The 102739-nt window shown below is 61.0% G+C and carries 97 protein-coding genes and 1 pseudogene; 56 read left to right on the top strand and 42 right to left on the bottom strand.

Translation table 11 applies throughout. The annotated features are described in order from the left end of the window. A partial coding sequence (locus KGA88_RS24190; protein WP_223594703.1) for an aldehyde dehydrogenase family protein occupies window positions 1-640 on the bottom strand: 640 nt, incomplete at its 3' end. Window positions 641-1076: 436 nt separating this feature from the next. Between KGA88_RS24190 and KGA88_RS24185 the strand changes: the two genes are divergently transcribed. The 4 genes from KGA88_RS24185 (at window position 1077) to KGA88_RS24170 (ending at window position 5471) form a co-directional block, all read left to right on the top strand. Then, window positions 1077-2993, top strand: coding sequence for a sigma-54-dependent Fis family transcriptional regulator (locus tag KGA88_RS24185; protein WP_110662388.1), 1917 nt, complete (start codon window positions 1077-1079; stop codon window positions 2991-2993). A 222-nt stretch (window positions 2994-3215) separates the two neighbouring features. After that, window positions 3216-4565, top strand: a complete 1350-nt coding sequence (gene mpl, locus KGA88_RS24180; RefSeq protein ID WP_110662692.1) for a UDP-N-acetylmuramate:L-alanyl-gamma-D-glutamyl-meso-diaminopimelate ligase — start codon at window positions 3216-3218, stop codon at window positions 4563-4565. Beyond that, window positions 4562-5194 carry a flavin prenyltransferase UbiX gene (gene ubiX, locus KGA88_RS24175; protein WP_110662694.1) on the top strand — a complete coding sequence of 211 codons (633 nt, stop codon included), beginning with the start codon at window positions 4562-4564 and terminating at the stop codon, window positions 5192-5194. The genes mpl and ubiX overlap by 4 nt, the downstream gene beginning before the upstream one ends. Beyond that, window positions 5187-5471, top strand: a complete 285-nt coding sequence (locus tag KGA88_RS24170; RefSeq protein WP_223594701.1) for a YceK/YidQ family lipoprotein — start codon at window positions 5187-5189, stop codon at window positions 5469-5471. The genes ubiX and KGA88_RS24170 overlap by 8 nt, the downstream gene beginning before the upstream one ends. Before the next feature lie 151 nt (window positions 5472-5622). Here the strand turns inward: KGA88_RS24170 and KGA88_RS24165 are convergent, their stop codons facing one another. The 3 genes from KGA88_RS24165 to KGA88_RS24155 form a co-directional block, all read right to left on the bottom strand. Then, the gene (locus KGA88_RS24165; RefSeq protein ID WP_110658318.1) at window positions 5623-6264 is read right to left on the bottom strand and encodes an oxidoreductase; all 642 of its coding nucleotides are present in this window, start codon (window positions 6262-6264) and stop codon (window positions 5623-5625) included. A 27-nt stretch (window positions 6265-6291) separates the two neighbouring features. After that, entirely contained in the window at window positions 6292-8010 is a 1719-nt protein-coding gene (locus tag KGA88_RS24160; RefSeq protein WP_223594699.1) for a C13 family peptidase, read from the bottom strand. A 114-nt stretch (window positions 8011-8124) separates the two neighbouring features. Then, window positions 8125-8580 (bottom strand): MaoC family dehydratase, encoded by a 456-nt coding sequence (locus tag KGA88_RS24155; protein WP_008001099.1) that lies wholly within the window; start codon window positions 8578-8580, stop codon window positions 8125-8127. A gap of 193 nt (window positions 8581-8773) precedes the next feature. On the opposite strand from KGA88_RS24155, the gene KGA88_RS24150 reads away from it, so the two are divergent. From KGA88_RS24150 to KGA88_RS24125, 6 genes and pseudogenes are all read left to right on the top strand, one after another. Continuing rightward, entirely contained in the window at window positions 8774-9136 is a 363-nt protein-coding gene (locus KGA88_RS24150; protein WP_056728878.1) for a CidA/LrgA family protein, read from the top strand. After that, window positions 9133-9849 carry an LrgB family protein gene (locus KGA88_RS24145; protein ID WP_110658316.1) on the top strand — a complete coding sequence of 239 codons (717 nt, stop codon included), beginning with the start codon at window positions 9133-9135 and terminating at the stop codon, window positions 9847-9849. The genes KGA88_RS24150 and KGA88_RS24145 overlap by 4 nt, the downstream gene beginning before the upstream one ends. Window positions 9850-9859: 10 nt before the next feature. Beyond that, on the top strand, window positions 9860-10450 hold the full coding sequence (locus KGA88_RS24140; protein WP_223594697.1) for an LON peptidase substrate-binding domain-containing protein: 591 nt from the start codon (window positions 9860-9862) through the stop codon (window positions 10448-10450). A 221-nt stretch (window positions 10451-10671) separates the two neighbouring features. Next, window positions 10672-11040 (top strand): hypothetical protein, encoded by a 369-nt coding sequence (locus KGA88_RS24135; RefSeq protein WP_110658315.1) that lies wholly within the window; start codon window positions 10672-10674, stop codon window positions 11038-11040. A 122-nt stretch (window positions 11041-11162) separates the two neighbouring features. Then, window positions 11163-11282: pseudogene (locus KGA88_RS24130) on the top strand (ATP-dependent protease); the annotation flags it as partial. Between the two features lie 108 nt (window positions 11283-11390). Beyond that, window positions 11391-11642, top strand: a complete 252-nt coding sequence (locus KGA88_RS24125; protein WP_110658314.1) for a hypothetical protein — start codon at window positions 11391-11393, stop codon at window positions 11640-11642. 127 nt (window positions 11643-11769) lie between these two features. On the opposite strand, the gene KGA88_RS24120 is transcribed toward KGA88_RS24125, so the two are convergent. Further along, a complete protein-coding gene (locus KGA88_RS24120) occupies window positions 11770-13086 on the bottom strand; it encodes a bifunctional DedA family/phosphatase PAP2 family protein (RefSeq protein ID WP_223594695.1) in 1317 nt (438 codons plus the stop codon). A 193-nt stretch (window positions 13087-13279) separates the two neighbouring features. Then, window positions 13280-13978 carry a DNA-3-methyladenine glycosylase gene (locus KGA88_RS24115; protein WP_110658312.1) on the bottom strand — a complete coding sequence of 233 codons (699 nt, stop codon included), beginning with the start codon at window positions 13976-13978 and terminating at the stop codon, window positions 13280-13282. Between the two features lie 189 nt (window positions 13979-14167). Between KGA88_RS24115 and KGA88_RS24110 the strand changes: the two genes are divergently transcribed. From KGA88_RS24110 to KGA88_RS24050, 13 genes are all read left to right on the top strand, one after another. Next, a complete protein-coding gene (locus KGA88_RS24110) occupies window positions 14168-15439 on the top strand; it encodes a glutamate-5-semialdehyde dehydrogenase (RefSeq protein ID WP_110658311.1) in 1272 nt (423 codons plus the stop codon). Between the two features lies 1 nt (window position 15440). Next, entirely contained in the window at window positions 15441-16130 is a 690-nt protein-coding gene (gene nadD / locus KGA88_RS24105) for a nicotinate-nucleotide adenylyltransferase (RefSeq protein WP_223594693.1), read from the top strand. A gap of 72 nt (window positions 16131-16202) precedes the next feature. Then, window positions 16203-16697, top strand: a complete 495-nt coding sequence (gene rsfS / locus KGA88_RS24100) for a ribosome silencing factor (RefSeq protein ID WP_110658309.1) — start codon at window positions 16203-16205, stop codon at window positions 16695-16697. A 9-nt stretch (window positions 16698-16706) separates the two neighbouring features. Then, entirely contained in the window at window positions 16707-17174 is a 468-nt protein-coding gene (rlmH, locus tag KGA88_RS24095; protein WP_003185785.1) for a 23S rRNA (pseudouridine(1915)-N(3))-methyltransferase RlmH, read from the top strand. A 10-nt stretch (window positions 17175-17184) separates the two neighbouring features. Next, window positions 17185-19080, top strand: a complete 1896-nt coding sequence (gene mrdA / locus KGA88_RS24090; protein ID WP_103396548.1) for a penicillin-binding protein 2 — start codon at window positions 17185-17187, stop codon at window positions 19078-19080. 31 nt (window positions 19081-19111) lie between these two features. Beyond that, a complete protein-coding gene (rodA, locus tag KGA88_RS24085; RefSeq protein WP_046041681.1) occupies window positions 19112-20215 on the top strand; it encodes a rod shape-determining protein RodA in 1104 nt (367 codons plus the stop codon). Window positions 20216-20232: 17 nt separating this feature from the next. Then, entirely contained in the window at window positions 20233-21243 is a 1011-nt protein-coding gene (mltB, locus tag KGA88_RS24080) for a lytic murein transglycosylase B (protein ID WP_110658307.1), read from the top strand. Continuing rightward, window positions 21243-22250, top strand: coding sequence for a septal ring lytic transglycosylase RlpA family protein (locus KGA88_RS24075; RefSeq protein WP_110658306.1), 1008 nt, complete (start codon window positions 21243-21245; stop codon window positions 22248-22250). Before mltB ends, KGA88_RS24075 begins: the two co-directional genes overlap by 1 nt. Before the next feature lie 195 nt (window positions 22251-22445). Then, window positions 22446-23603, top strand: a complete 1158-nt coding sequence (locus tag KGA88_RS24070) for a D-alanyl-D-alanine carboxypeptidase family protein (RefSeq protein WP_103396545.1) — start codon at window positions 22446-22448, stop codon at window positions 23601-23603. Window positions 23604-23686: 83 nt separating this feature from the next. Continuing rightward, the gene (locus KGA88_RS24065; RefSeq protein WP_223594691.1) at window positions 23687-23962 is read left to right on the top strand and encodes a DUF493 domain-containing protein; all 276 of its coding nucleotides are present in this window, start codon (window positions 23687-23689) and stop codon (window positions 23960-23962) included. Then, window positions 23962-24609, top strand: coding sequence for a lipoyl(octanoyl) transferase LipB (gene lipB / locus KGA88_RS24060; protein ID WP_223594688.1), 648 nt, complete (start codon window positions 23962-23964; stop codon window positions 24607-24609). The genes KGA88_RS24065 and lipB overlap by 1 nt, the downstream gene beginning before the upstream one ends. Before the next feature lie 25 nt (window positions 24610-24634). Then, window positions 24635-25633, top strand: coding sequence for a lipoyl synthase (gene lipA, locus KGA88_RS24055; protein ID WP_160385797.1), 999 nt, complete (start codon window positions 24635-24637; stop codon window positions 25631-25633). Window positions 25634-25807: 174 nt separating this feature from the next. After that, window positions 25808-26758: an LD-carboxypeptidase gene (locus KGA88_RS24050; protein ID WP_223594687.1), complete on the top strand. Its 951-nt coding sequence runs from the start codon at window positions 25808-25810 to the stop codon at window positions 26756-26758. Between the two features lie 103 nt (window positions 26759-26861). On the opposite strand, the gene KGA88_RS24045 is transcribed toward KGA88_RS24050, so the two are convergent. The 5 genes from KGA88_RS24045 to leuS form a co-directional block, all read right to left on the bottom strand. Continuing rightward, on the bottom strand, window positions 26862-28184 hold the full coding sequence (locus KGA88_RS24045) for a lytic murein transglycosylase (protein ID WP_223594686.1): 1323 nt from the start codon (window positions 28182-28184) through the stop codon (window positions 26862-26864). Between the two features lie 61 nt (window positions 28185-28245). Further along, window positions 28246-28410, bottom strand: coding sequence for an alternative ribosome rescue factor ArfA (gene arfA, locus KGA88_RS24040; RefSeq protein ID WP_007975872.1), 165 nt, complete (start codon window positions 28408-28410; stop codon window positions 28246-28248). A 257-nt stretch (window positions 28411-28667) separates the two neighbouring features. Further along, a complete protein-coding gene (gene holA, locus KGA88_RS24035) occupies window positions 28668-29705 on the bottom strand; it encodes a DNA polymerase III subunit delta (RefSeq protein WP_110659866.1) in 1038 nt (345 codons plus the stop codon). A 39-nt stretch (window positions 29706-29744) separates the two neighbouring features. Continuing rightward, the gene (gene lptE, locus KGA88_RS24030) at window positions 29745-30350 is read right to left on the bottom strand and encodes an LPS assembly lipoprotein LptE (RefSeq protein WP_223594685.1); all 606 of its coding nucleotides are present in this window, start codon (window positions 30348-30350) and stop codon (window positions 29745-29747) included. 87 nt (window positions 30351-30437) lie between these two features. Further along, on the bottom strand, window positions 30438-33044 hold the full coding sequence (gene leuS, locus KGA88_RS24025) for a leucine--tRNA ligase (RefSeq protein WP_223594683.1): 2607 nt from the start codon (window positions 33042-33044) through the stop codon (window positions 30438-30440). Between the two features lie 281 nt (window positions 33045-33325). Here leuS and KGA88_RS24020 point away from each other — a divergent pair, with 281 nt between their 5' ends. After that, window positions 33326-33646, top strand: coding sequence for a hypothetical protein (locus KGA88_RS24020; RefSeq protein ID WP_110659868.1), 321 nt, complete (start codon window positions 33326-33328; stop codon window positions 33644-33646). 104 nt (window positions 33647-33750) lie between these two features. Continuing rightward, window positions 33751-34509, top strand: a complete 759-nt coding sequence (locus KGA88_RS24015; RefSeq protein WP_223594681.1) for a YdcF family protein — start codon at window positions 33751-33753, stop codon at window positions 34507-34509. Between the two features lie 139 nt (window positions 34510-34648). On the opposite strand, the gene lnt is transcribed toward KGA88_RS24015, so the two are convergent. The 5 genes from lnt to miaB all read right to left on the bottom strand — a co-directional run bounded on the left by lnt (window position 34649) and on the right by miaB (window position 40078). Further along, window positions 34649-36172 carry an apolipoprotein N-acyltransferase gene (gene lnt, locus KGA88_RS24010; protein WP_110659870.1) on the bottom strand — a complete coding sequence of 508 codons (1524 nt, stop codon included), beginning with the start codon at window positions 36170-36172 and terminating at the stop codon, window positions 34649-34651. Window positions 36173-36180: 8 nt separating this feature from the next. Beyond that, the gene (locus KGA88_RS24005) at window positions 36181-37020 is read right to left on the bottom strand and encodes an HlyC/CorC family transporter (protein WP_007975860.1); all 840 of its coding nucleotides are present in this window, start codon (window positions 37018-37020) and stop codon (window positions 36181-36183) included. A gap of 5 nt (window positions 37021-37025) precedes the next feature. After that, complete coding sequence (gene ybeY / locus KGA88_RS24000) at window positions 37026-37520, bottom strand: rRNA maturation RNase YbeY (protein WP_110659871.1); 495 nt, start codon at window positions 37518-37520, stop codon at window positions 37026-37028. Continuing rightward, on the bottom strand, window positions 37513-38520 hold the full coding sequence (locus tag KGA88_RS23995; RefSeq protein WP_110659872.1) for a PhoH family protein: 1008 nt from the start codon (window positions 38518-38520) through the stop codon (window positions 37513-37515). The genes ybeY and KGA88_RS23995 overlap by 8 nt, the downstream gene beginning before the upstream one ends. 229 nt (window positions 38521-38749) lie before the next feature. Continuing rightward, the gene (gene miaB / locus KGA88_RS23990) at window positions 38750-40078 is read right to left on the bottom strand and encodes a tRNA (N6-isopentenyl adenosine(37)-C2)-methylthiotransferase MiaB (RefSeq protein WP_110659873.1); all 1329 of its coding nucleotides are present in this window, start codon (window positions 40076-40078) and stop codon (window positions 38750-38752) included. A 135-nt stretch (window positions 40079-40213) separates the two neighbouring features. Between miaB and KGA88_RS23985 the strand changes: the two genes are divergently transcribed. Continuing rightward, window positions 40214-40543, top strand: a complete 330-nt coding sequence (locus tag KGA88_RS23985) for a DUF1820 family protein (RefSeq protein WP_003185742.1) — start codon at window positions 40214-40216, stop codon at window positions 40541-40543. A gap of 173 nt (window positions 40544-40716) precedes the next feature. Here KGA88_RS23985 and KGA88_RS23980 read toward each other — a convergent pair whose 3' ends face one another. The 4 genes from KGA88_RS23980 to KGA88_RS23965 all read right to left on the bottom strand — a co-directional run bounded on the left by KGA88_RS23980 (window position 40717) and on the right by KGA88_RS23965 (window position 44264). Beyond that, window positions 40717-41271, bottom strand: a complete 555-nt coding sequence (locus KGA88_RS23980; RefSeq protein ID WP_103396533.1) for a tetratricopeptide repeat protein — start codon at window positions 41269-41271, stop codon at window positions 40717-40719. Between the two features lie 225 nt (window positions 41272-41496). Further along, a complete protein-coding gene (hemL, locus tag KGA88_RS23975; RefSeq protein WP_008052405.1) occupies window positions 41497-42780 on the bottom strand; it encodes a glutamate-1-semialdehyde 2,1-aminomutase in 1284 nt (427 codons plus the stop codon). A gap of 31 nt (window positions 42781-42811) precedes the next feature. Beyond that, window positions 42812-43435: a thiamine phosphate synthase gene (gene thiE, locus KGA88_RS23970; RefSeq protein ID WP_110662966.1), complete on the bottom strand. Its 624-nt coding sequence runs from the start codon at window positions 43433-43435 to the stop codon at window positions 42812-42814. A gap of 31 nt (window positions 43436-43466) precedes the next feature. Continuing rightward, the gene (locus KGA88_RS23965; protein WP_223594680.1) at window positions 43467-44264 is read right to left on the bottom strand and encodes a hydroxymethylpyrimidine/phosphomethylpyrimidine kinase; all 798 of its coding nucleotides are present in this window, start codon (window positions 44262-44264) and stop codon (window positions 43467-43469) included. 383 nt (window positions 44265-44647) lie between these two features. Here KGA88_RS23965 and KGA88_RS23960 point away from each other — a divergent pair, with 383 nt between their 5' ends. From KGA88_RS23960 to KGA88_RS23945, 4 genes are all read left to right on the top strand, one after another. Continuing rightward, on the top strand, window positions 44648-47032 hold the full coding sequence (locus KGA88_RS23960; protein ID WP_223594679.1) for a hybrid sensor histidine kinase/response regulator: 2385 nt from the start codon (window positions 44648-44650) through the stop codon (window positions 47030-47032). A gap of 74 nt (window positions 47033-47106) precedes the next feature. Continuing rightward, window positions 47107-48753 (top strand): acyl-CoA dehydrogenase family protein, encoded by a 1647-nt coding sequence (locus KGA88_RS23955; RefSeq protein WP_223594678.1) that lies wholly within the window; start codon window positions 47107-47109, stop codon window positions 48751-48753. Window positions 48754-48925: 172 nt separating this feature from the next. Continuing rightward, a complete protein-coding gene (amn, locus tag KGA88_RS23950) occupies window positions 48926-50425 on the top strand; it encodes an AMP nucleosidase (protein WP_181432088.1) in 1500 nt (499 codons plus the stop codon). 71 nt (window positions 50426-50496) lie between these two features. Next, complete coding sequence (locus KGA88_RS23945; RefSeq protein ID WP_110660964.1) at window positions 50497-51132, top strand: pseudouridine synthase; 636 nt, start codon at window positions 50497-50499, stop codon at window positions 51130-51132. Here the strand turns inward: KGA88_RS23945 and KGA88_RS23940 are convergent. Together KGA88_RS23940 and KGA88_RS23935 are read right to left on the bottom strand one after the other, a co-directional pair. Beyond that, the gene (locus KGA88_RS23940; protein WP_007975837.1) at window positions 51127-51336 is read right to left on the bottom strand and encodes a DUF2788 domain-containing protein; all 210 of its coding nucleotides are present in this window, start codon (window positions 51334-51336) and stop codon (window positions 51127-51129) included. The two genes, KGA88_RS23945 and KGA88_RS23940, sit on opposite strands and share 6 nt — an antisense overlap. A gap of 228 nt (window positions 51337-51564) precedes the next feature. Then, a complete protein-coding gene (locus tag KGA88_RS23935; protein ID WP_056855781.1) occupies window positions 51565-52044 on the bottom strand; it encodes an Lrp/AsnC family transcriptional regulator in 480 nt (159 codons plus the stop codon). Between the two features lie 450 nt (window positions 52045-52494). On the opposite strand from KGA88_RS23935, the gene KGA88_RS23930 reads away from it, so the two are divergent. Further along, on the top strand, window positions 52495-53598 hold the full coding sequence (locus tag KGA88_RS23930) for a DUF6515 family protein (protein WP_223594674.1): 1104 nt from the start codon (window positions 52495-52497) through the stop codon (window positions 53596-53598). Here KGA88_RS23930 and KGA88_RS23925 read toward each other — a convergent pair. After that, window positions 53592-54488, bottom strand: a complete 897-nt coding sequence (locus KGA88_RS23925) for a cation diffusion facilitator family transporter (protein ID WP_110663005.1) — start codon at window positions 54486-54488, stop codon at window positions 53592-53594. The two genes, KGA88_RS23930 and KGA88_RS23925, sit on opposite strands and share 7 nt — an antisense overlap. A gap of 41 nt (window positions 54489-54529) precedes the next feature. Beyond that, entirely contained in the window at window positions 54530-54949 is a 420-nt protein-coding gene (locus tag KGA88_RS23920) for a polyribonucleotide nucleotidyltransferase (protein WP_103396525.1), read from the bottom strand. A gap of 361 nt (window positions 54950-55310) precedes the next feature. Here KGA88_RS23920 and hrpB point away from each other — a divergent pair, with 361 nt between their 5' ends. Continuing rightward, window positions 55311-57827, top strand: a complete 2517-nt coding sequence (gene hrpB, locus KGA88_RS23915) for an ATP-dependent helicase HrpB (protein WP_223594673.1) — start codon at window positions 55311-55313, stop codon at window positions 57825-57827. 127 nt (window positions 57828-57954) lie between these two features. Here hrpB and KGA88_RS23910 read toward each other — a convergent pair whose 3' ends face one another. After that, window positions 57955-58875 carry a LysR family transcriptional regulator gene (locus KGA88_RS23910; protein WP_110661173.1) on the bottom strand — a complete coding sequence of 307 codons (921 nt, stop codon included), beginning with the start codon at window positions 58873-58875 and terminating at the stop codon, window positions 57955-57957. Window positions 58876-59101: 226 nt separating this feature from the next. Between KGA88_RS23910 and KGA88_RS23905 the strand changes: the two genes are divergently transcribed. The 5 genes from KGA88_RS23905 to KGA88_RS23885 all read left to right on the top strand — a co-directional run bounded on the left by KGA88_RS23905 (window position 59102) and on the right by KGA88_RS23885 (window position 64979). Then, entirely contained in the window at window positions 59102-60592 is a 1491-nt protein-coding gene (locus tag KGA88_RS23905) for an aldehyde dehydrogenase (protein WP_223594669.1), read from the top strand. A gap of 21 nt (window positions 60593-60613) precedes the next feature. Further along, window positions 60614-61984 carry an aspartate aminotransferase family protein gene (locus KGA88_RS23900; RefSeq protein WP_110661171.1) on the top strand — a complete coding sequence of 457 codons (1371 nt, stop codon included), beginning with the start codon at window positions 60614-60616 and terminating at the stop codon, window positions 61982-61984. Between the two features lie 375 nt (window positions 61985-62359). Then, window positions 62360-63346 carry an ABC transporter substrate-binding protein gene (locus KGA88_RS23895; protein ID WP_057400544.1) on the top strand — a complete coding sequence of 329 codons (987 nt, stop codon included), beginning with the start codon at window positions 62360-62362 and terminating at the stop codon, window positions 63344-63346. 8 nt (window positions 63347-63354) lie between these two features. Beyond that, window positions 63355-64158 carry an ABC transporter permease gene (locus tag KGA88_RS23890; protein ID WP_007990681.1) on the top strand — a complete coding sequence of 268 codons (804 nt, stop codon included), beginning with the start codon at window positions 63355-63357 and terminating at the stop codon, window positions 64156-64158. Then, window positions 64146-64979 (top strand): ABC transporter ATP-binding protein, encoded by an 834-nt coding sequence (locus tag KGA88_RS23885; RefSeq protein WP_223594668.1) that lies wholly within the window; start codon window positions 64146-64148, stop codon window positions 64977-64979. The genes KGA88_RS23890 and KGA88_RS23885 overlap by 13 nt, the downstream gene beginning before the upstream one ends. A 169-nt stretch (window positions 64980-65148) precedes the next feature. Here the strand turns inward: KGA88_RS23885 and KGA88_RS23880 are convergent, their stop codons facing one another. Then, window positions 65149-66228, bottom strand: coding sequence for an endonuclease/exonuclease/phosphatase family protein (locus KGA88_RS23880; protein WP_223594667.1), 1080 nt, complete (start codon window positions 66226-66228; stop codon window positions 65149-65151). A 66-nt stretch (window positions 66229-66294) separates the two neighbouring features. Then, the gene (locus KGA88_RS23875; RefSeq protein ID WP_223594666.1) at window positions 66295-66969 is read right to left on the bottom strand and encodes a YciC family protein; all 675 of its coding nucleotides are present in this window, start codon (window positions 66967-66969) and stop codon (window positions 66295-66297) included. 179 nt (window positions 66970-67148) lie between these two features. Here KGA88_RS23875 and KGA88_RS23870 point away from each other — a divergent pair, with 179 nt between their 5' ends. The 3 genes from KGA88_RS23870 to KGA88_RS23860 all read left to right on the top strand — a co-directional run bounded on the left by KGA88_RS23870 (window position 67149) and on the right by KGA88_RS23860 (window position 69238). Continuing rightward, a complete protein-coding gene (locus KGA88_RS23870) occupies window positions 67149-67925 on the top strand; it encodes a DUF2076 domain-containing protein (protein WP_223594665.1) in 777 nt (258 codons plus the stop codon). A 199-nt stretch (window positions 67926-68124) separates the two neighbouring features. Beyond that, a complete protein-coding gene (locus KGA88_RS23865; RefSeq protein WP_007990686.1) occupies window positions 68125-68604 on the top strand; it encodes an NYN domain-containing protein in 480 nt (159 codons plus the stop codon). A gap of 22 nt (window positions 68605-68626) precedes the next feature. Continuing rightward, the gene (locus KGA88_RS23860) at window positions 68627-69238 is read left to right on the top strand and encodes a PolC-type DNA polymerase III (RefSeq protein ID WP_110662138.1); all 612 of its coding nucleotides are present in this window, start codon (window positions 68627-68629) and stop codon (window positions 69236-69238) included. Between the two features lie 112 nt (window positions 69239-69350). Here the strand turns inward: KGA88_RS23860 and KGA88_RS23855 are convergent, their stop codons facing one another. Further along, window positions 69351-69800 (bottom strand): Lrp/AsnC family transcriptional regulator, encoded by a 450-nt coding sequence (locus tag KGA88_RS23855; protein ID WP_108216372.1) that lies wholly within the window; start codon window positions 69798-69800, stop codon window positions 69351-69353. Window positions 69801-69964: 164 nt separating this feature from the next. On the opposite strand from KGA88_RS23855, the gene yedA reads away from it, so the two are divergent. Both yedA and KGA88_RS23845 read left to right on the top strand, forming a co-directional pair. Beyond that, entirely contained in the window at window positions 69965-70897 is a 933-nt protein-coding gene (gene yedA, locus KGA88_RS23850) for a drug/metabolite exporter YedA (protein ID WP_110662139.1), read from the top strand. Window positions 70898-70975: 78 nt separating this feature from the next. After that, window positions 70976-72316, top strand: a complete 1341-nt coding sequence (locus tag KGA88_RS23845; protein WP_223594664.1) for a DEAD/DEAH box helicase — start codon at window positions 70976-70978, stop codon at window positions 72314-72316. 116 nt (window positions 72317-72432) lie between these two features. Here KGA88_RS23845 and KGA88_RS23840 read toward each other — a convergent pair whose 3' ends face one another. Further along, the gene (locus KGA88_RS23840; RefSeq protein ID WP_223594662.1) at window positions 72433-73674 is read right to left on the bottom strand and encodes a TIGR03862 family flavoprotein; all 1242 of its coding nucleotides are present in this window, start codon (window positions 73672-73674) and stop codon (window positions 72433-72435) included. A 281-nt stretch (window positions 73675-73955) separates the two neighbouring features. Continuing rightward, window positions 73956-74876 (bottom strand): histone deacetylase, encoded by a 921-nt coding sequence (locus tag KGA88_RS23835; RefSeq protein ID WP_223594661.1) that lies wholly within the window; start codon window positions 74874-74876, stop codon window positions 73956-73958. Window positions 74877-74955: 79 nt separating this feature from the next. Here KGA88_RS23835 and KGA88_RS23830 point away from each other — a divergent pair, with 79 nt between their 5' ends. The 3 genes from KGA88_RS23830 to KGA88_RS23820 all read left to right on the top strand — a co-directional run bounded on the left by KGA88_RS23830 (window position 74956) and on the right by KGA88_RS23820 (window position 77091). Then, complete coding sequence (locus tag KGA88_RS23830) at window positions 74956-75525, top strand: GNAT family N-acetyltransferase (protein ID WP_110662364.1); 570 nt, start codon at window positions 74956-74958, stop codon at window positions 75523-75525. Between the two features lie 106 nt (window positions 75526-75631). Continuing rightward, window positions 75632-76501: an acyl-CoA thioesterase II gene (gene tesB, locus KGA88_RS23825; protein WP_223594659.1), complete on the top strand. Its 870-nt coding sequence runs from the start codon at window positions 75632-75634 to the stop codon at window positions 76499-76501. Beyond that, window positions 76498-77091: an HAD family hydrolase gene (locus KGA88_RS23820; protein ID WP_223594657.1), complete on the top strand. Its 594-nt coding sequence runs from the start codon at window positions 76498-76500 to the stop codon at window positions 77089-77091. Before tesB ends, KGA88_RS23820 begins: the two co-directional genes overlap by 4 nt. 141 nt (window positions 77092-77232) lie before the next feature. Here the strand turns inward: KGA88_RS23820 and KGA88_RS23815 are convergent, their stop codons facing one another. The 5 genes from KGA88_RS23815 to KGA88_RS23795 form a co-directional block, all read right to left on the bottom strand. Continuing rightward, complete coding sequence (locus KGA88_RS23815; RefSeq protein ID WP_223594655.1) at window positions 77233-78192, bottom strand: alpha/beta fold hydrolase; 960 nt, start codon at window positions 78190-78192, stop codon at window positions 77233-77235. After that, a complete protein-coding gene (locus KGA88_RS23810; protein WP_223594654.1) occupies window positions 78193-79086 on the bottom strand; it encodes a neutral zinc metallopeptidase in 894 nt (297 codons plus the stop codon). A 134-nt stretch (window positions 79087-79220) separates the two neighbouring features. Further along, on the bottom strand, window positions 79221-80078 hold the full coding sequence (locus KGA88_RS23805) for a neutral zinc metallopeptidase (protein ID WP_223594650.1): 858 nt from the start codon (window positions 80076-80078) through the stop codon (window positions 79221-79223). Window positions 80079-80215: 137 nt separating this feature from the next. Continuing rightward, a complete protein-coding gene (locus KGA88_RS23800) occupies window positions 80216-81049 on the bottom strand; it encodes an aldo/keto reductase (RefSeq protein WP_223594649.1) in 834 nt (277 codons plus the stop codon). After that, on the bottom strand, window positions 81033-82781 hold the full coding sequence (locus KGA88_RS23795; RefSeq protein WP_223594648.1) for an FAD-dependent oxidoreductase: 1749 nt from the start codon (window positions 82779-82781) through the stop codon (window positions 81033-81035). The genes KGA88_RS23800 and KGA88_RS23795 overlap by 17 nt, the downstream gene beginning before the upstream one ends. A 175-nt stretch (window positions 82782-82956) precedes the next feature. Between KGA88_RS23795 and KGA88_RS23790 the strand changes: the two genes are divergently transcribed. The 4 genes from KGA88_RS23790 to KGA88_RS23775 all read left to right on the top strand — a co-directional run bounded on the left by KGA88_RS23790 (window position 82957) and on the right by KGA88_RS23775 (window position 86898). Continuing rightward, window positions 82957-83733, top strand: coding sequence for an IclR family transcriptional regulator (locus tag KGA88_RS23790; protein WP_223594647.1), 777 nt, complete (start codon window positions 82957-82959; stop codon window positions 83731-83733). Between the two features lie 254 nt (window positions 83734-83987). Further along, on the top strand, window positions 83988-85043 hold the full coding sequence (locus KGA88_RS23785; RefSeq protein WP_223594645.1) for a Gfo/Idh/MocA family protein: 1056 nt from the start codon (window positions 83988-83990) through the stop codon (window positions 85041-85043). A gap of 2 nt (window positions 85044-85045) precedes the next feature. After that, window positions 85046-85861, top strand: coding sequence for a sugar phosphate isomerase/epimerase family protein (locus KGA88_RS23780; protein WP_223594644.1), 816 nt, complete (start codon window positions 85046-85048; stop codon window positions 85859-85861). Window positions 85862-86016: 155 nt separating this feature from the next. Next, entirely contained in the window at window positions 86017-86898 is an 882-nt protein-coding gene (locus KGA88_RS23775) for a DMT family transporter (RefSeq protein ID WP_223594643.1), read from the top strand. Window positions 86899-87792: 894 nt separating this feature from the next. On the opposite strand, the gene KGA88_RS23770 is transcribed toward KGA88_RS23775, so the two are convergent. Continuing rightward, window positions 87793-89130 carry an MFS transporter gene (locus tag KGA88_RS23770; RefSeq protein ID WP_411740865.1) on the bottom strand — a complete coding sequence of 446 codons (1338 nt, stop codon included), beginning with the start codon at window positions 89128-89130 and terminating at the stop codon, window positions 87793-87795. A 347-nt stretch (window positions 89131-89477) separates the two neighbouring features. Between KGA88_RS23770 and quiC the strand changes: the two genes are divergently transcribed. Together quiC and KGA88_RS23760 are read left to right on the top strand one after the other, a co-directional pair. Further along, window positions 89478-91379: a 3-dehydroshikimate dehydratase QuiC gene (quiC, locus tag KGA88_RS23765; RefSeq protein ID WP_110661700.1), complete on the top strand. Its 1902-nt coding sequence runs from the start codon at window positions 89478-89480 to the stop codon at window positions 91377-91379. Window positions 91380-91481: 102 nt separating this feature from the next. Continuing rightward, window positions 91482-92159, top strand: coding sequence for a TetR family transcriptional regulator (locus KGA88_RS23760; RefSeq protein WP_110661701.1), 678 nt, complete (start codon window positions 91482-91484; stop codon window positions 92157-92159). A gap of 94 nt (window positions 92160-92253) precedes the next feature. On the opposite strand, the gene KGA88_RS23755 is transcribed toward KGA88_RS23760, so the two are convergent. The 5 genes from KGA88_RS23755 to KGA88_RS23735 all read right to left on the bottom strand — a co-directional run bounded on the left by KGA88_RS23755 (window position 92254) and on the right by KGA88_RS23735 (window position 97090). Next, complete coding sequence (locus KGA88_RS23755; protein WP_223594642.1) at window positions 92254-93108, bottom strand: shikimate dehydrogenase; 855 nt, start codon at window positions 93106-93108, stop codon at window positions 92254-92256. A 5-nt stretch (window positions 93109-93113) separates the two neighbouring features. Continuing rightward, window positions 93114-93554, bottom strand: a complete 441-nt coding sequence (aroQ, locus tag KGA88_RS23750) for a type II 3-dehydroquinate dehydratase (RefSeq protein WP_223594640.1) — start codon at window positions 93552-93554, stop codon at window positions 93114-93116. 139 nt (window positions 93555-93693) lie between these two features. Next, window positions 93694-94605, bottom strand: a complete 912-nt coding sequence (locus tag KGA88_RS23745) for a LysR family transcriptional regulator (RefSeq protein ID WP_223594639.1) — start codon at window positions 94603-94605, stop codon at window positions 93694-93696. Between the two features lie 113 nt (window positions 94606-94718). Beyond that, window positions 94719-95798, bottom strand: a complete 1080-nt coding sequence (trmA, locus tag KGA88_RS23740) for a tRNA (uridine(54)-C5)-methyltransferase TrmA (RefSeq protein ID WP_110657150.1) — start codon at window positions 95796-95798, stop codon at window positions 94719-94721. Continuing rightward, window positions 95795-97090 carry an NCS2 family permease gene (locus KGA88_RS23735; RefSeq protein WP_110657148.1) on the bottom strand — a complete coding sequence of 432 codons (1296 nt, stop codon included), beginning with the start codon at window positions 97088-97090 and terminating at the stop codon, window positions 95795-95797. The genes trmA and KGA88_RS23735 overlap by 4 nt, the downstream gene beginning before the upstream one ends. Before the next feature lie 223 nt (window positions 97091-97313). Between KGA88_RS23735 and KGA88_RS23730 the strand changes: the two genes are divergently transcribed. Together KGA88_RS23730 and KGA88_RS23725 are read left to right on the top strand one after the other, a co-directional pair. Then, on the top strand, window positions 97314-97760 hold the full coding sequence (locus KGA88_RS23730) for a DUF4879 domain-containing protein (RefSeq protein ID WP_223594638.1): 447 nt from the start codon (window positions 97314-97316) through the stop codon (window positions 97758-97760). Between the two features lie 68 nt (window positions 97761-97828). After that, complete coding sequence (locus KGA88_RS23725; protein WP_223594637.1) at window positions 97829-98380, top strand: DJ-1 family glyoxalase III; 552 nt, start codon at window positions 97829-97831, stop codon at window positions 98378-98380. Here the strand turns inward: KGA88_RS23725 and KGA88_RS23720 are convergent. Further along, on the bottom strand, window positions 98377-99636 hold the full coding sequence (locus KGA88_RS23720) for an MFS transporter (RefSeq protein WP_223594636.1): 1260 nt from the start codon (window positions 99634-99636) through the stop codon (window positions 98377-98379). The genes KGA88_RS23725 and KGA88_RS23720 overlap by 4 nt on opposite strands. 384 nt (window positions 99637-100020) lie before the next feature. Between KGA88_RS23720 and KGA88_RS23715 the strand changes: the two genes are divergently transcribed. The 3 genes from KGA88_RS23715 (at window position 100021) to KGA88_RS23705 (ending at window position 102721) form a co-directional block, all read left to right on the top strand. Then, on the top strand, window positions 100021-101457 hold the full coding sequence (locus KGA88_RS23715) for a cytochrome ubiquinol oxidase subunit I (protein ID WP_110657142.1): 1437 nt from the start codon (window positions 100021-100023) through the stop codon (window positions 101455-101457). A gap of 3 nt (window positions 101458-101460) precedes the next feature. Next, window positions 101461-102468, top strand: a complete 1008-nt coding sequence (cydB, locus tag KGA88_RS23710; protein WP_223594634.1) for a cytochrome d ubiquinol oxidase subunit II — start codon at window positions 101461-101463, stop codon at window positions 102466-102468. An 85-nt stretch (window positions 102469-102553) separates the two neighbouring features. After that, complete coding sequence (locus tag KGA88_RS23705) at window positions 102554-102721, top strand: DUF2474 domain-containing protein (RefSeq protein ID WP_110657140.1); 168 nt, start codon at window positions 102554-102556, stop codon at window positions 102719-102721. Window positions 102722-102739 lie beyond the last annotated feature (18 nt).

Here is a 102739-nt window from a genome sequence, read left to right as displayed (position 1 = left end):
TCAGCACGCCGGGTGGCAGCAGGTCGCCGATCAGTTCGACCAGCACGGTGATGCCCAGCGGGGTTTGCTCGGCAGGCTTGAGCACCACGCAGTTACCGGCGGCCAGGGCCGGGGCGAGTTTCCAGGCAGCCATCAGGATCGGGAAGTTCCACGGGATGATCTGCCCGACTACGCCCAGTGGTTCATGGATGTGATAGGCCACGGTATTGCCGTCGATCTCGGCAGCGCTGCCTTCTTGCGCGCGGATGCAGCCGGCGAAGTAGCGGAAGTGGTCGGCGGCCAGCGGGATGTCGGCGTTGAGGGTTTCACGCACGGCTTTGCCGTTGTCCCAGGATTCGGTAATTGCCAGCAGTTCGAGGTTCTGCTCGATGCGGTCGGCGATTTTCAACAGCACCAGCGAACGGGCTTGCGCAGAGGTGGCGCCCCACGCGTCGGCGGCGGCGTGGGCAGCATCCAGGGCCTTGTCGATGTCTTCGGCCGTGGAGCGGGGGAATTCGGCAATCGGTTGGCCATTTACTGGCGAGGTATTGGTGAAGTACTGACCTTTGACAGGCGCGACGAACTCGCCGCCGATGTAGTTACCGTATTTGGCTTTGAACGAAACGATAGCGCCTTCAGTACCGGGGTGAGCGTAACGCATGGTGGTCTCTCCTTGCTTTTGTGCTTATAGGGAGTCGCGCATGTGCGCTTGCTTTAAGCGTAGAGCAAGGGCCGGGCCAGTGCGTTGCAGCTCAGGCAAATCAAGGCCTTGCGCATTTTTTGTCGGACGGATGGGGTGCGCCTGTGACGTTTTCGGTACAACTGGCATGACACTTTGTACCGCTACTGGCACAGCCTGTGACTGAGTAGTCTTGCAGGCATTGCAATGCAGGCCAGGCTGGAGGATGCTCGGCGACGGGACGCTGCTTTGTGGCGAGGGAGCTTGCTCCCACTGGGCTGCGCAGCGGCCCCAAAAAGTCTGCCGGCCAAGATTCTGGCGAGCGCTTCGCACTCGAGCGGTAGCAAGCTCCCTCGCCACAAGGTGTGTGCCATTCCTTAAAAGGGGGAGGCATTGCTCTCGGGGAGAATAATAAGAAATGCACGACAACCATTTGAGTCGCCATGCCCAGCAGGTCCTGACCGTTACTCAGGGCAAGGCCCACCTGCACGGCCCTGGCAGCGATCCGTCCATCGCGCGCTCCTGGCTGCGCTGCCTTGAGGACTATCACCTCGACCCGGCCCTGAGCATCGCGCCGACGGTGCTGGAACATGGCCGTGTCCTCGAAAGCCGCGAACGCTTGCAGCAAGTGCTGCACATCGCCGGCAATGAAATGACCAGCCTGCACCAGCAACTCTCCGGCGCCGGCCATGCGGTATTGCTGACCGACGCTCGCGGCGTGATCCTCAACTGCGTCACCGCGCCCGCCGAGCGGCAGATCTTCGAACGCGCCGGGCTCTGGCTCGGTGCCGACTGGAGCGAGGCCTGCGAAGGCACCAACGGCATCGGCACCTGCCTGGTCGAGCGTCAGTCGCTGACCATCCATCAGGACGAACACTTCCGTGGCCGTCATACCGGCCTGACGTGCTCGGCGAGCCCGGTCTTCGACCCCCATGGCGAATTGCTGGCGGTGCTCGACGTGTCGTCGGCGCGGCGCGATGTGTCACGGCAAAGTCAGTTCCACACCATGGCGCTGGTCAATCTGTCGGCGAAGATGATCGAGAGTTGCTACTTCCTGCGCTGCTTCGACAACCAATGGCTGCTGCGTTTTCACTTGCAGGCCGAGTCCGTTGGATTGTTCAGCGAAGGGTTGCTGGCGTTCGACGGAGAAGGGCGCATTTGTGCGGTCAATCAGAGTGCGCTGAACCTGCTGGGCCATATTCGCGGCGGCTTGCTGGGTAAGCCGGTGGAAGCGTTTTTCGATTGCTCGCTCGATGAGTTGCTGGGGCGGGCGAGCATCAATGCCGCGGCCAGTTGGCCGTTGCGCACCCGTGATGGCCGCAAGCTGTTCGCGGTGTTGCGCGGTGAGGCGCGGCGACCACTATCGATTCCGATGGTGCCTGCTCCCAAGGTTGCTCCAGCACCGCGCCTGTCGGGCATTTGCCTGGATGATGTGACGTTGCAGGCGGACTTTCGCAAGGCCTTGCGTGTCTACGAGCGCGATGTGCCGTTGCTGATCAACGGCGAAACCGGGTCCGGCAAGGAGGCCTTTGCCAAAGCGGTGCACCACGCCAGCCAGCGGGCGGAAAAAGCCTTCGTCGCCCTCAATTGCGCGGCCATTCCCGAAAGCCTGATCGAAAGCGAGTTGTTCGGTTATCGCGGTGGCAGCTTCACCGGCGCACGCAAGGAAGGCATGCGTGGCAAGTTGCAACAGGCCGACGGCGGGACGTTGTTCCTCGATGAAATCGGTGACATGCCACTGGCCTTGCAGACGCGCTTGCTGAGGGTGCTGGAAGACCGGCAAGTGGTGCCGATTGGTGGCGAGCCGGAATCGGTGAATGTGCGGATCATCAGCGCCACTCACCGTAATTTGCTGGATCGCGTGCAGGACGGCAGCTTCCGTGAAGATTTGTATTACCGCCTCAACGGGCTGGAAGTCGCGCTGCCGGCTTTGCGCGATCGCAGTGATAAATCGCAGTTGCTCGATTTTCTATTGGCCGAAGAGGCGGGCGCAGAAACCGTGCTGATCGACGGACCGGCGCGGGAGGCCTTATTGGGGTTCGCCTGGCCGGGCAACGTGCGCCAACTGCGAAATGTGCTGCGTACGCTGGCAGCACTGTGTGAGGACGGGCGGATTGGCCTGGAGGATTTGCCGGCGCTGATTCGTTCGGTCAGGCCGGCAGTGGTGCCGCCTATCGAAGAGCCATCGGAGCATCCGCTGGAGGATGCCGAGCGGCTGGCGTTGCTCAATGCGCTGGAGCAGACGCGGTGGCATATGACGCATACGGCGGAGCAGTTGGGGGTCAGTCGAAATACCCTCTATCGGAAGCTGCGTAAACACGGTATCGCCCGATAAAAGCCTTTGTGGCGAGGGAGCTTGCTCCCGCTCGACTGCGCAGCAGTCGCCTGTCAGTTGCCCCGACTCAGTTCAGAACGACTGCGGCTCAAGGGTTTGGGGCTGCTGGGCAGCCCAGCGGGAGCAAGCTCCCTCGCCACAATGACCACGGCGAATCTCAGCTAAAGAGTGCGATTTTCCCCTCCCTAAGCTAACCTGCGACCAAGTTTTACGAGGTCGACTATGCACATTCATATTCTTGGTATCTGCGGCACTTTCATGGGGTCAATGGCGGTTCTGGCCAAAGAACTGGGCCATCACGTGACGGGCTCCGATGCCAACGTCTATCCGCCGATGAGCACTCAACTGCAAGCCCAGGGCATCGAGCTGACACAAGGCTATGACCCGGCGCAACTCGATCCGGCCCCTGATCTGGTGGTGATCGGCAACGCCATGTCCCGGGGCAACCCGGCGGTGGAATACGTGCTGAACAAAGGCTTGCCGTACGTCTCCGGCCCGCAATGGCTGGCGGATCACGTGCTGCAAGGTCGCTGGGTACTGGCGGTTGCAGGTACGCACGGCAAGACCACCACCAGCAGCATGCTGGCTTGGGTCCTGGAACACGCGGGCATGGCCCCGGGCTTCCTGATCGGCGGCGTGCCGCAAAATTTTTCGGTGTCGGCGCGCCTGGGCGATACGCCGTTCTTCGTCATCGAAGCCGACGAGTACGACAGTGCGTTCTTCGACAAGCGCTCCAAGTTCGTACATTACCGCCCGCGCACGGCAATTCTGAACAATCTCGAATTCGATCACGCGGACATCTTCCCGGACCTGCCGGCCATCGAGCGGCAGTTCCACCATCTGGTGCGGACTATCCCGAGCGAAGGCCTGGTGATTCATCCAACCACTGAGCCGGCCTTGCAGCGCGTCATCGAAATGGGTTGCTGGACTCCGGTGCAAACCACCGGTGCCGGCGGTCAGTGGCAGGTCAAGCTGCTCAGCGAAGATGGCTCCAAGTTCGAAGTGATGTTCGAGGGCATCGCCCAGGGCGTGGTCGAGTGGGACATGACTGGCCAGCACAACGTCGCCAACGCCCTGGCTACCCTGGCAGCCGCACGCCATGTCGGTGTGGTGCCATCCATGGGCATCGCCGCGTTGAGTGCTTTCAAAAGCGTGAAGCGCCGGATGGAAAAAGTCGCGGAAGTCCGTGGCATCACCATTTATGACGACTTCGCTCACCACCCGACCGCCATTGCCACCACGCTGGATGGCCTGCGCAAACGCATTGGCGATGCACCGTTGATCGCAATCATCGAGCCGCGCTCCAACTCCATGAAGCTCGGCGCGCACCGCGATGGATTGCCGGAAAGCGTGGTCGATGCCGATCAGGTGATCTGGTACGCACCCGCCAACCTCGGCTGGGACCTGGCGGGTACTGCGGCGCTGTGCACTGTGCCGTCGATTGTCAGCGATTCCCTTGAGGGCATCATCGAGCGCGTGAAGAGCCAGGCCCAGCCCGGTACTCACGTGGTGATCATGAGCAATGGCGGCTTCGGCGGCCTGCACGGCAAACTGGCCGAGGCGCTCAAATGAACAACGGCCCGGAGCGCATTACCCTGGCGATGACCGGCGCTTCAGGCGCCCAGTACGGTTTGCGCCTGCTCGACTGCCTGGTGCGGGAAGATCGTGAAGTGCACTTCCTGATCTCCAGGGCCGCGCAGTTGGTAATGGCGACCGAAACGGACGTTACGCTGCCGTCCAAACCGCAGATGATGCAGGCCTTTCTCACCGAATACACGGGCGCTGCCGCCGGGCAGATTCGGGTGTACGGCAGGGAAGACTGGATGTCGCCGGTGGCCTCTGGCTCCGGCGCGCCAGCGGCGATGGTGGTGGTGCCGTGCTCCACTGGCACCTTGTCGGCCATCGCTACCGGTGCCTGCAACAACCTGATCGAGCGTGCCGCCGACGTGACGCTCAAAGAGCGTCGCCAGCTGATTCTGGTGCCCCGCGAGGCGCCGTATTCGAGCATTCACCTGGAACACATGCTCAAGTTGTCGAACATGGGCGTGACCATCCTGCCGGCATCACCGGGCTTTTATCATCAGCCGCAAACCATCGACGACCTGATCGACTTTGTCGTCGCGCGGATTCTCAACCTGCTGAATATTCCTCAGGACATGCTGCCGCGTTGGGGCGAGCATCATCTGACCAGCGATGAATAAGCTGCTGGTGGTGGTGCTGGCGCTGCAATTGGGCGGATGCGCCACGGCGCGCACCCTCGATGCGGCCAAGCCGGGCGCTCCGGTGGTGTACTCGGGGACTCGCCTGGATTTGTACGCGATGAACGGTGGGTGCTGTGCGATGGACCGATTCGGCGCCGAAGCGCCGGGCTATCCGGGCATCGATCTGCCGGCGAGTGCGTTGCTCGACACGCTGTTGTTACCGTTGTCGTTGTTGACGGTGATAGGGGTGAGTTTTCAGGCTACGGGTGGGTTGTAAGAGAGCGTTGTGGCGAGGGGGCTTGCCCCCGTTCGGCTGCGAAGCAGTCGTAAATTCTGTGCACGCGGAGCAACAGATAAATCGAGTTGACTGGTTTTGGGGCCGCTTCGCAGCCCAACGGGGGCAAGCCCCCTCGCCACAGGTCCGCGGATTACTTGCCGAGTTTGCGCAACTCATCCGACTCGACAATCCTGACCCCGTCCTGCTCTTCCAGCGCCAGGCGCCACATCGCGCGAGCCAGTTGGCAGGCCTCGATACCATGGTATTTGCCAGGGATCAGCCGAGACAACGGCCCGGCGACTTTCTCGCCCAGTCGCGGTTCGGTGCGTTCGCCCAGCAACAGCGAAGGCCGGCAGATGGTCAGCTGCGGCCAGTCCTGCGCGCGCAAGGCGTGCTCCATCTCGCCTTTGACCCGGTTGTAGAAAATCGACGATCTACGATCGGCTCCCAAGGCACTGATCACGATCAAATGCCGTGCGCCCATTTCCCGGGCACGTTTGGCGAATGCCACCACCATGTCCAGGTCCACCGCGCGAAACGCCTGTTCGGAGCCTGCCTGCTTGATCGTGGTGCCAAGGCAGCAATAGGCGATATCGACCCGCCCGTTCAGTTGTGGCAGGAACGCCTTCGGGTCACCGACCGGGTTTTCCAAGTGCGGATGCTCGGCCAGTGGACGGCGTGAAGGGGCCAATACCCGGGTAATCGTTGGCTCGTTAAGTAGGCGATCAAGCAGATGTTCACCCGTCAAACCGGTGGCTCCGGCGAGCAGCACATGCTGAGGCGTCAAGTACATAGTGTTTCTCCCTTGATACTGTTCAGCTTAGTTGCTGTTTGCATCCTTGCTTTGCATAGATGCACTTTGCAGTGCTTTTCGTGCCTGTTGTTTACGCAGTAGTTGCCAATGCGAGAGGACGGTTTTCGGTGCCCAGATCTGAGGCTCGGACGCTTCGAAACCATCCGCCAGCTCACGCTCGGCGACAGTGGCCTTGGCCAGTTTGAAGGCCTGCTCCAGATCATCGGTCTGGTTCAGGGCCTGGACGAACAGGGCGTCGCCGAAGTAGGTGAAGTTGGCTTCCTCCGAGCAGCCGAAGGACACCCGGTCGGCCCGCGAGGCCGTCATGATCAGGGTTCGCTCGTCCTTGAGGGCGGGGATGAAGCCGCCGGAGTAGCAAGACGAAATCACGATGACCTTGTCGCGGTTTTTCAGCGGGGCAAGGACAGCGGCCAACTCGTCGGCTGGCAGATCAGCCAGTTCCATGCGCGGCTGGTCCAGCACCAGCTCATGTTCACTGGTGCCATGACTGGTCAGGTAGATGAAGATCAGGTCTTCCGGACCGCTGCGTTCGGCCAGCGTCAGGGCGGCACGTCGCAGGTTTTCCCGGGTAGCCATTGGGCGGTCGGCGAGGTGGTCACGATGGTTCACCAGGCGGATTTGGCCAAAGGCGCCGAAACGGGTGGAGAGCATATTGGCGACGTAGTCCGACTCGCGCAGAAAAACGCTTTGCTTGCCATCACCGCCCAGGGTCAACGAATACAGCTCCACCGCCGGGGTCGAGGGCGGAATGTTGCTCAGTGCTGCATCGAGCAGGCGCCCCTGTGCCAACAGGCCGAGCTCCAATGTGTCTGGCAACAATTTGCCCTCGGCGTCGCGCACGCGCTGGCCGTTGATCCAGGTGCCGCTGAGCACGGTGCCGTCGGTCAACACCAACGTGCCGCGCCCCTGGTAACTGTCGTTGTCGAACTGGCCGGTGTAGAAGCTGCCGTCGGCGAGGTTCAGTCGGCCCTGGCCGGAAAAGCGCCAGTCGTTGAACTGGCCGATGTAGTGGCTGCCGTCGGTGCCGATCAGCTCGCCCTTGCCGTTCAGCGAACCTTCCTTGAACTGGCCCAGCCAGACATCGCCGTCCGCGTTTTCGTAGCGGCCTTTGCCGTGCAGTTGGTTGTTCTTGAAGCTGCCGACATAGATGTCGCCTTCGGCGCTGTTGAACGTGCCGTTGCCCTCCAGCTGGCCGTCGACGAAGTGCCCGGTGAACTGATTGCCGTTGCCGTCGCCGCGCTGGCCTTCGCCATTGGGTTTGCCGTGAGCGAACTGGCCCTGATAGGAGCTGCCGTCTTCGAGTTCGAGGCGGCCCAGGCCGGCGTATTGATCAGCCTTGAACTCGCCGCGATAGCTCATGCCGCTTTCTTTGAGTGTTCCTTCGCCGTTGCGCCGGCCAGCCTTGAAGCCACCGCTGTAGCTGCTGGCGTTGGTGGTCAGCGCCCCCTGGCCTTCGAACAGTCCCTGATTGAACTGCCCGCGATAGACTTCGCCATTGCTGCCATGCCACTCGCCCTGGCCCTGCCACTGGCCTTTGTCGAACTCGCCGGCGTACCAGCTGCCGTTCGGGTAGTCGATGCGCCCCTTGCCTTGCAGCAAGCCATTGACCAGATCACCGCGATAGCGTCCGCCGTCCGGCAAGCGGGCGTCGGGGGGCAAAGGCGATTCGCCGTCGCCGCAAGCGGTGAGCATCAGGGTCAAGGCAAGGAGTGCAAGTGGGCGCATAGCGGATTCCGGGCAATTAGGCGAGGGAGTATGCCGCAGCTATGTGTCCTTATATAGGGCGAGGTACCGCGAGAGGTCGCGAAACAGCAGGAGCTGCTTCGCATCCGGGACGGTTTACACGAAGCACAGGGACAGGGGTTCGGCGATGTACGCCGGTTTGTCCGAACCTTCGATTTCCAGGGTGGTGGTGGCCTTGAGCAGCCATTGGCCGGGTTTCTTCTCGATGACTTCGGTCAGGTCGACCTTCAGTCGCACCCGCGAATTGACCTTGACCGGCTGGATGAAGCGCACGCTGTCGAGGCCGTAGTTGACCACCATCTTCAAGCCTTCAGGCATGACGAGGATGTCTTCCATCAGTTTCGGAATCAGCGATAACGAAAGAAAACCGTGAGCGATGGTACTGCCAAATGGCGTTTGCGCGGCCTTGACCGGATCGACGTGGATGAACTGAAAATCCCCTGTGGCTTCGGCGAACAGGTTGATGCGGTCCTGATCGATGGTGAGCCATTCGGAACGTCCAAGTTCCTTGCCGACATAATCTTTGAGCTCTGCAACTGGAACATAGGGCATTGAGACTCTCCTTGGGTTCATCGGTTTTATAGTTTTGGCTTGCGGGGATTCAACCTCCCGGCTTACCACTTTAGATCAACATGGCCAAACGCCCAGGTCAACTGACCATGCTTTTGGCGAATGCCGGTCTATAGCGTGAGCATGCTTATAATGCCCCGCCAATGCGGGTGACGGATTTTGCAGGAGATCTTTTATGTTGTTACGGGGCCTGACTTGGCTGGTGCTGTTCCAATTGCTCGGCACTGCAATCAATCATTTGTTCTTGCCGGTGCTGCCGGGGCCGATTGTGGGGTTGCTACTGCTGCTGGTGTACCTCATCTGCCGCGGGCAGGTTGGCGAGCCGCTGAACCTGGCGGCCAGCAGCCTATTGCGCTACCTGCCACTGTTGCTGGTGCCGCCAGCCGTGGGCGTGATGGTCTATGCCGCTGACATCGCGGCGGATTTCTGGGCGATTGTCGGTGCGCTGGTATTGTCGCTGTTGCTTTCGATGGCCTTCGCCGGGGTGCTGATGCAGCGCATGGTCAAGCGTCACGCTCACTCCGAGGATAACCAATGATCTTCGACTGGCACGGCGCCTGGGCGTCGGTGATTCATCATCCGTTGTTCGGCATAGGCATTACCCTCGGCGCCTATCAACTCGTCCTTGCGGCGTTCGAGAAAACCCGCTGGATCTTTTTGCAGCCGGTGCTGGTCTCCATGATGCTGGTGATCGGCGTGCTGGTGGGCTGCGGCCTGACCTACGCCGAGTACCGCAAGAGCACCGAGATCCTGAGTATCCTGCTCGGTCCGGCCACGGTCGCCCTGGCGGTGCCGCTCTATCTCAACCTGCGACGGATTCGGCAGTTGTTCTGGCCGATATTTACTACGCTGGTGATAGGTGGGGTCGTGGCCACGGGGATGGGCGTGTTGCTGGGCTGGTCATTCGGTGCCGAGCACATGATTCTGATGACCATGGCACCGAAGTCGGTAACTTCGCCGATCGCCATGCTGGTGGCCGAGCAGATCGGCGGGGTCGCGGCACTGGCGGCGGTGTTCGTTCTGATTACTGGCGTGATCGGGGCGATTTTCGGTCCGGCCCTGTTGACCCGCCTCGGCGTGCATAGTCCGGAAGCCCGGGGCATGGCACTGGGCATGACGGCCCATGCGGTTGGCACGTCGGTGGCGTTGCAGGAAAGTGACGAGTGCGGCGCCTTCGCGGCGCTGGCGATGAGCCTGATGGGTGTGGCCACGGCGGTTTTCCTGCCGCTGGCGGTATCGATGGTGGTGTAAGGAAATGTCTATGAGTCTGCCGCTTTTTCCGTTGAACACAGTGCTGTTCCCAGGTTGCATCCTCGATTTGCAGATCTTCGAAGCGCGCTATCTGGACATGATCGGCCGCTGCATGAAACAGGGCGGCGGTTTCGGCGTGGTGTGCATCCTCGACGGCGAAGAAGTCGGGATCGCCCCGGCCGGCTACGCGCTGGTGGGCTGTGAAGCGCTGATTACCGATTTCAAACAGCAGGACAACGGCCTGCTGGGGATTCGGGTTCAGGGTGGGCGGCGTTTCCATGTATTACGAACGGAAGTTCAGCGCGATCAGTTGACCGTCGCCGAGGTCGAGTGGCTGGAAGACGAACCGGAACAGCCACTGCAGGATGAGGACGCCGACCTGGTCGCATTGCTCAAGGCCCTGGCGGAGCACCCGATGGTCGAAGCCTTGAACATGGGTACTGAAGCGACCGGTCAGCAGTCGCTGGCAAATCAGTTGGCGTACCTGCTGCCTTTTGCCGAACTGGACAAGGTCGATCTTTTGCAACTCGATGATCCGCAGCAACGACTGGATGCGATTCAGGCGTTGCTGGATGAGTTGCAGGGCGAGTTGTTTGCTTGATTAGTAATGGCCAGCCGCCGATTACTCGGTTGAGTGTTGTTGTTTAGTTGGTTTTCAGTTTTATGGAGTTGTTTGTTTTTGTAGTGTTCAGCTTGCTGGGTGGGGCTTTGCATTGATTTTTAATAAGTTAGGTGGGTTGTATGTGTTGATTGGTAGAGTTTAGGTGCTTATATTTGCTGCGCCTGCATGAGGCAGGTATTGCATATATAAGGGATTGAATTATGAGATATTTAAGCGGCAATGAACGTACGTTGTGGGACTTTTGCTTTTCCCGGATCATGGTTCGGTATGTTTTCGCAAACGCCCCGCAGGTCGAAGTAGAGTTCGCGGCGGACTCGGCGGTCAATGCGGCGAATGCATTGATCCTGGTGCGACGCTCGGGTTTGAATGGCGGTCGCGACAATTTTGAGCAACGGCTCTGGGATGATTATGCGGGAGAGGCGATGATCAAGTTTTCTGCGGAGGTTCGTTGGAAGTTTGAAGATTATGTCGTCGTCGCTGGCCAGGTTGCAAAACAAGCCGATACGGCCGTTGTGAAGTATCGTGGTGTTGAAGACTCGGATTTACCAAAATTCCCGTTCGGCAACTAAGGCTTGATATGAGTTGTCAAGGCGCGCCGAGGTACACCCGCGAAAAGGTTAGCGTCATAGCCGGCAAACAGCTTGCCAGCAGGTCAGGTGCATCCGTGGCGGTTATTCACGGTCGTCCATACGGCGAACAGTCACTACCCAATCAGGTGATGTACATGCTGTCTTTTGTCGACATGAACAAGAAGCGACTGGATGCGATTCAGGCGTTGCTGGATGAGTTGCAGGGTGAGTTGCTTGCTTGATTATTTTGTTCTAATTTCAAAAATTAGAACGCTTGTAATGGCGCGCTATTTTATTTAAGTTTTCCTTGCGGCCAAGATTTCTGGGTCGACATAACAAGGAGAGTTTTAATGATGAATGTTGATTTTATTGATGTGATTCACACCTCGCAAAGGGAAGAATATTTTTTTATTCAGACCGTAGTTTGGCGTCAAATCGCCGATGAGTTGCTTGTGCGCAATCCAGCTGTTAAGTATGTTGAAGTTCGGGATAAGGTGGACAGTGAGCTCGCTACCGTATTTCAGCAATATTACGGGCGTCTGGATAAATATCTTGAAGAGCGCAGTGCCGAAGCTCGTGACAATCTCCCGGATTTAAAATAATCACTGGTTGTCCTGTGTTCGTAGTATGTTTTCTATATTGAAGATAAAGTGCTGCTAGTAAAAATAATCCCGGTCGGTTCGATCGGGATTGTTCTTTTTGGCGATTTGAGTTTGGCGCAAAACTCTTTTAATAGGCATACCGCAACATCGTATGCGGTAAATGCCGCAGTACGAAGAAACCGAACAATGCCAGCAACGCCGGCAACACCAGCCACCAGACCTTGGGTGGCAAGGCGTTGAGCGGTTCCTTGTGCTGGATCAGCCACAGGCTGGCTGCACAGACGCATGCCGCCAGCATCGCGCCGGCCATGACATCGGTCGGCCAATGCGCGCCGAGGTATACCCGCGACAGCGCAATAGCCATCGCTGGCAGGCAGCCCACCAATAGCCAGGTCAGGCGCATCCGCGGCGGCTGTCCGCGGCCCGCCAGTACGGCGAGAGTCAGGAACAGCGCAAAAGAGCCCGACGCATGGCCGCTGGGCATGCTGTAGCTGGTCAGCGGATCGCTCAGCACTTCGGGGCGCACGCGGGCAAAGAACTGTTTGGTCGCGGTGTTCGCCAATGCGGTGAAGAGCAGGGTGCTCCCGGCGAAAATCGCCGGGCGCCATTGACGCATCAGCAACAGCAAGCCGGTCAGTAGCGTGCTGAACAACAGCATGTTGTGGAATTCGCCGATCAGCGTGAAGACTACCGCCACCTCATCGAGCATCGGGCTGCGATGTTCCTGCACCAGAGTCATCAAGCCTTGATCAAGGGCACTCAGGTACGGATAGCCGATGAACAGCCCAGCCAGAAGGAGAAAGCTCATGCCGGCGATTATCGAGGTAGCCCGGCGATGCTGGCGCAGGCTACTGGTTGCACTCAGCCCGACCATCACGGCAATGCCGCCAGCAACGATTCCTGCCTGAGGCCAGAAACCTTCGGGTAGCGGCAGGCGAATCGCTGCGCCGGTAGCCCAGCCGGGCAACAGGTAGGCCACCGACCATCCTGCACCGGCCAGCAGGCTGACGGCGATGAAGCGTGGGAAGGGCATGTCGCACATGCCCGCGACCATCGGTAGCATCGGTCGCAATGGCCCGATAAAACGCCCGACCAGCAGGCTGGCGATGCCATAGCGCTGGAAGTAGGCCTCGGCCCCGGCAATCCATTCCGGGTGATGACGCAAACCGGGCAAGCGCCGGATATTCTGATGAAAGTGCCGTCCAAGGAAATACGAAACCACGTCGCCCAACACGCCAGCGAGGAAACCCAGCAGCAAGGTTTCACTAAGCGGCAACGCACCGCTGCCGGCCAATACCGCAACTGTAAACAGCAAAACCGTGCCGGGGACGATCAGCCCGGCAATCGCGAGGCATTCCACAAAGGCCACCAGAAATATTGCCGCCGCGAGCCATTGCGGGTTGACCGTCAACCAGCCGGTCACGCTATCGAGCCATTGGCCCATATAAACCACTCCATCAAATGTTCAATTGCTTCCAGGGGATTAGTGCAACTTCGAATGCGCCACTGCCCCCTGTGGGAGCGGGCTTGCCCGCGAACAGGCTCTTTCAGTCGATATCGACGTCGACTGATACTCCGCCTTCGCGGGCAAGCCCGCTCCCACAGGGAAATGCTGTTTGCTCAAGTCTGAGTCAATTTCAGGACAGCACAAAATAATCGCGACCTTCGACTTGCCCGCGACGCAGCGGATTGCGCGTGCAGTAAGCAGCGTAGGCGCCGTCGACGAAGCGGTACATCAGGTGTTCATCGCGCCCGTGGGGGATGCCCAGGCGGGTAGTCTGGATGATGTGCGCGGGTGTCTGGCCGACGTGCTCCACCAACAGAGCTTCATGATCGAAGCGTTTGGCGTCCCACACCGGCACTTTCAGGCCCAGCGCCTTGCACAGCAGGGTTTGCCCGGCGCAGAGTTTTTGTGACGGGCGAGGGTGGCCCTGGGCATCGGGATTGTTCAAAAGCATCTGTGCCAGGCTGGCCGGCCCGCTCAATTCATCGATCCACGGGTACGCAGACTTGATCAGTACGGCGTTGCCGGGCCCTTGGGCGCTGAAATTAAGGGAGTCGCCACCGCGGGCGTAATACATATAGATGTGGCCGCCATCCAGAAACAAAGCCTTACGTTTTTCTGTGTAGCCGAGGGACGCGTGGCTGCCTTTTTCCGCGCAGTAATAGGCTTCGGTCTCGATGATCCGCGCACTCAGCCACAGGTCGCCAACTCGATGGCGGATGACTTTGCCGAGTAAATCCCGGGCCAGAATTTGCGCGTCACGGTCGAAAAAACCGTCCGGGAGGCCCGTGGGCAGGCTCGTAGCGGACGCTCGAACAGTCAGATTGGACATGATGATCGGCGTTTATCAGGGCTGAATAAGCCGTGATGATAACAATTTGCAGCTTAATCCCGGCTGAACATCAGCAAATACCCCTCCATTTCGACCATCCGCCCGTCACCGCTGTTAGTCCCGGGACGCGACAGCTATAATCTGCCGCTTTACTCTTTACCAAGACCTTAGCAAAGATCACTCCAGACCATGACTGAGTCCGTTCTTGACTACATGACCCGCTTGGGTCGCGCTGCCCGCGAAGCTTCCCGCGTCATCGGCCGTGCCAGCACCGCGCAGAAAAACCGCGCCCTGCACGCCGCCGCCAATGCGCTTGACGCTGCCCGCGCCGAGCTGACGGCGGCCAATGAACTGGACTTGGCCGCAGGTCGCGCCAATGGTCTTGAGCCTGCCCTGCTTGAGCGCCTGGCACTGACTCCGGCGCGTATCGACGGCATGATCGTCGGTCTGCGTCAGGTGGCGGCCTTGCCGGACCCGGTCGGCGCGATCCGTGACATGAGTTTCCGTCCGTCGGGTATTCAGGTCGGCAAGATGCGCGTGCCGCTGGGCGTGATCGGAATCATCTACGAGTCGCGGCCGAACGTGACCATTGATGCCGCGAGCCTGTGCCTGAAGTCCGGTAACGCGACCATCCTGCGTGGCGGTTCCGAGGCTATTCACTCCAATCGTGCCATCGCCGCCTGCATCCAGCGCGGCCTGGCCGAGGCCGATCTGCCGGCCGCCGTGGTGCAAGTGGTTGAAACCACCGATCGCGCGGCCGTCGGCGCGCTGATCACCATGCCTGAATATGTCGATGTCATCGTGCCGCGCGGCGGCCGTGGCCTGATCGAACGCGTCAGTCGTGATGCCCGGGTACCGGTGATCAAGCACCTGGACGGCATTTGCCACGTTTACGTGAGTGAACACGCCGAGCTGGCCAAGGCCCAGCGCATTGCCTTCAACGCCAAGACTTACCGTTATGGCATCTGCGGTGCCATGGAAACGCTGCTGGTGGATCACACCGTTGCCAAAGATTTCCTGCCAGCGATGGCGGCACAGTTCCGCGAAAAAGGCGTCGAACTGCGCGGTTGCGAGCGTACCCGGGCAATCATCGATGCCGTGGTCGCCACTGAAGAAGACTGGAGCACCGAATACCTGGCGCCAATCCTGTCGATCCGCGTGGTCGACGGGCTGGAGCAGGCCATCGAGCACATCAATCACTACGGTTCCCATCACACCGATTCGATTGTCAGCGAACACCAGGGCGACACCCGGCGTTTCGTGGCTGAAGTCGACTCCTCGTCGGTGATGATCAATACCCCGACATGCTTCGCCGATGGCTTCGAATACGGATTGGGTGCCGAGATCGGCATTTCTACTGATAAGCTGCACGCCCGCGGCCCGGTGGGCCTCGAAGGACTGACCTGCGAGAAGTACATCGTGGTCGGTGACGGGCAGTTGCGCGGACAGGAGCCGGCCTGACTTGGGCGACTTCAACCCGTCAGCCCCGGTCACCGTCAGCGAGCCAGCCCCTCGCCGGATTGGCGTGCTGGGCGGAACGTTCGACCCGGTGCACATCGGCCATTTGCGCGGTGCGCTGGAGGTCGCTGAAACATTGGCGCTCGATGAGCTGCGACTGACACCCAGTGCCAGGCCGCCTCATCGGGACAAGCCGCAGGTGTCGGCAAAAGACCGTCTGGCGATGGTCGAGTGCGCGGTGGCCGGTGTGGCGCCGTTGGTGGTGGACGCCCGCGAATTGCAGCGGGACAAGCCGTCCTACACCATTGATACCCTGGAACTGATGCGCGCCGAACTGGCCGTATCCGACCAGGTTTTTCTGCTTTTGGGCTGGGACGCTTTTTGCGGCCTGCCCACTTGGCACCGCTGGGAAGAGTTGCTCCAGCATTGCCATATCCTGGTGTTGCAACGCCCGGATGCCGACAGCGAACCGCCGGATGCCTTGCGCAACCTGCTGGCAGCGCGCTCGGTGAGCGACCCGCTGGCCCTCAAAGGGCCGAGCGGACAGATTGCATTCGTCTGGCAGACACCGCTCGCGGTATCCGCCACCCAGATCCGTCAACTGCTGGCCAGCGGTAAGTCGGTACGTTTCCTGGTGCCCGACGCGGTCCTGGCCTACATCGATGCGCACGGTCTCTACCGTGCGTCGAACTGAATAGGAGTGCTTCAAGGCACGTGGCAACAACGTGTATCGAAGCCCCGAACATACGAGCAAAACGAGTTTTATATGACGAGCAACAACGAAACCAAAGTAAAACGCAAAGGCACGTTCAAGAGCGCTCCGCTGCCTGAGAAAGTCCTCGCTGCCGAGCCGCCTAAAGGCGACGAGCTGGTCAAGATCGCCGTAGCCGCCCTGGAAGACGTCAAGGCCCAGGACGTGCTGGTGATCGATGTTCGCGACAAGCAGAGCATCACTGACTACATGATCATCGCCACCGGTACCTCCAACCGCCAGATCGGCGCGATGCTGGACAAGGTCCGCGAAGCGGTCAAAGCCCTGGGCATCAAGCCACTGGGTGAAGAAGGCAAGGGCGATAGCGACTGGGTGCTGCTGGACATGGACGACGTGATCGTCCACATGATGACCTCCAACGCCCGTCAGTTCTACGACCTGGAGCGCCTGTGGAAAGGTGCCGAGCAGAGCCGTGCGGCCGATGGCAAGCACCACAGCCCTGAAGTTGGTCACGAGCACTTCAACAAGCTCAACAAAGACCAGGAATAAGGGACCGCTGTGCGACTGCGACTGATCGCCGTCGGTTCACGCATGCCCAAATGGGTGGAAGAAGGCTGGCATGAATATGCCAAGCGTCTTCCGTCCGAGCTGGCGCTGGAACTGGTGGAAATACCGCTCAATACCCGTGGCAAGAACGCCGACGTGGCCCGCTTCATCCGTCAGGAAGGCGAAGCCATGCTGGCAAAGGTCGGGCCGAATGAGCGGATTGTCACTCTCGAAGTCCATGGCAAGCCCTGGAGCACCGAGCAACTGGCGGTCGAGCTCGATCGCTGGCGGCTGGACTCGCGTACGGTCAACTTCATGGTCGGCGGCCCCGAAGGGCTGGCGCCGGAAGTCTGTGCCCGGGCTGACCAGCGCTGGTCGTTGTCGCCGCTGACCTTGCCGCACCCGCTGGTGCGGATTCTGATCGGCGAACAGTTGTACCGTGCCTGGACCGTGTTGTCCGGTCACCCATACCACAAGTAGCTCTGCCCTCATGTCCCAACCGATCCGCATCAAGGACCACGAAAAAGACGCCCGTCTGGTGCGTGGCCGCGTCGTGTTCGGGGCTATTGCAGTGGTGGCGCTGATTGGCGTGCTGATCGCGCGCCTGTATTTCCTGCAGGTAATCCAGTACGAGTATCACTCGACCCTGTCGGAAAACAACCGTGTCCATGTGCAGCCGATTCCACCGACCCGTGGCCTGATTTTCGACCGCAACGGCGTGGTGATTGCCGATAACCGGCCCAGCTTCAGTCTGAGCATGACCCGCGAACGCTCTGGCGATTGGCAGCAAGTGCTCGATGTGATCGTCGAAGTCCTGGAGCTGACGCCCGAGGACCGGGTGATCTTCGAAAAACGCATGCGTCAGGGGCGTCGGCCGTTCGAGCCGGTGCCGATCCTGTTCGAGCTGACTGAAGAGCAGATCGCCCGCATCGCCGTGAACCAGTTCCGCCTGCCGGGCGTGGAAGTGGTCGCGCAACTGGTTCGTCACTATCCCCAGGGCGCGCATTTTGCGCACTCGGTGGGCTACATGGGGCGGATCAACGAGAAAGAGCTGAAGTCTCTGGACCCGGTCAGTTATAGCGGCACCCATCAGATCGGCAAAACCGGCATCGAGCGTTTCTATGAGCCGGAGCTGCATGGCCAGGTGGGTTACGAGGAGGTCGAGACCAACGCTCGGGGCCGTGTATTGCGGGTGCTCAAACGCACCGAACCGGTTTCCGGCAAAGACATTGTCCTGAGCCTCGACATCAAATTGCAGGAAGCCGCCGAAGCCGCGCTCGGCGGTCGTCGTGGCGCGGTGGTGGCCCTGAACCCGAAAACCGGCGAGGTGCTGGCGATGGTCAGTCAGCCGAGCTTCGATCCGAACCTGTTCGTCACCGGCATCAGCTCCAAGGCCTATTCCGAGCTGCGCGACTCCATCGACCGGCCGCTGTTCAACCGCGTGCTGCGCGGTCTGTACCCGCCGGGCTCGACCATCAAGCCTGCCGTGGCGATTGCCGGCCTCGATTCGGGCGTGGTGACGGCCTCGACCCGGGTGTTCGACCCGGGCTACTACATGTTGCCCAACTACGATCACAAGTACCGCAACTGGAACCGCACCGGCGATGGTTTTGTCGACCTCGACACGGCGATCATGCGTTCCAACGACACCTACTTCTATGACCTTGCCCACAAGCTGGGGATCGATCGGTTGTCGTCGTACCTGTCCAAGTTCGGTATCGGTCAGAAGGTTTCCCTGGACATGTTCGAGGAGTCCCCGGGTCTGATGCCGACCCGCGAATGGAAGCGAGCGACCCGCCGCCAGGCATGGTTCCCGGGCGAAACGCTGATTCTCGGGATCGGTCAGGGCTACATGCAGTCGACCCCCCTGCAGCTGGCCCAGGCCACGGCGCTGGTGGCCAACAAAGGCATCTGGAATCGTCCGCACCTGGCCAAGACCATCGAAGGCGAGAAGCCGGTGGATCAGAACCCGATGCCGGACATCATCCTGCGTGATCCATCTGACTGGACCAAGGTCAACCACGGCATGCAGCAGGTGATGCACGGCGCCCGCGGTACGGCACGCAAGGCTGCGATCGGTGCGCAGTACCGCATCGCCGGCAAGAGTGGTACGGCCCAGGTGGTCGCGATCAAGCAGGGCGAGAAGTACGACCGCTCCAAGGTTCAGGAGCGCCATCGCGACCATGCCTTGTTCGTGGGCTTCGCCCCGGCTGACGATCCGCAGATCGTGGTGTCGGTGATGGTCGAGAACGGTGAGTCCGGCTCCGGCGTCGCCGCGCCAGTGGTGCGTCAGATCATGGACGCCTGGTTGCTCGACCAGAACGGCCACCTGAAAGCCGAATACGCCAGCCCTACTAGCGCGGAGGCCACGGCCCGTGATGAATAATTTTGATCGCATGCTCTCCAGTGAGGATGTGATGCGTCGTCGCGCGACGCTGCTGCAACGCATGCACATCGATGGCGTGCTGCTGATTTTGCTGTTGACCCTGGCCGCCGGCAGCCTGTTCGTGCTGTATTCGGCCAGTGGCAAGAGCTGGGATCTGCTGGCCAAGCAGGCCACTTCGTTCGGCATCGGTCTGGTCTCGATGATCGTCATCGCTCAGTTCGAGCCACGCTTCATGGCGCGTTGGGTGCCGGTCGGGTATGTGATCGGTGTGCTGTTGCTGGTGGTGGTGGATGTCATGGGTCACAACGCCATGGGTGCCACGCGCTGGATCAATATCCCCGGTGTCGTGCGCTTCCAGCCCTCGGAGTTCATGAAAATCCTGATGCCGGCAACCATCGCCTGGTATCTGTCCAAGCGCACATTGCCGCCGCAACTCAAGCATGTGGGCATCAGCCTGATGCTGATCGGCGTGCCATTCATTCTGATTGTGCGGCAACCGGACCTCGGCACTTCGCTGCTGATCCTGGCCGGCGGCGCTTTCGTGCTGTTCATGGGGGGGCTGCGCTGGCGCTGGATCCTCAGCGTGCTGGCCGCCGCCGTGCCCGTGGCGATTGCCATGTGGTTCTTCATCATGCACGACTACCAGAAGCAGCGAATCCTGACGTTCCTTGACCCGGAAAGTGATCCGCTCGGTACAGGCTGGAACATCATCCAGTCCAAGGCTGCCATCGGCTCAGGTGGTGTGTTCGGCAAGGGTTGGTTGCTGGGCACCCAGTCGCACCTGGACTTCCTGCCGGAAAGTCATACCGACTTCATCATTGCCGTATTGGGTGAAGAGTTCGGCCTGGTGGGGATCTGCGCGCTGTTGCTGATCTACCTGCTGTTGATCGGCCGTGGCCTGGTGATTACCGCCCAGGCGCAGACATTGTTCGGCAAGTTGCTCGCGGGCAGCTTGACCATGACGTTTTTTGTTTATGTTTTCGTCAACATCGGTATGGTCAGTGGCCTGTTGCCGGTGGTGGGGGTGCCGTTGCCGTTCATTAGCTACGGAGGAACTTCGCTGGTGACGCTGCTGTCAGCGTTTGGGGTTTTGATGTCGATCCATACCCATCGCAAGTGGATCGCGCAGGTTTGAATAAGGTGAAATTTTCAATGCAAGTAATGCGTGGCTGGGCGACTCGATTTGCGCCATGGGTCGGCCTGGTAAGCATCCTTGGCACCGTGCAGGAAGCGTTGGCCGGCGACTACGAGGGCTCGCCCCAGGTGGCCGAATTCGTTGGTGAAATGACCCGCGACTACGGTTTCGCCGGTGAACAGTTGATGGGCGTGTTCCGCGAAGCCGAGCGCAAGCAGTCGATTCTGGACGCCATCTCGAAACCCGCCGAACGGGTCAAGCAGTGGAGCGAATATCGCCCGATGTTCATCACCGATGCGCGCATAGCCCGGGGTGTGGATTTCTGGCGTCAGCACGAAGCGGTGTTGGCCCGCGCCGAGCAGGAATACGGTGTGCCGGCCCAGGTGATTGTCTCGATCATTGGTGTTGAAACCTTTTTCGGCCGCAATACCGGAAATTTCCGGGTGATCGATGCCTTGTCGACCCTGGGTTTCGACTATCCTCCCCGAGCCGAGTTTTTCCGCAAGGAATTGCGTGAGTTCCTGCTGCTGGCCCGTGAAGAGCAGGTCGACCCGTTGACGCTCAAAGGCTCCTACGCCGGCGCAATGGGCTTGCCGCAATTCATGCCGAGCAGTTTCCGCGCCTATGCGGTGGATTTCGACGGTGATGGCCATATCAACATCTGGACCAACCCGGACGACGCCATTGGCAGTGTTGCCAGTTACTTCAAGCGTCATGGCTGGGTCGCCGGCGAACCGGTGGTCAGCCGCGCCGATGTCCGTGGCGATCAGGTCGACGAGGGTCTGACCACAGGAATCGAACCGACGAAAACCGTCGGGGAGTTGCGAGCCCTGGGGTGGTCAAGTCATGATGCGCTGCGCGATGATATGCCGGTTACTGCTTTCCGCCTGGAAGGCGACAATGGCCCCGAGTACTGGATGGGCCTGAAGAATTTTTACGCGATCACGCGTTATAACCGCAGCGTGATGTACGCAATGGCCGTACATCAACTGTCTGAACAGCTGGTCCAAGCACGGGGCGTCAAGTAATGCGGGCATTGCCTATCAATAAACCCCTGAAGCTGATGGCATTCGCCGCGCTGGCAATGCTGGTCGCCAGTTGTTCGACCAGCCGCGCGCCGGCCCAGAAGACCACTACCGCCGTACGCTCGACGCCGGGGCTGGACATCAACCGTGCCCACAAGGATGGCGCACCTTGGTGGGATGTCGATGTTTCGCGCATCCCGGACGCCACGCCGACCCTGCACACCGGCCCGTACAAGGCCAGTCCGTACTCGGTATTGGGCAAGACCTATTTCCCGCTGCAAGAATCCAAGACCTACGTGCAGTCGGGCACGGCGTCCTGGTACGGCACCAAGTTCCACGGCCAGAACACGGCCAACGGCGAGGTGTATGACCTGTACGGCATGAGTGCCGCACACAAGACATTACCGCTGCCGAGTTACGTCCGGGTGACCAACCTGGACAACAACAAGAGCGTGATCCTGCGAGTCAACGACCGCGGGCCGTTCTATTCGGACCGGATTATCGACTTGTCCTACGCCGCCGCCAAGAAACTCGGTTATGCCGAAATCGGCACCGCGCGGGTCAAGGTCGAAGGCATCGATCCCCAGGCATATTGGGCGGCTAAAGGCCGTCCGGCGCCTTTGATGCTCAACGAGCCGCAAGTCGCGCAGAATAGCGCCCCGGTGATCACGGCTTCGGCCGGCACCGTCGAGCAATGGACTCCGCCGCCGCAGCAACACGCTGCCGCGGTAGTGCCAGTGCAGCTCGATGCAAAAAAAAACGCTTCTGTACCAGCCTCTGGCCAGTATCTGCAGGTGGGCGCGTTCGCCAACCCGGACGCTGCAGAACTCCTGAGATCGAAGCTCAGCGGGATGGTGAGCGCTCCGGTGTTCATCAGCTCGATCGTGCGCAATCAGCAGACCCTGCATCGGGTTCGCCTGGGCCCGATCGGATCGCCGGGTGAGATCCAGCAGGTGCAGAACAGCGTGCGCCTGGCCAATCTCGGTTCGCCGAGTGTTGTGACCGAGTAAGCCACGAAGTAATACGTAGAGCTTGATTGACGGTTCGTCTGCGGTATTGGGGGGCGAACCAGGTTGTTGACTCGTTGAAGAACAAAAGCCCGGCAAGGGTGACTGAGTGAACAGCTGAACACGCGATGACTCGTTAGAAAGTCATTTGATTAGTTTTGCCTTCGGGCAGTTTCCATTAGCGATTTCGAGAGACGGATGAACATCACCACCTTTGCCAAACGCCTGTTCCTGCTAGTCCCGCTGCTTCTCTCACCTGCCGCCTTCGCGGTCGAGATGATGCCGTCGCCACCGCAACTGGCCGCCAAGGCCTACGTGCTCATGGACGCCAGCAGCGGCAACGTGCTGGTCGAAAACAATGGTGACCAGCGTCTGCCACCGGCCAGCCTGACCAAGCTGATGACCGCGTACATCGCGACCCTGGAAATCCGTCGTGGCCAGATCGGCGAAAACGATCCGGTGACCGTCAGCGAGAACGCCTGGCGTACCGGCGGTTCGCGGATGTTCATCAAGGTCGGCTCGCAGGTGACTGTCAGCGACCTGCTGCACGGCATCATCATCCAGTCGGGCAACGACGCCAGTGTTGCGCTCTCCGAGCACATCGCCGGCAGCGAAGACGCATTCGCCGACATGATGAACAAAACCGTCGGCGACCTGGGCATGACCAATAGCCACTTCATGAACCCGACCGGTCTGCCGAACCCCGAGCACTATTCGTCGGCTCACGACATGGCCGTGCTGGCTCGCGCGATCATCCACGAAGACCCGGCTCACTACGCGATCTACTCGCAGAAAGAGTTCTTCTGGAACGGCATCAAGCAACCTAACCGCAACCTGCTGCTGTGGCGCGACAAGACCGTCGACGGTCTGAAAACCGGTCACACCGACGAAGCGGGCTACTGCATGGTGTCCTCGGCTGTACGTGATGGCATGCGCCTGATCGCCGTGGTATTCGGTACCAACAGCGAAGTGGCTCGCGCCGCCGAGACCCAGAAGCTGCTGACCTACGGTTTCCGCTTCTTCGAAACCCAGACCTTCTATCAGAAAGGCGCCGAGCTGGCTCAGGCTCCTGTCTGGAAAGGCGCCACCAACCAGGTCAAGGCCGGCCTGGCTGAAGACCTGACCATGACCCTGCCGAAAGGCCAGCTGAAAAAGCTCGCTGCCAGCATGACCATGAACCCGCAACTGGTTGCGCCAATCGCCAAGGGCGACGTGATCGGCAAGGTCGAAGTCAAACTGGACGACAAGGTGGTGCACAGCGCCGACCTGATCGCTCTGGACGGCGTCGAAGAGGGTGGTATCTTCCGTCGCATGTGGGATAGCATCCGTCTATTCTTCTACGGCTTGTTCAACTGATAGTGTGCTCCTGCAAGGCCCCGTGCTGATCCGGCGTGGGGCTTTGCCGTCGCCACGGCTTACGCTTACGAGGCCGTTACGCCATGACCGATACCGAAGTAAAGGCGCCAAAGATCGAGTTCCCTGCCAATGATTACCCGGTTAAGGTGATCAGCGACACCGGTGTGGGCAACAAGGACAGGATCATCGACATCGTCCGCAAGCACGCCAAGATCAACGATGAGCGTGTTGACGAGCGCCAGAGCAGCAACGGCAAATACACCACCATTCAGTTGCACATCGTCGCGACCGACCAGGATCAGCTGTACAACATCAACAGCGAACTGCGGGCTACCGGTTTCGTGCACATGGTGCTGTGATGTCCGGCACGCTGGGCTTTCGCGAGCTCGGCCAGATAGCTTATGAGCCGGTCTGGCATGCCATGCAACGCTTCACCAACGAACGCGGCAGCGATGCTCCCGACGAGATCTGGCTGGTCGAACACCCGCCGGTCTTCACCCAGGGGCAGGCTGGCAAGGCCGAACACTTGTTGTTGCCGGGCGATATTCCGGTGGTGCAGGTCGATCGCGGTGGTCAGGTGACTTACCACGGCCCAGGCCAACTGGTGGCCTACCTGCTGCTGGACGTACGCAAGCTCGGTTTTGGCGTGCGCGATCTGGTCACCCGGATGGAGCAGTGCCTGATCGAGCTGTTGGCCAGTTACGGCGTGATCGCCGCAGCCAAGCCCGATGCACCGGGTGTCTATGTCGACGGGGCGAAAATCGCCTCCCTGGGTCTACGGATCCGCCATGGTTGTTCCTTTCATGGCCTGGCCTTGAACGTGGACATGAACCTGGAACCGTTTCGACGGATTAATCCCTGCGGTTACGCCGGGCTGGCGATGACCCAGCTGAGCGATCACGCAGGATCGATTGAATTTGCCGAGGTAAGTGCCCGGCTGCGCGCGCAGCTCGTCAAACACCTCGACTATGCTGAGCAGACGACCCTGACGGGCGGAATCGACTGATATGACTACTGATGCAGTGCAAACCATGATCCCGACGCTTGATGTCACCGAGCGCCCGGCCCCGCGTCCCAAGGTTGAAGCCGGCGTCAAGCTGCGCGGCGCCGAGAAGGTTGCACGCATCCCGGTGAAGATCATTCCGACCACCGAACTGCCGAAGAAACCAGACTGGATTCGCGTACGCATCCCGGTTTCGCCGGAAGTCGACCGCATCAAGGCCCTGCTGCGCAAACACAAGCTGCACAGCGTGTGTGAAGAAGCGTCCTGCCCGAACCTGGGCGAATGCTTCTCCGGTGGCACCGCGACCTTCATGATCATGGGTGACATCTGCACCCGTCGTTGCCCGTTCTGCGACGTCGGCCACGGCCGTCCGAAGCCACTGGACGTCAACGAACCGGAAAGCCTGGCCATTGCCATCGCCGACTTGAAACTTAAATACGTGGTGATCACCTCGGTGGACCGCGATGACCTGCGTGACGGTGGTGCCCAGCACTTCGCCGACTGCATCCGCGAAATCCGCAAGCTGTCACCGAACGTACAGCTCGAAACCCTGGTCCCGGACTACCGTGGCCGCATGGACATTGCGCTGCAAATCACTGCCGCCGAGCCGCCAGATGTGTTCAACCACAACCTGGAAACCGTGCCGCGCCTGTACAAGGCTGCGCGCCCGGGTTCGGACTACCAGTGGTCACTGACCCTGCTGCAACGCTTCAAGCAGATGATGCCGCACATTCCGACCAAGTCCGGCCTGATGCTGGGTCTGGGCGAGACCGACGAAGAAGTCATCGAAGTCATGAAGCGCATGCGCGAGCACGACATCGACATGCTGACCCTCGGCCAGTACCTGCAACCGTCTCGCAGCCACTTGCCGGTGCAGCGCTTCGTGCACCCGGACACCTTCGCCTGGTTCGCCGAGGAAGGTTACAAGATGGGCTTCAAGAACGTCGCTTCCGGTCCACTGGTACGCTCCTCGTACCACGCCGACGAGCAGGCCAAGCTGGTCAAGGCCGAGCTGATGTCGTCCTGATCTGCACAAAGAAATGAAAAACGCCCGCATGGTATCCAGCCTTGCGGGCGTTTTTTTGCCTGGCCTACGGCACTGGCCGCTTTTTCCCGCAACCTTCGGGGCGACTGACCCTCTTCAGTTTGTCCCTGTTCCTGACTACTGTGTGCTGACGTGTTCACGCTGGGAGATTCACGGATGACCGCTCGACCGACCCACACCCTTTGCCCTCATGCTCCCGTCCCGGCACTGCCGTCGGAAGGCAAGATCGGCGTTATCGCGCCCGCCGGTCCCGCGTCGCTGGACACCGACAAGGCGGTGCAATGGATGCGTGCCCGGGGTTATTCACTGAAAGTGTTTCCCGGTGTCTACGAGAAAGATGGCTACCTGGCCGGCAGCGATGACGTGCGGCTCAATGACCTGCACGCAGCGTTCGCGGATCGTGAAGTCGATGCCATCATCTGTCTGCGCGGTGGTTACGGCACGCCGCGGCTGCTTGATCGCATCGATTTCCAACTGCTGCGCGACAACGCCAAGCCATTCATCGGCTACAGCGACATCACTGCCGTGCATTTGGCGATCAGTCGCTATGCCGGCTTCGTGACATTTCATGGTCCGCTGCTCAATGCCGACCTCCTGGGTGACAAGCAAATACCTACGGAGTCCTCCTTCTTCAACATGCTGAGAGGGCAGGTGAGGGCAGGCACAGTGCTGGCGCATCCAGTGGCCTACCCGTTGACCACAATCGAGCCGGGCGTGGCCCATGGACGCTTGCTGGGGGGCAATCTGGCCATGATTGCCGCAACCATGGGCACGCCTTACGAAATTGACGCCGAGGGCGTCATTCTGTTGATCGAGGACATCAACGAGCCGCTGTATCGCATTGACCGGTTGCTGACTCAACTGCGATTGGCAGGCACGTTGCACAAGCTGCGGGGTGTGCTGGTCGGGGATGTGGCGGGGGTGGAGGTAGCTGCGCTGGAGAGATTGCTCAAGCAGACCTTCGCGCCATTGAAGATTCCGGTGCTGTCCGGGTGGCGCAGTGGGCACTGCGATCCGAACCTGACGTTGCCGATGGGGGCGCTGGTCAGGCTGGATGCGGGGAATCAGGAATTGACACTGGAGCAGGATGTGGTGGTCAGGCAGTAGATTTTCAGTGCCTGACTGTCAGTCTTCGCGAGCAAGCCCGCTCCCGCATTGATTTTGTGCCGTTCACAGAACCAGTGTGGGAGCGGGCTTGCTCGCGAAGCTTTTAGCGGTTACGCAACCCTTCCAGCAATTTGTGCGTCGGATAGCCATCCGCCGGCCAGCCAAACGACTGCTGGGCGCTGCGGATTGCCTTGCGGGTGTTGGCGCCGATGATGCCGTCGGCCGTGCCGGCGTCATAGTTTTGCGCACTCAACAGGTTTTGCAGTTCGATCCGTTCAGTACGGCTCAGAGGCAGGTCATCCTTTGGCCATGAGCCGCTGATCAAGCCCGCGCCATTGAAGCGTTCGGACAGCAGGCTCACCCCCAGGGCGTAAGACGACGAGTTGTTGTACTTGAGGATTGCCCGGAAATTATCGAGCACCAGGAACGCCGGGCCACGGTAGCCGGCTGGCAACAACAGGGCCGCGGACAATTGCTCGGAACCGGCCGGGACCTGACCATCGTTGGGCAGGGTAATGCCTAGTTGCCGCCATTCGGCGACGCTCTTGCGAATCGTGCCGTCGGCCAGCAGGTAGTTGAACCCGCTCGGCAGCTGGACTTCAAAGCCCCATGGCTGGCCTCTCTGCCAGCCCGAGCTTTGCAGGTAATGCGCGGTCGAGGCCAGGGCATCGGCCGAGCTACCCCAGATATCGCGACGCCCGTCACCATCGAAGTCCACCGCATGGGTGTTGTAGGTGGTTGGGATGAACTGTGTCTGGCCCATGGCGCCGGCCCAGGATCCGAGCATCTTCTCGGGCTCGATATCGCCTTGTTGCAGGATCTGCAGGGCGGCAATCAATTGCGCGTGGGCGAAACCGGGACGACGACCTTCGTAGGCCAGGGTGGCCAGTGAGTTGATCACTGACTTGCTGCCCTGGAACTGGCCAAAGTTGCTTTCCATACCCCACACGGCCACCAGGGCCTGACGATCAACACCGTAACGCTGCTCGATGCTTTGCAGGACGTCAGCGTACTGGTCGATCAGCGACTGGCCTTTGCGTACCCGCAGCGGCGACAGGGCGCCATCAAGGTATTCCCACACCGGTTTTGCGAATTCCGGTTGGCTGCGATCGGCACGAATCACACTGGGGTCGAAGCTGACATTGGCGAAAGCGCGATCAAACAGATCGGCGCGAATACCGGCGGCCAAGGCATCCTTGCGGAAACCCGCCTGCCATTCGGCAAAGGTCTGGGTTGGCTGGATGTCGAGGTTCTCACCCGTCGGAACCACAGGCGGAACAACCGCCGGGGCGGTGGCGACAGGCAGCGTCTGAAGCGGCTGAGCGTCGGCTGCGGTCGGTTTTTCCGCACAGGCGACAAGCAAAACAAGGCTGGAGGCAGCGATCAATTGGCGCAGGTGCCAACGACGGGGAAGACAAAAGGGCATGCACGGGTCCAGGAAAAACGAATCAGGTACAGACCTTAACATGTCGAAGGGGTGTTCTGCTTTACGCAGCCAGAAAGTAAGAAGCCTCCCAGTTGTCAGACTGGAAGGCTTCGCGGCGGTAACTGCCTTTGCCCTTGGCCGGGCGTTCCTGGCGGCTGCGGAACAATGGCTGGGCGATGATGGATTTGGCCTTGTTGGGGCCATGCTTCGATGGCTTTTTGCTCATGGTGATGCCTCGCAGGGGAGTGGTTTTTGCGGGGCAAATCATCGGCCGAAGTTGGGGGGATGTCTAGTCCCTACATTGTGTAGGATCTTTCATTGATCTTGATAGCGATGTGGTTTCTGTGGCGAGGGGGCTTGCCCCCGTTCGGCGGCGAAGCGTCGTAAAATCGATATACGCGGTTTGTCTGAAATACCGTGTGTATCGATTATGGGGGGCGCTTCGCGCCCCAACGGGGGCAAGCCCCCTCGCCACAGGAAGCCTTACTCGGCAGGTAACGACAATCTTTGCCCCGCCATCAACAGCGTCAACCGGCTCAGGCTCATCCACGGCGAACCCGCCGCCTGGCCCTTGATCTGCGCGTCGATGCGTTGCGCTTCCAGCAGCAGTTGCGCCCAGCGTTGTGCCGAGTAGCGTTGCAGGGCTTTGCTCATCAACGGTTTACGTTTGTCCCAGACCGGGGGTTTGGCCTGGCTGAAGGCTTTGTCCAGCGGCGTCCCCTGGCTGTATTGCAGCGAAATATTGGCCAGCAGGCGCAGCTCCCGGGCCAGGGCCCAGAGAATCACCGGCGGCTCGACGCCTTCACCGCGCAAGCCTTCGAGCATGCGCAGCGCGTGGGCCGCTTCACCATTGAGCACGGCATCGGTCAGGCCAAACACGTCGAAGCGCGCACTGTCGGCCACCGCCGCCTGCACGGTTTCAACGGTGATCTGACCGCCTTCGGCCATCAGTTTGAGCTTTTCGATTTCCTGGGCGGCGGCCAGCAAGTTGCCCTCGACCCGTGCAGCGATCAGTTCAACGGCATCCTGGCTGGCGGAAAGACCGGCCTGGGACAGGCGTTGGCGGATCCAGCTGGGCAACTGGCCAACATCGACCGGCCAGATCTGCACGAACTGGGTCTGCTGTCCTTCGACCAGCGCCTTGCCCCACTTGGTTTTCTGCGCGCTGCCGTCGAGTTTCGGCAAGCTGACAAGCAGCACGGTGTCTTCGGCCGGGCGCGAGCAATATTCGATAAGCGCGGCGGCACCTTTGTCGCCGGGTTTGCCGGAAGGCAGGCGCAGCTCCAGCAGGCGCTTTTCAGCGAACAGCGACATGCTGGCACCGGCTTGCAGCAACGTCCCCCAGTCGAAACTGGCGTCGGCGGCAAACACCTGGCGCTCATCGAATCCCTGCTGACGGGCGGCGGCGCGAACAGCGTCGGCCGCTTCCTGGCACAACAACGGGTCATCACCGCTGATGATATAGACCGGCGCGAGGGCACCTTGCAGGTGTTTGGCGAGTTGGGCGGGGGCGAGCTTCATAAGAGAGGGCAAACGGGGCGCCCGGGCGCCCCGTAAGTCTTACTGCTGCGGCAGTTCGACAGGCGACTGGCGCGGGGTTTCCGCTTCAGCCTTTTGTGCCGCTTCCAGTGCCTCGGCGTCAGCCTTGGCCCTGGCTTCGGCAGTCTGCTGCAACTGATCCAACTGGGCCGGGCTCAGTTGTTCCAGGCGCAGCATCATGCGTTGAACCATCTCGCGGCGGCCTTCTTCCCGGGCGGTGGCGGCTTCCTGGTCAGAGCCCACCAGGTTGTTGCCGTCGTGCATATAGATTTTCTGCACTTCAAGCTTGTCGCTCAGCAGTGGCAGATCGCCGCGACCACGGATGTCGTAGTTCAGCACGGTGGTGATCTGGTACTCGCCAGCACGACCGGCACCTGCGTAGCTGATGATGCGCTGGTTTTCCTGTTCATTGGTCAGGATCAGCTTGTAAGGCGCACCGGTATAGACCTTGACGCCGCTGCCTTCCAGGACCTGGCGCAGTTGGGTCACGGTTGGACCGTAGGCGTTACGGGCGCTCAGGTCGAGTTCCTTGATCGCCAGTTCGTTGGTGCCGGTGCCACGCAGCTGGAAACCGCAGGCGCTCAGCAGAACCGCGAGGCCCATCACCAGCAGATTGCGTTTGATCATCTTGTTGCTCCCCTTGAAACCATGTGGGCCGATCAAGCGGCCCGAAAGGTTTTATTCGGCGCCAGGCTCACCTGGCGCCTGATCCAATTAGCTGGCGACGATATTGACCAGTTTCCCGGGCACTACGATCACTTTACGAATGGTCAGACCGTCGACGAAACGCAGTACGTTTTCGTTGGCTCGGGCGGCGGCTTCGACTTCTTCGCGACTGGCGCTGGCCGGCATTTCGATCTGGCCACGCAGCTTGCCGTTGACCTGGATGACGAGCGTAAGGCTGTCCTGCACCAGTGCGCTGTCGTCCTGCACCGGCCAAGTGGCGTCGATCACTGGATCAGCGTGACCCAGTTGATTCCACAGCTCATGGCTGATGTGCGGCGTGATCGGAGCCAGCAGCAGAGTCACGGTTTCCAGGCCTTCGTGAATCAATGCGCGATCCTGTTCGGTGGCTTGCGCGGCTTTTTCCAGCACGTTCATCAACGTCATCACCTGGGCGATGGCAGTATTGAACTTGTGGTTCTGGCCGACATCCTGGCTGGCCTGCTTGATGGCCAGGTGGATCGAGCGGCGAACGGCTTTCTGCTCGTCGTTCAGGCCGGCTACGTCCAGTTTGCCCGGCAGGCCTTGAGTGACGTGTGCTTGGGCCAGGCGCCAGACGCGCTTGAGGAAACGGTGCGAACCTTCGACGCCGGAGTCGGACCATTCAGCGCTCATGTCAGGTGGCGAGGCGAACATCATGAACAGGCGGCAGGTGTCTGCGCCGAACTGATCGATCATCGACTGTGGGTCGACGCCGTTGTTCTTCGACTTGGCCATCTTCTCGGTGCCGCCGATTTCCACCGGCAGGCCGTCGGATTTCAATTTGGCGCTGATGACCTTGGCCTTGCTGTCACGCTCAAGCTCGACGTCCGCCGGGTTGAACCAGGTGTAGGCACCATTGGCTTCGCGGCGATAGTAAGTCTCGGCGATCACCATGCCCTGGGTCAGCAGGTTCTTGAACGGCTCGTTGGAGCTCACCAGGCCTTCGTCGCGCATCAGCTTGTGGAAGAAGCGCGCGTAGAGCAGGTGCAGGATCGCGTGTTCGATACCACCGATGTACTGATCCACCGGCAACCAGTGATCGGCTGCCGATTTTTCTACCAGGCCGCCTTCAAAGTGCGGCGAGGCGTAACGGGCGTAGTACCACGAGGACTCGACGAAGGTGTCCATGGTGTCGGTTTCACGCTTGGCAGGCGCGCCGCATTTCGGGCAGCTGCACTCGTAGAACTCGGGCATGCGCGCCAACGGCGAGCCGGCACCGTCGGGTACGACGTCTTCCGGCAGCACGACTGGCAGTTGATCTTCCGGTACCGGTACGTCACCGCAAGTGTTGCAGTGAATGATCGGGATCGGGCAGCCCCAGTAGCGTTGACGGCTGATGCCCCAGTCGCGCAGGCGGAACTGGGTGCGCGAGGCGCCGAGTTCTTTCTTGATCAACGCAACTTCGATGGCGTCGAAGGCGCCCGCGAAGTCGAGGCCATCGAACTCACCGGAGTTGATCAGCGTGCCGTGCTCGCCGTAGGCGTCTTGCCATGGCGTCGGGTTGGTGTCGCCGGAGCTGGTGCGCACCACCGATTTGACCGGCAGGTTGTACTTGTGGGCGAATTCGAAATCGCGCTCGTCGTGGGCCGGAACCGCCATCACCGCGCCGTCGCCGTAGTGCATCAGCACATAGTTGGCGACCCATACCGGCAGTTTTTCGCCGGTCAGCGGGTGCTCGACGAACAGGCCGGTCGGCAGGCCTTTTTTCTCCTGGGTGGCGACGTCGGCTTCAGCCACGCTCCCGCCCTTGCATTCGGCGATGAACGCTTGCAGCTCAGGGTTGTTCTGCGCCGCCAGGGTGGCCAGGTGATGCTCGGCGGCCACGGCGACGTAGGTAGCGCCCATCAGGGTGTCCGGACGGGTGGTGAAGACTTTCAGTGTGCCGGTTTCGCCGATGGAGTCGACGTTGTACGGGAACTGTACTTCCATGCCGCGGGATTTGCCGATCCAGTTGCGCTGCATGGTCTTGACCTGTTCAGGCCAGCCAGTCAGTTCGTCGAGGCTCTCCAGCAGTTCATCCGCGTAGGCGGTGATCTTGAAGTAGTACATCGGGATTTCGCGCTTTTCGATCAGCGCGCCGGAACGCCAGCCACGGCCGTCGATCACTTGCTCGTTGGCCAGGACGGTCTGGTCGACCGGGTCCCAGTTCACGGTGCCGCTTTTTTTGTAGATCACGCCTTTTTCGAACAGGCGGGTGAACAGCCATTGTTCCCAGCGGTAGTAATCGGGCTTGCAGGTGGTCACTTCGCGCGACCAGTCCACTGCCAGTCCCAGGCTGCGCAGCTGGGATTTCATGTAGGCGATGTTTTCGTAGGTCCACTTGGCGGGCGCTACGTTGTTCTTCATCGCGGCGTTTTCCGCCGGCATGCCGAAGGCGTCCCAACCCATGGGTTGCAGAACGTTCTTGCCTTGCATGCGCTGGTAGCGGGAGATCACGTCGCCGATGGTGTAGTTGCGCACGTGCCCCATGTGTAGCTTGCCGCTGGGGTAAGGGAACATCGACAGGCAGTAGTAAGTCTCCTTGCCTGGCTGTTCACTGACTTCAAAGGACTTTTGCTCGTCCCAGAACGACTGGGCGGCGGCTTCGATTTCACGGGGCTGATATTGTTCGTGCATGGCTACTTTTGAACTGAATAGGGGTGGCCTAATCCTCTTCAATGCAACGCTGGACGCGGATCACGCCATATTGGCGTTTTCGATGCCCAGCCGAGCTGGAAGTGGAGTTACAGGAAGCGCCGTAGCATACATGACCGCGCTCTACCGAGGGAAACCCTGATTACTGCCGCGCGTCCTGCAAAAACCGCTGCGAGGGCCGTTGGTCGCGGCGTTCAGCCGGTTTGTTCATGGAAGCTAAGCTCTAACTGGGGAGTAGGTCTTATCTTCCAATGAGGTGAGGGATGGTTGAGTCACAGCAAAAAGCTACAAAACCGGAGCTGTACGAAAGGCTGATCGATCGTTTGGCCTTGGCCCTGGACGCGGCAAAAACCGCTAGCCGGTTGCGCGACGAACGCCCTCTGGAGCTGGAACTGCGTGGCCTGAGCTCCGCAGAGTTTGCACTGGTCAAGGCGTATCTGGATCGCAGTGAGCGTGAGACACACGGATGCTTGTCAGAAGCGGTAAAGCAACTCGACGCACCACGTTCGGCCAAGATCATCTGGCTCAAGGACAAGGTTCCCGGCAGAGACGCGGTAAAGGTCCGGTCTTTGCAGTTCAAATAGGGCGCCGAGCCATGCTCCATGCATTTTTGAAGCATAGTCCTTCCGTATTGATTGTCGCATCACGCCAACCCACTTAGGCTTCGGGCATCTCCGGGAGATGCTCGATGCCATTTCGTTACTTCGTAAAACAACTACTTTTGCCACCCGGCATTCTATTGCTGCTGCTTTTGCTTGCCTGGTGGTTGCGCCGCTCAAGGCCAAGGCTTGCCGGCGCGTGCTTTGCGCTGGGCCTGGGTGGATTCTGGCTGATGAGCCTGCCGGTGGTGGTGCAGTGGGGGGCAGGCCTGCTCGAGCGGGAGCCACCGTTGGCACGCGATGAATGGGCAATCCTGGGGCAGCGGGCAGACGCCATTGTTGTCCTCGGCTCCGGGCGCGAGCGCGGTGATGTGGCCTGGGGGAGCGACCAGCCCACGGGTGTCGGTCTGGAACGCCAGCGCTATGCCGCGCGGCTGGCGAAGGCTTCCGGCCTGCCGGTACTGACCAGCGGCGGCTTGCATTACGGTACGCCGCCCAGCGAGGCGCAGATGATGGCGGACTCCTTGCGTGACGATTTTGGTGTGAGCGTGCGCTGGCAGGAGGGGCGTAGCCGCACGACCTGGGAGAATGCACAGTTCAGCGCCGAGGTGTTGCAGCCGCAGGGCATCAAGCGTGTGGTGCTCGTGACTCAGGCCTGGCATATGCCACGAGCGACCTGGAGTTTCCGCAAGGCCGGCTTTGAGGTGGTGCCGGCACCGGTAGGATTTCTGGGTGGCGACAACGCGCGGCCACTGGGTGGCTGGATGCCGGAGTTCAAGGCGATCTGGCAGAACGGGCAATTGATGAACGAGGCGGTGGGGCAGGTCGGTTATTCGTTGTTCTACTGAAGTAATGTCTGTGCTGATTGATGGGGTGCCTGTGATGCCGCCTTCGCGAGCAAGCCCGCTCCCACACTGGAACTAAGTCGGTCACTGTATTTGTGTACGACGCCGATCAAATGTGGGAGCGGGCTTGCTCGCGAAGCTTTTAAACGGTCTTGGCCATCCGGCTCGCAATCAGCGCCCAGCCAAACAACAACACGCAGAGAATGAGCAATGGCCACGAACGCCATTCCAGGTACGGCGTCAGGTTGTGCATTGGCACCACTTCGCCATACAGGATGCCGCGCTCGAACTGCGGGATCTGATCGGTAATCTGACCGAACGGGTTGATCAGGCCGGATACGCCGTTGTTGGTGGCGCGGATCATCCAGCGGCCGGCTTCCAGCGCGCGCATCTGCGCCATCTGCAGGTGTTGCAGCGGCCCGATGGAGGTGCCGAACCAGGTGTCGTTGCTGATGGTCAGCAGCAGATCGCTGCGGGCGGCAAGGCTGGCGGCGAACTCCGGATAAACCACTTCATAGCAGATGAACGGCGCGATCTGATAACCCTTGGCTTGCAACAACGGCTGGTCGGCCGGGCCGCGAGCGAAGTCCGACATTGGCAGGTCGAAGAAGGCGATCAGTCCGCGCAGCATGTCCTGCAAGGGGACATATTCACCAAACGGCACCAGTTTTTGCTTCAGGTAAGTGCCGTCGCCTTCACCGGTAACGGTGATGCCGTTGAAGAAGCGCTTCTCGTGGCGTACCTCCATGCGCACCGGGACGCCGGTTATGAAGGCCGATTTACGCTCGGCCGCGAAGTTACCCATCATGCTCAGGTAGCCCTCGGCAGACTCCTTCAGCACTGGAATCGCCGTTTCCGGCCAGATCAGGAGGTCGGCGCGCTTTGAGCTGAAGCTCATGTCGCGGTACAGCGCCAGTTGTGCGTTGAGCTGCGCCGGGTCCCATTTCATACTTTGTTCGACGTTGCCCTGGATGGCGGCAACGCTCAATGGCGGGCCCGACGGGCTGGTCCAGGCATGGTGCTTGAGTGCCATGCCGGCCAGCCATGGGCCGACCAGCAGCAATGCGCCAGCAGCAATAAAGCCTTTGTGCCCCGTGCGAACCAGGCGCAAACCGTTGTAGATCAACGCAGCTGTCAGGGCCAGGGTGAAGGAAATCAGCCACATTCCGCCAAGGGGGGCGAGCCCGGCCAGCGGGCCATCGAGCTGGCTGTAACCGGAGTACAGCCACGGGAAACCCGTCAGGAACCAGCCACGGAATGCTTCCTGGCCGACCCATAGCGCCGCGAAGGCCAGGGCATCGGCCAGCGGCGCCTCATTGCGGCGCAGCCAGCGCGCCCAAATCCAGGCAGGCAGGGCAAAGAACCAGGCAATCGCCGCCGTGAAGAGCAGCATCAGGAAACCGGCCAGCAATACCGAAGCACCGCCGAAGTGGTGAATGCTGTAGTAGATCCAGCTGGTACCGGCACCGAACAGGCCGAACCCGAAACACCAGCCGCGACCCAGCGCCTGACGTGGGCTCAGCTCACGCAAACCGGCATAGAACAGGCCGACGGCGAGCAGTGCCAGTGGCCAGATATCGAACGGCGCCAGGGCCAGGGTGGTGATTGCACCGGCCGCCACGGCCAGCAGGTTACCGGGCCAGCCGGGGCGGGTTGTCCAGCGCATTTCAATCCTTAGCGAGCAATGGGCGTCAGGCGAAGCAAGTGAATCCGACGGCTGTCGGCGTTCAGGATGCGGAAACGGTACGGGCCGATCTCAGTGATTTCGTTGCGTTTGGGCAAGTGCCCGAACGCGCTCATCACCAGGCCGCCGACGGTGTCGAACTCATCGTCAGAGAACTCGCTGTCGAAAAATTCGTTGAAGTTCTCGATCGGCGTCAGCGCCTTGATCAGGAAATCACCGCTGGGCAGCGGCTTGATGTAGCTGTCTTCTTCGACGTCGTGTTCGTCTTCGATGTCGCCGACGATTTGTTCCAGCACGTCTTCGATGGTCACCAAACCGGCCACGCCGCCGTATTCGTCGATGACGATGGCCATGTGGTTGTGGTTGGCGCGGAATTCGCGCAGCAGCACGTTAAGGCGCTTGGATTCCGGTACGAATGTAGCCGGACGCAGCAGGTCCTTGATGTTGAAGCTGTCGCCGTTCTCCTTGAGGATCAACGGTAGCAAGTCCTTGGCCAGCAACACGCCCATCACGTCATCGTGGCTTTCGCCGATCACCGGATAGCGGGAGTGGGCCGAGTCGACCACGGCAGGCAGGAACTCGCGAGGTGTCTGGTTCGCCTTGATGCTGACCATTTGCGAGCGCGGGACCATGATGTCCCGGACCTGCAAGTCAGCCACCTGGATGGCGCCTTCGACGATGGCCAGCGCTTCGCTGTCCAGCAGTTTGTTCTGGTGTGCATCGCGCAGCAGCTCCAGCAGCTCCTGGCGGTTTTTCGGCTCGTGGGCAAAAGCCTGGGTGAGCTTACCCAGCCAAGACTTCTGCCCGTTGCTCGATCGATCTTCGCTCATAGCGATTACTCTGAATCCTTTGTTGTTTCGGTGGGGGATAAATCGGTTTCGTCGTCCGCGTACGGATCGGGAAAGCCCAGTTCTGCAAGCAACGTTCGTTCCAGTGCTTCCATCTCTTCGGCTTCGTCATCATCAATATGGTCGTAACCAAGCAGATGCAAGCAGCCGTGAATCACCAGGTGCGCCCAATGGGCCTTGAGTTCCTTGCCCTGTTCAGCGGCTTCGCGCTCGACCACGGCCACGCAGATCACCAGATCGCCCAGCAGCGGGATGTCGAGGAACTCATCCGGCACATCGGCCGGGAATGACAAGACGTTAGTTGCGTAATCCTTTTGCCGCCAGGTGTGGTTCAGCTCGCGTCCTTCGGCTTCGTCGACCAGACGAATGGTCATCTCCGAATCGGCGGTGCGTTGGCGTAAAGCCAGTTCGCACCACTGGCGGAACTCGGCTTCGCTGGGGGCGGGGGCTTGGGTGGCGATTTGCAGGTCAAGCTCAAGCATCGCGGCGGCTATCCTTGGCGGCTGCATCATCGGCCGCTTTGGTTTCGAAGCGCTCGTAGGCTTCAACGATGCGCTGCACCAACGGATGGCGCACGACGTCCTTGGGCTGGAAGTGCGTGAAGCTGATACCCGGCACATCCTTGAGCACTTCGATCACATGGTGCAGGCCGGACTTGGTGCCGCGTGGCAGGTCAACCTGGGTGATGTCCCCGGTGATGACGGCCGTGGAACCGAAGCCGATCCGGGTCAGGAACATCTTCATCTGCTCGACCGTGGTGTTCTGGCTTTCGTCGAGAATGATGAAGCTGTTGTTCAGCGTGCGGCCACGCATGTAGGCCAGTGGCGCGACTTCGATCACCTGGCGCTCGATCAGCTTGGCAACGTATTCGAAGCCGAGCATTTCGTAGAGTGCGTCGTAGAGCGGGCGCAGATACGGGTCGATCTTTTGCGACAGGTCGCCAGGCAGGAAGCCGAGTTTTTCACCCGCTTCGACGGCCGGACGCACCAGCAGGATGCGACGGATCTGCTCGCGCTCCAGTGCATCCACCGCGCAGGCCACGGCCAGATAGGTCTTGCCGGTACCGGCCGGGCCGATGCCGAAGTTGATGTCGTTTCCGAGGATTTCCTTCACGTAGCGCAGCTGATTCAAGCCGCGGGGGCGAATCATGCCTTTCTTGGTGCGCAGGGCGACGGAGGCTTCGGCGGGGGAGTGGTTGTCCAACTGCTCGACGGCCGATTCCTGCAGGAACAGGTGCACCATGTCTGGCGACAGCTCGGTACCCTTGGTTTCCCGGTACAGGCGGCGCAGGAGGTTTTCCGCGGAGGTGGTGTGTTTGGGCTCGCCGATCAGCTCGAACTGGTTGCCGCGATTGCGGATCTCGATGGTCAGGCGCTGTTCGATCAAGCGCAAATGCTCGTCGAATTGCCCGCACAGATTGGCGAAGCGGCGAGCTTCAAAAGGCTCGAGGATGAAACGATGTGGTTCTATGGGTGCGTTCAAGGTCGTATTTAGCCGCCCTGGGGCAATTGAGATGAAATCAAGGATAACGCCAGTGGGCTGGGTGGGAAAGCTCTTAAATAAGATGCAGAAATTTGGCACTTAAACTGTGGCGAGGGGGCTTGCCCCCGTTCGACTGCGAAGCAGTCGCAAAATACCAGGACCGCTTCGCGATCCAACGGGGGCAAGCCCCCTCGCCACAAAAGCCCGCTCCCACAAGGGGGACGCGGGGTTACTGGATCAACGACCCCCGCAGCGAATGCGGCTGCGCGGCATCGATGTGCACATCCGCGAACTGGCCGATCAGGGTCGGATTATCGCAGCGGAAGTTGACGATACGGTTATTTTCGGTCCGGCCTTGCAGTTCGCCTGGGTCTTTTTTCGAGTAATCGGTCACCAGGATCCGTTGGATCGAGCCGACCATTTGTCGGCTGATCTCGAAACCTTGCTGGTTCAGGCGATGTTGCAGCGCATTCAGGCGTTCTTTTTTCAGCTCTTCCGGCGTGTCATCGGCCAGGTCGGCGGCCGGAGTGCCCGGGCGCTGGCTGTAGACGAACGAGTAGGAAAAGTCGAAACCGACGTCGGCAATCAGCTTCATGGTCTGCTCGAAGTCTTTCTCGGTCTCGCCCGGGAAGCCGACGATGAAGTCCGAACTGATGCAGATCCCCGGCACGGCGGCGCGCAGCTTGCGCAGTTTGGATTTGTACTCCAGCGCTGTGTGGTTGCGCTTCATCGCCGCGAGGATGCGGTCAGAGCCCGACTGCACCGGCAAGTGCAGGTGCTTGACCAGTTCCGGCACGTCGGCGTGGGCCTGGATCAGACTGTCGGAGAACTCCAGCGGATGCGACGTGGTGTAGCGGATGCGGTCGATGCCATCGACTGCGGCGACCACGCGGATCAGCTCGGCCAGGTCCGCCAGGCGCCCGTCATGGGTCTTGCCACGATAACCGTTGACGTTCTGCCCCAGCAGCGTCACTTCGCGCACGCCGTTTTCGGCCAGGTGAATGATCTCGGCAAGCACGTCGTCGAACGGCCGGCTGACCTCTTCGCCACGGGTGTAGGGCACCACGCAGAACGTGCAGTACTTGCTGCAACCTTCCATCACCGACACGTAGGCGCTCGGGCCGTCGATGCGGGGTTCGGGCAAATGGTCGAATTTTTCGATTTCCGGGAACGAGACGTCGACTTGCGGCAGCTTGGTGATGCGCGCGGCGTCGATCATTTCCGGCAGGCGGTGCAGGGTCTGCGGGCCGAAGACCACGTCGACGTACGGTGCGCGATCGCGGATGGCCGCGCCTTCCTGGCTGGCTACGCAACCACCGACGGCGATTACCATGTCCGGGTTGGCCAGCTTCAGTTCGCGCCAGCGACCGAGTTGGGAGTAGACGCGGTCCTGGGCACGCTCGCGGATAGAGCAGGTGTTGAGCAGGATCACGTCGGCGTCTTCAGCGCGCGCGGTGACTTCCAGGGCCTGATGTTCGCCCAGCAGATCGACCATACGCGAGCTGTCGTACTCGTTCATCTGGCAACCGTGGGTTTCGATGTAAAGCTTCTTGGCCATGGAAAGAGTCATCACGTGATTCAAAGAACCGCGCATTATAGGGAACATGTCCCGCGGTTCCTACCGCTGCGCGTCCAATGGCTATGCTATAGTTCGCGCCCTCATTTTTATCCCCCGATGTGTTGCTCGCCTGCCATGACCAAACGTGAAGCTCCAATCTACAAGGTGATTTTCCTCAACCAGGGCCAGGTGTTCGAAATGTACGCCAAGCAGATCTATCAAAGTGATCTGTGGGGCTTTCTGGAAGTGGAAGAGTTCGTCTTTGGCGAGCGCACGCAAGTGGTCGTCGATCCGAGCGAAGAGAAGCTCAAGGCACAGTTCGAAGGCGTGGTGCGCAGCTTTGTGCCGATGCATTCGATTGTGCGTATCGACGAAGTCGAGCGTCTGGGCACACCGAAAATCAGCGAAGCCCGTGGCGCGGTCGGCAATGTAATGCCGTTTCCGATGCCGATGCCTGAGAAGTAAGTAGCCAAGGCTAGAGAGGCTTGTTGTGGCGAGGGGGCTTGCCCCCGTTGGGCTGCGAAGCGGCCCCAAATCCGACCACCGCAGTCTTCTATGGATGCTGCATTTAGAGATTTTACGACTGCTGCGCAGCCGAACGGGGGCAAGCCCCCTCGCCACAAAGCCCCTCGTTGTTTTCAGGGCAATGGCGCAAAAGGCGTACGCCCATCGGCGCTCTGCAATTCCATCAGGTATTTACGGAAAATTTGCCCGAGCACCTGGGTGGCGACTTCGAGTTCTTCGCGGGGCATCTTTTCAGTGACTTCGTCGGCAGTGTCCAAGGCATCTTCGGCGCCGTTGACCGCCGCCATCTTCAGCAGGATATACGCCTGAACGTTATTGGCCGGCACGCCTTCGCCGTGGAAGAACATGGTGCCTAACTTGAATTGCGCCTGGGCGTGGCCTTGCAGCGAGGCCTTTTCGAAATAGCTCAGGGCTTGATTGAGGTCGCGCGGCGCGTTTTTGCCTTCGTAGTAGAACTCACCCAACTCGTATTGCGCTTGCGCATCCCCTTCATCCGACGCTTTCTGGCAGGCAGCGAGCGCCTGTTCCAGGTCTTGCGGCTGGGTATTGAGGGTGCAGCGACCCATCGCTGGGATCAACAACGAGTTGCCGCCTGCTTGTGCGTGCGCGAGCAGGGGCTGAAGAAGCAACAGGCAGCCCAGTGCAAGGGTGCGGCCGGTGCGGTTCATGGGAATCGACTTACCTCTGAAGGGCGCGCGGACCCATCGAGGGGATCCAATAAGCGCGCATTATGAAATAAGCAGGGCCAACCTTACAAAGTCTTTACTCGTTTTTCTGCTGCGCGGGAAATATATCACCGGTTTTGCGGAGGATTTTTGCTGAAACTGTAGGAATGCAGGCGGGCGTGTAGGTGAAAGCTGACGCCGGCAATGGCCAACGTCAGCGCTACAGCGTTATTTCAAGGCAGCGAAGGCGCGCTCGGCGGCGTCCAGGGTCAGTTTCAGCTCGGCTTCGCCATGAGCGATCGACGTGAACCCGGCTTCGAAGGCGCTCGGTGCCAGGTACACGCCGCCTTCCAGCATCAGGTGGAAGAAACGACCGAACAGGGCCGCGTCGCTGGCCATGACGTCATCGAAGGTGACGATGTCGTCGGCGCCGCTGAAGTACAGGCCGAACATGCCGCCGGCCTGGGTGGTCACGAACGGAATGCCGGCCGCATCGGCGCGCTGTTGCAGGCCGTCGAGCAGGCGAGTGGTGTAGTCGGTCAGCTCGGCGTGGAAGCCCGGGCGGCTGATCAGGCGCAGGGTGGTCAGGCCGGCGGCCATCGCCAGCGGGTTACCGGACAGCGTACCGGCCTGGTAGACCGGGCCCAGCGGGGCGATGCGCTGCATGATTTCACGCTTGCCGCCGAAGCAGCCGACCGGCATGCCGCCACCGATGATCTTGCCGAAGGTGGTCAGGTCCGGCGTCACGCCGTAGTACGCCTGGGCACCGCCGAGGGCGACGCGGAAACCGGTCATCACTTCGTCGAAAATCAGCACCACGCCGTGCTTGTCGCACAAGGTCCGCAGGCCTTCGAGGAAGCCCGGTGCCGGCGGCACGCAGTTCATGTTGCCGGCCACTGGCTCGACGATGATGCAAGCAACGTCCTGGCCGACTTCGGCGAGCATGGCTTCAACGGCATCGATGTCGTTGAAGGGCAGGGTCAGGGTGTGTTTGGCGAACGCGGCCGGCACGCCGGCCGAGCTCGGTACGCCCTGGGTCAGTGCGCCGGAACCGGCCTTGACCAGCAGGCTGTCGGAGTGACCGTGGTAGCAGCCTTCGAACTTGATGATGCTGTCGCGGCCGGTGAAGCCGCGGGCCAGGCGAATGGCGCTCATGGTTGCTTCGGTGCCGGAGCTGACCATGCGCACCATTTCCATCGACGGCACGAGGGAACAGACCAGGTCGGCCATCTGCGTTTCCATCTCGGTCGGGGCGCCGTAGGACAGTCCGTGTTCAAGCTGCTTGCGCACGGCGTCCAGCACGTCCGGGTGGCTGTGGCCGAGAATCATCGGGCCCCAGGAACCGACGTAATCCACATAGCGCTTGTCGTCTTCGTCGGTGACGTAGGCGCCTTCGGCGTGCTTGAAGAACAACGGCGTGCCGCCGACGCTCTTGAACGCGCGAACCGGCGAGTTCACGCCACCGGGAATGTGTTTCTGGGCATTGGCAAACAGCGTTTCGGAACGAGACATGATCGGGCTCTCAAATCAGATTTTAAGCGACTTAAATAGAAAACAGTTCGTTGAAGGCGCGGGCACGACGGGTCACTTCGGCCGTACTCTCGGCGCCAAACAGGCCATGCACCACGGCCAGCAGATCGACGCCGTGGGCCACCAGCGGGGCGGCGTTGTCCAGGGTGATGCCGCCGATTGCGCAGATCGGCAAGTGCAACTGCTTGCGCGCCTGGTCGAGCAGGTCGAGGCTGCAGGTCGGTGCGCCGGGCTTGGTGTTCGAATTGAAGAAACGACCGAAGGCGACATAGCTGGCGCCTTCTTTGGCAGCCTGTTCGGCCAGTTCGAGCTGCGCGTGGCAGGTCGAGCCGATGATGGCTTTGGAACCGAGCAGGGCGCGGGTCGGCGACAGCGGACCGTCCGTCTGGCCCAGGTGCACGCCAACGTTCAGGCGCGCGGCCAGTTCGGCGTCATCATTGATGATTAGCTTGGTGTTGTAGCGTTCGCACAGCTCGCGCAGTGCTTCGGCCTCACGCAGGCGGCGGGCCTCGTCACTGCTCTTGTCACGGTATTGCAGCAAGATGACGCCGCCTTCCAGCGCCGCCTCCACGTACTTGAGCAATTTGCCGTCCAGCAAATGGCTGTCGGTAATGGCGTACAGGCCACGTAGTTTCATCGGACAAGCCTCAGCGCATTACTAATAGAAGTTACGAACAGAAATCCAGTGGCAAACGGCGCGGCACAAACTGGCCTTTGCCCAACTGCTCGGCATCGCGCAGGGTGCGCCACGTGTAGTTAAGCGCGGTCTGTACGGCACTGGCGAGGTTTTCGCCCTGGGCCAGACGACCGGCCAGCGCGCTGGCCAGGGTGCAACCGGAACCGTGATAACTGCCGGGCAAACGCTGACAGGTATAGGTTTCGCGCAGGCCGTCGCGGCTGTACAGGCGATTGTGGATTTCGGTTTCGTCGCCATGGCCGCCGGTGATCAGCAGGTGTTTGACGTACGGCAGGAGTTTTTCAGCGCACTCGTCCGCGGTGCCATCTGGCAGTTCGGCGAGGATCCGGGCTTCGGGAAGGTTGGGGGTTGCAATGATCGACAGGGGCAGCAGGCGTTCGCGCATGGCGTAGCCCACCTCGTCCTTGCCCAGGCGCCCGCCGCCGCCGGCGCGCAGCACCGGGTCGCAGACCACCGGCAGGTGCGGGTGCGCCGAAAGCAGTTCGACAACGGTGTCGACCATTTCCAGGGAACCGAGCATGCCCAGTTTGACCGCAGCGACTTCGGAATCGTTGAGCACGGCATTGGCCTGGGCCAGTACCCACTCACGGTCGAGGACGCGGAAGTCAGTGACATTGACGGTGTCTTGCACGGTCAGGGCGGTGACGGCCGGAGCCGCATGGCAACCCTGAGCGAGCAGGGCTTCGATATCTGCCTGCAAGCCGGCGCCACCACTTGGGTCGTGGCCGGAGAGACAGAGGACAACGGGGCGAGAGCTGTAGATATTCATGGTGCGCGAGCTTACCACCAAACCTGTTTTTCGGGGGCAGCGACATGCCATTGTGGCGAGGGAGCTTGCTCCCGCTGGGTCGCGAAGCGGCCCCCCATAACCTGCCTGGTTGAACGCGTTGGCGGGTTTCACGACTGCTTCGCAGCGGAACGAGGGCAAGCCCCCTCGCCACAGTGACTAGCCAACCACAAAATGCCTTCCCGGAGCTGCTCTGAGACGCCCGGTCTAGAGCCTCTGTAGGAAAAGTTTCAATGGTGTTTAATGGCCATCAACGGCTATGCTAGAGTGGATCCAAACCAATAACAGGTGATACCGGTTCTACGTCTGCTCAAAAGGAATGGGGGGCTTCCTGACAGAATCGGACAGGCCACGCTGGGGCTTCAATGCGCTATTTGCTGATGTTGCTGTTGTGTTTGCCCCTCTTGGCAAACGCCGTCGAGTTCGATGAGTTCACTCAAAGCCTCCCCTTGGGCCGAACCCTGCAGGTCTACGAGGACGCAGGTGGTCAGGCGACCATCGCGGATATCCGTGCACAAGCGGCGGCCGGCAACTTCAAACCGCACCATAAGGACACGCTCAACGCCGGGTACTCGCGTTCGGTGTTCTGGTTGAAAATCGACCTGCATTACCGTCCGGCCAATCCGGCGGCGCAACGGACCTGGCTGCTGGAACTGGCCTATCCGCCCCTCGATCGTCTCGATCTCTATTTGCCCGATGCGGCCGGCAACTATCAGTTGGTCAGGCAGACTGGCGATGCCTTGCCCTTCGCCAGCCGCGAGATTCGTCAGAACAACTATCTGTTCGACCTGACGTTCAAGCCTGACCAGGCCGAAACCCTATTCCTGCGCTTGCAAAGCGAAGGCTCGATCCAGGCACCGGTCACCTTGTGGTCAAGCACCGCCTACCTCGAAGAACAGCCCGTGCGCCTCTACGTACTGGGGCTGATCTACGGCGTGCTGCTGGGGATGCTGGTCTACAACCTGTTCATCTACCTCAGCGTGCGCGACACCAGTTACCTCTACTACATCTTCTATATCGCCTCGTTCGGCTTGTATCAGCTGTCGGTAAACGGTGCGGCCGTGCAGTATTTCTGGCCGGATAATCCATGGTGGGCCAACGCCGCGACGCCGTTTTTCATCGGCTGTGCGGGGCTGTTCGGCAGTCAGTTCGCCCGCAGTTTCCTGCAAATGGCTACCCATAGTCGCTGGCTCGACCGCTTGTTGCTGGCGCTGGTTGCCTTCGGTGCGCTGGTGGTCGGCCTGTCGTTGATGACCAGTTATGCCCTGGCCTTGCGCCTGGCCACGGCCCTGGCGCTGACGTTCACCGTGGTGATTTTTGCCGCCGGGATCTTTGCCTGGTTGCGGGGCCTGCGGGTGGCGCGGTATTTCATCATTGCCTGGTCGGCGTTCCTGCTCGGCGGCATCGTCAATACGCTGATGGTGCTGGGCTACCTGCCGAACGTGTTCCTGACCATGTATTCCAGCCAGATCGGCTCGGCCATCGAAGTGGCGTTGCTGTCCCTGGCGCTGGCCGACCGCATCAACGCCATGCGCGAGCAGCAGGCGCAAACCCTGTTCGACGCCAGCCAGAAACTTGAAGTGCTCAACCAGCAACTGGCTCGCAGTAACAAACTCAAGGACGAGTTCCTTGCCACCCTGACCCACGAACTGCGCACACCCATGAATGGTGTGATCGGTTCGCTGGAGCTGATGCAGACGGTCGATATGGACCCGGAGCTTGAGCAGTATCAGCAGACGGCTTCGGGGTCGGCGCGGGACATGATGCGCATGGTCAACGGCATCCTCACCCTCACCGAATTGCAGGCCGGCAAGCTCAAGGCCTCGGCCGACACCTTCAGCCTGCGCGGCATGGTCGAGGCGTTGCGCACGCAGTTCGAGGGCAATGCATCGGGCAAGTCGCTGGACTTCAAGGTCGATGTCGCACCGGGTGTGCCGGATCGTTTGCACGGCGACAACGTCAAGATCGCGCAATGCCTGGAGTGCCTGCTGGATAACGCCATCAAGTTCACCAAGATCGGCGGCCTGGCGCTGCGGGTGACCGGCAAGGCCGTTGAGCCCGATCGGCTGGCGTTGACCTTTGCGGTGATCGACACCGGCATCGGTTTCACCGACTTGGGGGAGGCCACGATGTATCAGCGGTTCTTCCAGCTCGATGGCTCGATGACTCGTGAATACGGTGGCCTGGGGGTTGGCCTGGCGATTTGCCGACAGTTGGTCGAATTGCTCGGTGGGCGCCTGACGCATCGCTCCGAGCCAGGACGTGGCAGCCGGTTTCAGCTGGATGTGGAAGTCGGGCTGCCGGTGGCCGAGCGTCCGGTGACGCCGTTGATGCCCCGGGATTTTCCGCGCCTGCGCTTGCCTCAGGATTGTGCCGTGCTGCTGGTCGATGGCAACAGCGTCAGTCAGTTGGTGATGCGCGGCATGTTGCTCAAACTGGGCTTCCGCGTGCGCACGGCTGACAGCGGCGATGTCGCGCTCGACCTCTTGCCGCGCGAAGTGTTTGACGCGGTACTGGTCGATTGTCAGTTGCCGCTTCAGGACGGTGAGTCGCTGTGCTGCCGGATCCGCGCGGTGGCGGGCTATGCCGAACTGCCGTTGTTCATGATCGCCCTGAGCGGTGACCGAGAACGTTGCCCGACCGGCGCGCTGATTGATTACTTGAGCAAGCCGGTGAAATTCGAAGACTTGCAGGCCGCGCTCTATCGCCGAGTGCTCTGCCCGCAACAGGGCGAAAGCGCCGACAGTTAGGCGGATATGACACTTTGTTCGGCGGAGGGGCGGTGCTTAACTGAAGTCCCTTGGCCGACCAAAGGAGCCCAGTCATGAACTTGCATCAGTTCGCCGAAACCCACGAAGTCACTAACCAGCCACCGTCACTGGACGGCGCCAACCTGTACCGCATCGACTTGCCGTTGCAGGAATGGTCGCGGCGTTTCGGGGCCGGTTGGGCCGAGTCGCGGATCGACGCCTATGGCGCGCTGGCCGGTGGGCCGTTGATGGAAGCCGGGTTCCTGGCCAATCAGAACAAGCCGGTGTTCAACAGCCATGACCGCTTTGGTCATCGCATCGATCTGGTGGAATTTCATCCGGCATATCACCAATTGATGCGCACGGCGGTAGAGCACGGCTTGACCTCGCTGCCCTGGGCGCACCCGCAGGCTGGCGCCCATGTCGCCCGCGCCTCGATGTCGTACCTGCATAGCCAGGCCGAAGCCGGCAGTGGCTGTCCGTTGACCATGACCTTCGCCAGCGTTCCGGCCATGCGCCTGCAACCGGACCTGGCCGAAAAATGGCTGCCGAAAATCCTCGCCACCGAATACGACCCGCGTAACGTCGGCATGGCCCACAAGGCCGGGGTCACCATCGGCATGGCCATGACCGAGAAGCAGGGCGGCACCGATGTGCGGGCCAATACCACCAAGGCGTATCCGGTCGGTGCCAGCGGCCCAGGCCAGGCTTATGAACTGGTGGGGCACAAGTGGTTTTGCTCGGCGCCGATGTGCGACGCCTTCCTGACCCTGGCGCAGACCGACAAGGGCCTGACCTGTTTCCTGCTGCCGCGCCATCGTCCGGACGACACACGCAATCAGTTCTATATCCAGCGTCTGAAGAACAAGCTCGGCAACTGCTCCAACGCCTCCAGCGAAGTGGAGTTTCGGGGCGCACTGGCGTGGATGGTCGGTGAAGAGGGTCGGGGCGTGCCGACGATCATCGAGATGGTCGCCATGACTCGCTTCGATTGCATGGTCGGTTCCAGTTCGCTGATGCGTCAGGCATTGACCCAGGCCAGCCATCACTGCGCTCACCGTTCGGTTGGCGGCAAACTGCTCAGCGAGCAGCCGCTGATGCAAAACGTGCTGGCGGATCTGGCGCTGGAAAGTGAAGCCGCCCTGGCCTTGAGCCTGCGCATGGGCCGGGCGCTGGACCATCTGGACGATTCGCAGGAAGCCAAATTCGCCCGTCTGGTGACGGCGGTGGGCAAGTACTGGATCTGCAAGCGGGCGCCAGCGATGATCAACGAAGCGGCCGAATGTATGGGCGGCGCGGGTTATGTTGAGGAAAGCATCCTGCCGCGGCTTTACCGCGAAGCGCCGGTGAATTCGACCTGGGAAGGTTCCGGCAACGTGCAATGCCTCGACGTACTGCGTGCCCTGTCGAAAGAGCCGGGCGTGCTTGATGCGCTGTTCAGCGAGTTGGGCGATGGTCATGGCGACAAGCGCCTGGCTGCCCATATCCATCAATTGCAGGCGGCTTTCAAGGACACCAGCGAAATCCAGTACCGCGCCCGCCAACTGACCGAGGACATTGCGTTGGGGTTGCAGGCCAAACTGTTGCTGGAGGCGGGGAATTCGGTGGTCAGTGATGCCTTCATCGCCAGTCGTCTGGAGGGCGGCGGCCGAGTGTACGGCGCATTGCCACGTGGTCTGGATGTAGAAGCCATTGTCGCCCGGTCGACTCCATTGGTGTGATCGACGCTGATCCTGTGTGGGAGCGGGCTTGCTCGCGAATGCGGTGTCATATTCAACATTGCTATGACTGACATACCGCTTTCGCGAGCAAGCCCGCTCCCACATTGGATCTTAGGTGAGTAAGGCATTTGTGTAAGGGCCACTGTTCCCGTGAAGCGACGATGCAGGCAAGATGAAGGTCTGCAAGTCAGAACACAGGATGCTGATCGTGACCGAAGCTTTTATTGTCGTTCAAACCGCCGAGCAAGCCGTGGATCGGCTTGCACTCTTGCACAATCGTGCAACCACCGCGTTGAGCCAGGCGCTCAAGCGCTACCTCAAGGACCGCGTCGAGCCTGATGCCGAGCAACGGGCATTGTTCCGTTATCCCGAACTGCGCCTGACCTACCTTTGCCAGGGCGAAGTTCCGCAGACCACCCGGGCCTATGCCAAGGTCCAGCTGCCGGGCACCTACAGCGTTACCGTCACCCATCCATCGGCTTTCCGTAAGTACCTGCTGGAACAGCTCGTTCCGCTGATGCACGACTTCACCGTGACCGTGGAAGTCGGTGTCAGCCAGCAGAACATCCCGTATCCATATGTGGTCGAGCAGGGCGATGAGTTGGCCGGCTCCGGCGTCACCGCTGCGGTGCTGGCGCGGGTGTTCCCGAGTACCGACCTGTCGGCCGCGACCGATGGCATTGCCGACGGTCTGTACGATTGGGAAAACACCGATCCGCTGCCCCTGGCCCTGTTCGATGCCGCGCGGGTGGACTTCTCCCTGCGCCGCCTGGTGCATTACACCGGCAGTGACTGGCGGCATGTGCAGCCGTGGATCCTGCTGACCAACTATCACCGCTACGTCGACCAGTTCATCGTCCATGGCCTGGAACAATTGCGCAGCGATCCGCGCTTCGTGCGCATGGTCCTGCCGGGCAACGTGATCATCGACAAGGGCATGGACCACGGCGAAGCCTCGGCAATTGCCGCCGGGGTGGTCTGGCACCGCTACCAGATGCCGGCCTATCACCTGATCGCCAGTGACGGCCACGGTGTGACCCTGGTCAACATCGGTGTCGGCCCGTCCAACGCCAAGAACATCACCGACCACCTGGCCGTGCTCCGTCCGCATTGCTGGCTGATGATCGGTCACTGCGGTGGCCTGCGTCAGTCGCAGACGATTGGCGATTACGTGCTGGCCCACGCCTACATGCGCCGCGATGGGATTCTCGACCGGGTCGTACCGCCGAATATTCCGATCCCAGCCCTGGCCGAAGTGCAGATGGCGCTTCAGCAAGCGGCGGCCAACATCACCGGCGAGAAGGGTGACGAACTGAAGAAGCGCCTGCGTACCGGCACCGTGCTGACCTACGACGATCGTAACTGGGAATTGCGCTGGGCCCAGGAGCGACCATTGATCAACCTGTCCCGCGCCGTGGCGGTGGACATGGAAAGCGGCACCATCGCCGCGCAAGGTTATCGCTTGCGGGTGCCGTACGGCACGTTGCTGTGCGTCTCGGACAAACCGCTGCACAGCGAAATCAAGCTGCCGGGCTCGGCCAACGCCTTCTATGAGCGCGCGGTCAGCCAGCACTTGAAGATCGGGATCGAGGCAGTGGATCTGTTGCGCACCGAGCTCAACTCGCTGCACTCGCGCAAACTGCGCAGCTTCGACGAGCCGCCGTTCCGCTAACGGTTGTCATGGTCATTTGGCGGTCAGGGCACTAGCATTAGCAGCCCTGACCGTTAGATGTTCTCTTCGCCATGTCCCGTCCTCAACGTCCCGTTTCCCGCCGCCCTGGCGCGAAACCTTCTCCCTCAGCCCCGCGTCGTGTCGCCAAGGCACCGCCGGCCGAGCCGAAACTGATCCTGTTCAACAAACCCTTCGATGTGCTGACACAGTTCAGTGACGGCGAAGGGCGCGCGACGCTCAAGGATTACATCGAAGTACCGGGAATCTATCCGGCCGGACGGCTGGACCGCGACAGCGAAGGCTTATTGCTGCTGACCAACGACGGTCAGCTTCAGGCGCGGATCGCCGACCCGAAACACAAGCTGGCCAAGACTTATTGGGTACAGGTCGAAGGCGAGCCGAGTGCCGAGCAATTGCAGCGCTTGCGTGACGGCGTTGAATTGAATGACGGCATGACCTTGCCTGCCGAGGCGCGGCAACTGGACGAACCCGAGCTGTGGCCGCGCAATCCGCCGGTGCGCTTTCGTAAAAGCGTGCCGACCAGTTGGCTGGAGTTGGTGATTCGCGAAGGGCGCAACCGCCAGGTGCGGCGCATGACGGCGGCGGTCGGGTTGCCGACCTTGCGTCTGGTGCGGGTCAGAATCGGCGACTGGACGATCGAAGGGCTCGATCAGGGCCAGTGGAAAGAAGTGCCGGCGCGCTTATAAGGCGCCGGATTCGATCAGGCCGATCACCACGCTCTTGATGATGAACGCCGCCACGCCCAGGCCCAGTACGAAGAACAGAATGAACGAGCCAAAGCGCCCGGCCTTGGACTTCTTCGCCAGATCCCAGACGATGAAACCCATGAAAATGATCAGGATCGTGACCAGACCGGTCATCATCCATTCTTCAAAAACTGCAGGATCCATCGAACATCTCCAGCGCGGGCGAGGCTAAAAGGGCGCGGGGAGTATACGCCCGGCAGGCTGCGTGCAGTATTGACCTGCGTCGGTGTGTCGCACCTGTGGCGAGGGGGCTTGCCCCCGTTGGGTTGCGCAGCAGCCCTAAAATCTGCAGGCAGGTTACACCTGACACACCGCATTTGCTGAGTTTGCGACTGCTGCGCAGCCGAACGGGGGCAAGCCCCCTCGCCACAATTAGCTGCGCAGATGAGTCAAAGGCAGTTCGGTGCTGTTCAACACCTGATTCAGCACAAAACTCGAGCGCACGCTGGTCACGCCTTCAATCCGCGTCAGATGCCCCAGCAGCAGTTTCTGGTAGTGATCCATGTCCGGCACCACGACCTTGAGCTGATAGTCGGCATCCATCCCGGTCACCAGGCTGCATTCCAGTACCTGCGGCAAGGTGCGGATGGCCTGTTCGAAATTCTCGAAACGCTCCGGCGTGTGACGGTCCATGCCGATCAGCACATAGGCGGTCAGGCTCAGGCCGAGCATCTTGCGGTCGAGCAGGGCGACCTGGCGGGAAATGTAGCCGTCGTCCTCCAGTTGCTTGACCCGTCGCGAGCACGGCGAAGGCGACAGGCCGATGCGCTCGGCCAGCTCCTGGTTGGAGATGCGTGCGTCGCGCTGCAATTCCGCCAAAATACTCAGGTCGTAACGGTCGAGCTTGCTCATCAAACGGTCCTTTGTCGTAACTATTGCTGAGGATTATGTATCCTGGGTTAAAAATTGCGCAAGTGATGTTTAATTCAGCAATCTTCGCAATCCTCTGCCAGCGCTCCCGGCCTATTCTTATCACCAGAATCACTGCTCGGACAAACAGTCCAGTGCGGCCCGCCCAATCAGGCCCGCCGCGGTCGCCACCCCCACCGGGGATGTGCCGGCCCCCGAGCTACACACTGTCCAGAAGACGGCGTGAGGTGAGCCGGCGCCACAAGCGTCGAGCCAGGACGAAGTTTTCCAAGGGGAGGCCGACGGGTCTCCCCTTTTTCTTGCGTGGAATTTGCTGCCGTGAATTAAAGAGCGGCCCTCAATAAATAAGTTGCGTGACTGATAACCTGTAGCAGAACCGGCCACGGCTTTCCCAGTCTTATGTACAGGCCCTAACCCGCAATGAGGAAAAGCATGAAATCGCGCATCTGGCGTTTGGCCGGTGTTGGTTTGCTGTGTGTCAGTGTCACTGCGCAAACGATGGCCGATGAGCCGCAAAACCATGGGCATGATGGCGGACAGCATGGCCAGGGTGGCAATCAGGGCCATGGTGGCAACAACCAGCCAGGTCCGCAAAATGCCCCGCCGCAGAATCAGCCACGTCCGCAAAATGCCCCGCCGCAGAACCAGCCACGTGTGCAAAACGCCCCACCGCAGAACCAGCCGCATGGGCAGAGCAACGACAACCGCCAGCACGAGCCCAACGGCCAGAAACAGCATCAGAACAATGGCCAGTGGCAGAACCCTCCAGCGCCGGACTTCAACAGCCGGGTTCGCTCGCCGCCACCACCGCCGCAGGCGCCAGCCACTGACATGCCGATCCAGCCTCGCCCCGACACTGTGCGCCAGACCCAGCAGCCACAGCGCGGTTACTACCAGGATCAGCCATATCGCAACAATTACAATCAGCGCTCGAACGGCTATATCGGTGCACCGACCAATGACAATCACTGGGAGGGGCGCCCGAGTGGACACGGTAACGGTTGGGGGCCAGGCCCCAGGTATCGCCCCGGCCAGGTGATCGACCGCTTTCCCGAGCGTAACTTCCGCGTGCCTTACCGTGGCATGGATTACTTCTATTCCGGTGGTTACTGGTATCGCCCGCTGGGCCCGCGTTATGAAGTGGTAGAGCCACCACGCGGGATTCGCGTCAGTTACTTGCCCGATTACGCCCAGCAGGTGTGGATCGGCGGGGCGCTGCTGTTCCTCGCGGCCGGTTCGTATTACGCCTACCAGGAGAACACTCAGGATTACGTCGTGGTCGAACCGCCGGTTGACCGGGCGCAATCGCAACCACCGGCCGCCATCAATGGCTATGACGTGGAGGCATACCCGGCCAACGGTCAGTCGCCGGAGCAGGTCAGTCGGGATGGCTACGAGTGTTATCAAGACGCGGTGCAGCAGAGTGGTTTCGATCCACGCACCGCCACCTACCAGCCAGACCCGTCGGTGGTGCAAACTTACCGACAGGCCCAGGGCAGTTGCCTGAGCAGTCGCGGTTATCAGGTGAACTACTGAGCCCGGGCGGCTTTCACCACTTCCTGCGGGTCGGCGTGCACCAGCACTTCGGCTCGCGGGTAGGCGCTGTGAATGGCGGCCGCCGCCTGGTCGCTGATGCCATGGGCAACGGATAGCGTCAGCTCCCCCGGCAATTCCAGATGCAACTGCACAAACCACTGGTTGCCGGAGATCCGCGTGCGCAGGTCATGGGCACCCAATACGCCGGGAACGCTGCATGCCAATTCCAGCATGTGCTGGCTGACATCCGGTGGCAGTTCTTCATCCATCAATACCGCAAAACTCTCCCGGGCGATCTGTACCGCGCTCCACAAGATATACGCAGCGATTCCCAGGCCAAACCAGGCATCGACCTGATCCCAGCCAAACCCGGCCAACACCAACGCGATCAGAATGCTGCCGTTGAGCAGCATGTCCGAGCGGTAGTGCAGCGAGTCGGCGCGCACCGCGTTGGAGCCGGTGGCCTTGACCACCCGATGTTGCAACATCAGCAAGGCCAGGGTCAGGGCGAGCGAGAACACAATCACCCCGATGCTGATCCACGGCGCGCCGACCGGTTCCGGATTTTTCAGCCGATCGTAGGCCTGCAACGCAATCAACACCGCACTGCCACCAATGAACAACGCCTGGGCCATGCCCGCCAATGACTCGGCCTTGCCGTGCCCGTAGCGATGATCATCGTCGGCGGGGCGCAGTGCGTAATGCACAGCCAGCAGGTTGAGCAATGAGGTGACGCCGTCGAGTACCGAGTCGGTGAGCCCGGCGAGCATGCTCACCGAGCCGCTCAGCCACCAGGCGATGGCCTTGGCGACGATCAATGTGCACGCCACTGCCACCGAGGCACGGGTCGCCAGCCGCAGCAGGCGGGCGTGTTCGGAGCTGGAGGTCATAGGGGCCATCGTTCCTTGAAGAGTCCTTTAGCGCGCAGGGATTACGCGGCGGGTTGCAGGCCGAACATCGCCAGTTGCTGGGCGCTGCCCTTGCTCTGGATCAGGCGTGGATCGTCCAGCGGGAAGCTGCGGCCCAGTTCGCTTTCCAGAATAGTCTGCAACTTGCGGTTATCGACCTTGCCGTCGGGGCCGATGGCGTCCTTGAGTTTTTGCGGGTCGACCTGGGCGGTCTTGCCCGGCTCGAAATAAATCGCGCCGGTGGCGAAGTCCACGGCAAACGCGATCAGGCCGGGGATGATGTAGAACAGCAGGCCGACGGCGTCGAGCACGGCGATGGCCGGGTCGATCTTGCCTTCGATCTGGCCACGGCGATCGGGGTAGAAGATCGAACCGCAGGCTGTCACTTGAGTCAGCAAGGTTGCGACCAGAACACCGCCAATCAGGCGAAAGGGAGCACGCATATGAAATCTCCTGGGTAATCTCGAAACGAAACGTCGTCGGTATGAATTAGGACCGTGATTAACGCCACGCAGTTCGCCGTTATACTCGCGCTGGCAGGGCGTGCCCACAGTAAATTGCGGCCGCGTCTCACCCCTACAGAGATAGTTGAGGATGGACGTTGTTTTTTTCAGTTCAACAACGCGTAACGGCTGACACTTGTAATCGGGGTTCGGCCCTCCGGGCTGAAGCTGTGGACGCGCCATGCTGCGTTGCGGAACTTGGTAAGGAAAAAACCCTTACCTGCGTCCCGCGCCTTGCCTGGCACGCCCACAGCTTCAACGCGACTCGCAATTTACTGTGGGCACGCCCTGGGGAGCCAGCATGATTTCTTTGCCGATCGATGAAGTTTTACCCGCCCTGCGTGAAGCCCTGGCTACACGCCACGAAGCCGTGCTCGAAGCACCGCCCGGCGCCGGTAAAACCACCCGCGTACCCTTGGCCTTGCTCAACGAGCCGTGGTTGGCCGGGCAGACCATCCTGATGCTCGAACCCCGCCGGCTGGCTGCGCGTGCAGCGGCGGAGCGGTTGGCCAGTGAGCTGGGGGAGAAGGTCGGCGAAACCGTGGGTTATCGCATTCGCCTCGACAGCAAGGTCGGCCCCAATACCCGCATCGAAGTGGTCACCGAAGGCATCCTCACCCGGCGCCTGCAGGATGACCCGGCGCTGGAAGGCGTGGGCCTGCTGATCTTCGACGAATTCCACGAACGTAGCCTCGACGCTGACCTGGCCTTGGCCCTGAGCCTCAATGGTCGCGAACTGTTCCGTGACGATCAGCCGCTGAAAATCCTCTTGATGTCCGCCACGCTCGAGGGCGAACGCTTGGCCGGGCTGCTCGACGACGCGCCGATCCTGCGCAGCGAAGGGCGCATGTACCCGGTGGCGATGCGCTGGGGGCGGCCGTTCCAGGCGGGTGAATTCATCGAGCCGCGTCTGGTGCAGACAATCCTGGAAGCCTTGAACGACGAGAGCGGCAGCGTGCTGGTGTTCCTGCCGGGGCAGGCTGAAATCCGCCGCGTGCATCAGCAGTTGGCGGATGCCTTGGGCGAAAACACTCAGGTTCTACTGTGCCCATTGCACGGTGAACTGGATCTCGCCGCGCAACGGGCCGCGATCGACCCGGCGCCGGCGGGCAAGCGCAAAGTGGTGCTGGCCACCAACATCGCCGAAACCAGTTTGACCATCAACGGTGTGCGCGTGGTGATCGATGCCGGGCTGGCGCGGGTGCCGCGTTTCGACCCCGGTAGCGGCATGACCCGTCTCGACACCCAGCGCATTTCCAAGGCCAGCGCGACTCAGCGTGCGGGCCGGGCCGGGCGTCTGGAGCCCGGTGTGTGTTATCGCCTGTGGTCCCAGGACCAGCACGAGCAACTGGCGGCCTATGGCAGTGCGGAAATCCTTTCGGCGGACCTCGCCGGGCTGGCCTTGCAGCTGGGGCGTTGGGGCGTTCTACCTGGGCAACTGGTGTGGCTCGACGTGCCGCCGGCCGCCGCTTATGCACAGGCCCAGGACCTGCTCGAACGCCTGGGGGCTCTGGAGGGGGAAGCATTGACCCGCCACGGTCAGGCCATGGCCGAGCTGCCGGCGCATCCGCGCATCGCTCATTTGCTGTTGCGCGGCCAGGCACTGGGGCTGGCGGACATGGCCTGCGACGTCGCTGCACTGCTCGGCGAGCGCGATATCTTGCGTGGCGCCGGGGCGGATTTGCACAGTCGGCTGGTGCTGCTGTCTGGCGAAGAACGCGCCGCACGCGGTGCCCAGGGCGGCGTGCAGCGCGCACGGCAACTGGCGCGGCAATATCGTGGTTACCTGCGCGGCAAAGCTTCGGAGCCGGTCAACGATCCGGATCATCCGCGCTGGCTCGGCGCGTTGCTGGCGCTGGCTTATCCCGACCGGGTCGCCCAACAACGGCGTGCCGGTGGCGCGGAGTATCGCTTGGCCAACGGTCGTGCCGCCCTGTTTGCCGAGGCCGATAGCCTGATGAAACAACCATGGCTGGTGATTGCCGATCTGGGCAGTCGTCAGGGGCAGCGTGAGGAGCGGATTTACCTGGCGACGGACTTCGATCCGGCGCTCTTCGATTCAGTGCTGGCCGAACAGGTGCGTTGCGTCGATCAACTGGATTGGGATGAACGCGAGGGCGTGCTGCGGGCTGAGCGCCAGCGCAAGGTCGGTGAACTGATCCTCAGCCGTGAACCGTTGACCGGTCTCGACGAAACTGCCCGTAGCCAGGCGCTGGTGAACCTGGTGCGGCGCAAAGGCCTGGAGCTGTTGCCGTGGACCCCGGAGCTGCGTCAGTGGCAGGCGCGGGTTGCCTTGTTGCGTCAATTGGACCTGGCCGGCAAGGGCGAGAGCGAGTGGCCGGATGTCAGCGACGCGGCGTTGCTCAAGAGTCTGGAGCAGTGGCTGATGCCGTATCTGGGCAAGGTTTCCCGACTCAGCCACTTTGCCAACCTGGACCTGTCGAGCATCGTCCACAACCTGCTGCCGTGGCCGCTGCCACAGCGGCTGGACGAACTGGCGCCGCATCATTTGAGCGTGCCGTCGGGCTCGTCGATTCGTCTGGATTACAGTGAGCAACCGCCGATTCTGGCGGTGCGATTGCAGGAGTTGTTCGGCCTGGCCGAAACCCCGCGCATCGCCGGGGGCCGGCAGGTGGTCAAGCTGCATCTGTTGTCCCCGGCGCGGCGACCGGTGCAGGTGACCCAGGACTTGGCGAACTTCTGGCGCAGCACCTACGCCGAGGTGAAGAAGGATTTGAAGGGACGTTACCCGAAGCACTACTGGCCGGATGATCCGCTGGTGGCGGAGGCGACTGCGCGAATCAAACCCCGTAAATAACGGTCAACACTGAACTCTGTGGCGAGGGGGCTTGCCCCCGCTGGGTCGCGAAGCGGCCCCAACTCTTCACCTGAAAAGCAGGGCCTGCTGCGCAGTCCAACGGGGGCAAGCCCCCTCGCCACAGAAGTTACTGTGGATTTTCGGATTTGGCGGTCAGCTGCTCGCGGCAATAATCGGCAAACAACTGTGCCGGCTTGGTCAGTTGCCCGCGCTTGAGCCATGCCGCCACTAGCCCGGAACCGGTGACGTCTTCGGCAATGTCCACGCACACCACTTTCTGCCCGTCGTAGGTGCACTCCGAATGCGGCTTGGTCACCAGGATCGAAAAACCGAACCCCTGGCCGACCATGCCGCGCACCATCTCGATCGATGGCGAGCTGAAGGCGATGCGTGGGGTCAGGCCCAGCTCATCGAACAGACTGACGAAATAGGTCCGGCTCGGCTGCACGTCCAGAAGAATCATCGGCTCCAGGTACAGGTCCCGCAGCGACACTTGCGCCTGCTGGGCGAAGCGGTGATCCGCCGGCAGCAGCGCGTACGGTCGTTGCGCCGGCATCAGTGGTTCGGTCTGGATGGTGCCGTCGAGGTCGTGCTCGTAGAGGATCGCCAGATCGAAGGCGCCTGAGGTCAGGCCCTGCACCAGCTCTTGTTGCTCGCCATCACGGATGCGGATTTCCACGCCCGGGTACAACGCCGAAAACCCGGCGATCAATTGCGGCAGGTACAGCGGCGCGACGGTTTCGAAACAGCCGATATCGATCTGCCCGGATACCACGTCGTTGTCGGCCAGGGCGTTCTGCTCGAACTCCTTGGCCATGCGCAGCAGTTCCTGAGCCTTGCGGTAAAAGCGTGCACCGCTGGGGGTCAATGACACGCCCTGGGCGTGATGGCGGATCAGCAGTTGCACGCCGAAACTGTCTTCCAGCCCTTTGATGGCCGTGGAGATCGAAGGCTGGGCGATGTACAGCTTGCGCGAGGCCTCGGCGACGCTGCCGCACTCGACGGTGGTGATGAAGTATTTCAGTTGACGCAGATTGTAGGCAGCCACAGCAAACCTCGGGGGAGAACGGATCAGGCATCCAGGCAATTTGCGCGCCACCCCTATCCGCTCGGGTAGCGATTTGTCGTGGTTGAACAATAACCACATGCTGCGCCGGAAGGGAGATTGGCTACGTAGTTTTTTCTTGGCCTGCGAACACATTTTTACTGGTTTTCCACCGCTCGGGCCTGAGCGACTATCCAATACACAAGAATGTCCAACGGAGCATCTGAACGTGTTCGAGCTTGAGTATTGGCAACGCAAGGCCGCTTCCCTGCGGTTTCCCGACCAAGCCGTGATCGACGGCAAGCGCCATGCGGCGCAGTCGGGGCAGACTTTTGCCGCGATCAATCCCGCCACCGGCCAATGCCTGGCCAACGTTGCCGCCTGCGGCGAAGAAGACGTGAACGTGGCGGTGCGCAATGCGCGGCAGGTCTTCGAGGCGGGTACCTGGGCTGCGCGCTCACCGAGCGAACGCAAGCAAGTACTGTTGCGCCTGGCCGACTTGATTCTCGACAACCGCGAAGAACTGGCGCTGCTCGACTCGCTGAACATGGGCAAGCCCGTCACCGATGCCTACAACATCGATGTGCCGGGCGCCGCGGGCGTGTTCCGCTGGTACGCCGAGAGCCTCGACAAACTCTACGATCAGGTCGCGCCGAGTGCGCAGAACGTGCTGGCGACCATCACCCGCGAAGCCCTCGGCGTGGTGGCGGCCGTGGTGCCGTGGAATTTCCCGCTGGACATGGCTGCGTGGAAACTCGCCCCGGCCTTGGCTTCGGGCAATTCGGTGATCCTCAAGCCGGCCGAGCAGTCGCCGTTTTCCGCTTTGCGTCTGGCTGAGCTGGCGCTTGAAGCTGGTGTGCCGGCAGGTGTGTTGAACGTTCTGCCGGGACTCGGCGAACAAACCGGCAAGGCCCTCGGCCTGCACCCGGACGTCGATTGCCTGGTGTTCACCGGCTCCACCGAGGTCGGCAAATATTTCATGCAGTACTCGGCCCAGTCGAACCTCAAGCAGGTGTGGCTGGAGTGCGGCGGCAAGAGCGCGAACCTGGTGTTCGCCGATTGCCAGGACCTGGATCTGGCCGCGCAGAAAGCCGCGTTCGGCATCTTCTTCAATCAGGGCGAAGTCTGTTCGGCCAACTCGCGGTTGCTGGTGCAGCGCTCGATCCATGACGAGTTCGTCGAGCGTCTCAAGGTCCAGGCCGAACGCTGGTTACCGGGCGATCCGCTGGACCCGTCGAGCGCCGCCGGAGCCATCGTCGACAGCCGTCAGACCGCGCGCATCATGAAGTTCATCCAGCAGGCCGAGCAGCAAGGCGCGACCCGGATCTGCGGTGGTCGGCAGTCGATCTTCAATGGCTCGGACAATTTCATCCAGCCGACGATTTTCACCGGTGTGACCCCGGACATGCCGTTGTTTCGCGATGAAGTGTTCGGCCCGGTGCTGGCCGTCACGGCGTTCGACGACGAGGCCCACGCCTTGCAATTGGCCAACGACAGCGTCTACGGTCTGGCGGCGTCACTGTGGACCGACGACCTCAACCGCGCCCACCGTGTGGCGCGGCAATTGCGGGCCGGTACGGTGTCGGTCAACAGCGTCGATGCGCTGGACGTGACCGTGCCTTTTGGCGGTGGCAAGCAGTCCGGTTTTGGCCGCGACCTGTCCCTGCATTCATTCGATAAATACACCCAGTTGAAGACCACCTGGTTTCAATTGCGCTGATAACAAAACGGAGAACTGGCGATGACCACACCACGTGAAACCCGCGACTACCAGGCCGCCGACGCTGCGCACCACATCCATGCGTTCGTCGATCAGAAAGCCCTCAACGACGAAGGGCCACGGGTGATGGTCCGTGGCGAGCGCCTGCACCTGTGGGACAACGATGGCCGCCGCTACCTCGACGGCATGTCCGGGTTGTGGTGCACCAACCTCGGTTACGGGCGCAAGGACCTGGCCCTCGCAGCAAGCCAGCAGCTGGAGCAGCTGCCGTACTACAACATGTTTTTCCACACCACCCACCCGCAGGTGATCGAGCTGTCCGAGTTGCTGTTCAGTTTGCTGCCGGGTCACTACAGCCACGCGATCTACACCAACTCCGGCTCCGAAGCCAACGAGGTGTTGATCCGCACGGTGCGTCGCTACTGGCAGGTGCTCGGTAAGCCCGAGAAGAAAATCATGATCGGCCGCTGGAACGGTTACCACGGTTCGACCCTGGCCGCGACGGCTCTGGGCGGCATGAAATTCATGCACGAAATGGGCGGCATGATTCCGGACATCGAGCACATCGACGAGCCGTACTTCTTCGCTCACGAGGGCAACCTGACCCCGGCTGAATTCGGTCTGCGCGCGGCACAGCAACTGGAAGCGAAGATCCTCGAACTGGGTGCGGACAAAGTCGCGGGCTTCATCGCTGAGCCGTTCCAGGGCGCTGGCGGAATGATCTTCCCGCCGGAAAGCTACTGGCCGGAAATCCAGCGCATCTGCCGCAAGTACGACGTGTTGCTGTGCGCCGATGAAGTGATCGGCGGCTTCGGTCGTACCGGCGAATGGTTCGCCCACGAGTACTTCGGTTTCGAGCCGGACACCCTGTCCATCGCCAAGGGCCTGACCTCGGGCTACATCCCCATGGGTGGCTTGATCCTGTCGAAGAAAATGGCCTCGGTGCTGGTGGAGCAGGGCGGCGTGTTTGCCCACGGCCTGACCTATTCCGGGCACCCGGTGGCGGCGGCGGTGGCGATTGCCAACCTCAAGGCGCTGCGTGACGAGGGCGTGGTGACGCGGGTCAAGGACGACATCGGCCCGTACCTGCAACAGTGCCTGCGCGAAGTGTTCGGCAAGCACCCGCTGGTGGGAGACATCCAGGGCACTGGCATGGTCGCGGCGCTGCAACTGGCCGAAGACAAGTCCACTCGCAAGCGTTTTGCCAACGAGAATGACATTGCCTGGCGCTGCCGTACGATTGGTTTTGAGGAGGGGGTGATCATTCGCTCGACCCTCGGCCGGATGATCATGGCGCCGGCGTTGATTGCCAGTCGCGAGGAGATCGATGAGCTGATCAGCAAGACCTTGAAAGCGCTGGATCGCACGGCGCAGGAATACGGCCGGATTTGATCTTGTAGCGTTCTCTCGGGCCTCTTCGCGAGCAAGCCCGCTCCCACATTGGATTTGTGTCTGACACGGATCCCCTGTGGGAGCGGGCTTGCTCGCGAATGCCATGGCCCATTCAACACATTTTTAACGCCTTGCACCCACCTCGGGCATCCCCGCCCACAGCGCCCTTTCGCAGTGCGCGCTAACGAGTTTTTTCATCGTTCGCATCGACATATTTCCTCATTTTCCTAATCCCGCCCTTGGGCCAACATCGATCTCGCCAGCCCGCTGAATGCTGCCCGCCGAAGGGTCCCCGAGAGACCACAGGTTGCAGCCGATTCAGGGCTCGCCGTACTGCCCATGACAAAACTAAATCAACAGCTTTGGGAGTGCTCCATGATCAAGTCCTTGCTTACACGCGTTGCCCATCCACTGGCGGTCACCGCCATCGCCGCGACGGTCGCCACCAGCGCCCAGGCCGGCACCCTGTCCATCGGTCATACCACCTGGGTCGGCTACGGCACCCTGTACCTGGCCCAGGACCTTGGCTACTTCAAGGAAAACGGTTTGACCGTCGAGTTGCCGGTGGTCGAAGAAGCGGCGATGTACATGGCCGCACAAGCGTCCGGCGAGTTGTCCGGCTCGGCGTCGACCATCGACGAGGTGCTCAAGTACCGTCCGCAATTCTGCTTCAAGGCTGTTGCAGCACTGGACGACAGCCATGGTGGCGACGGCGTGCTGGTCGGCAAGGACGTCAAGAGCCTGCAGGAGCTCAAGGGCCAGGCCGTGGCGGTGAACGAAGGGTCGACCTCGCAGTTCTGGCTGTCGTACCTGCTGAAAAAGAACGGCATGAAAATGAGTGACATCACGGTGCAGAACATGACGGCTGACGACGCTGCTACCGCGTTCATTGCCGGCCGCGTACCGGCCGCCGTGACCTGGGAACCGCACCTGTCGATGGTGCGCGACAAGCAGCAAGGCAAGGTGCTGATCGACAGCAGCAGCACACCGGGGGTGATTGTCGACGTGGTCGCACTGAACTGCACCGTCATCGAAAAACAGCCGGAAGACGTAAAGGCCCTGGTGGCCGGTTTGTACAAAGCCGTGCAGTACACCAAGGACCATCCACAGGAAGCCTACAAAATCATGGCCAAGGGTGTCGGTGGTTACCTGGCTGATCCGAAGGAACTGGAAGCGGCCGCCCAGGGCGTGCGTTTCTACGATCAGGCCATGAGCGAAAAACTGCTGGGCGCGCCGGGCAAGCCGGGTGACAGCGCGCCACTGATCAAACTGGCCAACGAGACCGCCAGTGAGCTGCAAGGCAAGCCCTACAACGTCAGCAATGATGACCTTATCGACAACCGTTTCGTAACCCCGCTCTAGGAGGCTGCATGTTCAAGCGCAATTCATGGCTGAGCCGCTGCATCACGCCAAAGACCGGTTTGCCGGTCTCGGTGATCTGGAGCGCGAGCGGCCTGGCCTGGGTGCTGTTGGTCGGCCTGTGGGCCGGCTTGTCTTACGGCGGCGTGGTGCCGGGCATGTTCCTGCCGACGCCGGGCGCGGTGGTCGAGGCCGCCGTGCGCCTGGGTCGCGACGGCACCCTCGGCCAGCACGTGTGGGCCAGCGTCGAAGTGGTGATGGTCGGTTTCATCGTGTCGTCCCTGGTGGCCGTGCCGCTGGGACTGTTGATGGGCAGCTTTCGTATCGTCCAGGCTTTCCTTGAGCCTCTGGTGAATTTCATTCGCTACCTGCCGGTGACCTCGTTCGTACCGTTGTTCATCCTGTGGATCGGTATCGGTCTGGAACAGCGGGTATCGGTGATCATCTTCGGCGTGTTTTTCCAGCAACTGGTGATGATCGCGGATGTGTCCAAAGGCATCTCCAAAGACCTGATCAATGCCTCCTACACCCTCGGCTCGAACCGCCGTGACGCGGTGCTGCATGTGATCGCCCCGGCGTCCCTGCCAGGCGTACTCGACACCCTGCGCGTGACCATGGGCTGGGCCTGGACCTACCTGGTAGTGGCCGAACTGGTCGCAGCTTCCAGTGGCCTGGGTTACCTGAGCCTCAAGGCCATGCGTGGCTTCCAGGTGGATGTGATCTTCCTGGCCATCGCGATCATCGGCCTGCTGGGCCTGGTCACCGATCAACTGTTCCGTTTCCTACGCCTGAGGATCACCGCATGGGCTCAGTAACTGCCGCCACTCATCGTTTTGTCGCCCCTCAGACTGCCCCGGTGAACGCGCCACGGCTGCAAGTGGACAAGGTCAGCCTGCGTTACAGGAAACCCGATGGCGGAACCTTTACCGCGTTGCAGGAGGTGTCGTTCGAGGTGCCCGACCAGCAGTTCGCTGTGCTGGTGGGGCCGTCGGGCTGCGGCAAGTCGAGCCTGTTGTACCTCACCGCCGGCCTGGCCGAACCGACGTCAGGGGAGATTTACGTTGGCGGCAAACAGGTGGAAGGCCCCGGCGCGGATCGCGGCATGGTGTTCCAGAGCTACACGCTGTTCCCGTGGCTGACGGTGCGGCAGAACGTCGAATTCGGCCTCAAGCGGCGCGGCATGCCGGCGGCGGAGCGCAAAGACATCGTCGATTACTACGTCAACGAAGTGGGCCTGAGCGGCTTTGCCGACAACTACGCCAAGCAGTTGTCCGGCGGCATGATGCAGCGCGTCGCCATTGCCCGCGCGCTGGCCAATGACCCGCAGATTCTGCTGATGGACGAACCCTTCGGCGCCCTCGACAGCCAGACGCGCCTGCAAATGCAGCAGTTGTTGCTGCGGGTCTGGGGCAACAGCAAGAAGACCGTATTGTTCGTGACCCACGACATCGACGAGGCGATTCTGCTCGGCGACCGGGTCTATGTGATGGGCGCCAGGCCCGGGCGGATCAAGCAGATCCTCGATGTGCCGATCGAGCGCCCACGCAACCTGGACATGGTCATGGAGCGTTCGTTCATCGAGATGAAACGCGAGATCTTCGGGCTGCTGCATGACGATCTGGAAGAGGTGCATTAAGTCAGGTTTGCACAGACCCTGTGGGAGCGGGCCTTTGTGGCGAGGGGGCTTGCCCCCGTTGGGTCGCGTAGCGGCCCCAAGATTTTCGAACACCGTGTTTACGACTGCTGCGCAGCCGAACGGGGGCAAGCCCCCTCGCCACACAAGCCAGCTCCTACAGGTTTTGGCGCTACGGCGCAGCCGGCAACAGAAACCGGCCAATCACCGGCAGGTGATCAGAGATGCGCAATGTATCGTCCTGCCGCACCATCGCCTCGACCCGTTTGATCCGCGGGCTGTAGAACAGGTAGTCAACGGTCCGGTCCGGGCCGTTCAGCCCGGGATCGTTCGGGTAGTGGGTCAGCCAGCGTTCGCGGTCGATACCACTGGCTTCGTTGTTGGTCGGGATCATCGGGTACTTGTCCCACAGGATATGCAACAGGCTGTCGGCGGAGTAGGGCGTGCGTTGCGCGTCGGGCAAACGTCGATACTGGCCTAGCGGCAACAGGTTGAAATCTCCGCCGATCAACCACGGCGTGCCACGGCTTTCGAATTTATCGAGGGCCCTGGCCACGGCGGTCACCTGATTTTGCAAGTCGTTGTCGGCTTGGCTGGCGCGGTCCAGATGGGTATTGAGCACTGCGATCTGCCCGCCATCACTCAACGGCAAATAGCTCACCAGCAAGGCGTCTCTGGGTTTGAATTGGCGGCTGAGCGGATCGCCCGAGGCGACAGGCAGTTGCCAGCGTTCGGCATGTTCGATCTGGTAGCGGCTCAGGGTTGCCAGTTGCCGGCCGACGCTGCCGAAGATGTGCGGGTTCGGTACGAAGTCAGCCTTCCAGTCGAAAGCGCTGGTGCCACAGGGATACAAGTCGGCGAGCCGTTCCTGCAGCAGTTTGAACTGGTGCTGGTAATCGCTGGCCTTGGCGCCGTCGTCCAGTTCCTGCAACAGCAGGATGTCCGGTTGTTCGTCGCGAATTACCCGCGCCACTTCGTCGAGGCTGAAGGCCATGTCTTCGGCTGTGGGGCGTTCGTCGGTACCGGCGGCCAGGTCATTCCAGAAAACGTAACGCTTTCCGGCCAGGTACTGGACGTTCCAGGTCATCACTTTCAGTGCCTGCCCGGGGACCAGGGTGGGTGCCTGGTCATTGCAACTGACGGATAACACTTCTTTGGCGTCGGGGCGCCAGGTCAGGCTGTAGATCATCACGGCGATCAGGCCGATCGCGATCAGCAGGCCCAGCAAGGTGTAGCGCAGTAGGCGGGTCATGGCTCGGCTTATTAGCGTTACAAAATTGTTCCCGAGCATACCCGAGAGCGATGGTTGCGCCCAAGGTCAGAGCGAGTTGTCATTTTTCTCAGGCTGCGGATTGATCAGCATGAACAGGCGGAACAGCACCACGCTGGTAAACAGCTGCAGGAAACTGTGCGCGCTGTCGATCAGCAGCGAGATCACCGGGTTTTGTGGTTCCGGATACACCGCCAGGGTGGCGCCCTTGAGCAGCCACAGCGGCCCCATCACGCACAGAATGCACAGCAGGATGCGCAGGAAGTGACCTTTGGTCATGCGCAGGCTTTCCTTCATGGCCGCCAGCGGCGCCAGGCCGCGCAGCACCAACAGGTATTCGCCAAATGCCAGGGTCACCATCAGGTAGATGCCCGGCAGGAAGTACAGCGACAGGCCCAGCAGAATCAGCACGGTATTGAGCGCCGTCAGCAGGGCGAAGCGCGGCCACAGGCTGGCCGACATCGCCAGCAGGTCGCGGTTGCGCGGCGACTCACCGCGGCTGCGGGCGTCGAGAAACAGAATCAGCGCGGCGGTGTACAGCGGGTACACCAGCAGGCCGACGATCACGCTGATGCCGGGGAAACTGTCCGGCTCCGTCGAGTGGTCGACCACTTGTTGCAACAGCGCCTCAAGCATCACCAGCGGCAGGCACAGCTGCACGATCTGGCCCAGATTACGCTTGAAGAAATACAGCGAGTCACGCAGGACATCTAACGGATTCATCAGTTGGTATCGCAGGTTGGAAGCAGTGGCTCACTTTAACCGATCAAGCGCCGGGGGACGCAAACGTAAACGTTCGGTAAAGGCCATTGAAACATCCTGTTTCAGCATCCATTAAGGTCGGACCCCTTATCCTCAGTGGAAAAGGGCAACGATTTCCCCCGGCAATCTATGAGGTCGCCATGAACAGCGAAGAACAAACCCTGATCGATGGACTGTTTTCCCGGCTGCAACAGGCCGAAACGGACTCAGCCCCGCGCGACGCATTGGCCGAGGCGCGGATCAAGGAACACCTGACGCGCCAGCCGGCGGCCGGTTATTTCATGACCCAGGCGATTCTGGTGCAAGAGGCGGCGATCAAGAGCCTCGATGAACAGAACAAACAACTGAGCCAGCAAGTCCAGCAGTTGCAGGCCGAGCTGCAACAGGCCAAGACCCAGGCGACCCCGGCTCCTGCGCCGAGCAGTGGTGGCTTTTTGTCGAGCATCTTTGGCGGCGCTTCCCGTGATCCACAACCGGCACCCACCCAGAGCGCACCGCCATCGAACGGCGGCTGGCGTGAACCGGGACGCTCGTCGTTCGGTGCGCAACCGCCACAGCAGAACTTCGGCGCACCGCAGCAGAACTTTCCACAGCAGGGCTATGCACCGCAGCAGCAGGCTCCGGCAGCGGCCGGTAGCGGTTTTCTTGGTGGCGCGCTGAAAACCGCCGCCGGCGTGGCAGGTGGCGTGATGCTGGCTCAAGGCATCAGCAGCCTGTTCCATCACAATCAGCAACCGGAAGTCGTCGAAGTCATCAAGGAAGAGCCGGCCCAGGTCAACGACCAGGGCAACAATGGCTGGGGCGATGACCAGCGCATGGCCGGTAATGATTCCTGGAGCAACGATCAGGGCGGGTTCAGCGACACTGACTACAGCGATGACTCGCTCTTCGGCGGCGACGACGACTCCTTCGTCTGACCCCTCTGTGGCGAGGGAGCTTGCTCCCGCTGGGGTGCGAAGCAGCCCCCTTGCTTTTGGAACCCAAAGGGCCTGCTGCGCAGTCCAACGGGAGCAAGCTCCCTCGCCACATAGCCGATTATTCGCGGAACAATCCTCTGGGCTGGCATACTGGGCGACTTTTCGGGCCTGGGGCCTGGTTCAGCCTTGAGGAAAACCGGTGAAAAAAATCGCAGTGTTCGCCGACGTCCAAAACCTCTATTACACCGTGCGTCAGGCCTATGGTTGTCACTTCAACTACGCCGCGCTGTGGGCTGACATCAGCAAACAGGGCGAGATTGTCGAGGCCTACGCCTACGCCATCGACCGGGGCGACAGCAAACAGCAGCAGTTCCAGCAGATCCTGCGCAACCTCGGTTTCACCGTGAAGCTCAAGCCGTACATCCAGCGCAGCGATGGTTCGGCCAAGGGCGACTGGGACGTGGGCATCACCCTCGACATCATGGACGCCGCCGACCATGTCGACGAAATCGTCCTGGCCTCCGGCGACGGTGATTTCGACATGCTGCTCGAGCGCATCATCAGCAAACACGGGGTACAGGCGGTGGCCTACGGCGTGCCAGGCCTCACGGCCAACTCGCTGATCCGCGCCGCCAGCCGCTACGTGCCGATCGAAGGCGCGTTGCTGCTCAAGAATTGATTTTTACGGAGTTCAACCAGGTTTGGAACGCATAGCAGTCATCGACTTTGAAACCACCGGGATCTCCCCGAGCAGCAGCTGCCGGGCCACGGAAATTGCCGTGGTGATCCTTGAACAGGGGCGCATCGTCGAGCGTTACCAGAGCCTGATGAACGCCGGCGTACGCGTCCCGGCCTTCATCGAGCAACTCACTGGCATCAGCAATGCCATGCTGCGCACCGCGCCGCCTGCCGAGCAGGTGATGAACGAGGTCAATGAGTTCGTCGGCACTACGCCACTGCTGGCGCACAACGCCGCATTCGACCAGAAGTTCTGGGACTTTGAGCTGGGGCGAATCAAACGCACCCGCTTGCAGAACTTTGCCTGCTCGTTGCTACTGGCCCGCCGCCTGATGCCCGCCGCGCCGAACCACAAACTCGGCACCCTCACCACGTTTGCCAACCTGCCCCACACCGGCAAGGCCCACCGGGCCATGGCCGATGCCGAGATGGCGGCCAACCTGACGGCGCATTTGGCTGAGGAGTTGCGGCACAAGCATGGTTTGCGCGAGCTGTCCCATGACTTGCTGTGCAAGTTGCAGAAGGTCCCTGCGGCGAAGGTAGGCGAGCACCTCAAGCGTTATCGCGGCTTCTGAAAACACCGCATACCCCCTGTAGGAGCGAGCCTGCTCGCGATGAACCCGAGATCAGTGCGGGGTGTCAGGTATCCCGCGTTATCGTTGGCGACCATCGCGAGCAGGCTCGCTCCTACAGGTTCCCTTCAATGTGTCCCAACGGCACCCGCTTCTCAATCGCACTCGACAATACAATCGACGTCTTGCTGAACCCGAACGTGGCAATCCGGTTGATCAGCTCTTCCAGCTCCGGCATCGAGCCCACCGCCGCTTGCATGATCACGCAGGGGTCACCGGTCACCCGATGACATTCGGTCAACTGCGGGATTTTGATCAGGTCGTCGTAGGCTTTCTGGTTGCCGTGCTGGTTCAGGCGCAGTTCGATCACGCACTGGATGGGCAGGCCGAGCTTGGCCATGTCGACTTTCGCCTGATAGCCGGTGATCACGCCGCTGGCTTCGAGCTTGGCCACGCGCTCGGCCACCGCCGGGGCGGACAGGTTGACCTTGCGCGCCAGGTCCGCGTAGGACGCGCGACCGTTTTCCAGCAGGGCGCTGAGCAGCATGCGGTCGTATTTGTCCATGGGGCGACTCCTGAAAATGACTGACTTTCGAAAACATGGTTTATCGCAAGAATCTCCGTGTTTTGAAAAGTGTACCGGTGCGATAAACAGGTTTTGTAACTTATTTTCTGTTGATGGCCTTTCTAGAATAGCCATTCACTTGAATTGCCTGCGAGCTGCTCCCCATGCCTGGCCTCCGTCGTTTTCCCTTACCGTTGATCGCAGCCTTTTTCGCGTTGTACGTGATTTGGGGCTCGACCTACCTGGTGATCCGCATCGGTGTGGAGTATTGGCCGCCGCTGCTGCTCGCCGGTATCCGCTTCGTCATTGCCGGGACCTTGATGTACGCCTTCCTGCGCTGGCGCGGGGCGCCGGCACCGACCTGGGTGCAGTGGAAAGCCGCCGGGGTCATCGGCGTGTTGCTGCTCGCCTGTGGTAATGGCGCGGTCAGTGTCGCCGAGCACACGGGGGTGGCTTCCGGGGTCGCCGCATTGGCGGTGGCGACGGTGCCGCTGTTTACCTTGCTCTGTGGATATTTCTGGGGTGCGCGTAATACCCGTCTCGAATGGGCCGGGATTGTCCTCGGGTTGATCGGCATTGCCATGCTCAATCTTGGCTCCAACCTGCAATCGAGCCCGTTGGGCGCGGCGTTGCTGGTGTTCGCGGCGGCGACCTGGGCTTTCGGCTCGGTGTGGAGTAAACACCTGCCATTGCCTCAAGGGGCGATGGCCAGTGCCGTGGAAATGCTGGTGGGGGGTGTGGTGCTGCTGATTGCCAGTGCGGTCAGCGGTGAACACCTGGAAAAGGTCCCGCCGATCGAAGGCTGGGCGGCTCTGGCGTATCTGACCGTGTTCGGCTCGATCATCGCCTTCAACGCCTACATGTACCTGTTGAAGCACGTGCGTCCGGCCGCGGCGACCAGCTATGCCTACGTCAACCCGGCGGTGGCGGTGTTGCTGGGGATCGTTTTCGTTGGTGAGACCATTGGCATCGAAGAAGCCCTGGCGATGGCCGTGATCATCAGCGCCGTGGTGCTGATTGGCCTGCCGCAATGGCGTCGCACGCCAGAACGGCCGGTGGTGGCGAAGGGAGTACCGACAGAATCCCGTGTGAATTAGGGTAAACTGCGCGGCATTGCATCTTGTTTTGCACACTTGTTTTGAACAACCCGCGCTGAATTTTCCTACGGTACTCCCATGACTTTCGCCACCCTTGGCCTGATCGAACCCTTGCTGCGCTCCCTCGAGACGCTCGGCTACCAGACTCCGACGCCGGTTCAGGCGCAAGCCATTCCGGCGGTGCTGGCCGGTCGCGACCTGATGGCCGCGGCCCAGACCGGCACCGGCAAGACCGCCGGTTTCGCCCTGCCGCTGTTGCAACTGCTGGCCATGGAAGGGCCGAAAGTCACCGCCAATTCGGTTCGCGCACTGATCCTGGTGCCAACCCGCGAGCTGGCCGAGCAGGTTCACGAGGCCGTGCGCCAGTACGCTGAAAACCTGCCATTGCGCACCTACGCGGTGTACGGCGGCGTCAGCATCAACCCGCAAATGATGAAGCTGCGCAGCGGCGTCGACCTGTTGGTCGCGACCCCGGGCCGCTTGCTCGACCTATTCCGCCAGAACGCGCTGAAGTTCAATCAACTGCAAACCCTGGTGCTGGACGAAGCCGACCGCATGCTCGACCTGGGCTTTTCCGAGGAGCTGGCGAACATTTACCGCGCGCTGCCGAAGAAACGTCAGACGCTGCTGTTCTCCGCAACCTTCTCCGATGACATCCGCCTGCTGGCCGGGCAGATGCTCAACGACCCGCTGAGCATTGAAGTCAGCCCGCGCAACGTCGCTGCCAATACGGTCAAGCAATGGATCGTGACGGTGGACAAGAAGCGCAAGCCGGAACTGTTCGTGCACCTGATGCGCAAGGGCAAGTGGAAGCAGGTGCTGGTGTTCGCCAAGACCCGCAACGGCGTGGACGCGCTGGTGGAAAAACTACAGGGCCTGGGCATCAATGCCGACGGCATCCACGGCGACAAACCCCAGGCGACCCGTCAGCGTGCACTGGACCGCTTCAAGGCGAGTGAAGTGCAGATTCTGGTCGCTACAGACGTGGCCGCCCGTGGCCTGGACATCGAAGACTTGCCGTTGGTGGTCAACTTCGATTTGCCGATCGTCGCCGAAGATTACATCCACCGCATCGGTCGTACCGGTCGCGCGGGTTCGACCGGTGAAGCAATTTCCCTGGTCTGCGCCGATGAAGTGAATCTGCTATCGGCTATCGAGATGCTGACCCGCCAGACCCTGAAGCGGCAGAGCGAGCCGGACTTCGAGCCAGAGCACCGGGTGCCGGATACCGATGCCAGCGGCCAGGTGATCAAGAAGCCGAAAAAACCGAAGAAGCCCAAGGCTTCCGGTGGTGGCGGTGGTAAACGCAATCTGGGTAAGTGGGTGGATAGCGGAGAGGTGGCGCCAGCGGAGCCTTCGATCAAGCCTGTGCGCAAGGTGCCGGTGTTCAACACTGGGCCGCGTAAGCGTAAGCCTTAATATTTGCGGCGCCTGCTAAGCCGCCTTCGCGAGCAAGCCCGCTCCCACACTGGATCTGTGTTGTTCACAAATCCCCTGTGGGAGCGGGCTTGCTCGCGAAGGGCGCGCCTCGGTCTTCAGCCCTGGCACTGCAACCATTCCACCATCCCCAACCCCGCCGCCCGCCCACTGGCGAAACACGCAGTCAGCAGATAGCCGCCCGTCGGCGCTTCCCAATCAATCATTTCCCCGGCGCAAAACACGCCAGGCATTTGCTTGAGCATCAAGCGCTCATCCATCGCCTCGAACATCACGCCGCCAGCGCTGCTGATGGCCTCGTCCAGTGGACGGGTTTTTACCAGTGTCAGTGGTAACGCCTTGATCGCGTGGGCCAGCAAGGCCATGTCGGTAAAGCAGTCGGTGCTGGTCAGTTCTCGCAATAGCGCCGCTTTAACCCCATCGATGCCCAACTGGCTGTGCAGGTGCTTGGCCATTGAGCGCGATCCCCGAGGCTTGCTCAACGCCGCCTGAACTTTATCCACAGGCCGGCCGGGCAGCAGGTCCAGATGAATTGTTGCCGAACCGTGCTGGTTGATTGCTTCGCGGATCGGAGCCGACAGGGCATAGATCAAACTGCCTTCGATCCCGGTAGCGGTGATCACACATTCGCCGAGTCGCGGGACATCGTCGTTAAGGCCGATGGCAATGTTTTTCAGCGGCGCGCCAGCGAATTTGCTGACCATCAATTCGCTCCAGGCCTGCACCTCGAAGCCGCAATTACTCGGTTGCAGCGGCGCCAGTCCTACGCCCTGTTGCTCCAGTGCCAGCATCCATGCGCCGTCCGAGCCCAGGCGCGACCAACTGCCGCCGCCAAGGGCGAGCAGGGTGGCATCGGCCTGAACGGTCCTTTCACCTTCCGGGCTGTCAATGCGCAAACCGCCGCGCTCGTCCCAGCCGAGCCAGCGGTGGCGGGTGTGGATAACTACGCCGCTGTCACGCAGGCGCTTGAGCCAGGCGCGCAGCAGCGGTGCGGCCTTCATGTCGGTGGGGAATACCCGGCCGGAACTGCCGACGAAGGTTTCGATGCCCAGGTCATGAATCCACTGGCACAGCGCTTCGGCACCGAAGCGGCGCAGCAGCGGGGCGATCTGTGGGGCGCGTTCGGCGTAGCGAGAGAGAAACGCCGGGTAGGCTTCGGAGTGGGTGATGTTCATGCCGCCGACGCCGGCCAGGAGGAATTTTCGTCCGACCGAAGGCATGCCGTCGTAAAGGTCGACCTTGATCCCGGCCTGGCTCAACACTTCGGCCGCCATCAGACCGGAGGGGCCGCCGCCGATGATGGCGACGTGAGGGGTGAGGGCTGGCGAGGATTGAGTCATGGGGTGCGCTGCGGTCTGACGGGATAAGCCGGGCATTCTACCAGCCCAAACCCATGTGGGAGCGGGCTTGCTCGCGAAAGCGGTGGGTCAGTCAATGAAGATGTTGATGATAAACCGCATTCGCGAGCAAGCCCGCTCTCACATTTGGTTTGTGGTATTCACAACGGCTGGTTAAAAAACAACCACCACTCTGTAGCCTATACGCAGCGTGGCCTGTAGTCCCTTTCACTCAGGTTATCCACAGGCAGCTCCACAGGCATTGTGGGTAAAGCATCCACAGCTCAGTGACAACCTGATGACTGCCAGACGCGCAGCGCACTGTGATGGAGGATGCCGTGACGGCGGGCCAGGGCCTGGCGGTCCTTGCTGTAGCCGCCGCCGATCACCCCGACGAGCGGAATGTCGCGGCCCAGGCAATGGCGCATCACGCTTTCATCGCGTGCGGCGACGCCTTCGTCTGTCAGCTTCAGATAACCCAGGGCGTCGTCCTTATGCACATCGACCCCGGCGTCATACAACACCAGATCCGGTTGGTAGAGCGGCAGCAGGTAGTTGAGCGCATCGTCCACCACCTTCAAGTATTCGGCATCGCCCATGCCGTTTGGTAGCGGGATGTCCCAGTCGCTTTCGGCTTTGCGTGCGGGAAAATTCTTTTCGCAGTGCAGGGAAACGGTCACTGCTTCCGGGGTGTTGTGCAGAATTCGTGCAGTCCCGTCGCCCTGATGCACGTCGCAATCGAAGATCAGCACCCGGTTCACCCGGCCGCTTTCCAGCAGGTAATGGCTGATCACCGCCAGGTCATTGAAGATGCAGAACCCGGCCGGGTAGTCGTAGTGCGCATGGTGGGTACCACCCGCCAGGTGACAGGCCAGGCCATGCTCCAGCGCCTGTTCGGCCGCCAGCAACGAGCCACCGACCGCCCGCACCGTACGCCGGGCCAGGGCTTCGCTCCAGGGCAGGCCGAGGCGGCGCTGGTCTTCGCGGGACAGTTCGCCACTCATGTAGCGTTCGATATACGAAGGGTCATGGGCGAGGGCGAGAATATCCGCGGGACACAGATCCGGGCGCAGCAGGTCGGCGTCGCGGGTCAGGCCACTGTCCACCAGGTGGTCGCGCAACAGGCGGAACTTGTCCATCGGGAAGCGGTGATCCGCCGGAAACTCGGGACTGTAGTCTTCGTGATAAATCAGCGGCAGCGGCATGATGATTTCAGACGGGAATGAGAGACGGATCCTACCAGCGTTGTAGACTGGCGACATTGAAATGGAGGGGCGGGGCACGATGGAGCCAATACTGGAACTTGAAAGCGCTCGGCTGCTATTGCGTCAGTGGCGCGATGAAGACTTGCCGGACTTTGCGGCGATGTGTGCCGATCCGCAGGTGATGCGCTACTTCCCGGCACCGTTGAGCCGGCTGGAAAGCGCATCATTGATCGGCCGAATCCGTGGTCATTTCGCCGAGCATGGTTACGGTCTCTGGGCCTTGCAGCGCAAAGACTCTGGCCAGTTCATCGGCTTTACCGGGCTCGGCGTGGTCGGATTCGATGCACCTTTCACTCCCGCCACGGAAATCGGCTGGCGCCTGGCCCGCGAGCACTGGGGCCTCGGTTATGCCAGTGAAGCGGCGTGGACCGCTCTGCGCTGCGGGTTCGACCGATTGCCGCTGAAAGAGGTGGTGGCCTTCACGGCGCAAACCAACCTGCCGTCAGAGAAAGTCATGCAGGCCATCGGCATGCACCATGATCCGGCGGATGACTTCGATCACCCACGACTCGAAGCCGAACATCCGTTGCGTCGGCATGTTCTGTATCGCATCAGCCGTGAACAATGGCTGCAAACCTTGCATGGATAAGCTGGCACGGACGTTTACAATGGCCCCCATGATGGCCCTGCCGGGAAACTGAATCGACCGTCGCAGCCAAGCCTGCCCGGTAATGTGTTGTGTGAGGAGAGTCTGAATGAGCCAAGTGTTGGATGATCTGGTCGACCTGCTGACCCTGGAACCGATCGAAGAAAACCTGTTCCGTGGCCGCAGCCAGGACCTGGGCTTTCGTCAGCTGTTCGGTGGCCAGGTGCTCGGCCAGTCGCTGTCGGCGGCCAGTCAGACGGTTGAAGAAGCGCGTCATGTGCATTCGATGCACGGCTATTTCCTGCGTCCGGGCGATGCCGGGTTGCCGGTGGTGTATCAGGTTGACCGGGTGCGAGACGGTGGCAGTTTCAGCACGCGCCGGGTCACCGCGATCCAGAAGGGCCACCCGATCTTCACGTGCAGCGCCTCGTTCCAGTACGACGAGGAAGGCTTTCAGCATCAGAGCGAAATGCCGGTAGTGGTCGGCCCGGAAAATCTGCCCTCGGAGCTGGAAATCACCCAGCAGCGCGCGCACCTGATTCCCGAAAAAATGCGCGAAAAGCTGCTGTGCCCGAAACCGATCGAATTCCGTCCGATCACCGAGAAAGATCCCTACAACCCGCTGCCGTCCGACCCGGTCAAGTACGTCTGGTTCCGCGCCGACGGCGCCTTGGCCGATTCGCCGGCGCTGCATAAATACCTGCTGGCCTATGCCTCGGACTTCGGCCTACTGGTCACGTCGATGCAGCCCCATGGCAAAACGGTGTGGAACAAGGACATGCAGGTGGCCAGCCTCGATCACGCGTTGTGGTTCCATCAGGATCTGCGCGCCGATGACTGGTTGCTCTACGCAATGGACAGCCCGTGGGCCGGCAATTCCCGTGGTTTCTCCCGGGGCAGTGTGTTCAATCGTGCCGGGCAACTGGTGGCCTCGGTCACCCAGGAAGGCTTGATCCGTCACCGCAAGGATTGGGCGTGAGCCTGGCCAATGTGCATCACTGGGTGTTCGACATGGACGGCACCCTGACGGTGGCCGTGCACGACTTCGCGGCGATTCGCGTGGCGTTGGCGATCCCTGCCGAACACGACATCCTGACTCATCTTGCCGCACTGCCGGCCGATGAAGCCGCCGCCAAACACGCGTGGCTGCTGGAGCATGAGCGGGACCTGGCCCTCGGTTCGAAACCGGCGCCGGGCGCGGTGGAGCTGGTGCGCGAGCTGGCCGGGCGCGGTTATCGCCTGGGTATTCTGACGCGCAATGCCCGGGAGCTGGCGCATGTCACGCTGGAGGCCATTGGCCTGGCCGACTGCTTTGCACTGGAAGATGTATTGGGCCGCGATGATGCACCGCCCAAACCACATCCGGGCGGATTGCTGAAACTGGCCGAAGCGTGGAAGGTGCCAGCGAGCGAGCTGGTGATGGTGGGCGACTACCGTTTCGATCTCGATTGCGGGCGGGCAGCGGGTGCACGCACGGTGCTGGTGAATCTACCGGATAATCCCTGGCCGGAATTGACCGATTGGCATGCGGCGGATTGTGTCGAGTTGCGGCAGATGCTGTTGGCTTAAAGAGTCGGTTGTCTGATCTGACGCCTTCGCGAGCAAGCCCGCTCCCACAATGATTCTGTGGTGTTCACGATGTTGTGTGCACTCAGATCCAATGTGGGAGCGGGCTTGCTCGCGAAGAGGTAGGCCCAGGCACTACAAGAGTCATTGCCCAAACAAAGCCTTCTGCCCCTCCGGCGAGGTAAACATCCCGTCCCCGTTATGCCCGACTCCGGGTACTTCAATCAGTTGCTGATTCAACCCTTGCGGTTGCAGCCGCTTCAGATAATCAAAGTAAAAACGCCCGCGGGCCAATCGATACGGCCCTTGGGCCTTGGCTTCACAGCTCTTGTCCAGCGCCGGATGGTTCGGGTCGATGTCCTGCTGCCCCAGTAGATAAACGATTTCACGCTTGAGGTAACTTTCCTGCAACTGCGTGGCGGTTTGCCCTTCGGCGTAGGCGGGCAAATCCGCCAGTCCGTACTTCCAGCGATTGAAATCCGGGCACCCGGCGTGGCTGAACGCCACGGGTCGGCGCTCATCGAAATAGGCGTAGGAGGATGGGTTGGCGATCACGTAGCGCACCTGCACGCCAGCCGCATCGAGACCGGACTGCGCGTGACCGAGCAAGGCATAGCGTTGAACCATCTGCGCGCCGCCGGAGTGCCCGGCGATGACGATTTGCTTCACCTGAGGAAACTGCTGACGGTCACCCAGGCGGGCGATGATTTCGTCGAGCGCGGCGTAAGAACTCAGCCGAAACGGTGCCGTGGATTCACCGCCGGCCATCCATTCATTGCCTTGCCAGCGCAAAACCGTGTCGGCCACCGGATGCACCGCAACGTCAGTTTCATTGAGGAACTGCGGGGCAATCACCAGTGTCGTCGCGCTCTGCCCAGCCAATTCGGCGGCGTGTTCACCGCTTTGCAGATAGGTTTGCGCATTGCGCAGGCGCCCATGGATGAGGATCAGTACCCGTTCGATTTTTTCCGGGGCGGGGCTGATGCCCACCGCCATTTCACCTGATTTCAACAGCAGACGCCCGGAACTGAGTTCCTTGACCCCATGCTCGGCGGCCTGGGACGTTGCGCAAGTAAACAGAACAACCAACAACCACTTCTTCATTTACAGATTTTTCGTCGCAAAGGTATCGCACTGGCTTACCTGGCCTTGGGCGAAACCGGTTTTGAACCAGCGCACCCGTTGCGCCGACGTACCGTGGGTGAACGAGTCCGGGACCACGCGGCCCTGACCCTGTTGCTGCAAGCGATCATCACCAATGGCGTTCGCTGCATTCAGTGCTTCTTCGATGTCGCCCGGTTCCAGCCAGTTCAGTCGCTTCTGCGCATTGTTGGCCCAGACGCCGGCCAGGCAATCGGCCTGCAGCTCCTGACGAACCAGCAAGCCGCCGTCGCCTTCCATCTGCCGGCCTTGTTGGCGCGCGGCCTGAATTTTTGCGGATACCCCAAGCAGGGTCTGCACATGGTGTCCGACTTCGTGAGCGATCACATAAGCCTGGGCGAAGTCGCCTGCGGCGGAAAAACGCTGGGACATTTCCTGGAAGAACGCCATGTCCAGGTAGACCTTCTGGTCCGCCGGGCAATAGAACGGGCCGGTCGCCGAGGTGGCCAGGCCGCAAGCCGAATTCACGCGGTTGCTGAACAGCACCAGGGTCGGTTCTTTGTATTGGCGACCGGCCTGCTGGAAAATTGCACCCCAGGTGTCCTCGGTGTCGCCGAGGATCGAACGCACGAACTCCGCGCCCTCATCATTGGCCGGTGGTGCCTGGCGACTCTGGTTGGTAGCGGGCGCCGATTGCTGGCCCATTTGCCCGGTCAGTTGTCCGAGGATTTGCAGCGGATCCTGGCCAGTGATCCAGCCGATGCCGACGATCAAAAGGATCGCCGTCAGGCTCAGGCCCTTGCCACCGCCGAAGCGCATGCCACCACCGCCGCCGCCAACATCATCACCACGGGCATCGACCACGTTGTCGCTGCGTCGGCCTTTTTTCCATAGCATGTGGGAATCCTCAGGTTGTCCGTGCGATGAGTGTTGCTGCCAAGTGGGAGTGGCGCCAGTCCGGTCGTCAGACAGCCTTAAGCGGCAGCGGTTCTATCCATGCGGCGATATACCGGGCCTGTTTGACCGGCGGGCTACAGGTTGGCGGCGGCGAAGGTGTCGCAATCTTCTGTGCGGCCCGTGGCAAAACCGGTTTCGAACCAGTTCACGCGCTGCCGGGAGGTGCCGTGACTGAATGTCTCTGGCCGCACGCTGGCGTTTCGCAAGCGTTGCAGGTAGTCGTCACCGAACACCGCAGCGGCATTCAGGGCGGCTTCGATATCACCAGGCTCCAGCCAATTGAGGCGCTGTTGCGCATGGTGCGCCCAGACTCCGGCCAGGCAGTCGGCCTGCAATTCCGCGCGCACCTCCAGGCCACCATCACCGGTGACGGGTTGCTGCTCGAGCAAGGCTGTCTCGAAAGGTTCGGACAGTCCCAGCTCAAGCTGCACGTGATGGCCGATTTCGTGAGCGATGATGTAGGCCCGCGCGAAGTCACCGACCACGGAAAACTGCTGCTCCAGTTGTGTGAAGAAGGTCAGGTCCAGATACACCTGTTGATTGCTCGGGCAATAGAAGGGCCCGTTGGAGGAACCGGCAAAACCACATGCCGAATTCACGCCATTGTTGAACAGCGTCAGCGTGGGGGGCGGGTAGAGTCGTCCCGATTGTGCAAACAGCTGTTTCCAGGTGTCCTCGGTGTCGCCCAGTACCGACTGGACAAACATCATTTGCGGATCCGTATCCGGTTGAATCGAGACGGAGGTGGCGGGTGGGTTCAGGGAGGGTGAAGGAGCATCCGGTGGCGTGCTCAATGCGGAGTAAAGTCCGGCACTCGCCAACGTAACCGCAGCCAGTCCGGTGCCTAAAATTTTCCCTGTCAGTGTGCGGGCATCCTTGCCCTCGCGCGTGTCGTTCACGTTGTCGCTGCGTCTTGCTTTGTTCCATAACATGATTGCGGCCTCTCATAGATGGGTGGGGCGTGTATCGCCGATCTATGAATAACCGCACTGGTAAAAGCGTGTGGGGGAAATGTGTAAGGGTTGGTAAGGCCGACGCCTTTCGTACAGCGTAAGCGGCCTTTTCACGGTTATTGGTCGAACGCATCCCACATCGGCGCAAAGTCCGGGCTGACCTGTCGCTCGCGTTTGCTGAGGCTTGCGATCAATGCACGATCCTGGTCATCCAGACTGACCTCGAGCGCTGCCAGGTTGGCCCGCTGGTTGGCCTCGCTGCTGGCCTTGGGAATCGCGGCCACGTTCGGTTGATCCAGCAGCCATTTGAGCGCGACCTGGGTTGGCAGCACAGCATGTTTGGCGGCGATCTGCTGAATTGCCGGGATGCCCGAAACCTTGTTGCGCGCCAGCGGTGTGAAGGCGGTCAATGCCAGGTCGTGCTGACGGGCGTAGTTCAGCAGGGCGTTTTGTCCGAGCAGTACGTGGTATTCGACCTGAATGGCTGACAGCGGTGCGCCCAGCTCTTCGACAACTTTGCGCAACAGCGGCAAGGGAAAATTCGCCACCCCGATGTTACGCGCCAGGCCTTGTTCCTTGAACGACACCAGGGTGTCGATGGTGCGCGGCAAATCCCAATCGGTGGTTGGCCAATGGAGCATGAACAGGTCGACGTATTCGCTGCGCAAGGCCTTGAGGCTGCGGTCCATGGAATGGCGCATGGCGTCAGGTTGCAGTTGGTCCCACCAGACTTTGGTCGTGACATGGATCTGCTCGCGGGGTGTCGGACTGTTCGCCAGCGCCTGACCGACAGCGTCTTCGTTGTTGTAGGCCGCTGCCGTGTCGATGTGCCGGTAACCCAGGGCCAGCGCCTGCTCCACGGCACGGGTGCATTCCTCGCCGAGCATTGGCCAGGTGCCGAGACCGAGTTTCGGCATATTCAAACCCTGTGCATTAACGATGTGCTGCATGGTCGATCTCCTTTTCATAAGCTGTGACGCCTGCGATATGGCGCGCGGCGATGTAGCCGAAGGTCAGCGCCGGGCCAAGGTTGATGCCGCCAGCGGGATAATGACCGCCCATGATGCTGGCCATGTCGCTGCCCGCCGCATACAACCCGGTAATAGGCTGCGCCGAGTCATCCAGGACCTGGGCATGTTCGTTGACCTGAAGCCCGGCAAAGGTGCCGAAGCAGCCCGGCTGGACTTTCACGGCATAGAAGGGGCCTTGTTCGATCGGCGCGACGCAGGGGTTGGGTTGCTGTAGTGCGTCACCCTGTTTGCGATTGTAGGGCGTGGAACCACGACCGAACTGCGGGTCCTCGCCGTTGCGCGCGTGGCGGTTGTAATCCGACACGGTGCTGCGCAAGCCAATCGGGTCGATGCCACAGGCTGCCGCCAATTCCTCAAGCGTATTGCCGGTTTTCAGATAGCCGCTGCGGATGAAGGATGACAGCGGCACCGGAAATGGCCGAGAGATGCCCAGGCCGTAACGACGCTGAAAGCCGTGGGTGCAGATCAGCCACGACGCCACCTCTTCACCTGGCGGGGCGGCGGCGACCATGGCCGTGACGTAGTCGTAGTAGCCGTTGGCTTCATTGACGAAGCGCTGGCCGTTGCTCAGCACACCGATGATGCCTGGTTTGCCCCGCTCGATGATGTGCGGGAAATGTCCCGTGCTGCCGTCGCGGTGAGGCACTTGTGATACCGGCGCCCAGGCGGCGGTCGACGCCATGTCGGTATTCACCCGGGCACCGGCACTTTCGCCCAGGCGCAGGCCATCCCCGCAAACGCCGAGGGGCGGCAAGGCCAGGTGCTCATGCCCGGTCGGTGTGCGGGGGAACAGTGCCTTGCGGCGTGCGATGTCATTGGCGAAACCACCTGCTGCGAGCACCACGGCCTTGCGTGAATGGATGCGCACCGAGCCCTTGGCGGTGATGACCACGGCACCTCGTACCCGATCATTTTCGCGCAGCAATCGGGTCACGGGCGCTGATTCCCAGAGCAGCACGCCGAGGTCATCGGCGGATTTCGCCAGGCGCGCCACCAAGGCCACGCCGTTGACCAGTTGCATCGCCCGGCCATGGACGGCGAGGTCTAACAGGTGGCGGCTGAAACGCCGCGTAACGTGCCAAGCCGCCGACAGTGAACGGGTCAGGTTGAGGAAGGCCGTAAGATCGGCCCCCGCCATGATCGGCATGCCCATGAACGAGGTTTCCCGCATGGTTTTGCGCAGACGCTTGAGCAGCGTGCCGACTTTTCGTGCGTCGTAAGGGGCCGCGATCACCGAACGTCCACCGGTGCCTGCCCCGGGTGTGTCGCCGTGAATGTCGGCAATGGTGTTGCCATCGGCGAATTGCAGCGCGGTGTGTTGTTCGAAGAACGACACCATCCGCGGGCCGGCCTCCAGGAAAGCGTCGATCATTGCCGGATCAAAGCGCGCGCCTAGCTCATGTTTCAGGTAAGTGCGCGGCAGTTCAACGTCTTCGACGATGCCCGCGCGCCGGGCCAACGGGTTGCACGGCACCCAGGCCCAGCCCCCGGACCAGGCCGTGGCACCGCCGAATACCGGGTCCTTTTCTACCACTATGACTTTGAGCCCGTGCCACGCGGCGGTCACGGCCGCCGACAGTCCCGCCGCACCGGAGCCAACGATCAGCACATCGCAGTCGATGTCGGGAAGGAAGTGCGCTTCGGCAGGCATTGTTTGAACTCCGGTGTTCTATTGTTTTGGAATCTAGTTCCAGAAAATATAAGAAACAGATGAAGCCAAACAAGTCTGGAGGGCGTAAAGCGGGCGGTTATCGAACGCACAGTTCCAGATTTCGCATTCGTGCTGTTGTCTTCTAGAATCGAGCAAATTTTGCGTGGAAGCGACCATGGCCGGCAGTCAGATCGAACGTGTTTTCAGTGTGCTCGAAAGCCTCACCAGCGATCCCCGTGGCCTGCCGATGCAGACCCTGGCGGAGCAACTGGACATCCCCAAGAGCGCGACTCATCGCCTGCTGGCCGAGCTGATCCGTCTCGGTTACGTGCGGCAGAATCCGGACAATTTGCGTTATCACCTCTCGACCAAACTGGTGGCGATGGGTTTCCGCTACCTGTCGAGCAGCGGTGCCGACATCGTGCAGCCGGTGCTTGACCGCCTGGCTCAGGAAACCGGCGAGCTGGTCCGCCTGGGTGTGATCGATGGCGAGCGTCAGACCTGGATCGCCAAGTCCCAGGGCGCCCGTTCCGGTCTGCGTTACGACCCGGACATGGGCCGCGATGCGCCGTTGTTCTACACCGCCTCGGGGCATGCGTGGCTGGCGTGCATGAGCGATGCCGAAGCCTTGTCGCTGGTGGAACGGCAGGGCGCGCAGGTGCCGGAACATGTGGGACCGAACGCACCGCGCTCGAACATCGAATTGCTTGAACGCCTACGCCTGGCGCGGGAGCAGGGCTACGCCTGGGTCGAGGAGAGCTCGGCGGTCGGCACTTCGGCAATTGCGGCCGTAGTGCGCCATCCCGCCGATGGACGGGTGATCGGCGTGCTCAGCATTGCCGGGCCGAGTGCGCGGATGCCGGGGGCGAGGTTGCATGAGCTGGCGCCGTTGCTGTTGGCGTTTACCGAGGAGTTGTCGGCGGCAAGTCTGGCGTCGGAGTTGTTCAACTAAAAGCGCCGAAATCCCTTGTGGGAGCGGGCTATCCCGGGATTTGTGTCTGCCTGCAGTCCCCTGTAGGAGCTGGCTTGCCAGCGATGGCGGAGTGTCATGGTGATGACAGTTGCACCCACACTTTGAACAGCGTTCAGCTTGAGAAGCTGTGCGCTGTTCGAACACTTTCAGAATGGCTCTGTGTGAGAATCTGGAACCAGGTTCTAAATTATTGGAACTCATCGCTCCAATAACATTCACAAGAGGACCGTATCTTGAATTCGCCACTTCGCATCGCTTTGATTGGTGCTGGCAACATGGGCCAGCAGCATTACCAGTATCTGCAATCCATGACCGAAGCGACCTTGTGCGCCGTGGCCGATCCCGGGCCACAGGCAGCAAGACTTGCGGCGCAATGGGATGTGGCGTATTTCGCCGATCATCGCCAGATGCTGGAGCAGGCGAAGCGGGACGCCGTCATCGTCGCCAACCCGAACACGCTGCACGTCAGCACGGCCCTCGATTGCCTCGCGGCCGGTGTGCCGGTACTGCTGGAAAAACCGGTGGGCGTGCACCTGGATGAAGCCAGGGAGTTGGTGGCTGCCTCGAAGGCGAGTGGCGTTGCGGTACTGGTCGGACATCATCGTCGCCACAATCCGCTGATCGTCCGCGCCCATGAACTTGTCCACAGCGGCGCACTGGGTCGGCTGACCACGGTCACGGCGCTCTGGCAGTTGCGCAAGCCCGACAGCTATTTCGAAACACCCTGGCGCCGCGAGGCCGGTGCGGGGATGTTGCTGACCAATCTGATCCACGACCTCGATCTGCTGCGGCATTTGTGCGGTGAAGTGCGTCAGGTTCAGGCCATCACCAGCAACGCCATTCGCGGGTTTGCCAACGAGGATTGCGCGGCGGTGTTGTTGCAATTCGACAACGGTGCGCTGGGCAGCCTGACCGGCTCCGATGCGGTGGCTGCGCCCTGGAGTTGGGAGCTGGATTCGGGGGAGAACCCGGTGTACCCGCGTCATCCTGATCAACCCTGCTACCTGCTGGCCGGGACAGGTGGGGCGCTGAGCATTCCGCAGCTTAAACGCTGGCACTACAACGAAGTCGACGGCGGCTGGCATCAACCGTTGCTGGCAACCCAGGAAAACTTCAGTGCCGATGAAGCCCTGCGTTTGCAGTTGCAGCACTTCGTGCGCGTTGCGCGCCGGGAGGTCGAGCCGCTGGTGAGTGCCGCCGATGCCGCGCGTACGTTGGCGCTGATCGAAGCCATCCGCGAAGCCGCCGAAACCGGGCGTGCCTGCGCGCCATCCTTGATCGAGGGTTGAGCATGAGCGAGCGAATCTTCTCCCTGGCCAGCCTGACCGTGCTGGAGTTGTCACCGCCCGACATGGTCGAGGTCGCCGCGCGGGCCGGGTACAGCCATGTCGGCTTGCGCCTGGTACCGGCAACCCCTGAGGAGCACCATTTTTCCCTGGTGGCCGACCACGAATTGCGGCGCCAGACCCTGGCGCGTCTGCGTGACACCGGTATTGGGGTGCTGGACGTCGAAATCCTGCGGCTCAAGCCGGAAACCGTCGTCGCCGATTTCGAGAAAATCCTCGCGGTGGGTGCCGAGTTCGGCGCCAGTGAATTGCTGGTGGCCGGTAACGATCCTGACGAACAGCGGCTGACGGAGCATTTTGCCGAGCTCTGTGATCTGGCGGCAATCTATGGGCTGCACCCGCATCTGGAGTTCATGCCCTGGACCGATGCGCGCAATCTTCAACAAGCTGCGCGTATCGTGGAAAACGCCGGGCGTGAAAACGGCGCAGTGTTGGTCGACGCCTTTCACTTCGACCGCTCTGGATCACGGTTGGAAGAACTGGTCAAAGTTGCCCCCTCACGGTTACGGTATGCACAGTTGTGTGACGTCGCAGGGCCACGGCCTGGCGATATGGCGGAAATCTTGCGTCAGGCGCGTAACGAACGGCGTTTTCCCGGTGATGGCGATTGCGACCTGCCGGGGTTGTTGCGCGGTTTGCCGGCTGGCATACCGTTGAGCCTGGAGATTCCCACCCTGCAGTTGCTGGAGCAGGGTGTGAGTGGATTGGATCGGGCGCAGATGGCACTTGATAAAACCCGGGAATTGTTGGCGCGGCTATAAGTGCTGCTGCGCACCTTTCGCTTGTAGGAGCGAGCTTGCTCGCGATGGACGTGAGGGCGCCGTGTTTGTCCAGGCGGCCATCATCATCGTTGACGACCATCGCGAGCAAGCTCGCTCCTACAGGTGATGCTTTTGATTTCAAGTAAGGAAACCCAATGACCGTCAGCACCCCGCTTTCCGGCGTCAATCAGCCCTTCAAAGGGATCCTGCTGATCGTTGTCGCAACCTTCCTGTTTTCCAGCCACGATGCCTTTTCCAAATACCTCTCGGGTTTCTATCCCATTGTCATGGTGGTGTGGGCGCGTTACGTGGTTCACACCTTGTTGATGGCCGGGATTTTCCTGCCGCAGTCCGGGCTGGGGGTGCTGCGTACAAAACGGCCGTTAATGCAGGTGACCCGGGCGCTGTGTTTGCTGGGCACCAGTCTGTTTTTCACCACGGGGCTGATGTACATCCCGCTGGCCGAGGCCACCTCGGTCAACTTCCTCGCTCCGGTGCTGGTGACCGCGTTGTCGGTTCCGCTGCTTGGCGAGCGGGTGACGCGGGGACAATGGCTGGCGGTGATTTTCGGTTTCAGCGGGGTGCTGATCATCGTTCACCCAGGCGGAGACCTGTTTACCCCGGCGGTGTTGCTGCCGTTCTGCTCGGCATTGTTTTTCTGCTTCTATCAACTGCTGACGCGCAAGCTCAGCGAGATCGATAGCCCAACCACCAGCAACTTTTTCGCAGGCTTGTGCAATACGCTGGTGATGAGTGCGCTGGTGCCGTTCTTCTGGCAGACGCCGAATCTGGTACACGGCGCGATGATGCTGGCGCTGGGTGCCTGCGGGATGACGGCTCACCTGTTCCTGACCCAGGCTTTCCGCCTCGCGGCACCGGCACTGCTGGCACCGTTCAGCTATTGCCAGATCATCTTCGCGGGTCTGCTGGGCTGGCTGCTGTTTTCCCACACGCCGACACTGACCACCGTGCTCGGTATTGCCGTGATCTGCTGCAGCGGGTTGGCCGCGGCCTGGCAGCAAAGCCGCAAAGGTTAATCAGGAAGTCCTGGGAAATCGTAGGAGCCGGCTTGCTGGCGATGGACTCCAGTGCGCCGCGTTTATCCGGTTCACACGCGTCATCGTTAACGACCATCGCTGGCAAGCCAGCTCCTACAAGGGACCGCGCCCGAGTCGAAATAGTGTGAACACCAAACTGTAGGAGCCGGCTTGCTGGCGGCGGACTCAAGTGCGCCGCGTTTATCCAGTTCATGCGCGTTTTCGTTAACGACCATCGCTGGCAAGCCAGCTCCTACAAGGGACCGCGTTCCAGTCGAAATAGTGTGAACACCAAACTGTAGGAGCCGGCTTGCTGGCGATGGACTCCAGTGCGCCGCGTTTATCCAATTCATACGCGTCATCGTTAACGACCATCGCTGGCAAGCCAGCTCCTACAAAACACCGCGTCCGAGTCGACATGATGTGAACATCAAACTGTAGGAGCCGGCTTGCTGGCGATGGACTCCAGTGCGCCGCGTTTATCCAGTTCATGCGCGTTTCCGTTAACGACCATCGCTGGCAAGCCAGCTCCTACAAGGGACCGCGTTCCAGTCGAAATAGTGTGAACACCAAACTGTAGGAGCCGGCTTGCTGGCGATGGACTCAAGTGCGCTGCGTTTATCCAGTGCATACGCGTCATCGTTAACGACCATCGCTGGCAAGCCAGCTCCTACAAGGGACCGCGTTCCAGTCGAAATAGTGTGAACGCCAAACTGTAGGAGCCGGCTTGCTGGCGATGGACTCAAGTGCGCCGCGTTTATCCAGTTCATACGCGTTTTCGTTAACGACCATCGCTGGCAAGCCAACTCCTACGAGACTGCGTCCGGTCGAAAAGGAACAGTGAAAGAACCAAAAAAAACGCAGGCCCGTGATCGGGCCTGCGCCGAGGGAACATCAGCCTTCTACTTGCGGAATCTTGCGGGGTGCCATGAAGTACATCCAGGTCAGCGCGATGAAGTACATCGCCGGGATCAGGGTGAACAGCACTGTGTAGTTGTTGTTGGTGACGGTCAGGATATGGCCGACCAACTGGGTCATGAACATCCCGCCAATCGCCGCGCACATGCCACCGAAGCCGAACACCGTACTCATCATGTGCTTGGGCGTGTAGTCCATCACCAGGCTCCAGATGTTCGCGGTCCAGGCCTGGTGCGCGCCGATGGCCAGGGAGATGGCGGCCACCGCGACCCACAGGTTGCTGGAGCCGGCCGCCATGATCACGCCGATGATGCAGCAGGCGAACAGGAACATGGACATCAGTCGCGCCTTGATCGGGTTGACGCCGCGGCCGATCAGGAACGAGGAAAGGATGCCGCCGCCAACGCTGCCGAAGTCGGCAGTGAGGTAGATGATGATCAGCGGAATGCCCATCTGGGTCACGTTGATGCCCAGGTTGTATTGCTGGTTGAGGAACGGCGGTAGCCAGTACAGGTAGAACCAGAACACCGGGGCGGTCATCGAGTAGGCGAGGGCGAAGGCCCAGGTGCCGCGCATGCGCAGGATTTTCGAGAACGGCACGCGGGTTTGTTCCGGTTCGACTTCATTCTGGATGTAGTCCAGCTCCGACTGTTTGACGCTCGGGTGGTCTTCCGGGTTGAAGTACTTCAGGCCCCAGAGCACGAGCCAGATCCCGCCCAGTGCCGACATGCACAGGAACGCGGCTTGCCAGCCCCAGATGTGCAGGATCAGTGGCAGCAGCATCGGGGTGAACATCGCACCGACGTTGGTGCCAGCGTTGAAAATGCCGGTGGCCACGGCGCGCTCGCCGGCCGGGAACCACAGGCGCGTGGTTTTCACGCAAGCCGGGTAGTTCGCGGCTTCGGTCAGGCCGAGGATGAAGCGGCAGACCATGAAGCCGACCGCCGAAGTGGCCAGGCCATGGGCGCCGGTCGCCAGGCTCCAGAGCAGCACGGCGCAGAAGAACACGCGTTTGACGCCGACCCGGTCGATCAGGCGGCCCTGCAATACGAAACCGATGGCGTAGCCGACCTGGAACCAGAAGTTGATGTTGGCGTAGTCCATCGCCGTCCAGCTCATTTCCTTGGCCAGGATGGGTTGCATCACGCCCAGGGCGGCGCGGTCGATGTAGTTGAGGGTGGTGGCGAAGAACACCAGCGCCAGCATGCCCCAACGGGTTTTGCCGACTGCCATGGCGCCGCGGATTTTGTCGCCGATACCGCCGGCAGTGACGCTCATGGCCGGAGCCATGCGTGAGCTTTGGGAAGGAAGCATATGTACCACCCGTTTTTTGAATTTGTTATTTGGTGTTTTGGACATCGCGGCCGGTGCTGCGAGTTCGGACTCAATGTGTGGTCGATGTTGGGCAGTGGACAAAAAATCGTCAATTCGCCAACTACCATTTTGTTCGATAATCGAACACAAAACTAACTGGGTAGTACACTTTAAATTGCTGTGTGGGATCGCGCAGCCAATAATTCACTCAAAGCTAAACACGATCCCTGTAGGAGCCCGGCTTGCCGGCGATAGCGTCCGCGAGATCGCCATCGCCGGCGAGCCGGGCTCCTGCAAAAGCGTGCGATGTCCCTAACAAGATTGCCTCCACCACCGGGAGTCGAAATATGCAGCGTTCCATTGCCACCGTATCCTTGAGCGGTACCCTGCCGGAAAAACTCGAAGCCATTGCCGCCGCCGGGTTCGACGGCGTCGAGATTTTCGAAAACGACCTTCTCTACTACGACGGCAGCCCGCGGGAAATTAAACAGATGTGCGCCGATCTCGGGATCGCCATCACCCTGTTTCAACCGTTCCGTGATTTCGAAGGCTGTCGACGTGACCGGCTGTCGCGCAACCTGGAGCGCGCCGAGCGCAAATTCGACCTGATGCAGGAACTGGGCACCGACCTGGTGCTGGTGTGCAGCAACGCCTCGGCCGAGTCCATCGGTGATGAACAGATTCTGGTCGACGATCTGCGACTGCTGGCTGAGCACGCCGGGGCACGCGGCCTGCGCATCGGTTACGAAGCGCTGGCCTGGGGCCGGCATGTGAACACCTATCAACAGGTGTGGAACATCGTGCGCCAGGCCGATCACCCAAGCCTTGGCGTGCTGTTGGACAGTTTTCACACCTTGTCGCTCAAGGGTGATCCAAGTGCCATCGCCGAGATTCCCGGCGACAAGATTTTCTTCGTGCAAATGGCCGACGCGCCGATCCTGGCCATGGACGTGCTGGAGTGGAGCCGGCATTTTCGCTGCTTCCCGGGCCAGGGTGAATTCGACTTGCCGGGGTTCCTCGCGCCAATCATCAAGAGCGGCTACACCGGGCCATTGTCGCTGGAAATTTTCAACGACGGTTTCCGCGCCGCGCCGCCGCGAGCCAACGCCGCCGACGGTTTGCGTTCGCTGCTGTATCTGGAAGAGAAAACCCGCGAGCGTCTGGCGCAGGAGACCAAGCCTGCGGCCAACCCCGAGATTCTGTTCGAAACGCCCAAGGCCAGTGAGTACAACGGCATCGAATTTCTCGAGTTTGCCGTGGACGAAAGCCTCGGGGCCAAGCTCTCCCATTGGCTGGAACGACTGGGCTTCGTCAAGGCCGGGCAGCATCGGTCCAAGAGCGTCAGCCTGCTGCGCCAGGGCGATATCAACCTGATCCTCAACTCAGAGCCTTACTCCTTCGGCCACAGCTTTTTCGAAGCCCACGGTCCGTCGTTGTGCGCCACCGCCGTGCGGGTCAAGGACAGCGCGAGCGCATTGGCCCGTGCCGTGGCCTACAAGGGCCAGCCCTATCGCGGACTGGTCGGCCCCAATGAACTGGAACTCGCCGCTGTGCGTGCGCCGGATGGCAGCCTGATTTATCTGGTGGACCAGGATGCCGACGTCTACGGCACCGACTTCAATCTGCTGGCGGATGCGCCAGTCAGCGGTGGCCTCAAGCGCATCGACCACATGGCCATGGCGCTGCCGGCCGACAGCCTTGACAGCTGGGTGCTGTTCTATAAGAGCCTGCTGGATTTCGCGGCGGACGATGAAGTCGTGCTACCGGATCCTTATGGTCTGGTGAAGAGCCGTGCCTTGCGCAGCCGCGACAGTTCGATCCGCCTGCCGCTGAACATTTCCGAGAACCGCAACACCGCGATCTCACACGCGCTGTCGAGTTATCGCGGCTCCGGTGTGCATCACATCGCGTTTGATTGCGATGACATCTTTGCCCAGGTCAGCCGTGCAAAAGAGGCGGGTGTGCCGCTGCTGGATATCCCGCTCAACTACTACGATGACCTGGCGGCGCGGTTCGACTTCGACGACGAGTTCCTCAGCGAACTGGCCTACTACAATGTGTTGTACGATCGCGACGCCCAGGGCGGTGAGCTGTTTCATGTGTACACCGAGCCGTTCGAGGGGCGATTCTTCTTCGAGATCATCCAGCGTAAAAATGGTTATGCCGGCTACGGCGCGGCCAACGTCGCGGTGCGCCTGGCGGCCATGGCCAAATCCCGCAGCGGCGCATTGCGTCAGGCGAAGTTGTAGGAAATTCGTAAACGCGGGATTAAACGTGGGCTGCGCGGGTTCCCTCACCGTGTCGCGCGGCCCATAATCGCCAGCCTGTGCAGTGATGGCCGTGAGCCCGCAATGACAATGACCTCAGAACTCCCCGCAGCTTCCGTAGAACCAGGTGTAGAGCCGCGCAAGAGTCGCAAGAACAACCCGGAAAAGACCCGCGAGAACATCCTGCAGGAGGCGATCGTCGAATTCGTCCAGCAGGGGCTTTCCGGTGCTCGTGTCGATGCCATCGCCGAGCGCATCCACACCTCCAAGCGCATGATCTATTACTACTTCGGCAGTAAGGAGCAGCTCTACGTCGAGGTGCTGGAGAAACTCTACGGCGATATCCGCAACACCGAAAATCGCCTGCACCTGGCGGAGTTGGCGCCGATCGAAGCCATTCGGCGGTTGGTGGAGTTCACCTTCGACCACCATGATCGCAACGTCGATTTCGTGCGCATCGTCAGTATCGAGAACATTCACAACGCCGAGTATGTGAAGCGCTCCGATGCGATCAAGGCGATGAACAACACCATCCTCGATTCACTGGGCGAGATTCTGCGTCGCGGCGCCGAGCAGGGGCTGTTCCGTACCGGGCTTGATCCGCTGGATGTGCATTTGCTGATCAGTTCGTTTTGCTTCTATCGCGTCTCGAACCGCCATACATTTGGTGAGATTTTTCAGATCGACCTGCCGGACGAACGCATCAAGCAGCGTCATCGCGAGATGATTTGCGAGTCGGTGTTGCGCTACCTGCAAGCCTGATACAGCTGTGTGAATCGCCTTTGTAGGAGCCGGCTTGCTGGCGATCGCGTCTGCATGATCGCCATCGCCAGCAAGCCGGCTCCTACAAGTCGCGTCAGCCATTCATGCTCTGGAAATGCTCAAGCATCCGCTGGGCATCCGGTACCACGCCGCTGAACAACTCGAACGCCTTCACCGCCTGAAACACCGCCATGTTGCCGCCGTCCAGCGTCCGGCAACCGAGGGCGCGGGCGTTGCGCAGCAGTTCGGTTTCCAGCGGGAAGTAAACGATCTCCGCCACCCACAATTCGGCGCGCAGCAACTCCACCGGCACCGGCATGCCCGGCAGCTTTTTCATGCCCATCGGCGTGGTGTTCACCAGGCCGTCAGCCTGGGCCATGGCGCTGGGCAGGTCATGCCCGGCCACCGCCCGACCGGCATTGAAATGCTGATTGAGGTTGTCGGCCAGATCCTGTGCGCGGTGGATGTCCACATCGAAAATGCTCAGCTGTTGTACGCCTTCACTCAACAACGCGTGGGCCACCGCCGCACCTGCGCCGCCAGCGCCCATTTGTACGACACGCTCAATGGCAACGCCCTTCAAGCCCCGACGAAAACCCTCGGCAAAGCCCAGGCAATCGGTGTTGTGGCCGATGCGTTTGCCATCCTTGAGCACCACCGTGTTGACCGCACCGATACCGCGCGCCTCCGGCGAGAGTTCGTCGAGCAGCGGGATGATCGCCTGCTTGCATGGAAAGGTGATGTTCAGCCCGGTGAAATGCATGCGCTCGGCAGCCATCAACAGGTCGGGCAGGGCGTTGCTGTCGAGTTTCAACTGATCAAGATCAATCAGGCGATACAGGTAGCGCAGCCCTTGGGCGTCGCCTTCGTGCTCGTGCAGCGCCGGCGTGCGGGAAGCCTGGATGCCGGCGCCGATCAGCCCGGCCAGTACCGCGTGGTTCTGAGTCACGGCGATCACCCCTTCAAACGTTGGCTGAAGTGTTCCAGTGCCAGGCGATAGCCATGACTGCCGAAACCGGCCATCACGGCAGTTGCGATGGCGGAAACGAACGAGTGGTGGCGGAAGGGCTCGCGGGCGTGGACGTTGGACAGGTGGACTTCGATCACCGGCAGTTCGCTGGCGACCAGGGCGTCGCGAATGGCGACGGAGGTGTGGGTCCACGCGGCCGGGTTGATCAAGATCCCGGCACAGCGGCCACGGGCGCCGTGAATCCAGTCGAGCAGTTCGCCTTCATGGTTGGTCTGGCGAAACTCCACTGCCAGGCCGAACTCTTCGGCGGTACGTGCGCACAGGGACGAAATGTCTGCCAGGGTTTCGTGGCCGTAAGTCGCCGGTTCACGGGTGCCGAGCAGGTTCAGATTCGGGCCGTTGAGCACCAGAACGATAGGGGACATCGGAATCTCTCCACTTATTATTTTTGGAATTGGCCGAGGTTCCCGGCCTGTGGGGATAAATTGTACTAACTGGTTAATACGGTCAATTGGAGAGACGGCACGCGGGCGCTTTGTGGGCGGTGATCGGACACTTTCGCTGTCAGCGCGGCAAATGCTCCACCAGAAAATCGATGAACGCCCTCAGGCGCAACGGCATGTGGCGACTTTGCGGGTACAGCAGCGTGAATGGCCGCGAGCGCCCGCCATAGGGCTTGAGCACTTCCACCAGCGAGCCGTCGGCCAGTTCCTTTTCAACGATAAAGCGATAGGTCTGAAACAACCCCGCCCCGTGTTTGGCCAGCGTCACCCCGCCCAGTACATCATCGGAACAACTGAGGTTGCCCTCGGCCAGAATCTCCCGGGGTACGCCTTCATCATTGAACAACCAGGCAATGCGCCGGCCGCTGCTGGGCAGTTCGTACTGAATGCATTCGTGGTGTTCGAGGTCGCCCAGGGTTTGTGGAGTGCCGGCCCGTTTCAGGTAATCCGGGCTGGCGATCAGCACCAGGGCGGCATCTTCCAGTTGTCGGGCGATCAGGCCGGAGTCCGGGATGGCTCGCACCCGAATCGCCATGTCGTAGCCTTCGCCGACGAAATCGATGTTGCGATTACTGATGTGCGACTCGACCTTCACTGCCGGATAGCGCGCCCGGAATTCGGGCAACAGCGGCAGGATTCGATGATGCGCGTAGGTGGTCGGAATACTGATGCGCAAGGTTCCGGACGGCACTTGCTGCTGGCCCATGACCTCGCGCTGGGCCTCGACCAGTTGCGCCAGGGCCTGGCGACATTCCTCGTAATAACGGCGACCACTGTCGGTCAGCTTCACGCTGCGGGTGGTGCGCGCAAACAGACGCACACCGAGGCGTTCTTCCATGCGCGACACCGAACGGCTCACGGCTGCCGGCGTCACCCCAGCCACCAGTGCCGCAGCGGTGAAGCTACCGGCCTCGGCGGCCAGGCAAAACAGTTCGATGCTGCCCAACTGAAGATCGTCGAATTGTCGCTGCATGATTGATTACACCGGGGATCAGATGAAGTATCCGACCCAGTATTTATCAGTCTCCCGCGCACGAATACAAAAAAACCGTCACGAGGACGGCTTTTTTGTGGTGGCGTTTGCCATCAACGCCGGGTCAGCATCACCCCGGATTCCATGTGATGGGTCCACGGGAACTGGTCGAACATCGCGCATCGGGTGATGCGGTGGGTGTCGTGCAGTTGGGCGATGTTTGCCGCCAGGGTCTCCGGATTGCAGGAGATGTACAGGATGTTGTCGAAGCGTCGGGTCAGCTCGCAGGTGTCCGGGTCCATGCCGGCGCGAGGCGGGTCGACGAACACGCTGCCGAACTCGTAGCTCTTGAGATCGATGCCGTGCAGGCGCCGGAACGGGCGCACTTCGTTCAGGGCTTCGGTCAGCTCTTCGGCGGACAAACGCACCAAGGTGACGTTATCCACCGCGTTTTCGCTGAGATTGCTCAAGGCCGCGTTGACCGATGTCTTGCTGATTTCGGTGGCCAGCACTTTGCGCACGCGGGTGGCGAGCGGCAGGGTGAAGTTGCCGTTGCCGCAATACAGCTCCAGCAAATCATCGGAGCGATCGCCAAGCGCATCGTATGCCCAGTTGAGCATCTTCTGGTTCACCGTGCCGTTGGGCTGGGTGAACGCGCCTTCAGGCTGGCGATAGCTGAAGGTGCGGCCGCCGACTTCCAGCTTCTCGACCACGTAATCGTGACCGATGACTTCGCGCTTGCCCTTGGAGCGGCCGATGACGCTGACGTTCAGGTCCGTTGCCAGTTTCGACGCCGCCGCATGCCAGTGCTCGTCCAGCGGGCGGTGATAGCACAGGGTGATCATCGCGTCGCCAGCCAGGGTGGTCAGGAACTCCACCTGGAACAGCTTGTGGCTCAGGGGCGCGCTGGCTTGCCAGGCGGCCTTGAGCTGCGGCATCAACTGGTTGATGCGCAAGCTGGCAATCGGAAACTCTTCGATCAGGATTGGCGTGCGCTTGTCTTCCTGGGAAAACATCGCGTAGTGACGCTCGCCGGCCTCGCGCCACAGGCGGAATTCGGCGCGCAGGCGGAAGTTTTTCAGCGGCGAATCGAAAACGGCGGGTTCCGGTGCATCGAACGGGGCCAGCAGGTCACGCAGACGCGTGACCTTTTCTTCGAGCTGAACGGCGTAGGCCTGGGAATCAAAAGTCATGCGTTGAACCAACCCAGCTTGATCACGAACAGAATCGACAGGATCACCAGCGCCGGGTTCAGCTCACGGCCACGACCGGACATCAGCTTGATGGCGGTCCAGGAAATGAAACCGAAGGCGATGCCATTGGCGATGGAATAAGTGAACGGCATTGCCAGCGCGGTGATCACCACCGGCGCGGCGACGGTAATGTCGTCCCAGTCTATTTCGGCCAGGCCGGATGTCATCAGCACGGCGACGAACAGCAGGGCCGGCGCTGTGGCGAAGGCCGGAACGCTGGCGGCCAGTGGCGAGAAGAACAGCGCCAGCAGGAACAGGATCGCCACCACGACGGCGGTCAGGCCGGTGCGGCCACCGGCACTCACGCCGGCTGCGGATTCGATGTAGCTGGTGGTGGTCGAGGTACCCAGCAGGGAACCGGCCATGGCGGCGGTGCTGTCGGCGATCAGCGCGCGGCCCATTTTCGGCATATGGCCGTCCTTGCCCATCAGGCCGGCGCGCTTGGCGACGCCGATCAGAGTGCCGGAGTTGTCGAACAGATCGACGAACAGGAAGGCGAAAATCACGCTGACCAGACCGATGTCCAGCGCACCCTTGATGTCCAGTTGCAGGAAAGTCGGGGCCAGCGACGGCGGCATCGACATCACGCCGCCGAACGGGGTGAAGCCCATCACGATGGAAATGATGGTCACCACCAGGATGCCGATCAGCACCGCACCGCGCACAGCAAGTGCTTCAAGCGCGACGATCAGGGCAAAGCCGAGGGTGGCGAGGATTGGTGCCGGTTGTTTCAGGTCACCGAGGCCGACCATGGTCGCCGGGTTGCTGACCACGATGCCTGCGTTGTGCAGGGCGATCAACGCCAGGAACAGGCCGATACCCGCAGCAATCGCCGAGCGCAGCGGTAGCGGGATGCTGTTGATGATCCATTCACGGATGCGGAAGATCGACAGCAGGAAGAAGCACACCGCCGAGATGAACACCGCCCCCAGTGCCACTTGCCAGGTGTGGCCCATGTGCAGGACTACGGTGTAGGTAAAGAAGGCGTTCAGGCCCATGCCCGGTGCGAGGGCGATCGGGTAGTTGGCGATCAGGCCCATGACCGTGGAGCCGATGGCGGCGGCCAGGCAGGTGGCGACAAACACTGCGCCCTTGTCCATGCCGGTCTCGCCGAGGATGCTCGGGTTGACGAACAGAATGTAGGCCATGGCCAAAAAGGTCGTGACGCCCGCCAGAATCTCGGTCCGCACGTTGGTGTTGTGTGCCTTGAGTTGAAACAGCCTTTCCAGCATGTCTGCTCCCCGTGGCGCGCCGGGCGCCGTGAATGTATCGACCTCAACAGCAAAGCACAGGCAGCAGAACGCGCCTGGAAATTACTGTGGGCCGGAAAAAGCCGCGCATCATACCAGTAGCTTGGGAATATGGCTGCTTATGGCGGTGATCGTCGTCGATGTTTTGCGCCAAAGCCAAGTGCGCCATACTGCGCGCTGGTTTTTTGGGGTGGATGGGTCCTGCATGAAAAGGCGTCTGGTTAGCGTGTTCAGCGTATTGATGGCGCTGTTGCTCGGGGCACAAACGGCCACGGCGGCATCGGCCCCGCCACTGACGCAATTGAAAGTACTCAAAGTTGCGTCGCCTTCCTGTGGTGTCGAGAACATCGATGAAGGGCAAACCCAGACGCGCTGCGATCACAACGGCCCGAACATCACCGTGTACGTGCTGGAAGTGGGTTACGGGCGTGAGGCCCATGTCGCCCTGGACGGTTTTGAAGTGAACGGCACTCGCACGCCGGTCTGCGCGTTCAAGAACGGCAACCTGACCAGTTGCACCCCCGGGGAAAAAACCGTCGGCTATTTGTACGCCCTTGACCTGGCGGGCAAGCAGGAAGGCACGTTGACCTTCAGCAATACCTCGATCAATGCGCCCGGCAATACGATGTCGACGCAGCTTTACATCAAGTAGCCACAGGTCTCGAACAAGGGGCAGGAAAGCTGACTACGCTTAAAAGATCATTCTGTGGACAAAACCTGATGACCTTTAGAGCCTTGATTGCCCTTGCCGAGGGCACCGACGACCTGCAGACCGTGACCCTGATCGACGTATTGCGCCGCGCCAAGATAGAAGTGGTGGTGGCCAGTATCGAAGGTCGGCGCATGCTCACCTGCGCCCGCGGCACTCGGCTGACGTCCGATGCGATGCTGGTGGACTTGCTGGCGCAACCCTTCGACCTGATTGCCTTGCCCGGTGGCGCGGTGGGTTCGCAGCACCTGGCAGCGCACCAACCCCTGCAACAATTGATCAAGGATCAGGCGGCGGCCGGGCGCCTGTTCGCCGGCATTGCCGAAGCGCCCGCCATGGCGCTGCAAGCCTTTGGCGTATTGCGTCAAAGGCGCATGACTTGCCTGCCCTCGGCCAGCCATCAACTGTTGGGCTGTAACTTCGTCGATCAACCGGTGGTGGTCGACGGCAATTGCATCACCGCCCAGGGCTCGGCTGCTGCGTTGGCATTTGCCCTGGCGCTGGTGGAGCAACTCTGCGGTAAGGCCACGCGTATGGCGGTAGCGGGGGAGTTGCTGGTTTAGCCTGCCTGGACTTTCGCTTCTTCCTTCTCTTCATCTTTAGCCACGTGCATGCGATCGCGGCTGGCCAGTGTCGGGAACAGTTTTACCCACACTCCGGTCACCACCAGCGTGCCGATCCCGCCCATGACCACGGCTGGCACGGTGCCGAACCAGTGGGCAGTCAGGCCCGATTCGAATTCACCCAACTGGTTCGAAGCACCGATGAACAGACCGTTCACGGCGCTGACCCGGCCGCGCATTTCGTCCGGGGTCTCCAGTTGCACGAACGAGGCGCGGATCACCATGCTGATCATGTCTGCCGCACCCAACACCACCAGCACCGCCAGGGAAAACCAGAACGAGGTCGACAGGCCGAAGGCGATGGTTGCCACGCCGAAAATACCCACGGCGGTGAACATCACACGCCCGACGTTGCGCTCCACGGCAAACCGCGCCAGGAACAGCGACATCAGCAGCGCACCCACCGCCGGTGCCGAACGCAACAGACCCAGCCCCCATGGGCCGGTCAGCAGGATGTCCTTGGCGAACACCGGCAGCAACGCCGTCGCACCGCCCAATAGCACCGCAAACAGATCGAGGGAGATTGCCCCGAGAATGTCCGGACGACTGCGGATGAAGCGAATGCCCGCCAGCAGTGAATCCAACGTGGCCTTGCCCTTGTTCAGCGGGGTTTGCCGAGCTGGCAGGTTGAGCATCAGCGAACAGGCGATGACATACAGCAGCACCGTCGGGCCATACACCCAGACGCTGCCGAAGGCGTAGAGCAAACCGCCAAGGGCCGGAGCGACGATGGTGGCCGATTGCTGGGCCGATTGCGCGGCAGCCACCGCACGGGGAAACAGCGCGCTGGGCACGATGCTTGGCAGCAGGGCCTGGGTGGTCGGCATCTCAAAGGAACGGGCGGCACCGAGCAGGAAGGCCAGGATGAAAATCATTTCCCGGGTGACATGATCGGTCGCGCTGCCGATGGCCAGCGACAGGGCGATCAATGCCTGCAAGAACTGGCAGATCGCCGCCACCTTGCGCCGGTCATAGCGATCGGCGACGTGCCCGGTGTGCAGCATGAACAGCACGCGCGGGGCGAACTCGACCAGGCCGACCAGACCCAGGTCGAGCACGTTGCCGGTCAACTGATACAGGTTCCAGCCGATGGCCACGGTGAGCATCTGGAAGCCGCTGGCGGTAAAGACCCGGGCCAGCCAGAACGCGAGAAAAGGGCGATGGTGACGTAACAGCAACGGCTCTTGGCTGGGCATCTGCGGGGAAATCTGGGGAAAGGGGAAGGTCGAGATTATCACCAACCTGTAACAGGAAGTTGCCATGACAAAAAAATTAGTTAGCCAGACATCGATTTTCCACAGGAAATGTATTTCAGGTCGTGACCAAGGCCGTGAGGCAACTTGTCACGCGGCAAAAGACCACGCGGTTCATCCCCGAAATTGGGACTACTCTTTCATCGTTGATTGATCCAGATCAAAACCCACAAAAGGAATTGATCCGGCGGCCGCAAGGCCAGACTCCCTGCGTTGTGATGCGTGCAAAAAAAAAGAACAAACAGAGATTCGCCACACTCCATACCCGTGGGGGCCGTGGGTGCAGGCTTCCAGCCAGCAGCCGTACTACCTGACAGAGGAAGACTTATGTTCGGTTTAGAGGCACTTGATCTCGCCCGAATTCAGTTCGCGTTCACCATCTCGTTCCACATCCTGTTTCCGGCCATCACCATCGGCCTGGCGAGTTACCTGGCGGTACTCGAAGGCCTGTGGCTGAAAACCCATAACGACACCTACCGTGACCTCTACCATTTCTGGTCGAAGATCTTTGCCGTCAACTTCGGCATGGGGGTGGTTTCCGGCCTGGTCATGGCCTATCAGTTCGGCACCAACTGGAGCCGCTTTTCGGACTTCGCCGGTTCGGTAACCGGGCCTTTGCTGACCTATGAAGTGCTCACGGCATTCTTCCTCGAGGCCGGGTTCCTCGGCGTCATGCTGTTTGGCTGGAACAAGGTCGGGCGTGGCCTGCACTTCTTTGCCACCGTGATGGTGGCCATCGGTACGCTGATCTCGACCTTCTGGATTCTCGCTTCCAACAGCTGGATGCAGACCCCGCAGGGCTTCGAGATCGTCAACGGCCAGGTCATCCCCACCGACTGGCTGGCGATCATTTTCAACCCGTCGTTCCCGTACCGCCTGATGCACATGGCCACGGCGGCGTTCGTTGCCACGGCGTTTTTCGTCGGTTCCTCCGCGGCCTGGCATTTGCTGCGCGGCAAGGACAACCCGGCGATCCGCAAAATGCTCTCGATGGCCATGTGGATGGCATTGATCGTCGCGCCGATCCAGGCGGTCATCGGTGATTTCCACGGCCTCAATACGCTTGAGCATCAGCCGGCAAAAATCGCCGCGATCGAAGGCCACTGGGAAAACAAGGGCAACGAGGCGACTCCGCTGATCCTGTTTGGCTGGCCGGACATGAAGGAGGAGAAAACCAAATTCGCCGTCGAGATCCCGTATCTGGGCAGCCTGATCCTCACGCACTCCCTGGATAAACAGGTGCCGGCGCTCAAGGAGTTCCCGCCTGAAGACCGGCCGAATTCGACCATTGTGTTCTGGTCGTTCCGGATCATGGTGGGCCTGGGTTTCCTGATGATCTTCACCGGCCTGTGGAGCCTGTGGCTGCGCAAGCGTGACACCCTCTACACCTCGCGGCCGTTCCTGTACCTGGCGTTGTGGATGGGGCCGTCCGGCCTGATCGCGATCCTCGCCGGCTGGTTCACTACCGAAATTGGCCGTCAGCCGTGGGTGGTCTACGGCCTGATGCGCACGGCGGATGCGTCGTCCAACCATAGCTTCATGCAGATGAGCATCACCCTGATCCTGTTTGTCGTGGTCTATTTCGCGCTGTTTGGCGCCGGTCTTGGCTACATGATGCGCCTGGTGCGCAAGGGGCCGAAGATCGACGAAGGCAAGGAAACCAACGACGGAGGTCCCGGCCAGAAACGCACACCGGCCCGTCCGCTGTCCGCGGCCGACGACGATCACGCCGATGCCGGCCACAGCCTGACCAAGGAGATTTGAATCATGGGTATTGATCTTCCGCTGATCTGGGCCGTGATCATCATCTTCGGCATCATGATGTACGTGGTCATGGACGGTTTCGACCTGGGCATCGGCATTCTCTTCCCGTTCATTCCGGGCAAGACCGATCGCGATGTGATGATGAACACTGTCGCCCCGGTCTGGGACGGCAACGAAACCTGGCTGGTGTTGGGTGGCGCGGCGTTGTTCGGCGCGTTTCCGCTGGCCTATTCGGTGGTGCTCTCGGCGTTGTACCTGCCGCTGATCCTGATGTTGATCGGGTTGATCTTCCGCGGCGTGGCCTTTGAGTTCCGCTTCAAGGCCCGGGACGACAAGCGTCACCTGTGGGACAAGGCGTTCATCGGTGGCTCGGTTACCGCGACATTCTTCCAGGGTGTTGCGCTCGGCGCATTCATCGATGGGCTGCCGGTGGTCAATCGGCAGTTCGCCGGTGGCTCCCTGGACTGGCTGACACCGTTCACGATGTTCTGTGGCGCGGCGCTGGTGGTGGCCTATGCGTTGCTCGGTTGCACCTGGCTGATCATGAAGACCGAAGGCAAGTTGCAGGAACAGATGCGCGACCTGGCACGGCCTTTGGCCTTCGTGCTGCTGGCGGTGATCGGCATCGTCAGCATCTGGACCCCGTTGGCCCACACGGACATCGCCGCACGCTGGTTCACCATGCCGAATCTGTTCTGGTTCATGCCGGTGCCGATCCTGGTGCTGGTGACGATGTACGGCCTGATCCGCGCCGTGGCCCGCAACGCGCATTACACGCCGTTCCTGCTAACCCTTGTGCTGATCTTCCTCGGCTACAGCGGTCTGGGTATCAGCCTGTGGCCGAACATCATCCCGCCATCGATCTCGATCTGGGATGCCGCCGCGCCGCCGCAAAGCCAGGGCTTCATGTTGGTGGGCACGCTGTTCATCATCCCGTTCATCCTGGGCTACACCTTCTGGAGCTACTACGTGTTCCGCGGCAAGGTTACCCATGAAGACGGTTACCACTAGCCCTGTGCACCACGAACCTGTAGGAGCGAGCTTGCTCGCGATGGCGTCGGATGCGACGCCATCAATCTTGAAGAGGATTGACGTTATGGCCGCCAAACACACCCTGCACGACATCGAAGAAGCCGAAAAAAAGCCGCTGTGGCAGCGGCTCGGCTGGTTGGCCCTGATCTGGGTCGGCAGCGTGGGCGCCTTGTTCATCGTCGCCAGCCTGATGCGCCTGTTCATGAACGCGGCCGGCCTGACCACGCACTGACATCCCTCCCGTAGCCTC

Source organism: Pseudomonas sp. A-R-19, assembly GCF_019956575.1.
Classification (GTDB): domain Bacteria; phylum Pseudomonadota; class Gammaproteobacteria; order Pseudomonadales; family Pseudomonadaceae; genus Aquipseudomonas.
Note: the sequence above shows the minus strand (reverse complement) of the source record. Positions and strands in the feature narration are given on the sequence as shown.

Excerpts from the sequence above, each read along its gene's own strand:
- KGA88_RS24185 (WP_110662388.1), top strand. The coding sequence starts at position 1,077 with ATGCACGACAACCATTTGAGTCGCCATGCCCAGCAGGTCCTGACCGTT.
- mpl (WP_110662692.1), top strand. The coding sequence starts at position 3,216 with ATGCACATTCATATTCTTGGTATCTGCGGCACTTTCATGGGGTCAATG.
- ubiX (WP_110662694.1), top strand. The coding sequence starts at position 4,562 with ATGAACAACGGCCCGGAGCGCATTACCCTGGCGATGACCGGCGCTTCA.
- KGA88_RS24170 (WP_223594701.1), top strand. The coding sequence starts at position 5,187 with ATGAATAAGCTGCTGGTGGTGGTGCTGGCGCTGCAATTGGGCGGATGC.
- KGA88_RS24165 (WP_110658318.1), bottom strand. The coding sequence starts at position 6,264 with ATGTACTTGACGCCTCAGCATGTGCTGCTCGCCGGAGCCACCGGTTTG.
- KGA88_RS24160 (WP_223594699.1), bottom strand. The coding sequence starts at position 8,010 with ATGCGCCCACTTGCACTCCTTGCCTTGACCCTGATGCTCACCGCTTGC.
- KGA88_RS24155 (WP_008001099.1), bottom strand. The coding sequence starts at position 8,580 with ATGCCCTATGTTCCAGTTGCAGAGCTCAAAGATTATGTCGGCAAGGAA.
- KGA88_RS24150 (WP_056728878.1), top strand. The coding sequence starts at position 8,774 with ATGTTGTTACGGGGCCTGACTTGGCTGGTGCTGTTCCAATTGCTCGGC.
- KGA88_RS24145 (WP_110658316.1), top strand. The coding sequence starts at position 9,133 with ATGATCTTCGACTGGCACGGCGCCTGGGCGTCGGTGATTCATCATCCG.
- KGA88_RS24140 (WP_223594697.1), top strand. The coding sequence starts at position 9,860 with ATGAGTCTGCCGCTTTTTCCGTTGAACACAGTGCTGTTCCCAGGTTGC.
- KGA88_RS24135 (WP_110658315.1), top strand. The coding sequence starts at position 10,672 with ATGAGATATTTAAGCGGCAATGAACGTACGTTGTGGGACTTTTGCTTT.
- KGA88_RS24125 (WP_110658314.1), top strand. The coding sequence starts at position 11,391 with ATGATGAATGTTGATTTTATTGATGTGATTCACACCTCGCAAAGGGAA.
- KGA88_RS24120 (WP_223594695.1), bottom strand. The coding sequence starts at position 13,086 with ATGGGCCAATGGCTCGATAGCGTGACCGGCTGGTTGACGGTCAACCCG.
- KGA88_RS24115 (WP_110658312.1), bottom strand. The coding sequence starts at position 13,978 with ATGTCCAATCTGACTGTTCGAGCGTCCGCTACGAGCCTGCCCACGGGC.
- KGA88_RS24110 (WP_110658311.1), top strand. The coding sequence starts at position 14,168 with ATGACTGAGTCCGTTCTTGACTACATGACCCGCTTGGGTCGCGCTGCC.
- rsfS (WP_110658309.1), top strand. The coding sequence starts at position 16,203 with ATGACGAGCAACAACGAAACCAAAGTAAAACGCAAAGGCACGTTCAAG.
- mrdA (WP_103396548.1), top strand. The coding sequence starts at position 17,185 with ATGTCCCAACCGATCCGCATCAAGGACCACGAAAAAGACGCCCGTCTG.
- rodA (WP_046041681.1), top strand. The coding sequence starts at position 19,112 with ATGCGTCGTCGCGCGACGCTGCTGCAACGCATGCACATCGATGGCGTG.
- mltB (WP_110658307.1), top strand. The coding sequence starts at position 20,233 with ATGCAAGTAATGCGTGGCTGGGCGACTCGATTTGCGCCATGGGTCGGC.
- KGA88_RS24075 (WP_110658306.1), top strand. The coding sequence starts at position 21,243 with ATGCGGGCATTGCCTATCAATAAACCCCTGAAGCTGATGGCATTCGCC.
- KGA88_RS24070 (WP_103396545.1), top strand. The coding sequence starts at position 22,446 with ATGAACATCACCACCTTTGCCAAACGCCTGTTCCTGCTAGTCCCGCTG.
- KGA88_RS24065 (WP_223594691.1), top strand. The coding sequence starts at position 23,687 with ATGACCGATACCGAAGTAAAGGCGCCAAAGATCGAGTTCCCTGCCAAT.
- lipB (WP_223594688.1), top strand. The coding sequence starts at position 23,962 with ATGTCCGGCACGCTGGGCTTTCGCGAGCTCGGCCAGATAGCTTATGAG.
- lipA (WP_160385797.1), top strand. The coding sequence starts at position 24,635 with ATGATCCCGACGCTTGATGTCACCGAGCGCCCGGCCCCGCGTCCCAAG.
- KGA88_RS24050 (WP_223594687.1), top strand. The coding sequence starts at position 25,808 with ATGACCGCTCGACCGACCCACACCCTTTGCCCTCATGCTCCCGTCCCG.
- KGA88_RS24045 (WP_223594686.1), bottom strand. The coding sequence starts at position 28,184 with ATGCCCTTTTGTCTTCCCCGTCGTTGGCACCTGCGCCAATTGATCGCT.
- arfA (WP_007975872.1), bottom strand. The coding sequence starts at position 28,410 with ATGAGCAAAAAGCCATCGAAGCATGGCCCCAACAAGGCCAAATCCATC.
- holA (WP_110659866.1), bottom strand. The coding sequence starts at position 29,705 with ATGAAGCTCGCCCCCGCCCAACTCGCCAAACACCTGCAAGGTGCCCTC.
- lptE (WP_223594685.1), bottom strand. The coding sequence starts at position 30,350 with ATGATCAAACGCAATCTGCTGGTGATGGGCCTCGCGGTTCTGCTGAGC.
- leuS (WP_223594683.1), bottom strand. The coding sequence starts at position 33,044 with ATGCACGAACAATATCAGCCCCGTGAAATCGAAGCCGCCGCCCAGTCG.
- KGA88_RS24020 (WP_110659868.1), top strand. The coding sequence starts at position 33,326 with ATGGTTGAGTCACAGCAAAAAGCTACAAAACCGGAGCTGTACGAAAGG.
- KGA88_RS24015 (WP_223594681.1), top strand. The coding sequence starts at position 33,751 with ATGCCATTTCGTTACTTCGTAAAACAACTACTTTTGCCACCCGGCATT.
- lnt (WP_110659870.1), bottom strand. The coding sequence starts at position 36,172 with ATGCGCTGGACAACCCGCCCCGGCTGGCCCGGTAACCTGCTGGCCGTG.
- KGA88_RS24005 (WP_007975860.1), bottom strand. The coding sequence starts at position 37,020 with ATGAGCGAAGATCGATCGAGCAACGGGCAGAAGTCTTGGCTGGGTAAG.
- ybeY (WP_110659871.1), bottom strand. The coding sequence starts at position 37,520 with ATGCTTGAGCTTGACCTGCAAATCGCCACCCAAGCCCCCGCCCCCAGC.
- miaB (WP_110659873.1), bottom strand. The coding sequence starts at position 40,078 with ATGGCCAAGAAGCTTTACATCGAAACCCACGGTTGCCAGATGAACGAG.
- KGA88_RS23985 (WP_003185742.1), top strand. The coding sequence starts at position 40,214 with ATGACCAAACGTGAAGCTCCAATCTACAAGGTGATTTTCCTCAACCAG.
- KGA88_RS23980 (WP_103396533.1), bottom strand. The coding sequence starts at position 41,271 with ATGAACCGCACCGGCCGCACCCTTGCACTGGGCTGCCTGTTGCTTCTT.
- hemL (WP_008052405.1), bottom strand. The coding sequence starts at position 42,780 with ATGTCTCGTTCCGAAACGCTGTTTGCCAATGCCCAGAAACACATTCCC.
- thiE (WP_110662966.1), bottom strand. The coding sequence starts at position 43,435 with ATGAAACTACGTGGCCTGTACGCCATTACCGACAGCCATTTGCTGGAC.
- KGA88_RS23965 (WP_223594680.1), bottom strand. The coding sequence starts at position 44,264 with ATGAATATCTACAGCTCTCGCCCCGTTGTCCTCTGTCTCTCCGGCCAC.
- KGA88_RS23960 (WP_223594679.1), top strand. The coding sequence starts at position 44,648 with ATGCGCTATTTGCTGATGTTGCTGTTGTGTTTGCCCCTCTTGGCAAAC.
- KGA88_RS23955 (WP_223594678.1), top strand. The coding sequence starts at position 47,107 with ATGAACTTGCATCAGTTCGCCGAAACCCACGAAGTCACTAACCAGCCA.
- amn (WP_181432088.1), top strand. The coding sequence starts at position 48,926 with ATGAAGGTCTGCAAGTCAGAACACAGGATGCTGATCGTGACCGAAGCT.
- KGA88_RS23945 (WP_110660964.1), top strand. The coding sequence starts at position 50,497 with ATGTCCCGTCCTCAACGTCCCGTTTCCCGCCGCCCTGGCGCGAAACCT.
- KGA88_RS23940 (WP_007975837.1), bottom strand. The coding sequence starts at position 51,336 with ATGGATCCTGCAGTTTTTGAAGAATGGATGATGACCGGTCTGGTCACG.
- KGA88_RS23935 (WP_056855781.1), bottom strand. The coding sequence starts at position 52,044 with ATGAGCAAGCTCGACCGTTACGACCTGAGTATTTTGGCGGAATTGCAG.
- KGA88_RS23930 (WP_223594674.1), top strand. The coding sequence starts at position 52,495 with ATGAAATCGCGCATCTGGCGTTTGGCCGGTGTTGGTTTGCTGTGTGTC.
- KGA88_RS23925 (WP_110663005.1), bottom strand. The coding sequence starts at position 54,488 with ATGACCTCCAGCTCCGAACACGCCCGCCTGCTGCGGCTGGCGACCCGT.
- KGA88_RS23920 (WP_103396525.1), bottom strand. The coding sequence starts at position 54,949 with ATGCGTGCTCCCTTTCGCCTGATTGGCGGTGTTCTGGTCGCAACCTTG.
- hrpB (WP_223594673.1), top strand. The coding sequence starts at position 55,311 with ATGATTTCTTTGCCGATCGATGAAGTTTTACCCGCCCTGCGTGAAGCC.
- KGA88_RS23900 (WP_110661171.1), top strand. The coding sequence starts at position 60,614 with ATGACCACACCACGTGAAACCCGCGACTACCAGGCCGCCGACGCTGCG.
- KGA88_RS23895 (WP_057400544.1), top strand. The coding sequence starts at position 62,360 with ATGATCAAGTCCTTGCTTACACGCGTTGCCCATCCACTGGCGGTCACC.
- KGA88_RS23890 (WP_007990681.1), top strand. The coding sequence starts at position 63,355 with ATGTTCAAGCGCAATTCATGGCTGAGCCGCTGCATCACGCCAAAGACC.
- KGA88_RS23885 (WP_223594668.1), top strand. The coding sequence starts at position 64,146 with ATGGGCTCAGTAACTGCCGCCACTCATCGTTTTGTCGCCCCTCAGACT.
- KGA88_RS23880 (WP_223594667.1), bottom strand. The coding sequence starts at position 66,228 with ATGACCCGCCTACTGCGCTACACCTTGCTGGGCCTGCTGATCGCGATC.
- KGA88_RS23875 (WP_223594666.1), bottom strand. The coding sequence starts at position 66,969 with ATGAATCCGTTAGATGTCCTGCGTGACTCGCTGTATTTCTTCAAGCGT.
- KGA88_RS23870 (WP_223594665.1), top strand. The coding sequence starts at position 67,149 with ATGAACAGCGAAGAACAAACCCTGATCGATGGACTGTTTTCCCGGCTG.
- KGA88_RS23855 (WP_108216372.1), bottom strand. The coding sequence starts at position 69,800 with ATGGACAAATACGACCGCATGCTGCTCAGCGCCCTGCTGGAAAACGGT.
- yedA (WP_110662139.1), top strand. The coding sequence starts at position 69,965 with ATGCCTGGCCTCCGTCGTTTTCCCTTACCGTTGATCGCAGCCTTTTTC.
- KGA88_RS23845 (WP_223594664.1), top strand. The coding sequence starts at position 70,976 with ATGACTTTCGCCACCCTTGGCCTGATCGAACCCTTGCTGCGCTCCCTC.
- KGA88_RS23840 (WP_223594662.1), bottom strand. The coding sequence starts at position 73,674 with ATGACTCAATCCTCGCCAGCCCTCACCCCTCACGTCGCCATCATCGGC.
- KGA88_RS23835 (WP_223594661.1), bottom strand. The coding sequence starts at position 74,876 with ATGCCGCTGCCGCTGATTTATCACGAAGACTACAGTCCCGAGTTTCCG.
- KGA88_RS23830 (WP_110662364.1), top strand. The coding sequence starts at position 74,956 with ATGGAGCCAATACTGGAACTTGAAAGCGCTCGGCTGCTATTGCGTCAG.
- tesB (WP_223594659.1), top strand. The coding sequence starts at position 75,632 with ATGAGCCAAGTGTTGGATGATCTGGTCGACCTGCTGACCCTGGAACCG.
- KGA88_RS23815 (WP_223594655.1), bottom strand. The coding sequence starts at position 78,192 with ATGAAGAAGTGGTTGTTGGTTGTTCTGTTTACTTGCGCAACGTCCCAG.
- KGA88_RS23810 (WP_223594654.1), bottom strand. The coding sequence starts at position 79,086 with ATGCTATGGAAAAAAGGCCGACGCAGCGACAACGTGGTCGATGCCCGT.
- KGA88_RS23805 (WP_223594650.1), bottom strand. The coding sequence starts at position 80,078 with ATGTTATGGAACAAAGCAAGACGCAGCGACAACGTGAACGACACGCGC.
- KGA88_RS23800 (WP_223594649.1), bottom strand. The coding sequence starts at position 81,049 with ATGCAGCACATCGTTAATGCACAGGGTTTGAATATGCCGAAACTCGGT.
- KGA88_RS23795 (WP_223594648.1), bottom strand. The coding sequence starts at position 82,781 with ATGCCTGCCGAAGCGCACTTCCTTCCCGACATCGACTGCGATGTGCTG.
- KGA88_RS23790 (WP_223594647.1), top strand. The coding sequence starts at position 82,957 with ATGGCCGGCAGTCAGATCGAACGTGTTTTCAGTGTGCTCGAAAGCCTC.
- KGA88_RS23780 (WP_223594644.1), top strand. The coding sequence starts at position 85,046 with ATGAGCGAGCGAATCTTCTCCCTGGCCAGCCTGACCGTGCTGGAGTTG.
- KGA88_RS23775 (WP_223594643.1), top strand. The coding sequence starts at position 86,017 with ATGACCGTCAGCACCCCGCTTTCCGGCGTCAATCAGCCCTTCAAAGGG.
- KGA88_RS23770 (WP_411740865.1), bottom strand. The coding sequence starts at position 89,130 with ATGCTTCCTTCCCAAAGCTCACGCATGGCTCCGGCCATGAGCGTCACT.
- quiC (WP_110661700.1), top strand. The coding sequence starts at position 89,478 with ATGCAGCGTTCCATTGCCACCGTATCCTTGAGCGGTACCCTGCCGGAA.
- KGA88_RS23760 (WP_110661701.1), top strand. The coding sequence starts at position 91,482 with ATGACAATGACCTCAGAACTCCCCGCAGCTTCCGTAGAACCAGGTGTA.
- aroQ (WP_223594640.1), bottom strand. The coding sequence starts at position 93,554 with ATGTCCCCTATCGTTCTGGTGCTCAACGGCCCGAATCTGAACCTGCTC.
- KGA88_RS23745 (WP_223594639.1), bottom strand. The coding sequence starts at position 94,605 with ATGCAGCGACAATTCGACGATCTTCAGTTGGGCAGCATCGAACTGTTT.
- trmA (WP_110657150.1), bottom strand. The coding sequence starts at position 95,798 with ATGACTTTTGATTCCCAGGCCTACGCCGTTCAGCTCGAAGAAAAGGTC.
- KGA88_RS23735 (WP_110657148.1), bottom strand. The coding sequence starts at position 97,090 with ATGCTGGAAAGGCTGTTTCAACTCAAGGCACACAACACCAACGTGCGG.
- KGA88_RS23730 (WP_223594638.1), top strand. The coding sequence starts at position 97,314 with ATGAAAAGGCGTCTGGTTAGCGTGTTCAGCGTATTGATGGCGCTGTTG.
- KGA88_RS23725 (WP_223594637.1), top strand. The coding sequence starts at position 97,829 with ATGACCTTTAGAGCCTTGATTGCCCTTGCCGAGGGCACCGACGACCTG.
- KGA88_RS23720 (WP_223594636.1), bottom strand. The coding sequence starts at position 99,636 with ATGCCCAGCCAAGAGCCGTTGCTGTTACGTCACCATCGCCCTTTTCTC.
- KGA88_RS23715 (WP_110657142.1), top strand. The coding sequence starts at position 100,021 with ATGTTCGGTTTAGAGGCACTTGATCTCGCCCGAATTCAGTTCGCGTTC.
- cydB (WP_223594634.1), top strand. The coding sequence starts at position 101,461 with ATGGGTATTGATCTTCCGCTGATCTGGGCCGTGATCATCATCTTCGGC.
- KGA88_RS23705 (WP_110657140.1), top strand. The coding sequence starts at position 102,554 with ATGGCCGCCAAACACACCCTGCACGACATCGAAGAAGCCGAAAAAAAG.